The sequence below is a fragment of the Acidovorax sp. SUPP3334 genome, assembly GCF_030159055.1.
Lineage (GTDB): Bacteria > Pseudomonadota > Gammaproteobacteria > Burkholderiales > Burkholderiaceae_C > Paracidovorax.
The window spans coordinates 1-112,250 of record NZ_BQXQ01000016.1; the positions used below are offsets into that span (position 1 = coordinate 1).

At 67.1% G+C, this 112,250-nt stretch carries 102 protein-coding genes, 7 pseudogenes, 1 CRISPR repeat array and 2 riboswitches; of the genes and pseudogenes, 66 read left to right on the top strand and 43 right to left on the bottom strand.

Annotated elements, in window-relative coordinates:
* Positions 1-17 precede the first annotated feature (17 nt).
* A CRISPR array of direct repeats spans positions 18-647; the repeat unit is 36 nt; unit sequence GTTCCGGCCAGTGCGCATATCCCAGTGATCTAGACT.
* Between the two features lie 71 nt (positions 648-718).
* From cas2 to AVHM3334_RS10835, 6 genes are all read right to left on the bottom strand, one after another.
* Positions 719-1,072 (bottom strand): CRISPR-associated endonuclease Cas2, encoded by a 354-nt coding sequence (gene cas2 / locus AVHM3334_RS10810; RefSeq protein WP_284412158.1) that lies wholly within the window; start codon positions 1,070-1,072, stop codon positions 719-721.
* Positions 1,069-1,998 carry a type II CRISPR-associated endonuclease Cas1 gene (gene cas1, locus AVHM3334_RS10815; RefSeq protein WP_284412160.1) on the bottom strand — a complete coding sequence of 310 codons (930 nt, stop codon included), beginning with the start codon at positions 1,996-1,998 and terminating at the stop codon, positions 1,069-1,071. Before cas1 ends, cas2 begins: the two co-directional genes overlap by 4 nt.
* A 6-nt stretch (positions 1,999-2,004) precedes the next feature.
* The gene (cas9, locus tag AVHM3334_RS10820) at positions 2,005-5,136 is read right to left on the bottom strand and encodes a type II CRISPR RNA-guided endonuclease Cas9 (protein WP_284412162.1); all 3,132 of its coding nucleotides are present in this window, start codon (positions 5,134-5,136) and stop codon (positions 2,005-2,007) included.
* Positions 5,137-5,336: 200 nt separating this feature from the next.
* The gene (locus AVHM3334_RS10825) at positions 5,337-6,098 is read right to left on the bottom strand and encodes an NYN domain-containing protein (RefSeq protein ID WP_284412165.1); all 762 of its coding nucleotides are present in this window, start codon (positions 6,096-6,098) and stop codon (positions 5,337-5,339) included.
* Positions 6,099-6,320: 222 nt separating this feature from the next.
* Positions 6,321-9,062, bottom strand: coding sequence for a methionine synthase (metH, locus tag AVHM3334_RS10830; RefSeq protein ID WP_284412167.1), 2,742 nt, complete (start codon positions 9,060-9,062; stop codon positions 6,321-6,323).
* A 29-nt stretch (positions 9,063-9,091) separates the two neighbouring features.
* Positions 9,092-9,187: riboswitch (S-adenosyl-L-homocysteine riboswitch) on the bottom strand.
* Between the two features lie 59 nt (positions 9,188-9,246).
* On the bottom strand, positions 9,247-9,981 hold the full coding sequence (locus AVHM3334_RS10835; RefSeq protein ID WP_284412169.1) for a hypothetical protein: 735 nt from the start codon (positions 9,979-9,981) through the stop codon (positions 9,247-9,249).
* A 337-nt stretch (positions 9,982-10,318) separates the two neighbouring features.
* Here AVHM3334_RS10835 and AVHM3334_RS10840 point away from each other — a divergent pair, with 337 nt between their 5' ends.
* The 4 genes and pseudogenes from AVHM3334_RS10840 to AVHM3334_RS10855 all read left to right on the top strand — a co-directional run.
* A complete protein-coding gene (locus tag AVHM3334_RS10840) occupies positions 10,319-11,263 on the top strand; it encodes a DMT family transporter (RefSeq protein ID WP_284412171.1) in 945 nt (314 codons plus the stop codon).
* A 163-nt stretch (positions 11,264-11,426) separates the two neighbouring features.
* Positions 11,427-13,664, top strand: coding sequence for an NADP-dependent isocitrate dehydrogenase (locus tag AVHM3334_RS10845; protein WP_284412173.1), 2,238 nt, complete (start codon positions 11,427-11,429; stop codon positions 13,662-13,664).
* Positions 13,665-13,765: 101 nt separating this feature from the next.
* Positions 13,766-14,205, top strand: a pseudogene (locus AVHM3334_RS10850) (transposase); the annotation flags it as partial.
* Between the two features lie 60 nt (positions 14,206-14,265).
* A pseudogene (locus AVHM3334_RS10855) lies at positions 14,266-14,496 on the top strand (helix-turn-helix domain-containing protein); the annotation flags it as partial.
* An 81-nt stretch (positions 14,497-14,577) separates the two neighbouring features.
* On the opposite strand, the gene AVHM3334_RS10860 reads toward AVHM3334_RS10855, so the two are convergent.
* Positions 14,578-15,504, bottom strand: a complete 927-nt coding sequence (locus AVHM3334_RS10860; protein ID WP_284412175.1) for a LysR family transcriptional regulator — start codon at positions 15,502-15,504, stop codon at positions 14,578-14,580.
* Positions 15,505-15,637: 133 nt separating this feature from the next.
* Here AVHM3334_RS10860 and AVHM3334_RS10865 point away from each other — a divergent pair, with 133 nt between their 5' ends.
* Positions 15,638-16,498 (top strand): DODA-type extradiol aromatic ring-opening family dioxygenase, encoded by an 861-nt coding sequence (locus tag AVHM3334_RS10865; RefSeq protein WP_284412177.1) that lies wholly within the window; start codon positions 15,638-15,640, stop codon positions 16,496-16,498.
* Positions 16,499-16,596: 98 nt separating this feature from the next.
* The gene (locus tag AVHM3334_RS10870) at positions 16,597-17,301 is read left to right on the top strand and encodes a hypothetical protein (RefSeq protein WP_284412179.1); all 705 of its coding nucleotides are present in this window, start codon (positions 16,597-16,599) and stop codon (positions 17,299-17,301) included.
* Between the two features lie 64 nt (positions 17,302-17,365).
* On the opposite strand, the gene AVHM3334_RS10875 is transcribed toward AVHM3334_RS10870, so the two are convergent.
* Positions 17,366-17,881 (bottom strand): PACE efflux transporter, encoded by a 516-nt coding sequence (locus AVHM3334_RS10875; RefSeq protein ID WP_502869892.1) that lies wholly within the window; start codon positions 17,879-17,881, stop codon positions 17,366-17,368.
* Between the two features lie 81 nt (positions 17,882-17,962).
* Between AVHM3334_RS10875 and AVHM3334_RS10880 the strand changes: the two genes are divergently transcribed.
* The gene (locus tag AVHM3334_RS10880) at positions 17,963-18,910 is read left to right on the top strand and encodes a LysR family transcriptional regulator (RefSeq protein ID WP_284412183.1); all 948 of its coding nucleotides are present in this window, start codon (positions 17,963-17,965) and stop codon (positions 18,908-18,910) included.
* Between the two features lie 198 nt (positions 18,911-19,108).
* Here AVHM3334_RS10880 and AVHM3334_RS10885 read toward each other — a convergent pair.
* A pseudogene (locus AVHM3334_RS10885) lies at positions 19,109-19,267 on the bottom strand (ISL3 family transposase); the annotation flags it as partial.
* Here AVHM3334_RS10885 and AVHM3334_RS10890 point away from each other — a divergent pair.
* The 10 genes and pseudogenes from AVHM3334_RS10890 to AVHM3334_RS10935 all read left to right on the top strand — a co-directional run.
* Positions 19,258-19,746: pseudogene (locus AVHM3334_RS10890) on the top strand (mechanosensitive ion channel family protein); the annotation flags it as partial. The pseudogenes AVHM3334_RS10885 and AVHM3334_RS10890 overlap by 10 nt on opposite strands.
* Before the next feature lie 149 nt (positions 19,747-19,895).
* Complete coding sequence (locus AVHM3334_RS10895) at positions 19,896-20,147, top strand: hypothetical protein (protein ID WP_284412185.1); 252 nt, start codon at positions 19,896-19,898, stop codon at positions 20,145-20,147.
* Positions 20,148-20,454: 307 nt separating this feature from the next.
* Positions 20,455-21,507 (top strand): SDR family oxidoreductase, encoded by a 1,053-nt coding sequence (locus tag AVHM3334_RS10900; protein WP_284412186.1) that lies wholly within the window; start codon positions 20,455-20,457, stop codon positions 21,505-21,507.
* 109 nt (positions 21,508-21,616) lie between these two features.
* Positions 21,617-21,988: a hypothetical protein gene (locus AVHM3334_RS10905; protein ID WP_284412188.1), complete on the top strand. Its 372-nt coding sequence runs from the start codon at positions 21,617-21,619 to the stop codon at positions 21,986-21,988.
* 190 nt (positions 21,989-22,178) lie between these two features.
* Positions 22,179-22,619 (top strand): VOC family protein, encoded by a 441-nt coding sequence (locus AVHM3334_RS10910; RefSeq protein ID WP_284412190.1) that lies wholly within the window; start codon positions 22,179-22,181, stop codon positions 22,617-22,619.
* Between the two features lie 113 nt (positions 22,620-22,732).
* Entirely contained in the window at positions 22,733-23,197 is a 465-nt protein-coding gene (locus tag AVHM3334_RS10915) for a GyrI-like domain-containing protein (protein ID WP_284412192.1), read from the top strand.
* A 246-nt stretch (positions 23,198-23,443) separates the two neighbouring features.
* The gene (locus AVHM3334_RS10920) at positions 23,444-24,493 is read left to right on the top strand and encodes a pirin family protein (protein ID WP_284412193.1); all 1,050 of its coding nucleotides are present in this window, start codon (positions 23,444-23,446) and stop codon (positions 24,491-24,493) included.
* A 110-nt stretch (positions 24,494-24,603) separates the two neighbouring features.
* Complete coding sequence (locus AVHM3334_RS10925) at positions 24,604-24,765, top strand: hypothetical protein (protein WP_284412194.1); 162 nt, start codon at positions 24,604-24,606, stop codon at positions 24,763-24,765.
* A gap of 50 nt (positions 24,766-24,815) precedes the next feature.
* Positions 24,816-25,064 (top strand): annotated as a pseudogene (locus AVHM3334_RS10930) (GNAT family N-acetyltransferase); the annotation flags it as partial.
* Between the two features lie 123 nt (positions 25,065-25,187).
* On the top strand, positions 25,188-25,658 hold the full coding sequence (locus AVHM3334_RS10935; protein WP_284412195.1) for an FKBP-type peptidyl-prolyl cis-trans isomerase: 471 nt from the start codon (positions 25,188-25,190) through the stop codon (positions 25,656-25,658).
* Positions 25,659-25,774: 116 nt separating this feature from the next.
* On the opposite strand, the gene AVHM3334_RS10940 is transcribed toward AVHM3334_RS10935, so the two are convergent.
* From AVHM3334_RS10940 to AVHM3334_RS10965, 6 genes are all read right to left on the bottom strand, one after another.
* Positions 25,775-26,743 (bottom strand): Csu type fimbrial protein, encoded by a 969-nt coding sequence (locus AVHM3334_RS10940; protein ID WP_284412196.1) that lies wholly within the window; start codon positions 26,741-26,743, stop codon positions 25,775-25,777.
* A gap of 14 nt (positions 26,744-26,757) precedes the next feature.
* Complete coding sequence (locus AVHM3334_RS10945; RefSeq protein WP_284412197.1) at positions 26,758-29,127, bottom strand: fimbria/pilus outer membrane usher protein; 2,370 nt, start codon at positions 29,125-29,127, stop codon at positions 26,758-26,760.
* On the bottom strand, positions 29,114-29,947 hold the full coding sequence (locus AVHM3334_RS10950; RefSeq protein WP_284412199.1) for a fimbrial biogenesis chaperone: 834 nt from the start codon (positions 29,945-29,947) through the stop codon (positions 29,114-29,116). Before AVHM3334_RS10950 ends, AVHM3334_RS10945 begins: the two co-directional genes overlap by 14 nt.
* Entirely contained in the window at positions 29,941-30,552 is a 612-nt protein-coding gene (locus tag AVHM3334_RS10955) for a spore coat protein U domain-containing protein (protein WP_284412200.1), read from the bottom strand. Before AVHM3334_RS10955 ends, AVHM3334_RS10950 begins: the two co-directional genes overlap by 7 nt.
* 44 nt (positions 30,553-30,596) lie before the next feature.
* The gene (locus AVHM3334_RS10960) at positions 30,597-31,235 is read right to left on the bottom strand and encodes a Csu type fimbrial protein (protein ID WP_284412202.1); all 639 of its coding nucleotides are present in this window, start codon (positions 31,233-31,235) and stop codon (positions 30,597-30,599) included.
* Positions 31,236-31,493: 258 nt separating this feature from the next.
* Positions 31,494-32,366, bottom strand: a complete 873-nt coding sequence (locus AVHM3334_RS10965; protein WP_284412204.1) for a gamma-glutamyl-gamma-aminobutyrate hydrolase family protein — start codon at positions 32,364-32,366, stop codon at positions 31,494-31,496.
* A 292-nt stretch (positions 32,367-32,658) separates the two neighbouring features.
* Between AVHM3334_RS10965 and AVHM3334_RS10970 the strand changes: the two genes are divergently transcribed.
* A complete protein-coding gene (locus tag AVHM3334_RS10970) occupies positions 32,659-33,012 on the top strand; it encodes an HPF/RaiA family ribosome-associated protein (RefSeq protein ID WP_284412206.1) in 354 nt (117 codons plus the stop codon).
* 88 nt (positions 33,013-33,100) lie between these two features.
* Here AVHM3334_RS10970 and AVHM3334_RS10975 read toward each other — a convergent pair whose 3' ends face one another.
* From AVHM3334_RS10975 to AVHM3334_RS10985, 3 genes are all read right to left on the bottom strand, one after another.
* Entirely contained in the window at positions 33,101-34,147 is a 1,047-nt protein-coding gene (locus tag AVHM3334_RS10975; RefSeq protein ID WP_284412208.1) for a TIGR03915 family putative DNA repair protein, read from the bottom strand.
* A gap of 10 nt (positions 34,148-34,157) precedes the next feature.
* Positions 34,158-35,513, bottom strand: coding sequence for a putative DNA modification/repair radical SAM protein (locus AVHM3334_RS10980; protein WP_284412210.1), 1,356 nt, complete (start codon positions 35,511-35,513; stop codon positions 34,158-34,160).
* Between the two features lie 139 nt (positions 35,514-35,652).
* The gene (locus AVHM3334_RS10985; protein WP_284412212.1) at positions 35,653-36,357 is read right to left on the bottom strand and encodes a TetR/AcrR family transcriptional regulator; all 705 of its coding nucleotides are present in this window, start codon (positions 36,355-36,357) and stop codon (positions 35,653-35,655) included.
* Between the two features lie 269 nt (positions 36,358-36,626).
* On the opposite strand from AVHM3334_RS10985, the pseudogene AVHM3334_RS10990 reads away from it, so the two are divergent.
* The 3 genes and pseudogenes from AVHM3334_RS10990 to AVHM3334_RS11000 all read left to right on the top strand — a co-directional run.
* Positions 36,627-37,068: pseudogene (locus AVHM3334_RS10990) on the top strand (IS5/IS1182 family transposase); the annotation flags it as partial.
* 138 nt (positions 37,069-37,206) lie between these two features.
* Complete coding sequence (locus AVHM3334_RS10995; protein ID WP_284412214.1) at positions 37,207-39,480, top strand: ATP-binding protein; 2,274 nt, start codon at positions 37,207-37,209, stop codon at positions 39,478-39,480.
* Between the two features lie 18 nt (positions 39,481-39,498).
* Positions 39,499-41,361, top strand: coding sequence for a LeoA/HP0731 family dynamin-like GTPase (locus AVHM3334_RS11000; protein ID WP_284412215.1), 1,863 nt, complete (start codon positions 39,499-39,501; stop codon positions 41,359-41,361).
* 225 nt (positions 41,362-41,586) lie between these two features.
* On the opposite strand, the gene AVHM3334_RS23900 is transcribed toward AVHM3334_RS11000, so the two are convergent.
* The 9 genes and pseudogenes from AVHM3334_RS23900 to tkt form a co-directional block, all read right to left on the bottom strand.
* Positions 41,587-41,841 (bottom strand): ankyrin repeat domain-containing protein, encoded by a 255-nt coding sequence (locus AVHM3334_RS23900; protein ID WP_349816616.1) that lies wholly within the window; start codon positions 41,839-41,841, stop codon positions 41,587-41,589.
* Between the two features lie 74 nt (positions 41,842-41,915).
* Positions 41,916-42,542, bottom strand: a pseudogene (locus tag AVHM3334_RS11005) (IS5 family transposase); the annotation flags it as partial.
* 94 nt (positions 42,543-42,636) lie between these two features.
* Positions 42,637-42,786, bottom strand: a complete 150-nt coding sequence (locus AVHM3334_RS11010) for a DUF924 family protein (RefSeq protein ID WP_284412217.1) — start codon at positions 42,784-42,786, stop codon at positions 42,637-42,639.
* Between the two features lie 164 nt (positions 42,787-42,950).
* Positions 42,951-43,853 (bottom strand): OmpA family protein, encoded by a 903-nt coding sequence (locus tag AVHM3334_RS11015; protein ID WP_284412218.1) that lies wholly within the window; start codon positions 43,851-43,853, stop codon positions 42,951-42,953.
* A gap of 92 nt (positions 43,854-43,945) precedes the next feature.
* Positions 43,946-44,440, bottom strand: coding sequence for a DUF4398 domain-containing protein (locus tag AVHM3334_RS11020; protein ID WP_284412220.1), 495 nt, complete (start codon positions 44,438-44,440; stop codon positions 43,946-43,948).
* A gap of 278 nt (positions 44,441-44,718) precedes the next feature.
* Entirely contained in the window at positions 44,719-45,720 is a 1,002-nt protein-coding gene (gap, locus tag AVHM3334_RS11025) for a type I glyceraldehyde-3-phosphate dehydrogenase (RefSeq protein WP_284412221.1), read from the bottom strand.
* Between the two features lie 51 nt (positions 45,721-45,771).
* Positions 45,772-46,566 (bottom strand): hypothetical protein, encoded by a 795-nt coding sequence (locus tag AVHM3334_RS11030; RefSeq protein ID WP_284412223.1) that lies wholly within the window; start codon positions 46,564-46,566, stop codon positions 45,772-45,774.
* Positions 46,567-46,580: 14 nt separating this feature from the next.
* The gene (locus AVHM3334_RS11035) at positions 46,581-47,045 is read right to left on the bottom strand and encodes a hypothetical protein (RefSeq protein WP_284412225.1); all 465 of its coding nucleotides are present in this window, start codon (positions 47,043-47,045) and stop codon (positions 46,581-46,583) included.
* A gap of 97 nt (positions 47,046-47,142) precedes the next feature.
* Positions 47,143-49,197: a transketolase gene (gene tkt / locus AVHM3334_RS11040; protein ID WP_284412227.1), complete on the bottom strand. Its 2,055-nt coding sequence runs from the start codon at positions 49,195-49,197 to the stop codon at positions 47,143-47,145.
* A gap of 103 nt (positions 49,198-49,300) precedes the next feature.
* Between tkt and speD the strand changes: the two genes are divergently transcribed.
* On the top strand, positions 49,301-49,696 hold the full coding sequence (speD, locus tag AVHM3334_RS11045; RefSeq protein ID WP_284412229.1) for an adenosylmethionine decarboxylase: 396 nt from the start codon (positions 49,301-49,303) through the stop codon (positions 49,694-49,696).
* Positions 49,693-50,469 carry a nucleotidyltransferase family protein gene (locus AVHM3334_RS11050; RefSeq protein WP_284412230.1) on the top strand — a complete coding sequence of 259 codons (777 nt, stop codon included), beginning with the start codon at positions 49,693-49,695 and terminating at the stop codon, positions 50,467-50,469. The genes speD and AVHM3334_RS11050 overlap by 4 nt, the downstream gene beginning before the upstream one ends.
* Positions 50,470-50,536: 67 nt before the next feature.
* Here AVHM3334_RS11050 and AVHM3334_RS11055 read toward each other — a convergent pair whose 3' ends face one another.
* Complete coding sequence (locus AVHM3334_RS11055; RefSeq protein ID WP_284412232.1) at positions 50,537-51,286, bottom strand: hypothetical protein; 750 nt, start codon at positions 51,284-51,286, stop codon at positions 50,537-50,539.
* A gap of 144 nt (positions 51,287-51,430) precedes the next feature.
* On the opposite strand from AVHM3334_RS11055, the gene AVHM3334_RS11060 reads away from it, so the two are divergent.
* The 6 genes from AVHM3334_RS11060 (at position 51,431) to pyk (ending at position 57,885) form a co-directional block, all read left to right on the top strand.
* Positions 51,431-52,822 (top strand): aminopeptidase P N-terminal domain-containing protein, encoded by a 1,392-nt coding sequence (locus tag AVHM3334_RS11060; RefSeq protein WP_284412233.1) that lies wholly within the window; start codon positions 51,431-51,433, stop codon positions 52,820-52,822.
* 131 nt (positions 52,823-52,953) lie between these two features.
* Complete coding sequence (locus AVHM3334_RS11065; protein WP_284412235.1) at positions 52,954-53,205, top strand: hypothetical protein; 252 nt, start codon at positions 52,954-52,956, stop codon at positions 53,203-53,205.
* A 316-nt stretch (positions 53,206-53,521) separates the two neighbouring features.
* A complete protein-coding gene (locus AVHM3334_RS11070; protein WP_284412237.1) occupies positions 53,522-53,998 on the top strand; it encodes a hypothetical protein in 477 nt (158 codons plus the stop codon).
* 38 nt (positions 53,999-54,036) lie between these two features.
* Positions 54,037-54,486 carry a hypothetical protein gene (locus AVHM3334_RS11075; protein WP_284412239.1) on the top strand — a complete coding sequence of 150 codons (450 nt, stop codon included), beginning with the start codon at positions 54,037-54,039 and terminating at the stop codon, positions 54,484-54,486.
* 382 nt (positions 54,487-54,868) lie between these two features.
* Positions 54,869-56,248: a hypothetical protein gene (locus AVHM3334_RS11080; protein WP_284412241.1), complete on the top strand. Its 1,380-nt coding sequence runs from the start codon at positions 54,869-54,871 to the stop codon at positions 56,246-56,248.
* 200 nt (positions 56,249-56,448) lie between these two features.
* Positions 56,449-57,885, top strand: coding sequence for a pyruvate kinase (pyk, locus tag AVHM3334_RS11085; RefSeq protein ID WP_284412243.1), 1,437 nt, complete (start codon positions 56,449-56,451; stop codon positions 57,883-57,885).
* Here the strand turns inward: pyk and AVHM3334_RS11090 are convergent.
* Together AVHM3334_RS11090 and AVHM3334_RS11095 are read right to left on the bottom strand one after the other, a co-directional pair.
* Complete coding sequence (locus tag AVHM3334_RS11090; protein ID WP_284412244.1) at positions 57,818-58,405, bottom strand: phosphatase PAP2 family protein; 588 nt, start codon at positions 58,403-58,405, stop codon at positions 57,818-57,820. The genes pyk and AVHM3334_RS11090 overlap by 68 nt on opposite strands.
* Positions 58,392-59,162, bottom strand: coding sequence for a phosphatase PAP2 family protein (locus AVHM3334_RS11095; protein ID WP_284412246.1), 771 nt, complete (start codon positions 59,160-59,162; stop codon positions 58,392-58,394). Before AVHM3334_RS11095 ends, AVHM3334_RS11090 begins: the two co-directional genes overlap by 14 nt.
* Before the next feature lie 123 nt (positions 59,163-59,285).
* On the opposite strand from AVHM3334_RS11095, the gene AVHM3334_RS11100 reads away from it, so the two are divergent.
* From AVHM3334_RS11100 to AVHM3334_RS11140, 9 genes are all read left to right on the top strand, one after another.
* Complete coding sequence (locus AVHM3334_RS11100) at positions 59,286-59,987, top strand: response regulator transcription factor (protein WP_284412248.1); 702 nt, start codon at positions 59,286-59,288, stop codon at positions 59,985-59,987.
* A 77-nt stretch (positions 59,988-60,064) separates the two neighbouring features.
* A complete protein-coding gene (locus AVHM3334_RS11105) occupies positions 60,065-61,393 on the top strand; it encodes a histidine kinase dimerization/phospho-acceptor domain-containing protein (RefSeq protein ID WP_284412336.1) in 1,329 nt (442 codons plus the stop codon).
* 89 nt (positions 61,394-61,482) lie between these two features.
* Complete coding sequence (fba, locus tag AVHM3334_RS11110) at positions 61,483-62,547, top strand: class II fructose-bisphosphate aldolase (protein WP_092742855.1); 1,065 nt, start codon at positions 61,483-61,485, stop codon at positions 62,545-62,547.
* Between the two features lie 167 nt (positions 62,548-62,714).
* Positions 62,715-63,830: a Re/Si-specific NAD(P)(+) transhydrogenase subunit alpha gene (locus tag AVHM3334_RS11115; RefSeq protein WP_284412250.1), complete on the top strand. Its 1,116-nt coding sequence runs from the start codon at positions 62,715-62,717 to the stop codon at positions 63,828-63,830.
* Positions 63,831-63,846: 16 nt separating this feature from the next.
* On the top strand, positions 63,847-64,602 hold the full coding sequence (locus AVHM3334_RS11120; protein WP_284412251.1) for a hypothetical protein: 756 nt from the start codon (positions 63,847-63,849) through the stop codon (positions 64,600-64,602).
* Between the two features lie 26 nt (positions 64,603-64,628).
* A complete protein-coding gene (locus AVHM3334_RS11125) occupies positions 64,629-64,982 on the top strand; it encodes an NAD(P) transhydrogenase subunit alpha part 2 (RefSeq protein WP_284412253.1) in 354 nt (117 codons plus the stop codon).
* The gene (locus tag AVHM3334_RS11130; RefSeq protein ID WP_284412255.1) at positions 64,979-66,469 is read left to right on the top strand and encodes an NAD(P)(+) transhydrogenase (Re/Si-specific) subunit beta; all 1,491 of its coding nucleotides are present in this window, start codon (positions 64,979-64,981) and stop codon (positions 66,467-66,469) included. Before AVHM3334_RS11125 ends, AVHM3334_RS11130 begins: the two co-directional genes overlap by 4 nt.
* Before the next feature lie 141 nt (positions 66,470-66,610).
* Entirely contained in the window at positions 66,611-68,293 is a 1,683-nt protein-coding gene (locus AVHM3334_RS11135; RefSeq protein ID WP_284412257.1) for a long-chain-fatty-acid--CoA ligase, read from the top strand.
* Between the two features lie 91 nt (positions 68,294-68,384).
* The gene (locus tag AVHM3334_RS11140; RefSeq protein ID WP_284412259.1) at positions 68,385-69,146 is read left to right on the top strand and encodes a 5'-methylthioadenosine/adenosylhomocysteine nucleosidase; all 762 of its coding nucleotides are present in this window, start codon (positions 68,385-68,387) and stop codon (positions 69,144-69,146) included.
* 305 nt (positions 69,147-69,451) lie between these two features.
* Here AVHM3334_RS11140 and corA read toward each other — a convergent pair whose 3' ends face one another.
* The 5 genes from corA to AVHM3334_RS11165 form a co-directional block, all read right to left on the bottom strand.
* The gene (gene corA / locus AVHM3334_RS11145; protein ID WP_092742874.1) at positions 69,452-70,438 is read right to left on the bottom strand and encodes a magnesium/cobalt transporter CorA; all 987 of its coding nucleotides are present in this window, start codon (positions 70,436-70,438) and stop codon (positions 69,452-69,454) included.
* A 223-nt stretch (positions 70,439-70,661) separates the two neighbouring features.
* Entirely contained in the window at positions 70,662-71,483 is an 822-nt protein-coding gene (locus AVHM3334_RS11150) for a uracil-DNA glycosylase family protein (protein ID WP_284412261.1), read from the bottom strand.
* On the bottom strand, positions 71,480-71,950 hold the full coding sequence (gene rimI, locus AVHM3334_RS11155) for a ribosomal protein S18-alanine N-acetyltransferase (protein WP_284412263.1): 471 nt from the start codon (positions 71,948-71,950) through the stop codon (positions 71,480-71,482). Before rimI ends, AVHM3334_RS11150 begins: the two co-directional genes overlap by 4 nt.
* Positions 71,947-72,675: a tRNA (adenosine(37)-N6)-threonylcarbamoyltransferase complex dimerization subunit type 1 TsaB gene (tsaB, locus tag AVHM3334_RS11160; protein ID WP_284412265.1), complete on the bottom strand. Its 729-nt coding sequence runs from the start codon at positions 72,673-72,675 to the stop codon at positions 71,947-71,949. The genes rimI and tsaB overlap by 4 nt, the downstream gene beginning before the upstream one ends.
* Positions 72,676-72,824: 149 nt before the next feature.
* Positions 72,825-73,133 carry a hypothetical protein gene (locus tag AVHM3334_RS11165; RefSeq protein ID WP_284412266.1) on the bottom strand — a complete coding sequence of 103 codons (309 nt, stop codon included), beginning with the start codon at positions 73,131-73,133 and terminating at the stop codon, positions 72,825-72,827.
* Positions 73,134-73,336: 203 nt separating this feature from the next.
* Here AVHM3334_RS11165 and dacB point away from each other — a divergent pair, with 203 nt between their 5' ends.
* The 3 genes from dacB (at position 73,337) to AVHM3334_RS11180 (ending at position 76,786) form a co-directional block, all read left to right on the top strand.
* Entirely contained in the window at positions 73,337-74,779 is a 1,443-nt protein-coding gene (dacB, locus tag AVHM3334_RS11170; RefSeq protein ID WP_502869891.1) for a D-alanyl-D-alanine carboxypeptidase/D-alanyl-D-alanine endopeptidase, read from the top strand.
* Between the two features lie 148 nt (positions 74,780-74,927).
* Positions 74,928-76,085 (top strand): SGNH/GDSL hydrolase family protein, encoded by a 1,158-nt coding sequence (locus AVHM3334_RS11175; RefSeq protein ID WP_284412268.1) that lies wholly within the window; start codon positions 74,928-74,930, stop codon positions 76,083-76,085.
* A 29-nt stretch (positions 76,086-76,114) separates the two neighbouring features.
* Positions 76,115-76,786, top strand: coding sequence for an OmpW/AlkL family protein (locus tag AVHM3334_RS11180; protein WP_284412270.1), 672 nt, complete (start codon positions 76,115-76,117; stop codon positions 76,784-76,786).
* 96 nt (positions 76,787-76,882) lie between these two features.
* On the opposite strand, the gene AVHM3334_RS11185 is transcribed toward AVHM3334_RS11180, so the two are convergent.
* The 4 genes from AVHM3334_RS11185 to purE all read right to left on the bottom strand — a co-directional run bounded on the left by AVHM3334_RS11185 (position 76,883) and on the right by purE (position 80,625).
* On the bottom strand, positions 76,883-77,836 hold the full coding sequence (locus AVHM3334_RS11185) for an SGNH/GDSL hydrolase family protein (RefSeq protein WP_284412272.1): 954 nt from the start codon (positions 77,834-77,836) through the stop codon (positions 76,883-76,885).
* 88 nt (positions 77,837-77,924) lie between these two features.
* Complete coding sequence (locus AVHM3334_RS11190; protein ID WP_284412274.1) at positions 77,925-78,935, bottom strand: L-threonylcarbamoyladenylate synthase; 1,011 nt, start codon at positions 78,933-78,935, stop codon at positions 77,925-77,927.
* A 17-nt stretch (positions 78,936-78,952) separates the two neighbouring features.
* Positions 78,953-80,131: a 5-(carboxyamino)imidazole ribonucleotide synthase gene (locus AVHM3334_RS11195; protein ID WP_284412276.1), complete on the bottom strand. Its 1,179-nt coding sequence runs from the start codon at positions 80,129-80,131 to the stop codon at positions 78,953-78,955.
* The gene (gene purE, locus AVHM3334_RS11200; protein WP_284412278.1) at positions 80,128-80,625 is read right to left on the bottom strand and encodes a 5-(carboxyamino)imidazole ribonucleotide mutase; all 498 of its coding nucleotides are present in this window, start codon (positions 80,623-80,625) and stop codon (positions 80,128-80,130) included. Before purE ends, AVHM3334_RS11195 begins: the two co-directional genes overlap by 4 nt.
* Positions 80,626-80,717: 92 nt before the next feature.
* On the opposite strand from purE, the gene trxA reads away from it, so the two are divergent.
* Both trxA and AVHM3334_RS11210 read left to right on the top strand, forming a co-directional pair.
* Positions 80,718-81,626 carry a thioredoxin gene (gene trxA, locus AVHM3334_RS11205; RefSeq protein WP_284412280.1) on the top strand — a complete coding sequence of 303 codons (909 nt, stop codon included), beginning with the start codon at positions 80,718-80,720 and terminating at the stop codon, positions 81,624-81,626.
* A 32-nt stretch (positions 81,627-81,658) separates the two neighbouring features.
* Positions 81,659-82,465: an META domain-containing protein gene (locus AVHM3334_RS11210; RefSeq protein WP_284412282.1), complete on the top strand. Its 807-nt coding sequence runs from the start codon at positions 81,659-81,661 to the stop codon at positions 82,463-82,465.
* A 63-nt stretch (positions 82,466-82,528) separates the two neighbouring features.
* Here the strand turns inward: AVHM3334_RS11210 and AVHM3334_RS11215 are convergent, their stop codons facing one another.
* Positions 82,529-83,449: a phosphoribosylaminoimidazolesuccinocarboxamide synthase gene (locus AVHM3334_RS11215; RefSeq protein WP_284412284.1), complete on the bottom strand. Its 921-nt coding sequence runs from the start codon at positions 83,447-83,449 to the stop codon at positions 82,529-82,531.
* Positions 83,450-83,871: 422 nt separating this feature from the next.
* Here AVHM3334_RS11215 and hpf point away from each other — a divergent pair, with 422 nt between their 5' ends.
* The 3 genes from hpf (at position 83,872) to hprK (ending at position 85,792) form a co-directional block, all read left to right on the top strand.
* Positions 83,872-84,207, top strand: coding sequence for a ribosome hibernation-promoting factor, HPF/YfiA family (gene hpf / locus AVHM3334_RS11220; protein ID WP_284412286.1), 336 nt, complete (start codon positions 83,872-83,874; stop codon positions 84,205-84,207).
* Between the two features lie 124 nt (positions 84,208-84,331).
* A complete protein-coding gene (locus AVHM3334_RS11225) occupies positions 84,332-84,802 on the top strand; it encodes a PTS sugar transporter subunit IIA (RefSeq protein WP_092742923.1) in 471 nt (156 codons plus the stop codon).
* A gap of 36 nt (positions 84,803-84,838) precedes the next feature.
* A complete protein-coding gene (gene hprK / locus AVHM3334_RS11230) occupies positions 84,839-85,792 on the top strand; it encodes an HPr(Ser) kinase/phosphatase (protein ID WP_284412289.1) in 954 nt (317 codons plus the stop codon).
* 55 nt (positions 85,793-85,847) lie between these two features.
* Here the strand turns inward: hprK and fur are convergent, their stop codons facing one another.
* Positions 85,848-86,285, bottom strand: a complete 438-nt coding sequence (gene fur / locus AVHM3334_RS11235; protein ID WP_284412291.1) for a ferric iron uptake transcriptional regulator — start codon at positions 86,283-86,285, stop codon at positions 85,848-85,850.
* Positions 86,286-86,377: 92 nt separating this feature from the next.
* Between fur and AVHM3334_RS11240 the strand changes: the two genes are divergently transcribed.
* The 8 genes from AVHM3334_RS11240 to AVHM3334_RS11275 all read left to right on the top strand — a co-directional run bounded on the left by AVHM3334_RS11240 (position 86,378) and on the right by AVHM3334_RS11275 (position 94,849).
* Positions 86,378-86,926: an outer membrane protein assembly factor BamE gene (locus AVHM3334_RS11240; protein ID WP_284412293.1), complete on the top strand. Its 549-nt coding sequence runs from the start codon at positions 86,378-86,380 to the stop codon at positions 86,924-86,926.
* 58 nt (positions 86,927-86,984) lie between these two features.
* The gene (gene dapB / locus AVHM3334_RS11245) at positions 86,985-87,833 is read left to right on the top strand and encodes a 4-hydroxy-tetrahydrodipicolinate reductase (protein WP_284412295.1); all 849 of its coding nucleotides are present in this window, start codon (positions 86,985-86,987) and stop codon (positions 87,831-87,833) included.
* Between the two features lie 17 nt (positions 87,834-87,850).
* Entirely contained in the window at positions 87,851-88,540 is a 690-nt protein-coding gene (locus AVHM3334_RS11250) for a MotA/TolQ/ExbB proton channel family protein (protein ID WP_284412297.1), read from the top strand.
* An 18-nt stretch (positions 88,541-88,558) separates the two neighbouring features.
* Positions 88,559-88,999 (top strand): ExbD/TolR family protein, encoded by a 441-nt coding sequence (locus AVHM3334_RS11255; protein WP_284412299.1) that lies wholly within the window; start codon positions 88,559-88,561, stop codon positions 88,997-88,999.
* Between the two features lie 133 nt (positions 89,000-89,132).
* The gene (gene leuS / locus AVHM3334_RS11260) at positions 89,133-91,844 is read left to right on the top strand and encodes a leucine--tRNA ligase (protein ID WP_284412301.1); all 2,712 of its coding nucleotides are present in this window, start codon (positions 89,133-89,135) and stop codon (positions 91,842-91,844) included.
* 2 nt (positions 91,845-91,846) lie between these two features.
* Positions 91,847-92,347, top strand: coding sequence for an LPS-assembly lipoprotein LptE (locus AVHM3334_RS11265; protein WP_284412303.1), 501 nt, complete (start codon positions 91,847-91,849; stop codon positions 92,345-92,347).
* Between the two features lie 100 nt (positions 92,348-92,447).
* On the top strand, positions 92,448-93,500 hold the full coding sequence (gene holA, locus AVHM3334_RS11270; RefSeq protein ID WP_284412305.1) for a DNA polymerase III subunit delta: 1,053 nt from the start codon (positions 92,448-92,450) through the stop codon (positions 93,498-93,500).
* Positions 93,497-94,849, top strand: a complete 1,353-nt coding sequence (locus tag AVHM3334_RS11275) for an NAD(P)/FAD-dependent oxidoreductase (protein ID WP_284412307.1) — start codon at positions 93,497-93,499, stop codon at positions 94,847-94,849. Before holA ends, AVHM3334_RS11275 begins: the two co-directional genes overlap by 4 nt.
* On the opposite strand, the gene AVHM3334_RS11280 is transcribed toward AVHM3334_RS11275, so the two are convergent.
* Together AVHM3334_RS11280 and mntP are read right to left on the bottom strand one after the other, a co-directional pair.
* The gene (locus AVHM3334_RS11280) at positions 94,850-95,176 is read right to left on the bottom strand and encodes a hypothetical protein (RefSeq protein ID WP_284412309.1); all 327 of its coding nucleotides are present in this window, start codon (positions 95,174-95,176) and stop codon (positions 94,850-94,852) included.
* Between the two features lie 27 nt (positions 95,177-95,203).
* On the bottom strand, positions 95,204-95,770 hold the full coding sequence (gene mntP, locus AVHM3334_RS11285) for a manganese efflux pump MntP (RefSeq protein ID WP_284412311.1): 567 nt from the start codon (positions 95,768-95,770) through the stop codon (positions 95,204-95,206).
* Positions 95,771-95,785: 15 nt separating this feature from the next.
* Positions 95,786-95,968, bottom strand: a riboswitch (yybP-ykoY riboswitch).
* A gap of 99 nt (positions 95,969-96,067) precedes the next feature.
* Between mntP and AVHM3334_RS11290 the strand changes: the two genes are divergently transcribed.
* The 12 genes from AVHM3334_RS11290 to gshB form a co-directional block, all read left to right on the top strand.
* Positions 96,068-97,726: a phosphoethanolamine transferase gene (locus tag AVHM3334_RS11290; RefSeq protein WP_284412313.1), complete on the top strand. Its 1,659-nt coding sequence runs from the start codon at positions 96,068-96,070 to the stop codon at positions 97,724-97,726.
* A gap of 220 nt (positions 97,727-97,946) precedes the next feature.
* Positions 97,947-99,176, top strand: coding sequence for an ABC transporter substrate-binding protein (locus AVHM3334_RS11295; RefSeq protein ID WP_284412315.1), 1,230 nt, complete (start codon positions 97,947-97,949; stop codon positions 99,174-99,176).
* Between the two features lie 46 nt (positions 99,177-99,222).
* On the top strand, positions 99,223-101,157 hold the full coding sequence (locus tag AVHM3334_RS11300; RefSeq protein WP_284412317.1) for an ABC transporter permease: 1,935 nt from the start codon (positions 99,223-99,225) through the stop codon (positions 101,155-101,157).
* A complete protein-coding gene (locus AVHM3334_RS11305) occupies positions 101,154-101,948 on the top strand; it encodes an ABC transporter ATP-binding protein (RefSeq protein ID WP_284412319.1) in 795 nt (264 codons plus the stop codon). Before AVHM3334_RS11300 ends, AVHM3334_RS11305 begins: the two co-directional genes overlap by 4 nt.
* Positions 101,945-102,694 carry an ABC transporter ATP-binding protein gene (locus tag AVHM3334_RS11310; protein ID WP_284412321.1) on the top strand — a complete coding sequence of 250 codons (750 nt, stop codon included), beginning with the start codon at positions 101,945-101,947 and terminating at the stop codon, positions 102,692-102,694. Before AVHM3334_RS11305 ends, AVHM3334_RS11310 begins: the two co-directional genes overlap by 4 nt.
* A gap of 7 nt (positions 102,695-102,701) precedes the next feature.
* The gene (locus tag AVHM3334_RS11315) at positions 102,702-103,421 is read left to right on the top strand and encodes an NTP transferase domain-containing protein (protein WP_284412322.1); all 720 of its coding nucleotides are present in this window, start codon (positions 102,702-102,704) and stop codon (positions 103,419-103,421) included.
* Positions 103,422-103,530: 109 nt separating this feature from the next.
* A complete protein-coding gene (locus AVHM3334_RS11320) occupies positions 103,531-104,811 on the top strand; it encodes a glutamate-5-semialdehyde dehydrogenase (RefSeq protein WP_284412323.1) in 1,281 nt (426 codons plus the stop codon).
* 45 nt (positions 104,812-104,856) lie between these two features.
* Positions 104,857-106,329: a Trk system potassium transporter TrkA gene (gene trkA / locus AVHM3334_RS11325; RefSeq protein ID WP_284412325.1), complete on the top strand. Its 1,473-nt coding sequence runs from the start codon at positions 104,857-104,859 to the stop codon at positions 106,327-106,329.
* Between the two features lie 88 nt (positions 106,330-106,417).
* Positions 106,418-107,884: a TrkH family potassium uptake protein gene (locus AVHM3334_RS11330; RefSeq protein WP_284412327.1), complete on the top strand. Its 1,467-nt coding sequence runs from the start codon at positions 106,418-106,420 to the stop codon at positions 107,882-107,884.
* Positions 107,885-107,985: 101 nt separating this feature from the next.
* The gene (gshA, locus tag AVHM3334_RS11335) at positions 107,986-109,281 is read left to right on the top strand and encodes a glutamate--cysteine ligase (RefSeq protein WP_284412329.1); all 1,296 of its coding nucleotides are present in this window, start codon (positions 107,986-107,988) and stop codon (positions 109,279-109,281) included.
* A 141-nt stretch (positions 109,282-109,422) separates the two neighbouring features.
* Positions 109,423-111,291: a potassium transporter Kup gene (locus AVHM3334_RS11340; protein ID WP_284412332.1), complete on the top strand. Its 1,869-nt coding sequence runs from the start codon at positions 109,423-109,425 to the stop codon at positions 111,289-111,291.
* A 274-nt stretch (positions 111,292-111,565) separates the two neighbouring features.
* Positions 111,566-112,250: glutathione synthase (gene gshB, locus AVHM3334_RS11345; RefSeq protein WP_284412333.1), on the top strand; the 685-nt coding region annotated here is incomplete at its 3' end.

Consider the following 112,250-nt stretch of genomic DNA (forward strand, 5'->3'; position numbering starts at 1 on the left):
GCCAGTTGTTGCACTGGGTTCCGGCCAGTGCGCATATCCCAGTGATCTAGACTTACAGCAGTTCGTGTATGGTTGGTGGTAGAGTTCCGGCCAGTGCGCATATCCCAGTGATCTAGACTTAGCAGCCGCAACCACCGATCTTGGTGCCGGTTCCGGCCAGTGCGCATATCCCAGTGATCTAGACTAGCAGCGATGTGTGGTACGCTGAGGCTTGGGTTCCGGCCAGTGCGCATATCCCAGTGATCTAGACTGGTGGTTGCATAGGCGGAGCATCGAACACTGTTCCGGCCAGTGCGCATATCCCAGTGATCTAGACTATGGAGTCTTCACAGTACCGCCCAACACGAGTTCCGGCCAGTGCGCATATCCCAGTGATCTAGACTGCCGGAGCGTTACGCGTCCGGCTCGGCTGCGTTCCGGCCAGTGCGCATATCCCAGTGATCTAGACTGGCTTATTGATACTGGTAGCTTGTAAGGAGGTTCCGGCCAGTGCGCATATCCCAGTGATCTAGACTAGAGTTGCGTTATTTGAACACAGCAAAGGCGTTCCGGCCAGTGCGCATATCCCAGTGATCTAGACTCGTAGAGGTGTATGCATCCTCCAAGGCCTGGTTCCGGCCAGTGCGCATATCCCAGTGATCTAGACTCTGATCGCGATAACCCCTTGATTCGTCAAGGGGTTTTTCGCTTCTACAGTCCAGTAAAACATTGCGTCCGGCTAGAAAAGATCGAACTGGTCAGGCGCTTTTTGCACAGGCTGACGGCGGTGGCCGTGGAAGGAGATGGCTCGCTCATACTGCTTATCAGTGAACTGGAAGATATGCACTTTGCCCCCGGCCGGCAAGGCCTGCTCCACCTGCCGGCAAAGGGTGTCCACCTGGGCCTGGCTGGTGCAAAAGCGCAGGTAAACGCTGAACTGGCTCATTTGGAAGCCCACGTCCAGCAAGGCATTGCGAAAGCCCGTGGCCGCCTTGCGTTCGGCTTTGGTAATCACAGGCAGATCGAACATTACCACCATCCACATGAGTCGGTACCCCGTCAGCATAGTTGCAATCCTGTCGGTTGGCGTCACTCAGGATCGAAGCTCCCCGCCAATGACAGCGGCAATCCGGGCAGGGGCAAGTCGAGCCGAAGACGTTCTCCCAGGTACACCTGGGCCAGCGAAGTGGCCATGCGCTGCATGCACACCATGACGGGGGTTACTCCCTGCTGGGTTTGCATGTCGTCGTACAGCACGCGCACCAAGGCGCGTTTGGTATCGGGCGTGACGTGGGCCTCGCCCGCCCGGTACAGTTGCCAGACCTTGAGGTCCACCACTGGGCGGAAGGGCTCCATCAGGTCGTCCACCAGCCGCATGGGGTTGGCATCATTGCTGTGATGCAGGCCCAGACTGGGATGCAGGCCGGCGGCCACCACGGCCCGGGCGGTGGCCGAGCGCAGCACGGTGTAGCCGTAGTTGAGCAAGGCATTCAAGCCATCGCCATCTTGGTCGCGCCGAAAGTCCGCACCGAACAGCAGGCCCCAGTAGCGCCGTGCGCCCTGTCCTTCGATGTTTTCTGGATCGCCGCTGCGCACCTTGCCCACCAGGGCCAACAGCGGGGCAGTGGCGGCGCCCGCAGCCTCCAGCGCGGCGGCCTGCTGCTCCAGCTTGGCCTTCACCACCGTGGCCCACAGGCGCTTGAGCAAGGGCAGGCCGGCGGCCAATTGCGCCTCGATGCGCTTGGCCTGCACGTGGTGGCCGTCGATGGGCAGCAGCATGCCGACGGCGTTGTGGTTGGCGCCGCAAAGCACGAAGGGCGCACCGCGTTCGGCCAGGGCCACCAGCAGATTGTTGGTGTAGCTCAGGCCGTGGGCGTTGGCGATGACTGCCGCCACGTCGTCCAAGGGGACCTGGCCCAGCTCCTTGCGCTCGCCTTCGGTGTCTCGAACGACGAGGAACCCCCGGTGCATGAAGAGGTGCCGCCTGTCGTCCGCGATTTCGACGATGCGGCCGACCATCGTGCGTCAGCCCTGGAACCCCGGATCGCGCAACTCGCCGATGGGGGAGATCGTGACTTGGCGGGCCTTGGCTTTCTGGAAAGATCCGACCATTTTGGAGACATAGGGCAACTCGCCGCTCCTGTTGCGCGCATCCACGTTGGCTTGATTAACCTCTGACATGAAGACCTGTCCCGCTACGGACATCTTCGCCACTCGAAAGGTTTGCAAGATTCCCTCACCTGTTTCCAGCCGCACGCTATCGCCAATCACCAGCCGCATGGCCAATGCCTTGCCGTTCTGTCCTCGGCCAATGTGTCGCAGCTGTCCCAGCCCGCCTGCCCGAACGATGCGGTACGCCTCGAACGTGGAAATAACCTGTCCTTCCCACTTACCCTTGTCGTTGACGGTGATCTCGATGCAATAGTTGCTGCCGCCCACATAGCCCTTGTACGGCAACGGCCGGCCTTCGGCATCCACGCCATGGCGCTGGGGCTGGCCGGGCTCGGCGATACGGATGAGGTTGCTGATCTCTCGCCCAGCGCTGCCATCGGCCTTGCGGCGTTGTCTGATGCTGCCGTCGCGTAGGATGCCGTAGCTGGTCTCCTCCATCATGGCGCCTTCGTAGCCGTGGTCGGGTTTGTGGCTGACCCAGATGTGGCCTACGGCGCGCTCCACGTGGGCACGGTAGGTGGGCCAGGGCATCGGCATGTCCTCGACGAGGCGCGTCAGGCCGTTGTCGCGGGCCAGGGCGTTGGCATGGGCGAAGCGCTGCATCAGGCCCTGGTCAGTGACGCCGATCACGCAGGCATCGACCGCGTGGTGGCGGTGGTCGTTACGGTTCTTTTCACCGTTCAGGCCCAGCACGTCGTTCAGGCCGAACTTGCCACGCAGCAGCGCCGTCATCTGGCCGGGAATCACGCGGGTGGCGCTGCCGGGGCACACCAGCCGCAGATATTCGGCTGCCACGCGAGAAAGGTAGCGTGTGTCGTTGAGCGCACGGGCCAGAAAATCCTTGTCCTCGCCCAGCCAGCGTTCGTAGCCGTCGGGTGCGAAGCGGTAGCGCTTACGCAACGGCATGCGCTCCGCGCGTTCCAGGATGCCGTCATAGCTCCAGCCCTGGGACTCGAAGTCGGCTCGAGCATCCCAGGGCGTGCGGTTACGCTTGATGCGGTTGGCTTCGCGCAAGGCCACCGTGCGGTTGTTCAGGCTGTCGTCCAGCGTCATGGAAAACGGCAGGATGTGTTCGATCTCCACGCGCTCACACAGCAGCATGGCCGCGCTGATCTGCACGCCGCTATAGGGACAGCGCCTGTCTGCGGCGTCGTGGCTTAACTCCTCCCACAAGATCCATTTCTGGATGTCCAACGTGCGCACCCGCTCTTCGCTGATGCTCAGCACCTCGGAGATGGAGCGGCGGATGCGCGCATTGCGCCTCTGGTTGTCCGCCTGTCGCTGCTGGGCCTCCAGCTTCTGTTCACGGCTCTGCTTGAGGTCGCGCGCCAGCTCGATCACCACCTCGGCGGGCCGGCCGTAGCGGCGAATCAGTGCATTGACCACCGTGCGCAACTGGTTCAGCCCGATGTGGACGGTGGGGTTGGCGATCTTGCCATAGCGCTTTTCTTCCGCGTCTTCGGGTTTGCCACTGCCGAAGGCCACGTGGCGCTGCAGTGCCCGGCCGTAGTAGGGCAGTTGCCTCCAGGCGTGGACCGCTTTGATCTCTCCAGTGGAGGCGATGGTGCGTTCGCCGATGCATTCCACCTCGTCATCACCGTGGTCGAAGTTGAACCCCAGGTCGCTGTGGTGCACAAACCCGGCCGCCTGCACGGCCTTGTCGTAGGTAACGACGTCGCGCCGCAGCTCTGGCACGATGCGCGCAAGCGCCGTGCGGCCCAGACTGCCGTAGCCTTCGGGCAGGCCGGCATTGGCAATGGCCTGCGCCCTCGCTTCATCCACGCCAGTGTGCGCCTGCAGCCAGGCGACCAGGCACTGTTCGCTTTCCTCGGTCATCAACTGCGTGACGATCTCGTCCTGCAGCGCGGCGTCGAAGCCCACCCACAGGGGGCCGAACAGGTCCTTCTTGCCCAGCGCCGCCGCTGTGGCATTGCCCTTGAGACCGTCGCGCTTTGCATCCTCCAAGTTGAAAAGCGCCGAGAAGCCCAGCGCTTTGCGCATGGCAGTGAAGGTCACCTTGGCCTGCTTTTCCAGCAGCGCCACGATCTGGTCGCGCTGCGGCAGAGTCAGCGTTTCCTCGCGCAGATCGCCATGCAGTACGCGGAGGTGGTTAACTTCCTGATAAATGCGGAAGCGCTGCGTGCTGGGCAGCGCCAGCAGGGCGCGCGGCTCGTCGGGCACAAGGGTGCAGCGGCCGGGCTTCACGGGCCGCAGCTTGCGCTGGTGCAGCAAGGTGTCGCGCAATTCGGCACGGGCGGCCTCGTTGAACAGCGCGGGGTTGAAGGCCGCCTGCGCGGCCCACAATGCATCGAACTCCTGCGCCACCATGGCGCGATCGACATACAGGTCGTAGCGCTTATCGATGCGCTTCTTGCCTTCGTCGGTGGTCAAGGGCGTTTCGCGGTAGCGGGCGCGCACACCCTGATCTCTCACGCCTTCCGGCTTCTGCTCCATTCGCGCTTTCCAAAACCATTCACCTACGGTGCGGCAGCCAGATTCATGCATCTGCGCACGCAGCGTGCCGATGGCCTGCTTGAGCGCACCGCTATCACTGTCTTTGCGGTCGGTCTTGCGATTGCTCTGAAAACCCCGGCGCTGGTTCAGGTGAAAAAGAGCCCGGCCGAATTCCTCCGGTGTCAGCGCAGCTTCCAACCCGCGTGCGCGCAGCGCATAGGGATTGAGCTTTTCTAACGCTTTGCGGGTCGCCTCGTCCTGTGGGAAGAAGCCACGCCGTTCCAGGGCCGCCAGCATGCGGGCCTTGCGTTTGAGCAGCCGGTCACGCCGCCGTCGCATGGCACGCGCAGCACGGCGGGTTACCGCGAGAGAAGAGCCATCTTTTGGATTGCGGCCGTCACTGAAGATGCGCACGCCTGCTTTGATGATCGCGGAAGGATCCCCCTGCGTGTTAAGCCGGAACAACGCCCAGCCCAGCGAAGTCGATCCCAGATCGAGTGCCAACCGATACACCATTTTTCCCGGCTGCATGAATTACCTCCCTGTTGTTTGCCGTTTGTAACGGATTCGGGTAAATTCGCAAACACTTAGTTCACTGGGATATGCGCTCTGGACGCTAACAAGCTGAAAGATGCACCAAATGGAAGGCCCCGCATGCGGGGCCTTCGTCATTTTAGAAGCACCGCGTATATGCGAATGCGGTCCATTGGCTGGGCCACCCGCCATCATCGTCACCAATGCAAAGGCTTGCTGGCAGGTTTCTTCTTGGTTGCAACATGCTGCGGCAACTGTGACTGAGCCAGTTCATCTTCCCGAATGTGATGGCGCACCCAGTGAGCCAGGGCAGTGAGCCGCTTGTTGGGTACTTTGCCTTTTTCTGTGTCCTTGTCACGCAGGGGCATGACCAACCCCAGTCTGGCCGCTGGCACGTCCTCTCGGATCATTCGAAGGGCAGGCTCCAGATCGCTGTCATTGGAGCAGATCACCAGTTGATCGCATGCGCCACGCACTGCATCACGGTAAGCATGCAGCGCAATATTTACATCGGTCTGCTTTTCTTCGATCATCCAAACACGCGAAACGCTGTCTTTGGAGGGGGCGGAGCCTTCCTGATAACTTGGCAGGGACGCCAGCCCGAAGATGTGGAATCCATTGATGACTTGGACGAGCCCAGGGCCGTGAGCTTGTAGCGCGCGGAGATATTGGGTTTGAGCCCGAGATGACGCATCTCCATGCCGGGCGTAAGCCGCTTTGACTGGCGCCGTGAAATATTTGATGGATATAACGGTTGCGCTGGGGTCTTGCGGTGACAGGATGCAATCACGAAACAGCGTAGCGATGTCCAACCATTTGTACGGCGTACCCTTGAGACGGGAGTAGTAGAGGTTGTAGCCGTCGATGTAGATATAGGTTCTCGTCAATGCTGTTCCCACCAATAAAAAGGCCACCTTGCGGTGGCCTTTTCGCCCTAAACCAAGCCAACTGAATGACACGGCGAAGGGATTGTGGACCAGATTTTAGCAAAGTGATACGGCTGATTTTATATCATCATAGGGCACTTTGCGAAGGTAGAAATTTTTCTATAATTTCATATGTGTTTGCCATGTGCGAAGGTGTTCCGGCGCGGGTTGTTATGCAATTCCGTTGGCGCTAACAAGCTGAAAGATGCACCAAATGGAAGGCCCCGCATGCGGGGCCTTCGTCTCTTTCAAGGTTCAGAGATTCGGCGCCAGCAACCGCGCAAGAGCTGCTTCGTCCATACCGCGCCGCGTGGCCATGTCGTGCAGCTGGTCTTCGCCGATCTTGCCGACGTTGAAGTACTGACTCTCGGGGTGCCCGATGTAGAAACCGCTCACGCTGGCGGCCGGGGTCATGGCCAGGCTTTCGGTCAGCCCCATGCCGACCTCGCCGCATTGCAGCAATTCGAACAGGGCCTGCTTGGCACTGTGGTCCGGGCATGCGGGATAGCCGGGCGCGGGGCGGATGCCCCGGTACTTCTCGGCAATCATGTCGTCGTTGCTCAACGCCTCGCCCGCCGCGTAGCCCCACAGGTCGGTGCGCACGCGGTGGTGCAGGGCCTCGGCAAAGGCCTCTGCCAGGCGGTCGGCCAGGCTCTTGAATAGGATGGCCGAGTAGTCGTCCAGCGCGTCGATGAAGGCCTTTTCCTTTTTCTCTATCCCTAAGCCCGCCGTCACGGCGAACAGGCCGGCGTAGTCGGCAATGCCGCTCGATTTGGGTGCGACGAAGTCGGCCAGGCAGCGGCTGGGGCGGGTCACGCCGTCGATGGTGTGCTTCTCGGTCTGCTGTCGCAGGCCGTACCAGGTCATGGCGACTTCGGTCCGCGATTCGTCGGTGTAGAACTCGATGTCGTCGTCGTTCACGCTGTTGGCCGGGTACAGGCCCATCACGCCGCTGGCGGTGAGCCAACGGCCTTCGATGATCTTCTTCAGCATGGCCTGCGCATCGGCGAACACGCGCGTGGCCTCCACGCCCACGACCTCGTCGGTCAGGATGGCGGGGTACGGGCCGGCCAGGTCCCAGGTCTGGAAGAAAGGGCCCCAGTCGATGTAGCGCGCCAACTCGGCCAGATCGAAGTTCTTGAACACGCGGCGGCCCAGCGCGCGCGGCACGGTGGGCCGGAAAGCGGCCCAGTCCACCGGCGTCTTGTTGGCGCGGATCTTGGCCAGCGACCACAGCGGCGTCTGCTTCTTGTTGGCGTGCTGGGTGCGCACCTTGTCGTAGTCGGCGTTCAGTTCATCGACATAGTTCTGCACGCCGTCGCCCAGCAGGCTCTGGGCCACGCTCACGCTGCGCGAGGCGTCGGGCACATAGACCACGGGGCCTTCGTAGTGCGGCGCGATCTTGACGGCCGTGTGCACGCGGCTGGTGGTGGCGCCGCCGATCAGCAAGGGGATCTTCTTGATGCGGAAGTGGTCGTCCTTTTGCATCTCGCCGGCCACGTACTGCATCTCTTCCAGGCTGGGCGTGATCAGGCCCGACAGGCCCACGATGTCGGCCCCCTCGACCTTGGCGCGCGCCAAAATTTCATGGCAGGGCACCATCACGCCCATGTTCACCACCTCGAAGTTGTTGCACTGCAAGACCACGGTGACGATGTTCTTGCCGATGTCGTGCACGTCGCCCTTGACGGTGGCGATGATGATCTTGCCCTTGCTGCGCACGTCGCGGCCGGCCAGCTCGTCCTGGCGCTTTTCTTCCTCGATGTACGGAATCAGGTGGGCCACGGCGGACTTCATCACGCGCGCGCTCTTCACCACCTGCGGCAGGAACATCTTGCCCGCGCCGAACAGGTCGCCCACCACGTTCATGCCGTCCATGAGCGGGCCTTCGATGACGTGCAGCGGGCGCCCGCCCTTTGCCAGAATGGCCTGGTAGGCCTCTTCGGTGTCTTCGACGATGAAGTCGGTGATGCCGTGCACCAGCGCGTGCGACAGGCGCTCGCCCACGGTCTTGGGGTGCTCCGGCGTGCCGCGCCATTCAAGCCGCTTGCTCTCGTCTTTGGCGCCGCTCCTGGCCGTCTCGGCCACCTCGACCAAACGCTCGCCCGCATCGGGGCGGCGGTTGAGCACCACGTCCTCCACGCGCTCGCGCAGCGTGGGTTCCAGGTCGTCGTACACCCCGACCATGCCGGCGTTGACGATGCCCATGTCCATGCCCGCTGAAATAGCGTGGTACAGGAACACGGTGTGGATGGCTTCGCGCACCGGGTCGTTGCCGCGGAAGCTGAACGACACGTTGCTGACGCCGCCAGACACCTTGGCGCCCGGAAGGTTCTGCTTGATCCAGCGCACGGCCTCGATGAAATCGACCGCGTAGTTGTTGTGCTCTTCGATGCCGGTGGCCACCGCGAAGATGTTGGGGTCGAAGATGATGTCTTCGGGCGGAAAGCCCACCTCATCGACCAGCACGCGGTAGGCGCGCTCGCAGATCTCGATCTTGCGCTCGTAGGTGTCGGCCTGGCCCACCTCGTCGAAAGCCATCACCACGGCGGCGGCGCCGTAGCGCTTGACCAGCCGCGCCTCGTGCTTGAACTTCTCCACGCCCTCTTTCATGCTGATGGAGTTGACGATGCCCTTGCCCTGGATGCAGCGCAACCCGGCCTCGATCACGTCCCACTTGGAGCTGTCCACCATGATCGGCACGCGCGCGATGTCGGGCTCGGAGGCGATCAACTGCAGAAAGCGCATCATGGCGGCCTTGCTGTCGAGCATGGCCTCGTCCATGTTGATGTCGATGACCTGCGCGCCGTTTTCCACCTGCTGGCGGGCCACGGCCAGGGCCTCTTCGTACTGACCGTTCAGGATCATGCGGGCGAAGGCCTTGGAGCCGGTGACGTTGGTGCGCTCGCCGATGTTGACGAACAGCGTGCCCTCGCCGATGGAAACCGGTTCGAGGCCCGAGAGCTTCATGGGAGGCGGGATAAGGGGGGCGGACATCAGGCTCACCTGCGCAATCGGTGGTTGGGAACAGGTGAGCGTCGTTGGACAGTGGGGCCAGCGCCGCCCGAGCCTGACGCCTTGAGCCGGGTTGATCGGCAGGCGCTGCAACGCTCCTCGGGGGCGACCGGATTTTACGCGGCCCGCGCTTTCGGGCGTCGCGCGGCGGCCAGAGAGACCGTTCTCAGCGCACCGGCAGGAACTGCAGGAACGAGCCGCCCACCAACCCCTGCACATAGGTGATGGCGGCGCGCCGGTATTTTTCGAGAGCGACCGCCGCCAGCAGATCGAGCCGGCCGATGATCTTGCCGAACTCGCGCTCGAAGCTCAGGTTGCGTCCCTGCGGGCCGATCTCGTCGGCCAGCAGCAGCGGCTGCCCGGCGGCGGTGCGGCGCTGCGACAGCATCCACGCCGCGATCTCCACATTGCGGGCGGCGTTGTACAGGTGCTGCGCATCCAGGCTGTCGAGCAGGAAGAATTCGATCTTCCCGTCGTGCGCGGTGATCAGCATGTCGGCGGTGGCGAAGATGAAGGCGGCCACGCGGTCGCCGGCGAATTCAGGCGCCAGGGCCAGGGCCATCGCCGCAATGTCGCGGCGGCCCTGCAGGGGCGCCCATGTTCCGCCCTGCTCGATGGTGGTGCGCACCTGTTCCATGGCCTGCTCGCGGCCCGCCGCGGTGGTCTTGCGCCACTCGGCCGGATTGCGGCGATACAGCTTGTCCATCAGCCGGTACAGGCTGTCCAGGTTCTCCCGCATGCCGAGCGTTGCCATGCGGTTCACATCGGACTGCCCCAGTTCACTGCCGCTGGCAGAGGTGCCCCTCGCCTCGCCGTGCGGCGCAGGCGGGCCGGAGGTGCACCCGGACAGCGCCGCCAGGGCACAGCAGGACAAGAGAAGGGGAACGAGGGACGGTCGCATGTGCGCCGCATTATGGGCAAGGCCGGCACGGTGGAAAAGCCGGTGAAGAACCGGCCCGGGCACGCCACCCGATGCGGGCCCGGGGCAATGGCAGTGCACCAATCAACTAATTGTTACGGTAGATTCCAGCCTCAGCACATCTAACAGTTACGCCCATCGTCTTTCATCGCATTTGTCCGTTACAGCCATGCACAGTACAGTCATCCGACAAATAGAAGAAGAAGCCGTCCAAACCAGTGGAATGTGCCTGTTTTCATGAATTTTCGCGCAAGGTTGTCCTACGACCTGATGCAAAATTCCCCATTTTGGGGCAATAGCCCCTACTGGAAAGAAGTCCATGTCTCCGCCCCACTCCCCGCTCGCGCAACGCAGAAACGTGTTTCTGCTGGCGCTGTTGTGCTGCCTGCTCTGGGGCAGTTCGTACCCGGCCATCAAAAATGGCTACGAACTGTTCGGTATCGAGGGCGGAGACATTCCTTCCAAGCTGGTGTTCGCGGGGTGGCGCTTTGCACTCGCCGGCCTCGCACTGCTGGCGTGGGTGGCCGCCAGCGGCAGGGAGCTTCGTGGCTGGCCTGCCAGGGCCTGGGGCCAGTTGGCGATGCTGGGCCTGCTGCAGACCACGCTGCAATACATTTTTTTCTACATCGGCGTGGCCAATACCACGGGGGTGAAGGCTTCGATCATGAATGCCACCGGCACCTTCTTCAGCGTGCTGCTGGCCCACTGGCTGTACCACAACGACCGCATCAGCCATGCCAAGGCCTGGGGCTGCATTGTGGGATTCGCCGGGGTGATGGCAGTCAACTTCGGTGCAGGCCTGGCCGGGGCGCTGACCGCCTTCGAGTTCGCCCTGCTGGGCGAGGGTTTCGTGGTCATCGCGGCGCTGGTGCTGGCCCTGGGCGGCGTCTATGGCAAAAGCATTTCGCAGGGCATGGACCCGGTCGTCATGACGGCCTACCAGTTGACCATCGGCGGCGTGGTGCTGCTGGTGCTGGGCTATGCGATGGGCGGCAGCCTGGGCGAGGTGACGTGGGCCTCTTCGTCGCTGCTGGCCTACCTGGTGCTGCTGTCCGCCCTGGCCATATCGATCTGGAGCCTGCTGCTCAAGCACAACCGGGTGAGCCTGGTCACGGCGTTCAACTTCATGGTGCCCGTGTTCGGCACGCTGCTGTCGGCCTGGTTCCTGAAAGAGGACCTGCTGGAATGGCGCAACGCAGCGGCACTGGTGCTGGTGTGCGGCGGCATCTGGCTGGTGACGAGGGCACCGGCGCCCCGCGCGTGAACCGGCGGTGGCCGCCCCGCTCAGGCGCCCTCCTCTTTCGTGCCCTCTGCCGGCCGCTGGGGGCACCGGCCCGAACGGCGCTGAGGGGCATCTCCACCCGCTGCTTTCAGAAAGCGCGAAAATCGCAGGCTGATCCGTCCCCCTTCCCAAGGAGCCCAAGCGCATGAGCACGACGCAACCGACCATCATCTACACGCTGACCGACGAAGCACCCGCCCTGGCGACCGCCGCCTTCCTGCCGATCGTGCGGACCTTCGCGGCCCCCGCCGGCATCAACGTGGAGACCAGCGACATCTCGGTCGCAGGCCGCATCCTGGGCCAGTTTCCCGAACGCCTGACCGAGGCGCAGCGCGTGCCCGACAACCTGGCCGCCCTGGGCAAGCTGACCCTCTCCGCCGATGCCAACATCATCAAGCTGCCCAACATCAGCGCATCGGTGTCGCAACTGGTCGCCGCCATCAAGGAACTGCAGGGCAAGGGCTATGCGATTCCCGACTACCCCGAGAACCCGACGACCGACGAAGAGAAAGACATCCGCGCCCGCTACAACAAGTGCATCGGCAGCGCGGTGAACCCGGTCCTGCGCGAGGGCAACTCCGACCGCCGCGCGCCCAAGGCCGTCAAGGAATACGCCCGCAAGAACCCGCACAGCATGGCCGAATGGAGCCAGGCATCGCGCTCGCACGTCTCGCACATGCACCACGGCGACTTCTATCACGGCGAAAAGTCGATGACGCTGGACAAGGCGCGCGACGTGAAGATGGAACTGGTCGGCAAGAGCGGCAAGACGACGGTGCTCAAGCCCAAGGTGTCGCTGAAGGACGGCGAGATCATCGACAGCATGTTCATGAGCAAGAAGGCCTTGCTCGAGTTCTATGAAAAGGAAATCGAGGACGCGCACAAGACCGGCGTGATGTTCTCGCTGCACGTCAAGGCGACCATGATGAAGGTGTCGCACCCCATCGTCTTCGGCCACGCCGTGCGCATCTTCTACAAGGAGGCCTTCGCCAAGCATGCGCAGCTCTTCGAAGAGCTGGGCGTGAACGTGAACAACGGCATGGTCGATCTGTACAACAAGATCGCCACGCTGCCCCAGAGCAAGCAGGACGAGATCAAGCGCGACCTGCACGCCTGCCACGAAAACCGCCCCGAGCTGGCGATGGTCGATTCGGCCAAGGGCATCACCAACTTCCACTCGCCCAACGACGTGATCGTCGATGCGTCCATGCCCGCCATGATCCGCAACGGCGGCAAGATGTGGGGCGCCGACGGCCGCCTGAAGGACACCAAGGCGGTGATCCCCGAGAGCACCTTCGCCCGCATCTACCAGGAGATCATCAACTTCTGCAAATGGCACGGCAACTTCGACCCCAAGACCATGGGCACCGTGCCCAACGTGGGCCTGATGGCCCAGCAGGCCGAAGAGTACGGCTCGCACGACAAGACGTTCGAAGTGCCGGAAGCCGGCGTGGCCAACATCGTCGATCTGGCAACGGGCGAAGTGCTGCTGAGCCAGAACGTGGAAGAAGGCGACATCTGGCGCATGTGCCAGGTGAAGGACGCCCCCATCCGCGACTGGGTGAAGCTGGCCGTGACGCGCGCCCGCAATTCCGGCATGCCCGCCGTGTTCTGGCTGGACCCGTATCGCCCGCACGAAAACGAAGTCATCAAGAAGGTGAAGACCTACCTGAAGGAACACGACACCAGCGGCCTCGATATCCAGATCATGAGCCAGGTGCGCGCGATGCGCTACACGCTGGAGCGCGTGATCCGCGGGCTGGACACGATCAGCGTCACCGGCAACATCCTGCGCGACTACCTCACCGACCTGTTCCCGATCATGGAGCTGGGCACCAGCGCCAAGATGCTGTCGGTCGTGCCCCTGATGGCCGGCGGCGGCATGTACGAAACGGGTGCCGGCGGCTCTGCGCCCAAGCACGTGCAGCAACTGGTGGAAGAAAACCACCTGCGCTGGGATTCGCTGGGCGAGTTCCTGGCCCTGGCCGTGAGCCTGGAAGACCTGGGCCTCAAGACCGGCAACCAGCAGGCCACCCTGCTGGCGAAGACGCTGGATACCGCCACCGGCAAGCTGCTGGACAACAACAAGAACCCCAGCCCCAAGACCGGCCAGCTGGACAACCGCGGCAGCCAGTTCTACCTGGCCATGTACTGGGCCCAGGAACTGGCCGCACAGACCGAGGACAGGGCCCTGGCCGCCAAGTTCGCCGGCCTCGCCAAGACCCTGGCCGACAACGAGCAGAAGATCGTGGGCGAGCTGGCCGACGTGCAGGGCAAGCCGGCCGACATCGGTGGGTACTACCTGCCCGACCCGAAGAAGACGGAAGCGGTGATGCGGCCTAGTGCGACGTTGAATGCGGCGTTGGAGGCCGTGACGGCCTGATGGTGTTTACCCGCTGACATCGGCACTGCCTGATAGATGAAAGCCGTATCCGCCGTCTCGGCGGGTACGGCTTTCATTGGGATTGACGTTCACCTATGCCGATGAGTGAACCCAAGGGGCGCCAAGCAGCGCTAAAAGACAACGAACTGGGCGGCGTACGACGCCGCGCTCAAAGCGAGAGGATCGCTGACGATCTGGCTGGACAAGGACATGCAGTGGTACGCGCCGGCCAGTGGCAAACGCGGTCGCCAGCCCATCTTCGGCGATGCGGCGATTGAGTTTTGCCTGAGCATCGAGTGCCTGTTCGGTCTGGCCCTGCGCCAGAGCCTGGGGTTGGTGCAGGGCTTGCTGCGCCTGGCAGGCATGGACTGGCGAGCCGGTGGCCAGCGTCGGCGGGGATGGAGCCTACGACACCAAGGGCTGCCATGCGGCAATAGCGCAAAGGGGCGCACAGGCGGTGATACCGCCGCGCAAGAACGGCAAGCCGTGGAAAGAGACTCCGATGGGAGCGGCGGTGCGCAACGAAGCTTTGCGGGCCTGCCATAACTCCCCTGCTCGGTATTGCGCGACGACTGCGGCGCGTGCTGCGCCCGCTCTGGGCGCCGCCGACGCGCCCCCTGCCGCCCGCCTGCCGCCCGTGGCACTCACGCGGCGCGAAACCGAGGTGCTGTCCTGGATCGCCAAGGGCAAGACCAACCGCGATATCGCCGACATCCTGGGCATGAGCCCGCGCACGGTGAACAAGCACCTGGAACACATCTTCGAGAAGCTCGGCGTGGAAACCCGCACCGCGGCGGCGGCGCTGGCCGGGCAACTGCTGCAAGAGCCGTGAGGCGCCATCCGCGTTGAATGCCGCCCCTTTCTTGGCCATCGGCGACCCCATCGGCTGTCCGTTGCCCCAGACGGCATGCAGTCATGCGCCACTCGCCGGCCGGTCACCCAGCCGCTGCGCCAGAAAGTCGATGAAGCTGCGCAGCTTGAGCGGCATCTGCCGGCGGCTGGCATAGACGGCATGCAGCGTGCCTTCGAAGTCCGCATGGCCCGGCAGCTTCACCAGCCGGCCACTGGCCAGGTCCTGCTCCACCAGCCACTCGGGCAGAAACGCCGCCCCCATGCCGGCCACCACGGCGTGGTAGCTCAGCGTGGTGTCGCTCGACTTCATCACCGCATCCATGCGCCAGGGCGTGCCCTCGTGCAAGCCGTGCAAGACGCGCTCCAGTTGCAGATAGTTGGGCACCACCATCGGCACCGGCAGCGAGGGGGCGTCCGCCCCGGGACCGGGCGGCGCGCAGGTGGGTGGCGCGGGGGCGGGCATCGCGCCGGGCGCCACGACGAGGTGAAAGGCGATGCGGCACAGGGGGCGGGCGATCAGCTGCGGCGCAGGCTCGGCCGTCATGCGCAGGGCCACGTCGAAGCCTTCCGAGACGATGTCGACCATGCGGTTGTCCAGGTGCAGGTCCAGCCGCACTTCGGGAAAGGCCCGCCGGTATTCGGCCAGCAGCCCGGCGAAACGCGCGGTGGCGCACCACACGGGGGCGCTGATCTTCAATTCGCCGCGGGGCCTGCTTTGGCCCTGGCCCACCGAGGCCGCCGCGGCGTCGAGCAGTTCGAGCGCCTGCCGGCCCTGCTCATGGAATGCGGTGCCCGCTTCGGTCAGGCTCATGCTGCGGCTGGTGCGGTTCAGCAGGCGCGCGCCCAGCGCACGCTCCAGCCGGGCGATGTGCTTGCTGACCATGGGCGGCGCCATGCCCAGGCGGTCTCCGGCGGCGCTGAAGCTGCCCGCTTCGACGATCATCTGGAAAACGCGGATGCCGGCAAGGTCGAGGTCCTTGGCGCTCATGGTTTCCCATCGGAGAAAGACTGCGGTAACTTTATCGCCATCGATTTCCCTGAAAAGAAACATTAACCTTGCTGGCACCGTGCATGAACACGCCGCGCCGCCCCTGTGCGCTGCGGCCACTCTGGAGCCTCACATGACCGCCTCTACCGCTGCCCCTTCGTCGGCCTCGCTGCCGGACGCACCCGCCGTTGCTTGCCTGCCCACCTATTTCCTGTCCCACGGCGGTGGCCCGTGGCCGTATGTGCCCGAGATGCGCCGCGCCATGCAGGCCCTGGAGCAATCGCTCAAGGACATTCCCCACCAGATCAACACCCGCCCGAAGGCGGTGCTGGTGGTGTCCGGCCATTGGGAGGACGAGGTCTTCGCGGTGATGTCCAGCCCCCGCCCGCCGATGGTGTACGACTACTCCGGCTTTCCGCCCCACACCTACGAGGTGCAATACCGCGCCCCGGGTGCGCCGGCCCTGGCCGAGCGCATCGCCGGGCTGATCGAGGCCGCAGGGCTGCCGAGCCGGCTCGATGCCGAGCGGGGGTTCGACCACGGCACCTTCTCGCCGCTGGAAGTGATGTACCCGGCCGCCGACGTGCCGGTGCTGCAGGTGTCGCTGCAGCGCGACCTGGACCCGGCCCGGCACCTGGCGCTCGGCCGTGCGCTGGCGCCGCTGCGCCATGAGGGCGTGCTGATCGTGGGCAGCGGGCTGAGCTATCACAACCTGCGCCGCTTCGGCCAGGCCGGTCTCGCTCCGTCGATGGGCTTCGACCGATGGCTGCAGGACACGCTGGCGTATTCCGACCCGGCCACGCGGGTCGAGCGGCTCATCGCCTGGGAAGACGCGCCCTACGCCCGCACCGCCCACCCGCGCGAGGACCACCTGATTCCGCTGATGGTGGCCGTGGGCGCCGCCGAGAACGAGCCCGCCCTGTGCGTGTACAACGAAGAGGGCGTGTACGGCGGGGTGACGGTATCGAGCTACCGGTTCGGCGCGGCGATGTGAGCCAGCGCAGGCGGGCTGGGGCCACGGCCACGGGCCACGGGCCACGGCCTTCAGCCATTTGGGGCATCATGGTTTTCCCCTGACTGCCGGCCTGCCCCATGACGCTGCTTCACCGTCCCGTGTTTCTGCCCCTGCTTTCCCGCTTCTCGCAAGCCTCCCCGCTCTTCGTGGCGGCCAGCCTGCTGGTGGGCGCCAGCGCCGCCACGGCGCAGGTCCAGGCCTCTCCTTCCCCCTCGTCTTCGTCTTCCGCTTCGCAGACGGTGCGCCTGCGCGGCACGGTCGAGGCGGCCACGGCCACGACGCTCACCGTGAAGGAACGCGGCGGGCAGACGGTGGCCCTGGCCCTGCCGCCCACGCTGGTGGTGCAGGAGGTCTATCCGATCGCGCTGAAAGACATCCGGCCCGGCAGCTTCATCGGCACGGCCGCGCTGCCCCAGGCGGACGGCACGCAGCGCGCCATCGCGGTCACGGTGTTTCCCGAGTCCGCGCGCGGCACCGGGGAGGGCCACCGCCCGTTCGACCTGCAGCCGCAAAGCACCATGACCAATGCGACGGTGGCGGACGTGGCGGACGTGACCGATGCGGCCGACGCCGGCAAGGGCCGCACGCTGCGGCTCAAGTACCAGGGGGGCGAAAAGACCGTGATCGTGCCGCCCGGCGCCCCGGTGGTGACCTTCCGCGCGGGCGACCGCAGCCTGCTGGTGCCCGGCGCCAGCGTCTCGCTCACCGCGCAGGAAGTGAACGGCACGCCCACGGCGCTGCGCATCAACGCCGGCCGCAACGGCTTCGCGCTGCCCTACTGACGGCTCCCGGCCGCCGCTGGCCACTGACCGATGCCGACCGCCCCCGGTCGGCGTCGTCGTTGCGTCAGCGAGCGGCCTGCGCCGTCCCGCCCGACTGGGCCGAGGCCGGCAGGCCGAAGATGCGGTCGAACCCCCAGTTGAAGACGAAGGTGTAGCAAAGGAAGAAGGCGATCAGCCCCAGGTCCATCACGAAGGCCTGCCACAGGCTGACCTCGAACCACCAGGCGAAGAGCGGCACCAGCGTGAAGACCAGGCCGCCCTCGAACCCGATGGCGTGGGCGATGCGGCGCGCCGTGCTGCGCCCGCGCACGGGCTGGCGGGCCTCCCAGCGCTCGAAGGCCCAGTTGAACACCAGGTTCCATACCACCGCGATGGCCGACGCCGCCACCGCCACCACGCTGGAATGTCCCGACCCCTGCCCGGTGAGCCAGGCCAGCGCCACGGTGGCCGCTGCAATCGCGATGAGTTCGTACAGCGTGACGTACAGCACGCGGCGCGCGACGCCCTGAAGCCCCGTGGGGCGGTGGGCGGCAGGCGTTGCAGGGGCGGCGGAAGAGGCGGCGGCGGAAGCGTTGGGCAGTGACATGGTCGCGACTTTATGTGCGCCAGGCTGATACATAAAGTCAGCTTGTTTCAGTTTTATTGATAGATACTGCGACCCATGGCGTTTTCTTCCGACAGCGTGCAGGTGTTTCTGGCCGTGCTGGACCAGGGCTCGTTCTCGGCCGCGGCGCGGGCCCTGTCGCGCGTGCCCTCGGCCGTGAGCATGACCATCGCGCACCTCGAAGCCGAACTGGCGGTGTCGCTCTTCGACCGCACCGGGCGCGAGCCCCGCCCCACCGCCGCCGCCCGGGCGCTGGAGCCGCAGGCGCGGCTGCTGGCGGGGCAGCTCAGGCAGTTGAACGCGCAGGCGCTGGCCCTCACGCAGGGGCTGGAAGAGCGCCTGACCCTGGCCATCGCGCCCGAGTTGCTGGCGGGCCACTGGCGCAGCCCGCTGGCGGCCCTGGCCGAGGAGCACCCGCTGCTGCAGGTCGAGGTGCTGGCCGCGCCGCAGGCCGATGCGCTGGCGCTGCTGCATGCCGGGCGCGCGCAGCTGGCGCTGGTGTTCGAGCGGCCCAGCATCGACGGGCGCGAGGGCTTTCAGGAGGTGGGCAACGAAACCCTGGTGGCGGTCATGGCGCCCGGCCACCCCGTGCTGGCGGCCGCACAGGCCGCGGCCACGGCCCGCGGCGAGCCCGCCGCCAGCGCCCTGCTGCGCGAGGAGCACCTGACCACCACGCGCCAGATCGTCGTGGCCAGCCGCGACCTGGCGCAGACCGACCCGCGCTTCGTGTTCGCGCGCCACCACTGGCGCACCGACAACCACCTGGCTGCGCTCGGGCTCATCGAAGCCGGCCTGGGCTGGGGCTGGCAGCCGCGCGCATTGGTGCAGCCGCGCATCGCGGCGGGCTCTCTGGTGGAGATGCCGTTCGAAAACCTGAGCAACGGCGTCGCGCTGTGGGTGGACGTGGTGTGGTCCAAGGAGCGGCCGCTGGGCCTGGGGGCGCGGCGCTTCGTGGAACTGATCGCCCGGCAGGCGGTACGGCCTTCGGGTCAAAAAAGGCTCTAGCGCATATTTCACTAAGGCACATAGCTATACTTTTAATAGCAAAAATTGAGCATTCGAGGACTTCTGTCGCGGGTGTGCGGTAACAAGTTCTTAGGCAACGAGTTGGGTCGACCCGCCTTGTTAATGAATGGCAGCAGATGTAGTGAATATTCACCGTCAAAGAAAACGGCTCTATGCCGTTTCGAGTGGAACTCGACCTCAGGGAACATGCGGCGTAACGCCGAGCCCAATCGGGGCAGCAGGAGCAAAGGGGTTGGTCGGCAGATCCTTGAGCTTGGCCATGCGCAGGTAGGCGATGGCGATGAAGTTGCGCACAGTCCTGAAGCCGCGTGCTGCCGTCTTGGTCTGCTGCAGCAAGCACGGTGCAGCGCATCGGCCTCAAGACCACGCGCATCCGCAGCCTGAGCGGCGAGTAGGTGGTGATGAGCAACACCGACCTGCTCAAGCAGACCATCAACAACTACCGCTACATGCAGGAGCGGCGCATCGTGTTCCAGTTCAGCGTGCCCTACGGCACCACGGCGGAGCAGGCCGAGGCGATTCCGCAGGCCGCGCGCCGCATCATCGAGGCCGAGGACAAGGCCCGCTTCGACCGCGCGCACCTGCAGGGCTTCGGCGAGAACGGCCTCAAGTACGAGGTGGTCTACATCGTGCTCGACCCCGGCTACAACGTGTACATGGATTTGCAGCAGCGCATCAACCTGTCGCTGATGCGCGAGCTGGCCGTGCTGGGCGTGGAGTTCGCCGTGCCCGCGCGCGCGCTGCAGTGGGCCGCGCCCGGCGGTGGCGAGCCGCCCGGTGGATTCCTGCAGGTGCGGCAGCCCGTGACGGCTTGAGGCGCATCGGCCGGGACGCGCGCCGCGCGGTGGTGGCCGTCCGCTGCGCCGTTGGTTGGTTAAAGTAGCGGCCCTCGTCCCGGCTGCACTTCGGCCCTCCGCCCAGCGCGCCCGCGGCATCCCCGATCCCCAACGCGGCAGAAAATCCCATGACCCAGGACCCGGCTCGACAGAGCGAATTGAAGAAGATGGAGCTGTGCGAAAGCTGCGCCGGCATCCAGCGCAACTGGCGCCGCGCGCCGGGCCATGCCGAGCTGGTGCAGCGCGGCAACCGCAAGGAAGAGCGCGACCACGGCACCGTCACCATCACCCGCTACCAGTGCGACCGCTGCGGCACGGCGTGGGAGTACGAAAACGACAAGACCGACCAGCGCGCCGGCTGGTCCGTGGTGGGGCGCTGAGGCGCCCGCACCGGGCCCTTGGCCATGATGTCGGTGGATGTTCGATTGCTATTATTTCGATAGCTGTATACCCTAGTGTTGATTGCGCTGGAGGCCGATAAGGCTTGAATCGCAGCGCAAGCCCGAGGCGCCCGGCATCGACCGGGTGAACCCGGCAACCGGTCCCCTGCCTTTCCGACACCGTCCTACGCCAGCGCCCCGGGGTCGGGGCTTAAAACAGTCTTCGTAAGGCGGCGCCTTCGCTCCCTGCCGTTCCAGGGGTCCGCGCCGTCCGCAGCCACGACTGATTTCAAGGACCCCCGGACCCATGTTCTTTGCCCGCTCCCCTGCCTCCGATTCCGAACCGCCCGCCGACGGCGGCAACCCCGCCGCTCCCCTGCCCGAGCGCACCGTCGTCGTCATCACGGGCGCATCGAGCGGCATCGGCCACGCCACGGCGCTGGCCTTCGCGCGCCGCGGCGCGTGTCTGGTGCTCGCCTCGCGCGATGCCGACACGCTGTCGCCGGTGGCGATGGAATGCCGGGCCGAGGGCGGCACCGCCATCGGCGTGCCCACCGACGTGACCGACCCCAAGGCCGTGCAGGCGCTGCTGGTCAAGGCGATACGGCACTTCGGCCACATCGACGTGTGGGTGAACGGCGTGGGCGTGGGCGCGGTGGGCCGCTTCGAAGACGTGCCCGTCGCCGCGCACCGCCGCGTGCTGGAAACCAATCTGCTGGGCCACCTGCACGGCGCGCACGTGGTGATGCCGCATTTTCGCGAGCGCGGCCGGGGCACGCTGGTCAACCTCATCTCCATGGGCGGCTGGGTGCCGGCGCCCTATGCGGCGGCTTACACCGCCAGCAAGTTCGGCCTGCGCGGCCTGTCGGAAAGCCTGCGCGCCGAAGTCTCCGACCTGCCCGGCGTGCACGTGTGCGACGTGGCGCCCACCTTCGTCGATTCGCCGGGCCTGGCGCACGGCGCCAACTACACGGGCCGCAGCATCCGACCGCCGCTGCCCATGGTGGACCCGCGCCGCGTGGCCGACGCCATCGTTGGCCTGGCCACCCGCCCGCGCGACGTGACCTGGCTGGGCGCGCCCGCGCTGCCCGGCCGCATCGCCCATGCCGTGGCCCCGGCCGCCGTGGGCCGCGCCATGCGCTGGCTGACCGATGCCGCACTGCGCCGCGCGCGCACCGTGCCCAACTCGGACGGCAATCTCTTCGAGCCCTCGCGCGGCACCGCCATCGATGGCGGCCACCGCGAGCACCGCGACAGCCGCATGGCGGCCATCGCCGCGCTGGGCATGGCGGGGCTGGCCTATGGCTGGTGGCTCGCCACGCGCGACCGCAGCGGCGCTGCCGACCGGCAGCAGCCCTAGCAGCAGCCCTGGCCAAAGCCGGGATTGCGTGGCGCAGACGGGTGTGGCCGGCCCGTCGCGCAAGGCCCTTTCACCGGCCGCAGCCTTCTCTTTGAAAAGGACCATTCCCATGCCCGCTTCCTCCATCTCCCCTGCGGCGCGTGCCGCGCAGAGCTTCACGCTCTACGCCGCCAATGGCCGCGTTTACGCCAGCAACGTGCGCGACAAGCTCATCGACCTGGGCGAACTGAAAGCATCGCAGGGCCAGTACGGCTATGCGCTGGACGGTGGCGACCATGTGGAGCGCTCGGGCTTTCCCAGCGCCGAAGACGCGCTGGCCGATCTGGCCAGCACCGTCACCTTCCTGTACCTGGACGGCCAGTTCACCGCGCTGGAAGACCTGTCGGATGGCCGCAGCCCCGATCTGGCCGATGTTCCGCAGATCCAGATCAACCTGGACGCGCTGGGCCACGGCGAGCCGGCCATTGCAGCAGACGTTTGACGGTTTGCTATTGAAATAGGAGTGATGTCGATTGCTGGACATGCGCTGACGGCCGTTTTGGCTTGAGGGCGCAGCGTTCGGGAATTCCCTGCTGGACGGGCCGAGGCCGCACGGCTATCGTTTGTGAACGGTGTTCACAATGGTGTCGGGCGCCGCGATGGGCCCGCCGAGGGCCACAAGGAGAACCCCGATGAAAGTGGAGCCCTACCTGTTTTTCGACGGCCGCTGCGAAGAGGCGCTCGAGTTCTACCGCACGGCGCTGGGCGCCGAGGTCACCGGCCTGATGCGGTTCAAGGACAACCCCGAGCCCGTGTCCGATGGGGCCGGCATGGGCTGCGGCGACGCATCGGCACCGCCGCCGGGCGACAAGATTCTGCATGCCGCGTTCCGCATCGGCGAGACGACGCTCATGGCCTCCGACGGCATGAACGGCGGCAAGCCCGTGTTCCAGGGCGTGTCGCTGTCCCTGTCACCCAACGACGCCGCCGAAGCCGGGCGCCTGTTCGCCGCGCTGGCCGACGGCGGGCAGGTGCAGATGCCGCTGGCGCCGACGTTCTTTTCGCACGCGTTCGGCATGGTGGCCGACCGCTTCGGCGTGCCGTGGATGGTGGTGTGCAACCCCGCCGCCTGAGCGGCCGGCACGGCTTGCCGCACACTTGCCGTCGTCCTTCCGATTGATTGATTGATTGATTGATTGATTGATTGATCTCCAGCGCCCGCGCGGCTTGAACGACCCATCACCCCATGAACGAAACGCCCCACATCGCCGACCTGCCCGCCCGCCACACGGCATTCATCCACGTCACCTGCACGCGCGAGGAGATCCAGCAGGTCATGGGCCAGGGCGTGCGCGACTTGATGGACGCGATCGCCGCGCAGTGCGTCTCGCCCGCCGGCCCCTGGTTCACCCACCACCGGCGCCGGCCCACCGACACGTTCGACTTCGAGATCAGCGTGCCTGTGGCCGCGCCGGTCGGCCCGATGGGCCGCATGCAGCCGGGCGAGTGGCCGGCGATGCGCGTGGCCCGCACCGTGCACCGGGGCCGGTACGAAGACCTGGGCACTGCCTGGGGCGAGCTCCTGCAGTGGATCGAAGGCCAGGGCCTGCGGCCCACGTCCGAGCTGTGGGAGTGCTACCTGACCGGCCCCGAAACCGGCTCGGACCCCACGGCCTGGCGCACCGAGCTGAACCAGCCGCTGCAGGGCTGAAAGCCGTGGAGAGATGCTGCGAAATGCTATTGATTCAATAGCTGCCTGCGCAGTATCGACGGCGGCGCTGGCCTGTTTTGGCTGGATGTCGGTGTTTGGAGCCGCCAGCCGAGGCAGACCGGTGCGCCGGCGATCGTTCCATGCCTGCACCAGTGCGTTGCGCGCCCGTCGCGTTGCAGCGCCGCCCGCCGCCCCCATGTGGGAAGGAATGCGCGGCCGGCGCACTGCCAACCAGGAGCTTTCCCCATGCCTGTCGATTCCCCGATTCTGAACACCCAGCCCCTCGGCGCCCTGTGGCCCACGGTGGACCCGTTTCTGTTTTGCGCCCACCACGACGACGCCTACCCGCCCGGCAACGCCGCGCTGGGGCCCGATGCACCGCTGCACGGCCGGCAGATCGGCCAGGATTTTTCGGGCCGGGACGGCTGGAGCATGTACCACGGCGACGTGGTGCCCGGCTTTCCGCCGCACCCGCACCGCGGTTTCGAGACCGTGACCATCGTGCGCAAGGGCCTCATCGACCATGCCGATTCGCTGGGCGCCGCGGCCCGCTTCGGCCAGGGCGACGTGCAGTGGCTCACCGCGGGCGATGGCGTGGTGCATTCCGAAATGTTTCCGCTCCTGGACCGCGCGGCGCCCAATCCGCTGGAGCTGTTCCAGATCTGGCTGAACCTGCCCGCCGCCAACAAGCGCGTGGCCCCGCACTTCACCATGTTCTGGGCCGGCGACATTCCGCGCGTGGTGGACCGTGACGGGGGCGGGGACGGCGCCGCCACCCACGTGGCGGTGGTGGCGGGCCGGCTGGGCGATGCTTCGCCCCTGGCGCCGCCGCCCGGCTCCTGGGCCGCGCAGACCGAGGCGGACGTGGCCATCTGGACGCTGCGCCTGGAGCCCGGCGCGCGCTTCACGCTGCCTGCCGCCACGGGCCAGGACACCCGGCGCATGCTGTATTTCTTCGCCGGCACCGGCGTCACGCTGGCGGGCCAGCCGGTGGCGCACGCCGCCATCGAACTGCGCGCGGGCGATGCGGTGGAACTGCACAACAGCGGCGCGGCCGACGCCGAATTTTTGCTGCTGCAGGGCCGCCCGCTGGCCGAGCCGGTGGCGCAGTACGGCCCCTTCGTGATGAACACGCAGCAGGAAATCGCCGAGGCGGTGGCCGACTACCGCCGCACCGGTTTCGGCGGCTGGCCGTGGGGCGACGAAGCCCCGGTGCACGGCCCGGATGCGGGCCGGTTCGCCCGGCGGCCAGGCGAGGCCGCGCCGGAGGTGCCGGAGGTGCCGGCGCCGGTGTGAGCCAGTCAGGCATGAGGCGCGCACTGCGCTGCCTCGGGTAAATGACTGTTTGTTACGTGACTTTTGGAGATGGGGGACAAAATAGCGCCTGCCGATTCCAGTGACGCGCCATGAATAGCCTTCTTTTTCTATTGCTGTGCACCGTGCTCGCGCTCCTCGCCTGGGGGGCCTTCCAGATATTGGGCAACTGCGCTTTTCTGTTCATGGTGGTCATCGTGGTGGCGCTGCTCGTCAGCAAGGCCGGCAAACCGAAGTTCGGCCCAAAGAAGTAGCGGCGTCACGCGAGTGAGCCGATGCGCTGCTGCATACTGCGGCGCCCTTTCATTACCTGTTCCACCGCAGCACGACCCGCATCGAGCCCACCTGCTATCTGCAGGACCTGTTCACCGCCCCGGCGGCGCGCGGCCAGGGCGTGGGGCGGCAGCTGATCGAGGGCGTTTACTCGGCGGCGCGGGCGGCGGGCGTGCGCCGCGTGTACTGGCAGACGCACGAGACCAACGCGGCGGCCCGGCGGCTGTACGACCAGGTGGCGCGGCACGCGGGTTTTCTCATCTACGGAAACGACGCCTGAAGTCGGCCGGGTTCAGGGGCGGCCGCTTGGGGCGGCGCCTGCCTTGTTCGACAATGCACGCCTGACCGCCGGGCGCGCAGTGCCTGCCGCCTTTGCCGATTCATCGATTCGCCGGAACACGCCATGAACATCTCCAAAGACACCGCCGTCACCCTCAGCTACAAGGTGACCACGCCGCAGGGCAAGCCGCTCGATTCCGGGCACCTGGCCTATCTGCACGGCGGCTACGAAGGCATCTTCCCGAAGGTGGAGGCCGTGCTGGACGGCCAGGCCACGGGCTTCGCCACCACGCTGGACCTGACCGCCGCCGACGCCTTCGGCGAGCGCGACGAAAGCCTGGTGCGCACCATTCCCAAGAGCGAATTTCCACCGGGCGTGAAGGTGGGCGGCCAGCTGCGCGGCGCGGGCGACGACGGGCAGGAGCGCGTCTTCAACGTGGTCAAGATCAAGGGCCCCGAGGTGCACCTGGACGGCAACCACCCGCTGGCCGGCCAGGCGCTGCGCTTTTCCTGCAAGGTGACCGAAGTGCGCGCCGCCACGCCTGAGGAAGTGACGCACCGCCACGTGCACGGCGGCCACGGCCACCACCATTGATCTGAGCTGCGCCGAGTGGCTTGATTTGCTATTAAAAGTATAGCGCTATGCCGTGAATTTTATTGCGCTGGAGGCCGATTCGGCTCTGATGCGGGCCAGCCGGCAGGCGTTCGGCGCTAGAACTGCACGTCCACCACCACGTTGTCCAGGTAGGTGCCGGGCACGGGCGCCGGCTGGTCGGGGTACACGCGGGCGCGGTACGGAAAGAGGTGCGAGCCCGTGCCGTTGGCGATGCCGCCGGCCGGCCCGGCGGTGGCCTGGGTGCTGGCCACGCGCGAGCCCGCCGCCGTGCCCCATGGCGTGGTGCCCGCCCCGAAGAAGATGTCGTAGGCCAGCCGGTTGGTGCCGTTGGCCATCTGCCGCCGCCCGCCGCTGGGGTTGCTGCCCGGCCCCAGGCCCACGGTGTAGCTCATGCCGGTGGTGCACACCAGCGCCACCTGCGAGGCCGCTTCGCCGAATCCCGCGGGCAGCGCGGCGGTGCCGAAGTTGATGGCGCCGGGGGTGATGAGGCAGTCGTTGGTCACCTGCAGCTCCACGGTCACGGTGCGCGTGGCCGAGCCGGCGTACACGGTGCCCAGGCAGGTGCTGATCAGTCCCAGGCCGTCGCACAGGTTGTAGACCCATGCCACCCGCAGCGTGTCGCGGTAGGTGCCGGCGGGCACGTTGGCGCTCAGCGTGGCGATCTGCAGCGGCACGGTGGCCTTGCGGTTGGGCAGCAGCGTGAGGATGTTCGCCCCCGAGGCATTGATCACCAGCAGCCCCGACGAATACGTGAGCCCGCTGCCGTTGCCGGCCTGGTAGCCGATGGTCTTGGTGGTGTCGGCGATGTTGCGCAGCAAGAAGCCGTTGTCGCTGGTGACCGTGGCCCGCAGCAGGCTGTCGGTGGACAGCAGCGACAAAAGCCCCGTGCCGCAGGTGATGGCGAAGCTGCCCGAGGTGCTGACGCTGCCGTCGCGCACCGCGAACGACGATGCGGTGCCGAGGGAGCCACCCGTTTCCGAATAGGCGCAGACCGCGGCCACGGCAGGCGCGCCGGCCCCGAGCGCCGCCAGGCACACGGCGAGCCGCGCAACACGGGCCGCCATGGATCGCCACGCCGTCATAGCTGCACCCCTTCGGCGGGTGCCACGGGTTCCTTGCCCGTGCTGCAGACCACGCGCAGATCGCGCGTGGCGGCATAGGCCTGTTCGCTGAATGCCGCGCGGCACACGCCACCGTCCGGTAGGCGCGCGACCAGCGTGTTGCGGGCCTGCAGCGCGGTCAAATACACCACGCCGTCCCATCCCACCACCGTGGGCACATTGCCCTGTTCGTGCACCACGGCGGCACCCGCGGGCAGCGGCGCGCCGCTGGCATCGACCAGGGTGATGGTGGCGGTGCGCATGCGCATCACGGGCAGCCGCACCAGCGTGCCGGTGCCGCGCGCGACCGCCACGCGCTTTTCCAGGGTGGGCGTGTGCACATCGGCCGGCAGCGACAGCGGATCGATCTCGTAGCGGCCCTCGTAGTAGGCCGGCACCTCCGGCACGAGCAGGTAGCCGCGGGCGTTGGTGCGTCCTACGCGCTGGTGGTTGAACAGCACCGGCACGTCCGCCATGCCGTCGGTGGACACCAGCGCGAAGCCGTCGCTGATGCGGTTGGAGGCGAAGGCGTAGCCGTCCATGATCCCGATGGAGCCCGATGCGCCCGCGAACCGGGTGGCGTGGCCGGCCATGCCGTAGGCGCCGCCCTGCACGGTCAGCGTGTCGCCCCGGTACTGGGCCGATGCCTGGCGGTACCGGTTCGCATCGCCGCCCAGCGTATGGCCCAGGCTCCAGCCGAGGCCGCCGTCCGATGGCACGGTGCGCTGCACGCTCGTCTGCAGTTGCGTGGCACCGTCGCCGTAGCGGGCCACGGCCGCCTGCGCGCTGGTGTGCGGCCCCAGCAGGTAGGTGAGCTGCAGCCGCACCTGCGTCTGGCCCGTTTCCACCGTGCGCCCGGCGGTGACCGACACGTAGGCGTTCTGCCCCACGGGCGTGCTGTAGCCGGCGTAGGCGAGCCGGCTGCGCTGGCCTTCGCGGGTCTGCAGGTCCACCCAGCCCACGCTGACCGAGCCGCGCGCGAGGTTCAGACTGGCATCGAGCTGCCGCGTGCGCTTCGGCAGCTGGAACCCGTCGCCGGCATAGGTGCTGGCGTCGCCATAGCCGGGGGTGCGCTGCAGTTGCTGCATCGAGATGCCGCCGCGCGTGCTCTGGAACTGGTAGCCGGCCGCAAGCTGCCAGCCGCCCCGGTCGCGCTCGGACTGGCCGCGCGTGACGGCTGCATTCGCCACGCCCCACAGCCCCAGCCGCACCAGCCCGCCCACGCCCGCCACGCTGAGCCCGCGGCCCGCCTGGGCCTGGGCTTCGGCCGTGAAGGCCTCGGTGACGCCCTGGCGGTACACGCCCGAGGCGAGCGGCCGGCCGTAGGACAGGCTGCGAAAGCCGTAGGCCCGCCGCAGCGCGCCCAGCGACAGCGAATAGTCGGTCCAGCCCGGGCGCAGCAACTGCGTGTTGACGTAGAACGGCACCGAGGTCAGCACCTGCCGGCCCAGCGCATCGGTGGTCACCACCGACGCCGTGCCCGAGCCGTTCACCGTGGGCAGTTCGCCCAGCGTGAAGGGGCCGGGCGCGACCGTGCGGTTCGCCGCGCGAAAGCCGTTGATGAACACGTCCACCGCCGAAGGCACGGCCGCCTGGCCCGAGAACGCGGGCAGCGGGTAGGTCACCAGGTCGGGCCGGATGCCGAAGTTGCGCGACCACTGCACGCCGCCCATCCGCACGGGCGTGGTCCACGGCAGCGCGCCGGTGATGAGGTCGCCGTACAGGGTCTGGGTGGCGGCGTCGGTGTCGGGCCGGGTCCATTGCGTGTCGTAGCGCACGAAGCCGGTGGAAAAGCCGGTGGAGCCGTGCCGCAAGATGCCCGTGCTCGACACCACGCCCACGGGGCCGAAGTACCGGGCCTCGGACCACAGCGACGACGTGGTGCGGCCCTGCGTGGTCATGGCGTAGGCGTCGTAGTTGAGCAACAGGCCCGTGCCGCCCGCCAGTTGCAGCGGCTCGCGGACGTCGGCCAGGTCCTGGCGCGGCAACCAGCTGGGCGGCACCTGGATGAGCAGGCGCTGGCCCAGGCTGTCGTATTCGGTGACCACGCCGGGCAGCGCGTTGACGGCCACGCGCGTGCCGTCGGGCATGGCGGTCTGGATGTGCAGCTCGCGCAGCAACTGGGCGTCGATCTCGTAGAGCGAGCCGTTCTGCAGCACGTTGGCCACTTCCCCGGTGGTCTTGCCGTTGACCACCAGCTCCAGGTACAGCGTGGCGGGTGCGCCGGGTTTGGCGTCCGGCATCGGATAGTCCGCGGCGGTGAGCAGGCGCGGCAGGCATGCCACCAGCACCCCCCAGCGGGCGACGCGGGCACGCAACGGGGGCGGGTGCGGTTCATTGCGACGCACGGGGCAGTTGGGCTTCGCGCCCGTTGACCGTCACCGCCAGGGTGTGGCCGGGTGACGGCGGGGCCGCCACGTCCAGCGGCATCTGGCTTTGCGGCAGCACGTAGTTCAGCACGTCCTTGGGCGGCGCTGCGGACGCGCCCGAGCGCGTCCAGACCACCGAGGTGATGCGGGCGTGGCCCGTGCCGCGGTTGTGCAGCACGACCTGGCTGGCGCGGCCCTGGGGCTTGAGGTCCCACGACAGGTCGGGCTCCAGCACGGCCGTGCCATCGACCAGCGAACGGGCGTCGGCCAGGCGCCGCGGCAGCGTGTCCGGGCCATAGACGAACAGCGGAATGGCATAGCGGATCTGCAGCCGCACCGCGACCGCCGCCGCATCGGCATTGGCGCGCTCGGGCGGGCCCGGAATGCTGGCGGGGCCGTCGGGAGCCAGCGGGTCCGCGGCTGGCAGCTCGTCCACCAGCACGCGGTAGGTCTGCTCGGACCGGGGCGGCACCGGCTGCGTCGCCAGCAACCGCACCATCTGCCGTTGGCCCGGCGGAATGTGGCTGATGGGCGGGCTGGCCACCACATCGCGCTGCACATCGAACTGGTCCTTGCCGTCGGCCTGGCGCCACTGGAAGACCCGCACCTGCATCGACACCGGCGTGCTGCCGCGGTTCTCCAGCCACAGGGCCACCGCGCGCTGCGGGCCGGTGATGACCGGGTCCACGGGCCAGATCATGATCGGCGTGGCGGCCCAGGCCGGGATCGCCGTGGCGGTAACCATGGCCCACGCCAGCGCGGCCGCCAGCCTGCGCAGGAAGGGCGGCATCGTCACCATGAAAGGGTCACCTGCAAGGTGTCGGTGTAGGTGCCCGCGCCGATGCCGGAGCCCGGGAACGTCGCCGTCGCCTGGATGGGCAGCGCCGTGGGCGTGGCGCCCAGCGCCATGTTCGCCACGACGTTGGGCAGCAGCGCCGGCGTGCCCGCCGCCATGAGCGTGAGCGCGTACGGAATGAACTGCGAGCCGTTGGAGAGCCTGCGCTGCGCCCCGCTGGCGTGCAGCCCGGCGTTGATGGTCACCTGCAGCGTGGTGCCCGGCGTGCACAGCACCTGGGCCTGCATGCCCTGCCCGCCTGCCGCCATGACGCTGTGCGTGCCGGTGCGCACGGGCGAATGCACGCCGAAATCCAGCATGCCGAACGACAGGCCGGTGGTCTGCGAACTGCCCGAAATCTGGCAGCCGCGCGCCACCGTGGCGCTGACGGGAATCGTCCCCGTGGTGGCGATGGGCGTGGCCGAGCGGGCAGGCGCAGCGGGCCAGGCCGCCAGGGCGGCAGCCAGCGTCCACAGCGCGCCGGCGGTGGCGGTGCGGTGGGTCGAAAACGGGCGGGCGGAATCGTTCCGGCAAGGCTGCGCCGGGTGCCGTCCGATGGCTTGCATCATGCTTTTCTCCGGGCGGGCCGGGCGCTCGGCCGGCCGCCGAGCGGTCAGAACGTCAGCGTCACCCCGAGGGTGTCGGTGTAGGCCCCGAAAGGCAGCGACTGGCTGCCGGTCTTGTTGACCTGCCCGTAGATGGGCAAATTGAACGCGGCGCCCGCCGTGGGAATGGCGACATTCGCCACGGGCGTATTGAGCGGGTAGGGCGTGGTGTGGCTCGCGTCCTGGTACACCTCGTACGGGATGTACGCGGCCGCGGAGTTCATCGCCCGCGTGCCCACGCCCACCCCGGCGCCCTGGCCGGCGTGCAGCCCGCCGCTCACCGTCACGCTGATGACGGTGATCTCGGGCGAACACAGGATCTGCGTGGTGCCGGCCCCGCCGGCGCCGCCCGTGGGCGCGGCGCTCACCGTGCCCGAGAACGTCGCCGGCTGGGTGCCGAAGTCCAGCGTGCCGAAGCTCACGCCCGACTGCCCGCCCGAACTGCCCGAAATGACGCAGCCCGTGCTGATGCGCATGGTGGCCTGCAAATTACCGGTGAGCGTGTCCGCCGCGGCGGTTCCTGCTCCGCAGACCAGCGCAAGGCCGATCGCCGCAGCGGCGGGAAGGCCGCGCAGCGTTTGTCCTGGGTGGGTCTGGCTCCATTTTCCGCTCGGCGTCGCGCCTGCGGGCTCGTCTCTCTTTTGCATCGCTTTCTCCTAAACGCACAGGCAGAAAAATTCGATGGGACAAAGGTGCTTGGCCCTGCAGCATTCAAGGCTGCAAATGTCTCCGGATACAGTTATTGCACATTTACACGCTACGGCTTCGCATTGTTAACAATTTGAAACAACTGGCCGAAAAATGGAGACTTGGGTTTGGGCGGCCCAGAAAGCGCTGCGCCGCCGTGGTGGCTGGCGCGGCTGCTATCGTTTTACGGCATGGGGCCGTACTGTGTTTTTTCGGCGTTACCGGCGCAGCAGCAGCGCCTGGCGCAGCAATCGCGCGGCACGGTCGCGGATCTGGAAAGGGCTGTGGCCGGGCAGGGGCCGCACCTTGGAGCGGGAGCACGCGGCCAGAAAATCTTCCAGGATGGGCGCGTCGTCCATGGTCTGCGACGAGCCGGGCTTGAAGAATTCGGGGTGCCACTGCGTGGCGGCGATGTAGCCGCGCCCGCGCTCGGGACGGCGGCGGATGGCCTCGGGCACGCCGTCGGGGTGGCTCCAGGCCTCGATCTCGAAGCCCGGTGCGAGGTTCTTGATGCCCTGGTGGTGGATGCTGTTGACCACCACCCGCTGTTGGCTCGGGTACATCTGAGACAGCCGGGTGCCGGGCACCAGCTCCACCTCGTGAAAATGCTGGTCGTAGGTGACCGCGTTGCGGTGCTGCTGGGCGCCTGGGTGCTGGGTCTCGATGTCCTGGTAGAGCGTGCCGCCGAAGGCCACGTTGATCAGCTGCAGCCCGCGGCACACGCCGAAGATGGGCTTACCGGCCTGCTCGAAGGCTTCGACCACCGCCAGGTCGTACAGGTCGCGGATGCGGTCGCCCAGCCAGGCGTCCTTCAGCGGCACTTCGCCATACGTGCCGGGCCACACGTCGGCGCCGCCGTGCATCACCACGCCGTCGAGCCAGTCCGCATAGTGGGCGAGCGTGACGTCGCCACGGGCGGTTTCGCCGGTGGGGCAGGGCACCATCACCACCATCGCGCCGGCGGACATGATCCAGTGCGCGATGGTCTGCTCGACGTACTGCAGGGTCTTGTTGGTGAACAGCGAGCGTGCGGGGTCCGCATGCGAGAAGCAGGCGGAAAGACCGATCTTGAGGCGCTTGGAAGTGGACATGCTCAGCGTTCCGCGAAGGAAGGGCGACTGCGTTGCGGCCCGCAGTAAATCAAGGGAGAAGGCATCCGAAGGTTGTATCACCCGTCGTGAGGCGGCGCTGTAGGAACCGGCCGCTCCCGCCATGGGCGTCTGCCCCACAGCCATCGGCGCCGCCCTGTTGCTGTGCGGCCCTTTCGCCGTGTGCGACCATGGCTGCGGGTGACGGCTGAATGCGGGCCTTCCCGCCGCAGCGCCGCCCCATCACCGTGCCCGGCCACGAGGCCGGGTGTCATTGGAAAAAAGGAGCAACGCTATGCAAGTACAGGTGCACACCGACGAATACATCCAGGGCGGCGAATCGCTGGCCCAGTGGGTCCAGGAAGAAACCAACAGCCGGCTTGCACGCTTTCGCGAACACCTGACGCGGGTGGAGGTTTTCCTGTCCGACGTGGACGCCGGCAAGTCCGGCGCCGGCGACAAGCGCTGCGTGATCGAAGCGCGCGCCGCAGGCCGCCCGCCCGTCGCCGCCACTGCCGATGCCGACAAGCTGGCCGACGCCTTCACCAGCGCCGTTGACAAGGTGACCCGCGCCCTCGATACCGACCTGGGCCGCCTGAAGGACCGCCACGGCCGCGAAACGATCCGTACCGCGACCGAGTCCGAGTAAGCGATTGGCGGCGGCAGGGCGCATTCACCCTTCGCCGCCCGCGTTCACCAGCCCCGCCCTGCGGGGCTTTTTCATGCCCGTGCGGGCGTTACGGCGCGTCCTTTTGCCGCCCAGCGATGCGCCGCTGGGGCACCGTGCCGGGGGCCTCCACCATGCGGCCGCTGCGCGCGTGCGCGGTCTGGGCGAGCTCGCCGATCAGTGCGGCCTCGGGCAGGTTCTTCCAGTAGCGGGTGGGCATTTCCCTGCGCATCATGTCCAGCTTGAGGCGCGCGGGGTTGAAGATGTTCCGGTAGTACGTGAGCCACAGCGCCTCGCCCGCATCCGGTGGCGGTGCATCGCTGCGCTTCGCCGCGGGGCCGGTGTGCAGGCGGGCGCCGTCCCAGTGCACGCTGCCGTCCGGCGTGAGAATGGCCCAGCGCATCTGCGTGAAGCGGCGCGCGAAGAACGGCGCGTTGGCCTCGGTGATCCGGTGGTCCGGCTCGAACCATGCGATGTGCAGCGTGCCGCCGTCGGATTCGGGCACCGGCCGGAACCGCACGAAGGCGCGCATCTTGTGCATGTCGCGCTTCACGGCGCGGGCCAGGTGCTGCAGGCGCAGGCGGTCCGCGTCCAGCGGGTCATGGCGCAGCCCGGGTTCGTGCGCGAGCCGCCACAGCAGCCGGTACATGAGCGCGAAGCGCCCCGGGTCCCGGTGCAGCACCACGCGCTCGCACAGCTGTAGAAACTCGCGGGGCACGCGCAGAGCCGGCGGGCCGGGGTCGGGCGCAGCAGAGCGCGCCTGTGCACCGCCCGCCAGCGGATCGCCTCGCTGGTGCGGCGCAAGGGGCGCGTTCGCAGCCGCCATCGCATCAGTCAAAGGCGCTTCGGTCAACGGCGCCTCGGTCACCGGCGCCTCGAACAGATCGCCTGCCCCGGATGCATCGGCGAACAGATCGGCCACCGCGTCCGCCTGGGTGAACCACTGCACCTGGTGCGGTGGGCACCCGTTGTGGACCAGGGCGCGAGCCGCATCGCGAAAGCCGGCCCAGTCGGTGGCGTGGCGCAGGGTGATGGTGGTCGTGGTCGTGGTGGCGGCCGGCGCCTGCGCGTCTGGCGATGGCGCATGGCAGGTGGCTTGCGAACCGGCGATCGGCATGGCCTGCCCTTCAGCCGAACAGCGACGCCTGCACCGGCTGCGAAAGAGCGGCGGGCGTGCCGATCGCATCGGCTGCATCAGCCGCCCGTGCCGCGCCCAGGGCGCCGGCAGGCCGCGCAGGCGTGGCGAAGAAGGCCTTCAACTGCATCGAATCCAGCATGCGCCCCGGCCGGTGGTCCACCGTTTCGACGAACGGCAGCACCTTCTTGAGCGGCACGCGCAGCCGCGACAGGTCGGCATGCCGCACGCGGCGCACCCGCCGCGAGGCCAGCAGGCGATCCACCGAGCCCACGCCCAGGCCCGGCACGCGCAGCAGCATCTCGCGCGGGGCGGTGTTCAGGTTGACCGGAAAGCGCTCGGGGTGGGCGATCGCCCAGGCGAGCTTGGGGTCCATGTCCAGCGACAGCATGCCGCCCTGGCGCGCAGGCACGATCTCTTCGTGCGCGAAGCCGTAAAAGCGCATCAGCCAGTCGGCCTGGTACAGCCGGTGCTCGCGCACCATGGGCGGCGCGGACAGCGGCAGCGCGCGCGAGGCGTCCGGAATGGGGCTGAAGGCCGAGTAATACACGCGCCGCAGCCGAAAGCCGCCGTACAGCTGCGCGCTGGTGGCCAGGATGGTGCGATCGTCCGCCGCGTCGGCGCCCACGATCATCTGCGTGCTCTGGCCGCCGGGGGCGAAATGCGGCGCTGCGGCTCGCCGCGTGCGCCCGGGCAGCGAAACGACCTGCGCTGCGCTTCGCTGCTCGCGCCGCGCCTCCTTGGCATCGGCGATGTGGCCTGCCATGCGCGCCATCGAGCGCCGAATGGCGGCGGCGTCCTTCTCTGGCGCCAGCGCCGCCAGCCCCTGCGCGGTGGGCAGCTCCACGTTGATGCTCAGGCGGTCGGCGTAGCGGCCGGCGCGCTGCATGAGCTCGGGCGACGCGTCGGGAATGGTCTTGAGGTGGATGTAGCCCCGAAAGTCGTGCGCCTCGCGCAGCACGCGGGCGACCTCCACCACCAGCTCCATGGTGTAGTCGGGGCTCTGGATGATGCCGCTGGAGAGGAACAGGCCCTCGATGCAGTTGCGGCGGTAAAAGTCGAGGGTGAGGTCCACCACCTCCTGCACCGTGAACCGAGCGCGCTGCACGTTGCTGCTCACCCGGTTCACGCAGTACAGGCAGTCGTACAGGCAGAAGTTGGTGAGCAGGATCTTGAGCAGCGAGATGCAGCGCCCGTCCGGTGCGTAGCTGTGGCAGATGCCCGAGCCTTCGGTGGACCCGATGCCGCGCCCGCCGACCGAGTTGCGCGGTGCCGCGCCGCTCGATGCGCACGAGGCGTCGTACTTGGCGGCGTCGGCCAGAATCGCGAGCTTGGAAGAAATGATCACTGTATGAATTTACAGTGAAGAACGCCCGCAGGCAACGTTTATTCCAACTTGCTATTAAAAATATAGCAATATCCCCTAGTGGAATATGTGCTGGAAGCCGATTCGACCCAAAGCGCCGGAGCGCCAGAGGCCAGCGGGGTCAAAGGCCCTTTTCCACCATGTCGAGCAGCCGCTGGGCCACGCGGTCCATCTGTGGGCCCACCACGCGCGCCAGGGGCCCGTCGATCACCAGCAGTGCCAGGCCATGCACCGCCGACCACGCGAGAAACTCCGCCCCGGGCCGGCGCTCGGGCGGCAGCACGCCGGCCGCCACCATGCGGTCCAGCGCCGCACCCAGCAGTTGGAAGGGGTCCAGCCCGGTGGCGCCGGCTTTTTGCCCGTGGTGGGGCGTGCCCGGGCCGATGTCACCCGCCGCAGCGAAGGCCGTGCGGAACAGCCCCGTCTCCTCGCGTGCGAAGCGCAGATAGCCCACGCCCACGGCGCGCAAGCCAGCGCGGGCGTGTTCCTCGGGCGCCAGGGTGGCGGGCACTGCCGCCAGTTCGGCCTCCATGGCCTGCGCCACTTCGGACAGGGCGACGGCGCGCACCGCTTCCAGCAAATCCTGCCGGTTGTCAAAGTGGCGATAGGCCGCGTTCGGCGCCACGCCCGCGCGGCGCGTGGCCTCGCGCAGCACCACCGCCTGCGGCCCCCCTTCGCGGGCCAGCGCCACGCCCGCATCGAGCAGCGCGCGCCGCAGGTCGCCGTGGCGATAGGTCTGGCGGGTCGCGGGGGCGGGGGCGGAGGGCGAAGCGACGGGGAGTTCGGGCGGAGCGGGCGAACCGGGCGGATGGAGCAAATCGGGCATGCGGGTTTGTCGGGATGTGACGCTGTCGATCGTCTCTGCTGAGGTTTTGTGTACGGCGTCCACAATAACCCATCGGGTGGATGGCTGCCGCATCGCACGGCGGTGCGCTGCTAAAAAGTCCGTCCTGAACAACTCGCAAGTCGTTGATCTTGCTTGCAGTTCTTGGGGTTGATGGCCGCAGCCTTTGCAAGGTATGGTTTTGCCTATCTCTGTTTTCTTGCAAATTCCTCCGGAGATTCCATGGGTCCGAAGCCTTCGCAGCCGCAAACATGCCCAAGGCCATCGCCCACCCGACCGACAGCCGGCTGCTGGACAAGAGCCGCCAGCACCTGGTGAAGGTGGCCCAGGAGCACGGCCTGCAATTGCGCCAGAACTACAACCGCGTGGCTCCACGGCTGGCCGCGCAGATCGGGCGCTACGCTCACGCCAAGCAGTTTAAGCATCACCCGAACGCTCAAGGCCATGATCAAAAGGCGCAGTGCCATCGAGCCCGCCATTGGGCACATGAAGATGGATGGGCGACTTGCCCGCAACCCGCTCAAGGGCGCGCTGGGTGATGCGCTGCATGCGGTGATGTGCGGTGCCGGGCACGACCTGCGCCTGATCCTGGCCGCGCTGCGGCTTTTATGCGCCCGATTCGGGCTGCCGATGCAGGCGGTCATCGCGGCACTGTTCGTCGCACACGGTGACCGCCGACCTGTCCGCGGTTGAGAGCGGAATTGTTCAGGGCGGACTCTTTAGTCGCAAAGCCAGAAACATTATGATGCACAAAGCTCCGCCATCGACTCGCTGTCGGATCGGTACGGATAACAACTCGGACCACTAACCAGCAAATTTCAACGGGCACGCATGTCGAACACCAACAAGACCGATCAGTTCTATGACCAATTGACAACGCTGGTCGATCAATCGCTTGCAGCGGTGCTCAAGAAAGGCTCGACGACCAATGAAAATCAAGATATAGAAAGTGCCATCGCCAACTCCAGAACCTTGCTGGAACAGATGCGCGACCGGACCAATAAGGACATTAGAGAGCTGCGCGAGCTGTCCGAATGGGACACGTTCACCATTGCTTTCTACGGTGAGACGAACGCTGGCAAATCCACCCTTATCGAGACACTACGCATTTTGCTGGGGGACAGTGAAAAACTCGCCACACAGCAGAAATTCGAGGATTTGGCCATCGATCTGCGCGTGGATCCCGAGAGCCTTGCGTCGATCGAGTTAAGCATTCAGAAGTTGCAGGCTCAACTCGCGGACAGCCAGCGACTTGCCAACCAGCTCACGCAGCAGTTGAAGAGTGAGGAGGGGGAGCAAGAGGTTGGCCTCGACGTGCTGAGGGCCACCATCGAGCACAAGCGAAAGAGCCAGAACTTTTGGCAGAAGCTGATGCGGATCTTCAAGAAGCTGGATGAGGAGAAGGCTCTGTCAGAGCGGGAGCTGGCGCTCGTGCAGCTCAAGGCAGGAAACCAGGCCAGACTGGAAACCATCGCCGCCGAGCCCCGCAAGATCCAGGCCGAGCTGGCGGCCAGGACAGGCGAAAAAGCCAACGTTGAAAGCGCGTTCACACGGCTGGCTCCTCTGCAAGATGGATGCATCATCGGCAACGGGCGCTCAGACTTCACACTCCAGTCGCATTCCTACCGCTTCGTGGCGGGAGGCCAGCAGTTCCAATTGATCGACGTGCCTGGCATCGAAGGTGATGAGAAGCAGGTGATGAGCGCCATCGACTCGTCCGTCAAGAAAGCCCACGCGGTGTTCTACGTGACGCGCAACCCCACCCCGCCCGGCTCCGGCAGCGAGGGACAGGAGGGCACCATTGACAAGATCAAACGCCAGTTGGGCAAGCAGACCGAAGTCTGGGCTATTTTCAACAAGAGCGCGACCAACCCTCAGGTTCTGCAAGGCCAGACCTTGGTCACCCAAAACGATGCTGTCGGCCTAGCCGACATGGGCAAATCCTTGACCGCTTCGCTGGGCACTGAGACCTATAGGGGACATGTGTGCGTCAGCGGCATGCCCGCCTTTCTGGCGGCTGCCACCTGTCTGCTCCCCAACAACCACCATGTCAAAAGCCGTGAAAAGTTCCTCGCATCAATGGGACGCGATGAAATTCTCCAGCGCAGCGGCATGCATGCCTTCCTCGAGTTCCTGCGTTCGGAGCTGTGCCAGAACTTTCAGACCAAGATCCGCGATGCCAATGTAAAGAAGATTCGCAGTTGCCTGCAAGACGGCATCAGTCACCTACATCAGGTGCGAGACAACTTCGCCAATGCTGCACAGAAGCTAGATGTGCAGCAGAAATCTGCCTCATCTCAGATCGATGGACTGCTGTCCGGGACGTCGCAGAAGCTCAAGAACGAATGCCATGACGAGCTGAGCGGCAAGAAGTCCGCCATGCGCAGGGCCATCTACGACTACATCGAAGGCGACCATAGCAGTGACGATTTCAAAGAGCACCTGACTGGCGAGATCGACGCACTCAAGATCAGCGTCGGCCGGGATCTGGAGGCACGCTTCGCCAAGGTGTTCAAGTCGTTCACCGATGAGGCTGAAGCCATCATCCAGAAGAATCAGAAGAACGTCAGCGAGATCCTGCACTACACGATCGATGGCCCGTTCTCATCGCTCAAACTGAACTTCAATACCGACTTCAAGATGAGCAATGGCATCAACGTCGTGGGCCTGATATCAACGCTAGGCGGAGCTGCGGCGCTGGTCTGGGCATCATTCCTTGCGTCCAACCCAGTGGGTTGGACCACTGCGGCAGTGATCGGTGCGGTCGGTCTCGTGTTCAGTCTCTATAAAGCCGTGCGCAGCTTCTTCAGCAGCGACTACAAGAAGGAGCAGCAGCGCAAGTCCGCTGACGAGAATATTGAGAAGGTGTTCGAGAAGCTCACGGAAATGCTGGACGGCAATCTCGAATCGGCCAGCGCCAAGATCAATGAGGCCCTGCTCTCGACGAAGACCCAGATGCGCATTCCCTACGAACAGAGTCTCAACACCAAAGTGGCACTGGAGGAAATTGCCGCCAAGATGGCTACGCTGCGGGACAAGCTCGTCCCCAAGCCGGCCTCCGCAGCCCCTGCTGCCACGCCGGCCACAGAAACCGCAACCGCCTGAATACTGGAGCAACGTCACATGACCAGCGCAATTCATTCATTCGAACAGCAAAAGCAGCAAGCCCTTGGAATCCTGTCCAAACTCAGCACGTTCGTGCAGGAGGGACGCAGTCTGGGCATCCATGTCCATCCAGATCTCGTGATGAAGCTGGAGAAATCGGTGCGGGAAGCGACGGAGCAGAAGCTCAAGGTCGCTCTGATCGGTGGCTTCTCCGAAGGCAAGACATCGATCGCCGCCGCCTGGCTGGAGGAACTGGATCGCAAGAGCATGAACATCAGCCAGGCGGAGTCGTCTAGCGAAGTCCAGATCTATGAATACAAGGATCAGTTGCAGATCATCGACACACCCGGGCTGTTCGGCTTCAAGGAAAAGACCAACGCCACGAGCCAGGAAATCGAGAAGTACAAAGACATCACCAAGCACTACGTGAGCGAAGCTCACCTCGTGCTGTATGTGATGAATTCAGCCAACCCAATCAAGGAAAGTCACACGGAAGACCTGAAATGGCTGTTCCGCACGCTCAACTTGCTGCCTCGCACCGTGTTCGTTCTCAGCCGCTTCGACGACGTTGCAGACGTGGCGGAGGATTCAGATTTTCAGGATAAATTCTTCGTCAAGAAGAACTCGGTGACCAAGCGGCTGAATGACGTATTGGAGCTGACTCCGCAGGAGCAGAGCGATCTTTCCGTTGTCGCCGTCTCGGCCAATCCCTTCGACATGGGCGTCGACCACTGGTTGCGCAATCTGTCTGAGTTCCGCAACCTCTCTCGCATTGGCGTGCTGCAAAGCGCGACTCAGCAGAAGATTGAGCGCAATGGGGGACTGATCTCGCTGGCGAACGAGACCCAGAAATCCATCATCGCCGACGTCATCACCCAACAGCTTCCGGCCGCCAAGGAAGCATATGCCTTGCTGGCGGACGAAGCGCGGCGGATCACCGAGATCAAGCAAAGTCAGGCCCACGAACTGCAAAAAGTCCACGGCAACATCGCGCAAGCTCAGACGCGACTTCGTGGTCGCCTGTTGCGCTACTTCGAGGATCTGCAACTGCAGACCCGGAAAGTAGGGCTACCCACCTTCGATGACTTCATGCACCGCGAGATTGGAAATGAAGGTTGCTTGGTCCAGCAGCGTATCCAGGAAATATTCAGTGAGGAAATCAGCAGCATCAACTCGGATCTGTACCGCATACAGATGAACGTCAACAACGAGTTGAAGCACTACGACGACGTGTTGAACGCCATGAGCAAAAAGGGCGTCAAGTTCCTCTCACAGCCGGGTTTCATGACCAAAGACAATGTCCTGCTGGCTCGCGATGGACTGAATGCCGCCACGAAAATGGTGGGACTGGACATCAGCAAGTACCTCAAGTTCAAACCTTGGGGCGCCACCAAGCTGGCGAACAGCCTCGGCAGCGCGGTGGCCATTCTGGGTGTCGCGCTTGAGGTGTGGGACAGCTACAAGGAACAGGAGCGTCAGGCACAGTTTGCCAAGGTGATCGAGAGCATGATTTCCAACTTCCAGACCCAGTCCAAAGAAGTGGTTCAGCTGATCGACGCACCAGACTTTGCCGACCAGTTCTTCCCAACCTTCGTGACTCTCAAGCAGCAACTCAACTCCATTGACCGAGAGATGGGCGCGCTGCATGAACGTCAAGTGCGGTTCAAGAAGTGGTACGACGACGGCACCACCATCGACGGTGAGTTTCGCGAGATCAACAGTCACGGCGGAAATCATCAGGCGGCCTGGGAAAGCGTGCCGGAGATTGTGATCGATACCAAGCCGATCATTGAAACCATCACGCCAAAGGCTACACCCGCAAAGCCTCAAGCAGAGACTGAACCGGCGAAGGCATCGCTCTGGTCCAGATTGTTCTCGTGATCTCAATGGGTCTTCCGCAACGCGTTGGGCGAACTGTATGCTTTCATCGCGCTTGATTCTCTCGCTCCTTCGCGTGAGCCGACTCGCGGTGCCACGAACGTGGCGGGACTTTGCCCGTTCCCCAGCCTTACCCGCCGCTAGCGGCCTACTATCAGAAAGGGATGGCAAGGCATGGACTGCACACTTGAACAAGAAGTTCGGTGTTCCTGAGCGCTGGCTGCGCGCTCAGCTCACCATCCGTTGCAGGTAGCCCATGACCTCCCACGCCCCGAAGGACCGGGCAATGTCCCAGCAGCTATGGCCTTCTGCATCAGGCTGAAGTGGATCGCCTCCGTGCCTGCAGCACATCAGGTTGAACAGTTCGGGGAGATCGTTTTCCGCGGCTAGCATGAGCGGCGTGCGGCCGCGCGTAGGGTAAGAATGCGAAGCATTGGGTTGAGCGCCGGCCTCGAGCGAGCGGGTTGCGGGCAAGTCGCCCATCCATCTTCATGTGCCCAATGGCGGGCTCGATGGCACTGCGCCTTTTGATCATGGCCTTGAGCGTTCGGGGGATGCTTGAACTGCCTGGCGTGCGCGTAGCGCCCGATCTGCGCGGCCAGTCGAGGAGCCACGCGGTTGTAGTTCTGGCGCAATTGCAGGCCGTGCTCCTGGGCCACCTTCACCAGGTGCTGGCGGCTCTTGTCCAGCAACCGGCTGTCGGTGGGATGGGCGATGGCCTTGGGCATGACGGTCGTGTCCACGATCACACTGTCCACGCTGGAGGCACGCACGACGCCACCGCGCCGGGCGGCCTCGATGCTGGCCGCCAGCAGCGTCTGCACGCCTTCCTCTCCAACGCGCTTTCTCCAGCGCGTCAGGCTGGACGGGTCGATGGGCGCCTCGGTCTGCAGGTAGGTCTCGCCACACAAGAACTGCCAGTACGGGTTCTCCACCCAGGTGTTCACCACTGCCTCGTCAGAGGCATCGAAGGCGTGCTGCAGGTACAGCAGCCCAGCCACCAGCCGCGGCGGCAACGCGGGTCGGCCTCGTGCGGACGTGAAAGAAGCTGCGAAGGTGCGCTCGATCTCGGCCCAGTCGATCAGTGCGGCCAGCTTGACCAGCGGGTGACGCATGTTGATCAACTCGTCCAGACGGGAGATGAACAACTCGCCGCTCTGCGGCTGCGAAGGCTTCGGGCCCATCGGAATCCTCGGAGGAATTTGCAAGAAAACAGAGATAGGCAAAACCATACCTTGCAAAGGCTGCGGCCATCAACCCCAAGAACTGCAAGCAAGATCAACGACTTGCGAATTGTTCAGGACGGACTTCATGGTGCAGGCTGGCGAAGCGCTGGCGGATGGCGGTGTCGAACGCGTCGTCTTTGGCAAACCATTGCTGGGGCGTGCTGTCTTCGAACCAGAAGGACAGGACGCCGCGTTGCGGCATCAGGCAGTGCAGTGTTCATGGTGGGCGGTGTCAACAGGGGCGGCGAAGTGAAAAGGCGGACGAACAGCGGATGAGCGCCGGACGAACGAAAGCCGCCGCCCGGCATGCGGAGCGGCGGCTGCGGGCCGCAAGCTGCGGTGCGCAGCCTGCGGATCGACCGGACTTTAACGGCCCTTCAGGTTGCCCTGGGCATCGGCGATCACGATCTCGACGCGGCGGTTCATGGCGCGGCCTTCAGGCGAGCCGTTCTCGGCCACCGGGTACGACTTGCCGTAGCCGCGTGCCGTGATGCGGCTGGTGTCCACGCCGCGCTGCACCAGCGCGTCGCGCACCGCTTGGGCACGGCGCTCCGACAGTTCCTGATTGTAGCTGTCCGAGCCCACGCTGTCGGTGTAGCCCTCGATCAGCAGCTTGCGTTCAGGGAACTGCTTGAGGAAGTTGGCCAGCTTGTCCAGGCGGGGAGCGGCCTGGGCGGACAGGTCCGCCTTGTTGAACGCGAAGAGGACATCGCCCAGCGTGACCAGCAGGCCGCGCTCGGTTTGCTGGCCTTCGATCTCGCGCAGTTGCGCTTCGAGCTGGCGCACGCGGTCTTGCGCGGCGCGCGCTTGTGCCTGCTGCTGCGCTGCCAGTTGCTCGGCCGTCATGGCGCGGGCCTGGGCGGCTTGAGCGTTGCGGGCCGAGGCTTCGGCTTCGCGGGTGCGGGCTTCCAGGCGCAGGCGATCGGTTTCGCTGCCGGCCTGCTTGATCTCGGCATCCAGGCGGCGGGCCTGTGCCGTGTTCGTGGCGATCGCAGCGCGCTGCGTGGCCAGATAGGCCAGGTGGTTGGCTTCGGACTCGTCCTTTTCGTCGCGCAGCACGTGGTCGGCGCGGGCCAGCGTGTCGGTGGCCGACTTCAGTTCGAGCTGTGCATATTGGCTGACCGCCGGGTCGGTGGCAGCGCGGTTCACGGCGGAGCGGGCCTGCTCGACGGCAGGCAGGGGGCCGGGCGATGCGCAGGCGGCCAGCAGGCCGGCGGCGAGCAAGGCTGCGGCCAGTGCGGAAGTGCGGCGGAGGGTGGATGACTGCATGGTGTTGTCCTTCAAATCGGGTGGGAGCTACGGCGCGGCAACGGTGCCGGCGGTGCAAAAGAGGGGCCCGCGGGCCCCAGGCGCATCAGCGATCAGCGGGCCGGAGGCATCGCGCCTGGCATGGGGGCCGGCATGGGCCTTTGCATGGGCGCTGGCATGGGTGCCGCCATGGGCGCGGGAGCAGCGGCTGGCGCAGGCATGGTGCCGGCGACCGGAGGCGCACGGCGGGTGATTTCGTCCTGCAGCGACTGGATGCTGGCCTTGACCTGCTGCAGCGTGGCAGCGTTGTCCGCGGCTTCTGCCTTGGTTTCGGCCACGCGGGCGTCGGCTTCGGCTTCGGCAGCCAGGCGGCGGGCGCGTGTGTAGTCCTTGCTGTCCAGGGCCTGCTGGGCCTGCGACCACTTGTCGCGGGCGCTCTGCAGTTCCACCGGGGCATTGGCCGCGACCTTGGGCGCCGTCGTCGCCCGATCGACGGCGGTGCGGCTCACCGCCATTTGCTCCGTGGGCTTGGGGGTGGAGGAACAGGCCGCGAGCGCGCCCAGCGCCACCACGGCAGTGGCAGTTCGGATCAGGGTGAAAGTCGACATATTTTTTTCTCCGGACAGGGATGAAATGGCGCTGTGGAGGGGAAGCGAGTGCTCCGCCGCAACAGGTATCCGATTGTTCGAGCCCAGCCGTGCCGCTGGCGTAGGCCCACCGCAGCAAGCCGCGTGGGCCATGTCCGACGAAACGTGTGCAATTGCTTCCGGACGCAACGGCAGAACCGGCATTGAAAACAGAGGCCGGGGTGCATTGGCGCCGCCCAACAAAAAACGCGCCCGAAGGCGCGTTTTTGGTTTTTGCAGGACAGCGGGTGCTGGCTGGATCAGCGGGAAGACACCACGCGCACCATGTCCAGGCACTTGTTGGAGTAGCCCCATTCGTTGTCGTACCAGGACACGATCTTCACGAAGGTGTCGTCCAGCGCGATGCCGGCGTCGGCATCGAACACGCTGGTGCAGCTCTCGCCACGGAAGTCGGTGGCCACCACCTTGTCTTCGGTGTAACCCAGGATGCCCTTGAGCGCGCCTTCCGACTGGGCCTTCATTTCAGCGCAGATTTCGGCATAGGTGGCCGGCTTTTCCAGCTCGACCGTCAGATCGACCACCGACACGTCGGAGGTCGGCACGCGGAACGACATGCCCGTCAGCTTCTTGTTCAGCGCGGGAATCACCACGCCCACTGCCTTCGCGGCGCCCGTGGAGCTGGGGATGATGTTCTCCAGAATGCCGCGGCCGCCGCGCCAGTCCTTGTTGGACGGGCCGTCCACCGTCTTTTGCGTGGCGGTGGCAGCGTGCACCGTGGTCATCAGGCCGCGCTTGATGCCCCACTTGTCGTTGAGCACCTTGGCCACGGGGGCCAGGCAGTTCGTGGTGCACGACGCGTTGGAGATGATGGGCTGGCCGGCGTAGGAGTTGCAATTCACGCCATGCACGAACATCGGCGTGTCGTCCTTGGACGGGGCCGACAGGATGACCTTCTTCGCGCCCGCGTCGATGTGCTTTTGCGCGGTTTCCTTGGTCAGGAACAGGCCCGTGGCCTCGATCACGACATCGGCGCCGACTTCGTTCCACTTCAGTTGCGCCGGATCGCGTTCCTGCGTCAGGCGGATCTTCTTGCCGTTGACGACCAGGGTGTTGCCCTCCACCGCGATGGTGCCCTTGAAGCGGCCATGGACCGAGTCGTACTGGAGCATGTACGCCAAGTAATCGGGCTCCAGCAGGTCGTTGATGCCGACGACTTCGATGTCGGAGAAGTTCTGCACGGCGGCGCGGAACACCATGCGGCCGATGCGGCCGAAGCCATTGATGCCAATCTTGATCGTCATGGAACTATCCTCAGTAAAAAGAAAAGATTGATAAAAAGCCTTGAATGCACATCAAGAGCCACCCAGTACGTTGTTCATGAAAAGCTCGCCCTTTCTCGCCGGGAGAATGCTTTTCAGAAAATCCGGTGCCCGGGGCGTCAGGCCCCCGCACTCGTTGATGCACGCCGTGTCGGTCATCGCCGAGGTATCCGGGCTTAGCATGGGCTTGAAGCCCCTGTTCTTATTGGCGCCCACGGCCCCGTTGCGGTCCCAGATGGCCAAAGCCGTGGCTTTGGAAACCGGTTTGGCCATGGCAATCACCTGCGACTTGGTCACGGTGCCGACCGCGATGTGAAAGCCAATCAGGTTGGATACCAGATCCTCCTGACTGAACCCGCTGTCCGTGATGAACTTGGGAAAGTACTCCTGGTAATTTTCGAATTCCAGGCTGACTTCCATGAAGATCGCCAACGCCACGGATTTCTTTTCGTTAGTGGACAGGTTGTGGCGCACGATGTACTCCCGCGACACGCCTGTAGACAGGTTGGCGCCGAACACGCGCTTACCCATATCCTGCTTGTACGTTAACTTGAAACCGGTGGAAGACTTGTTGGGAAATTTCGCAGCAGGATAGACATTCGACAACGCCGGCAGCGTGCAGATCTGCCGATGGGCGCCCAGGCAGTGCCGCACATCCGGGCCTCCCGCATTGATTTCTTTCCAAAGCGCGGAAGCTCCTGTGTGCGCACGGGTGGATTTGGGGTCCATGTGGCCCAGGTCCAGCCAGCCCAGATGGCATGTGTATACGAGGCCATAGGCTTTCGCCGCGGCTTCGCTCCCATCCACAATATTTTCGCGCTTACTCATTCTTCTCCAGCGGTTTAATCGTTTTCCAGAAAATCGAGGGTGACCTCTTTGCAGGTGCCCGCGTCTGCAATGAATATGTCAATCGACACAAAATCCTGCTGCGCACAAACGAGCATCAGGTGTTTCTTGTTGCCGGTGCTCTGGATCCCATCCTTCATCTCGCACGATTGCTTATCGAATGTGCTTTGATAAGAACGGAACAAGTCAGCGGCGCTTTTCAAGCTACCGTAGGTGACCGACGAATAGGGATGGCTCTCGCCGTCGCGGCCCTTCCAACGGTATTTGGGCTTTTCGCATTCATCCAGAATTTCCACTGACCGAAGATGCCCAGGCGCGCCAAGGCGGTAAACAAGAGAGCCTCGATCCACTCCGCTGGATTCGAACAATGCACCTGCCATGAAAAGCGCTGCAGCGCCGCAAAGCAGAAAGCCGCCTCCAATGGCAGCCATGATTTTGATAGTTCGGGAGGCTCGCTTCATTCCGGCAGATGGTTCCTGAGTTCAAGCGCGAGAGGAGATACCTGCCAACTTGCGGAACAGGTTGGCAGGCTCGCTCCATCTCGCCGGGTTGGATCGATCAACGCTTGCGCAGCACCGCCTGCACCGTATCGGCCACGTTCTCTTGCGTGAAGCCGAAGTGCTTGAACAGCACGGGTGCCGGGGCGGATTCGCCGAAGGTGTCGATGCCGACCACGGCGGCGCAGCCGTATTTCCACCAGCCGTCGGTCACGCCCATCTCCACCGCGATGCGGGGGATGCCGGCGGGCAACACGGACTGCTTGTACTTCGTGTCTTCGCGGTCGAAGGTGGTGGTGCTGGGCATGGAGACCACGCGCACCGCGATCTTGCGGGTGGCCAGCAGTTGCTGCGCCTTGAGCGCCAGCTGCACTTCGGAGCCGGTCGCGATGATGACCGCCTGGGCCTTCTTCTTGATGCCCACGTCGGCCGGCTCGGACAGCACGTACGCGCCGCGGCTGATGTCGCCCAGGTCGCGCTTGGGGGCATAGGCGATGTTCTGGCGCGAGAGCAGCAGCGCGGTGGGCTTGGTGCGGTTGGACAGTGCCACGCTCCAGGCCACGGCGGTTTCCGTGGTGTCGCCCGGGCGCCATACGTCCAGGTTCGGGATGAGGCGCAGGCTGGCGGCGTGCTCGATCGACTGGTGGGTCGGGCCGTCTTCGCCCAGACCGATGGAGTCGTGCGTGAAGACGTGTACCACGCGCAGCTTCATCAGCGCGGCCATGCGGATGGCGTTGCGGCTGTAGTCGCTGAACGTGAGGAAGGTGCCGCCGTAGGGGATGAAGCCGCCGTGCAGCGCGATGCCGTTCATGATCGCGGCCATGCCGAATTCGCGCACGCCGTAGTTGATGTGGCGCCCGCCGACGCGCGCGGTTTCGGCGCCCACGTTCACTTCCACCTGCATGACGTCACCATGCTCGTCGAAGCGCAGGGCGGGCGTGCTCTTGGTGTTGGTGAGGTTGGAGCCGGTCAGGTCGGCGCTGCCGCCCAGCAGCTCGGGCAGTTGCGCGGTGAAGGCTTCCAGGGCCAGCTGGCTGGCCTTGCGGCTAGCCACGGTTTCGCCCTTGGTGTGCATGCCGACCACGGTGTCCACGGCGGTCTGCGCGAAGTGCTTGGGCAGGTCGCCCGCCATGCGGCGGGTGAATTCGGCGGCCAGCTCGGGGAACGCTGCGGCGTAGGCGTCGAAGCGCTGCTGCCATTCGGCCTCGGCCTGGGCGCCGGTGTCCTTGGCGCTCCAGTCGGCATAGACCTCGGCCGGAATCTCGAACGGCACGTGGTTCCAGCCGATGGCGTTGCGCGTGAGCGTGATCTCGTCGGCCCCCAGGGGCTCGCCGTGGGCCTTGGAGGTGTTCGCGCGGTTGGGCGAACCCTTGCCGATGGCGGTCTTGCAGACGATGAGCGTGGGCTTGTCGAGGGAGGTCTTGGCGCTTTGCACGGCGGCGGCAACGGCCTCGACGTCGTGGCCGTCCACAGGGCCGATCACGTTCCAGCCGCAGGCGCGCAGGCGGGCCGGGGTGTCGTCCACGAACCAGGGGGCGACCTGGCCGTCGATGCTGATGCCGTTGTCGTCGTACAGGGCGATCAGCTTGTTGAGCTTCCACGCACCGGCCAGCGACAGCGCTTCCTGGCTGATGCCTTCCATCAGGCAGCCATCGCCCAGGAAGACGTAGGTGTGGTGGTCCACGACGGCGTGGCCGTCTCGGTTGAATTCCTTGGCCAGAAGCTTTTCGGCCAGCGCGAAGCCCACGGCATTGGTGATGCCCTGGCCCAGCGGGCCGGTGGTGGTCTCGACGCCGGGCGTGATGCCGTATTCGGGGTGGCCGGCCGTCTTGCTGTGCAGCTGGCGGAAGTTCTTCAGCTCTTCCAGGGCCAAGTCGTAGCCCGTGAGGTGCAGCAGCGCGTATAGCAGCATGGAGCCGTGGCCGTTGGAGAGCACGAAGCGGTCGCGGTCGAGCCACTGGGGGTTGGCGGGGTTGTGCCGCAGATGGCGGCCCCACAGCGCGACGGCCATGTCGGCCATGCCCATCGGGGCGCCGGGATGGCCGGAATTGGCCTGTTGAACTGCGTCCATTGCGAGTGCGCGGATCGCATTCGCCATTTGTTGAGAATTGGCCATCAGGGGCGGCTCCGGAAGGGGGGCGGTGGGGGGGAAACCCGGCATTTTACCGGGGCGGCCCGGCGAGCCCCGTCCCCGGCCCGATGCACTACAGTGCAGCCCCATGCAAGGCCTGCACCTCACCGCCGATCTTCACGGATGCCGATGCGCACCGCACTGGCTGACCGACGCCGCTGCGCTGGGTGGCGCCTGCGCCCAAGCAGTGCGGGCGGCCGGGCTGCAGGCGGTCGGCCAGTTGTTCCATGCCTTTCCCGCGACGGCCGATGGTCCGGGCGGCGTCACGGCGACGCTGCTGCTGGCCGAGTCGCACTTGTGCGTGCACACCTGGCCTGAAATGGGTGTGGTCACGCTGGATGTCTACGTGTGCAATTTCGGGGCGGACCATTCGGCCAAGGCCGAATCGCTGATGGCAGCGCTGCTGGCGCTTTTTGCGCCGCAGCGGGCGGAGCGGCATGCGCTGCAGCGCGGCGCCGTGGCGGCCGGGAGCGTGCCCGCATGACGGCGCCCATGGATCGCTTTTCGTCGCCCGCACAGGTCCCGGCCATGGTGCTGGCTGCCGGCCGGGGCGAACGCATGCGCCCGCTGACCGATACGGTGCCAAAGCCTCTGCTGCCGGTGCAGGGCGTTGCGCTGCTGGAGTGGCACCTGCGCGCCCTGGCCCAGGCCGGCGTGCCGAATGCCGTCATCAACACGGCGTGGCTGGGCGCGCAGATCAGCGAGCGATTTGGGGGTGTTTTTGGCCTCCAGCGCAATGAATACGGCGGGAGTGCGCTATCAATTTCATACTCGCATGAGGGCCTTGATTTCGGGCGTGCGCTGGAGACCGCCGGCGGCATCGCCCGCGCTTTGCCCCAGCTGGGGCCGGTGTTCTGGCTGGCGGCGGGCGATGTCTTCGCGCCTGATTTCGTGTTCGCGGCCGATGCGGTGCATCGCTTTGCCGGCGGTACCGCGCTGGCCCACCTGTGGCTGGTGCCCAACCCGGCGCACAACCCGCGCGGTGACTTTGGTCTGTCGGAGCAGGGCGTGGCCTTGAACCTTCCGGCGGACAGCCCCGAGCCGCGCTACACCTACAGCACCCTCGCGCTGCTGCGGGCAGAGTTGTTCCAGTCCCCGTGGTGCGATCTGCCTGCCGGCAACCCGCAGGGCGAGAGTGCGGCCCTTGCGCCGCTGCTGCGCCGGGCGATGGATGCAGGCCGCGTCACCGCATCGCTCTACACGGGCCGCTGGACCGACGTGGGCACGCCCGAGCGGCTGGCGCAGCTCAACGCCTGAGCCTGACCCGAGCTGCCGAGCGCCTCCGCGCGCGCTTGTGCTGCGTTCGCTCTGTGCCTGCCATTCCCTACTGGGGCGGCGGCGTGCTGGCGTGCGCGGGCTGCACGGCGATGCGGGCGCCGGCCTCGCAGTTGCGGAACATCCACTGGCTGGGCATGAAGCGCGCTTGGGGGCCGTCCGGTGCGGGCTTGCCGACTTCGGCTTGTACGTCGTACGGAATGTGCGGCGCCTGGAACACGGCGATCTGCCCCTTCTTGCAGGCAAGCGCCGGCACCACCTTGTTGGGCACCCAGCTTTGGCTGGCACTGTCGTAGCGGTAGAGCGGGCCGATGCGCTGGTCCTGCGCCAGTTCCACGCGCAGCGGCGTGATCTGCAGCGCGCTCGCCCACACCCCCGCCACCAGCACCGGCTGCGAAAAGCGCACGGCTTCCAGACCGTGCAGCGCCAGGGGGCGCACCGGCTCGCCCTTGTCGAACGGGTCCTGCCGGTTGATCAGGCTGCCGGCCGGAATCAGCAGTTCGCCGTATTGAAAATCTTGAGGCAGGGCGAAACGCTCGCGGCTTGCGCGGTACGCGGCGCCGTTCTTCCAGTCCTGCCGCTCGCTGTGCGACAGGTACAGACGCAGTCCCAGCCAGGCATCGCACAGCAGTGCCACCGCGCAAAGCGCCAGCAGAGCGCGCCGCGACAGCAGCCATTTCTGGGGCAGGTCGATCCACAGCGCATAGGCGCCATAGCCCAGCAGCGCGATGGTCAGGACAAGGCCCAGCAGAGGCAGAAAACTCGTCAGGATGAACTGCAGCGGGGCGAAACCGGACATGGACCGTATCCAATCAAAACAGGCGATGCGGCATTTTCAGCGTGTTTTGCGCCGCTGCCGTGACGGTGAAAAGCAATGCTGCGAAATGTAAAGAGTGCAGCCAAATTGCAAAAACAGCCTGCCCGATGCCCTGAGAATGGCTGCATGAGCCCACAGAACTCCCCCTACGCCCAGCGCCGCGCCCGCCTTGCCTCGATGCTCGGCGAAGGTGGCATCGCCATCGTGCCCACCGCGCCAGAGCGCCCCCGCAACCGGGACAGCGACTTCCTGTACCGGCACGACAGCTACTTCCACTACCTCACCGGGTTCACCGAACCCGGCGCCTGCCTGGTGATCACCGCACAGGGCGCGAGCACGCTGTTTTGCCAGCCCAAGGACCTGGAGCGGGAAATCTGGGACGGTTACCGCCTCGGCCCCGAAGCGGCGGTCGGCACGCTCGGCGTGGACGCGGCGCACTCCTCGGCGCTTCTGGAGTCGCAGCTGCCCCGACTTCTGGAAAACCGCAGCCGGGTCTGGTACCCGTTCGCCATCCACGCCGGCCTGGCCGCTCGCGTGGAAGGCTGGCTGAACCAGGTGCGTGCGCGGGTGCGCTACGGCGCACTGTGCCCCGCGCAGCAGGACGATCTGTGCACCTTGCTCGATGAGATGCGGCTCGTGAAAGACGCGCAGGAGCAGGACATCATGCGCCGCGCCTCGGCCATCAGCGCACAGGCCCACATCCGCGCCATGCAGCGCAGCGCACGCATGCTGCGCGCCGGCGAAGACGTGCGCGAATTCCACCTCGACGCCGAGCTGCTGCACGCCTTCCGCGAGGGAGGCTCGCAATGCCCGGCCTACAACTCCATCGTCGCTGCGGGTGCCAATGCCTGCGTGCTGCATTACCGCGCCGACGCAGCCCCCGTGCGCGACGGAGAACTGGTGCTGATCGATGCCGGCTGCGAGCTCGACGGCTACGCCAGCGACATCACGCGCACCTTTCCTGCCAATGGCCGCTTCACCGGCCCGCAGCGCGCGCTGTACGACCTGGTGCTGGCCAGCCAGGACGCCGCCATCGCCGCGACGAAGGCCGGTGCCCGCTTCAACGACCCGCACGACGCCACGGTGGCGGTGCTCGCGCAGGGCATGCTGGACCTGGGCCTGCTCGACCGCAACGCGGTGGGCACCGCGCAGGACGTGATCGACAGCCGCGCGTACTTTCAGTTCTACATGCACCGCACGGGGCATTGGCTGGGCATGGACGTGCACGACTGCGGCAGCTACGTGGAGCCCTCCGAGGTCGGCCAGGTCAGCGAGCGCAAGGACCCGCTTTCGGGCGAGACCATTACCAACCGTCCCAGCCGCATCCTGCGCCCCGGCATGGTGCTGACGATCGAGCCGGGCCTGTACGTTCGCCCGGCGCCGGGCGTGCCCGAGGCCTTCCACCACCTGGGTATCCGCATCGAAGACGACGCGATCGTCACCGACGGTGGCTGCGAACTCATCACGCGCGGCGTGCCGGTGAAGGCGGATGAGATCGAAGCGCTCATGCGCGCTTGAGGCCAGCGCCTTCGCGGCGTGTGTGCTGTGTGGTGCGTCTGCACTGCGCAGCATGAACGGCCTGCCCAGTCCGGTGGCCGGGCCTTGCCCATGAGGCAGCGAGCTCTGGTCGCTGCGGCGGAGCGCGCACCATGCGCGTGATGGCGCTGTGCATCGCGGCGTGCGCCCTGGCGTGCATCGGCACGGCACTGTGGCTTTTGTTGTTCGTCGCGGCGCAGTACTACGGCAGTGCCGGGTACGCGCCCCACTCTGCGGCCATGCCGGGCTATGCGGCTGGCACCGTGCAGGCCGATGGCGACGGCATTTTCATTCCCGGCATGCTGCTGCTGGCCGTTGGCGTTTTCCTCGGCAAATGGGCGCTCAACCTGTGGCGCCATCTTTAGCCGCAGAGTTCCTGGCGGGCGGCCACCGCGCGTCAGCCCCGGTTTTTTGAGCGACTGCCTTGAGCGCCTGCCTCTCGGGGGCGAGTGAGTGCCCCGCAATGCACCTTGCGTTTCCATAAGTCCCTGCGGGACGCTCTGGCCGTCTTTCCGTTTCGCATTCTTCTTCATTCCTTCGTTGGTTCGGGCATGGGCCGCCGCCGCGCGCCCAACGATGCCAGCGTCGGCACACCTTCAGAGACAAGGGCCGGCGGGTGTAAAGGGCACCCAATCCGCACGTCGCGGAATACATCAACGAAAAACGGTTGGAAGAAAGACGATGAAAAACGAAAAGCCAAAGCCATCACCGCGCAGCCCCGTGCTGTCCACACGGCGCAAAGCCTGCATCCGGGAGGCCGCCTTGCAGATGGGAGCCGATGCGGCCATCGCCCGGACGTTTGGGGAGACAGGGGAGACAAAAGTAGGAACGTTCACGCTCAGCGTGAAACCCTTGAGCCATCAGGAAGACGGCCCATGGGTAGCCATTGCAACGATGGCCCGGCCCGATCGGATGCCCGAGGAAACCTGGACCGACGCACTGCTGTTGGCCAACGGGCAGTCGATGCTCAGTTCCGGCGTGGGATACGGCCTCGAAGACAACGGTGACGCCGTGCTGGTGCGCCGCCTGGAAACGCAGCAGGAAAGCCAGCAGTTGCTGGCCGTGCAGCTGTGCGGTTTGCTGGCCATGTGCCAGGCCACCCGCGAGGGCGCGCAGGCGCTGGGCGCAGCGCCGCAGCCCGAAGGGGGTGTGCGATGAGCGCCGTCCTCACTGCCCCTGCGCAACCGGTTGCTCCCGTGCAGGAGTTCGAAGCCTCGCCCCGCGTGCTGGCGTTGATCCGTGACACCGCCTTGTTCCTGGGCGCATCACCGGAGCAGGCCCGGGAGGCCTCGCGCACCGGAACCATCGCCCTCCAAAGCCGCACCCTTGCCTTGGTGCCCGACATGGATGAAGAGGTGCTGATCCTGTCCGCCCCCCTGCCCGCAGACTGCCTGGACGATCCGGCCCGGCGCGTGGCGGCGCTGCGGGCCTGCACAGCGCTGATGCTCAGCTTTGGTGCCGTCTTCGCACGCGGCATCGCCGGTCCGCAAGTGCTGGGCCGCTGTCCGTTGGTCAACACATCGGCGGAGGTCGTCGGCCGACATCTGCTGCAACTCGCGGCACTTGCCAATGCCGTGCAGGCGGGCGTTCCCCGCGCGGCGAACGAAGCCTGCGCCGACCGGAAGGAGCCTTCCCATGCTGAATAAAACGAACGCGTCAGACTCGACCACTCCGGTCCGCTCGGCACCCCCCTCCGGGGCCCAAACGCCCCAGGTGCGATCCACGGGCGCCAGCACGTCCGGCCGCCTGCAGCATGAGGCGCTGATTGGTCGGCGAGGCCTGTCCCATCCGCGGCCCGAGACGATGCCGCCGCGCCAGCACCTGGCGCTTCAAGAAGGGGATTCCTTCTCGCTGCTGTCCAGTCCCACGCGTTCCGAGTCCTTTCATACCCCCACGGCCGGGATCAGTGACCGATGGGGTGGCAGCGAGCCGGTCACTCCGAATGCGGAAGGCTCCAGGGGCGGCTCGGCGATGAACGGGTTCGCGACCGCGAATGCATCGTTCCGGATCATGGCCGGATTGCCGGAGATGAATGATCTCGTCGATATTCCGCTGGATCGTTTCATGCGCGACAGCCGTCGCATCGACATGCCGCCCTTGGAGGAAAGCGAGGCGCCGGTGATGCCCGAGGCGCAGAGCTGGAACGCGATGCTGAGGCAGCTGGGCAGTGGTGCCCTGCAAACCGGAGGGGCGGCTTTGCATCGGCTGGGCGAAGCGGCCACGGCGGCCCGCACCGCAGTCTCGGAGTCCACCACGGTTCAGGCGGTCGGCTCGATGCTGCCCAGCCAGCGCATCATGGGCGCGGCATTGGGCCATGGCATCCATCAGGCCGCCTCCGTCTTCGTGCCGACCTTCGTGCGCGAAATGATGGCGGAGTCCATGAAAGTCGCATTTCACACCGCGTCGCCCTCCATGGTCCTGGGCATGCAGCTGGGGGTGGGGCTGCTCAACATCGGCATGGCCGTGATGCGGGAGCGGCGGGAGGCCAGAGATCCGGACGCGGCCGCGCGGGGCTTTCATGCGATGACTGCGTCGCAGTGGGCCGCTTGCTCTGACGACCAGAAGACAACGCTGCGCAATACGCAAAAGCGCATGTCGCGCCTCGTGACTTTGGAGCAAATCGCCGCTTCCATGACCTCGACCGGGCTTTCGCTGCACGGCACGCTCACCGGCAATGCGGTGATGGCCGCAGATGCGCTCGCAGTGGACATCAAGACCATGGCGTATTCCTTTGCGCGCGACTTCATCCAGGCGTCTTTCAGCATGGTCGGCACCGAGGGGGAAACGTCGGGCGGCGTGAGCGGCAGCCACCTCAACTCGGCCAGCCTCTTCTATGGATTGGCCAACGTCGTGGGCAACGAAGCGTGGTCCGAGCTTCCGATTCTGGGAGGAGACACCGCCGCCGCCCGCGCCGTGCTGCTGGATGGGGCCAGCAGCAGCGGCGCCCGAAGCGCTGCGTGGGGCGAAATCGCTGGGGCATCCGCCATCAAGGCCGCCATCAACTGGGCGGTGGAGACTGCGGACTGGACCTCCGTCACCCAGCAGGAGGCGCTGCAGTCCGATACGGTGCAGCAGTGGAATCCCCGCATCACGGGAACGGACTACGGCCGGTTGCTGGACCAGACGCCGGCCCGCATCACCGCCATCACTGCCGGGAATGCCGTTTTCAACATTCTCGGAAATGTGAACCGGGCGGGCACGCCAGGGCAGCAGGACTTCGTGAGCAACACCCTCGCCGGCATGTTGGCGGGTCTGCAGTACGCAGCCATCGGCGGCAGCTGGCAGGCGGAGGGCGCGGTCCGTGCGGCGCGTCGGGAAGCCGAGGCCGAAGTTCTCAATGCGGGCGGGGTCTCTCAGGAAGGGCTGCGGCAACGCCGGACCCATCCGTCGGGCGACGCACAGGCCTGAGCCCTTGATGCCACCAGATAGGCGGGTCCTTGCGCAGTGCCGAGCGCGGCAAGGCCCGCCGCATTGGAGAACACTTGCCAATCCATCCATTGCGCCATGGACCGATACCGATGAGAGCCCGGGTCGGTCCGGAGTTTATGTAACCTGTTTTCATGCAAAATTGAAACCCGATTACATCCACGCAGAGAGAGCCGAACGCCATGCAGATCCGCCGCGCCACCAAGATCGTCGCCACCCTCGGGCCCGCTTCCAGCGACCCGCAACTGCTGGAGCAGATGATTCGTGCGGGGGTCAACGTCGTGCGGCTGAACTTCAGCCATGGGAAGGCGCAGGACCACATCGACCGTGCCATCGCCGTGCGCGAGGCGGCGCAGCGCGCCGGCCGCGAAGTGGCCATCATGGCCGACCTGCAGGGGCCGAAGATCCGGGTGGGCAAGTTCGCCGATGGCCGCGTGCAATTGCAGCCGGGTCAGGCTTTCATCCTCGACGCTTCGCGCACCGCGCCGGGCGATGACAACGGCGTGGGCCTCGACTACAAGGAGCTGCCGCGCGACGTGAAGGCCGGTGACGTGCTGCTGCTCAACGACGGGCTGATCGTGCTGGTGGTGAACGCCGTGCGCGGCGAAGAAGTGCACACCACCGTCAAGATCGGCGGCGAGCTGTCCAACAACAAGGGCATCAACAAGCAGGGCGGTGGGCTGACGGCGCCGGCCCTCACCGCCAAGGACATGGAAGACATCCGCACCGCGATGAGCTTTCAGGCCGACTACGTGGCGGTGAGCTTTCCGAAGAACGCCACCGACATGGAAATGGCGCGCCAGCTGTGCAACGTGGCAGCGGCCGAGTACCGGCACAAGCCGGGGCTGATCGCCAAGATCGAGCGCGCCGAGGCCGTGCCCCGGCTGGAGGAAATCCTGCGCGTGTCCGACGGCATCATGGTGGCGCGGGGCGATCTGGCCGTGGAGGTGGGCAACGCGGCTGTCCCAGCCCTGCAAAAGAAGATGATCCGCATGGCGCGCGACATGGACAAGGTCGTCATCACCGCCACGCAGATGATGGAAAGCATGATCACCAACCCCGTGCCCACGCGTGCCGAGGTGAGCGACGTGGCCAATGCCGTGCTGGACGGCACCGACGCCGTGATGCTGAGCGCCGAGACCGCTGCGGGCAAATACCCGCTGGAGACGGTGGAGGAAATGGCCAAGATCTGCGCCGCCGCCGAGGCCGCGGAAGACCCCGAGCGCGATTCCGACTTCACCGGCCAGACGCTGGGCCGCATCGACCAGTCCATCGCCATGGGCGCGCTTTTCACGGCGCACCACCTGGGGGCCAAGGCCATCGTGGCCATGACGGAAAGCGGCTCCACCGCGCTGTGGATGAGCCGCCACCGCATCCATATTCCCATCTACGCGCTCACCCCCAAGGTGGCCACGCAGCGCAAGATGGCCATGTACCGCAACGTGCGCCCGCTGCTCATGGACACCAGTGCCGACCGCGACACCGCGCTGGAGCAGGCCGAGGGCCATCTCAAGAGCCGCAACATCGTGCAGCAGGGTGATCTTTACGCCATCACGTGCGGCGAGCCGATGGGCGCACCGGGCGGAACCAATATGCTGAAGATCTGCCGCGCCAGCTGAGCAGGTGGCGCAGCATGGCCCTGGTGGCCAGGGCGCTCGCGCAGCCGGTCAGGGCCCCCGCCAGCACGTCAGCAGGAAAGTGCACGCCCAGGCAGACCCGGCTCCAGGCCACGGCCGCCGCCAGTCCGAACGCGACCCACTTCCAGGGCGCGTGGCGTCGATGCAGTCCCAGCGCCAAGCCCTGGGCCAGCGCGAAAGCACCGGTGGCATGCATGCTGGGAAAGCCCGCGCGAACGCCATGCTCGATCCACTGGATGCCGATGCCCAACTGTGCGGGGCGGGGCATGGGAACCCATGCGCGCATGCCGCGTGCGGCGCACCAGGCAACCACCAGTGCCGCCAGGCCCAGCATGAGTGCCTGGCGCAGCCGGTGGCTGCCAAAGCCCAGGCCGGCGGCCACCAGCAGGCCCGCCAGGACGGGCAAGCCTTGCGACAGCCAGCGAGCGGCGGTCACGATGCCCGCCGGGGTCGCTGCCGTGGCGTTCACGGCCGTGAAAAGAGCCAGTTCAATGGACAGCATGGGCATCGATCTCGTCGGGCAGCTGGCTGTCCAGTTCCGGGAAATGCCGGCGCATCATGTGTCCCCCGAGGTCGCAAAGCCAGCCCGTCATCCAGCAGAACCAGCCAGTCCACAACGTGTGGCTGGTGAAATGCGCCCCCCGTGCCTGCTGTGCCAGTCCCAGGACCACGCCAGCGGCCAAGGCACCGGCGAGCCACCAGAGCGCAAAGCGTGGCGCTTTGTGGCGCAGGGCGAAATACCCACCGAGGAATGCGAAGCCGGCCGAGGCATGCCCTGCGGGAAAGCAGTGGCCGCCGCCGCCGTCCATTACGCCCAGGGCCCAATGCGAGGCATAGCGCGCCACGCCGCCGAACTCCGCCAGGTCCCAGGGGCAGCTGGTGGTGCTGCTCTGCTTGAGCAGTGCAATCACTCCCAGCGACAGCAGAGCGCTGATCGCCATCTGCACCCGCTCGCCATGGCCCAGCCGGCGCAGCACGCCCACCGGCCACCACACGCCGACCGCAAGCACCAGCACCAGCACCCAGCCCAGCCGCCGCGCGCCTTCGTGCAGGACGCGCACGAAAAGCCACTGGTCGCGCAGGGGAAAGCCCTGCGACGAGCCGAACAGGCGGGCCAGATCGAGGTCCAGGCCCGAGGTGTCCCAGGCGATGAGTGCGGCCAGGATGGCCAGTGCCCAAGCCAGCGGTTGAAGCGAAGGGGCGGAAGGGGCGGCAGGGCGCGCGGCGGGCGCGGCGCCGGAGGGGGCGGTGATCGGCATGGGGGCGGACGATAGGCAGCCGCTCTTAACGCCGTCTTAACGAGGCAGGCGGCGATGGGTGGACGGCCCGCGCGGTGGCCGGAGTTTTGATGGGCCTGCGCATCGCGGTGACAATCGCCCCCTATGCGAATCCTCGTGGTCGAAGACGATGCGGGCATTGCCGACGGCCTGCGCACCAACCTGCACCAGCGCGGCTATGCGGTGGACGTGTGTTCCAGCGTGGCGACCGCCTGGAGTGCGCTGCGCATGGAGCGGTTCGACGCCGTGCTGCTGGACCTCGGCCTGCCCGACGGCGACGGCGCCCAACTGCTGCGGCGGCTGCGCCACAGCCCTGCCGGGACGGCAGGCGCGGCCACGCTGCCCGATCCGGCCATGCCGGTACTGATCCTCACGGCCAGGGACCAGGTGCACCAGCGCATCGCCGGGCTGGACGAGGGCGCCGACGACTACCTGGCCAAGCCCTTCGATGTGGACGAGCTGGAAGCCCGCCTGCGCGCCCTGCTGCGCCGCGCCGCGGGCCGGGCGTCACCCACCATCCGCCATGGCGACCTGGAGGTGGACCCCGCCGCGCGCACGGTGCGACAGGCCGGCCAGCAGGTGGACATGTCCCCGCGCGAGTTTTCAGTGCTGCTGGTGCTGCTCGAATCGCGCGGCCGGGTGCTGTCTCGCCAGCAGATCGAGGAAAGCCTCTACAACTGGGAAAGTGCCGTGGAAAGCAATGCCGTGGAAGTGCACATCCACCACCTGCGCCGCAAGCTCGGCAGCGCACGCATCCAGACCATGCGCGGCGTGGGCTATTTCATGCCGACGGAGGACGCGGCATGAACCCCTCCGAACTTTCCCCGGCCGCGCCCTCCGTGTCGGCGTCCGCAGCCGCGCCGCCGGCCCGGCGCGGCTCGCTCATGCGGCGCCTGCTGGTGTGGACACTGGGGGCGCTGATCCTGGTGTGGGGCACCTTCGTGGGCCTGGGCTACCAGACCGGCGTGCACGAGGCGGACGAACTGACCGACGGGCATCTGGCAAGCGTGGCCGCGCTGCTGCTCAATCTGCGCGCCTCCGACGGGGTGGAGCCGTCGCTGGCCACGCAGCGCGCGCCCACGCCATGGCTCAAGGCGCACGACTACCAGCAGTCGCTCAGCGTCGTGCTGTGGGGGGCGGACGGGCAACTGCTGTCGCGCACGGGCAGCGTGCCGCTTCCCGCTTTCAATCAGCCGGACGGCTTCGCCGACCTGCAGCTCGGCGAGCCGCCCGTGGCCTGGCGCGGCTTTTCGCAATGGGACGCGGCCCATGGCCGAAAGATCATGGTGCTGCTGAATCTGGATGAGCGCGATGACTTGGCCGACGACATCGCCGGCCAGATCATCGAGCCCGGGCTGTGGCTGCTGCCGGTGGTGGCCCTCGCGCTGGGGCTGGCGGTGCGGCGCGGCCTGCGCCCGCTGTATTCGCTGTCGGACGCGGTGGCGCGGCTGGACGTGGTGCGCGCCGAGCGGCTGGAGGCCGGCAACGCCCCGCGCGAACTCGATCCGATGGTCGTCTCGATCAACACGCTGCTGGACCGCCAGCAGGCGGCGCTGGCGCGTGAGCGCCGGCTGGCCAACGAGGTGGCGCACGAGTTGCGCACGCCGCTGTCGTCCATCGTGCTGCAGGCGCGGGCGCTGGACGGCGGCCTTTCCGGGCCGGAGCAGGCCCAGGCGCTGGCCCGCATCGGGCAGGACGCACTGCGCGCCGGGCATGTGCTCAACCAGCTGCTGGCCCTGGCCCGTGCCAGCCGCACCCAGCTGCACGAGGCCGCCTCGCCCGTCGATCTGGCCGAGCTGGCGCGCCGGGTGAGCGCCGACTACGCCCAGGCCGCCTGGGCGCGCGAGGGCAGCATCTCGGTCGCTGCGCCTGCCGCCCTGGTCTGGCACGGCAACGCGGTGCTGCTGGAGATTGCGCTGCGCAATCTGCTCGAAAACGCCCTCAAGCACACGCCGCACGGCACGCGCATCGAGGTGCAACTGGGGCAGTCCGACAGCGGTGCGCCCTGGGTTCAGGTGTGCGACGACGGCGGCCGCGACCGCGCGCAGGGCGCGGCGCCCGCCCCGGTGGACAGCCTGCACCTGGGACACGAGATCATTGCGCGCGTGGCCGAGGCCCACGGGGCCCGCTTCGGCGCGAGCGATGCGCCGCCGCCCTTCACCACCAGCTACCGTCTGGAATTCACGGAGTCCATGGCCGGGCCGCCGGGATAAAATCGCCGGTTACGAAGCGGTTACCGCCGCGATCGCCGGCCCCCCGAGGGGGCCTTTGTGCCTTCCCCACCATTGAACGGACCCATCCCATGCCTCTCGTCTCGATGCGCGAATTGCTCGACCATGCCGCAGAAAACCGCTACGGCATTCCCGCTTTCAACGTGAACAATCTGGAGCAGGTCCAGGCCGTCATGGCCGCCGCCGACGAGACGGGCGCTCCCGTCATCCTTCAGGCCAGCGCCGGTGCCCGCAAGTACGCTGGCGAGGCTTTCATCAAGCACCTGATCCAGGCCGCCGTCGAAGCCTATCCGCACATTCCCCTGGTCATGCACCAGGACCACGGCCAGAACCCCGCCGTGTGCCAGGGCGCGATCGACCTGGGCTTTTCCTCCGTGATGATGGACGGCTCGCTCGAAGCCGACGGTAAGACCATCGCCAGCTACGAGTACAACGTGGACGTGACGCGCAAGGTCGTGGACATGGCGCACAAGGTCGGCGTCACGGTCGAGGGCGAACTGGGCTGCCTGGGCTCGCTGGAAACCATGAAGGGCGACAAGGAAGACGGCCACGGCACCGACGCCACCATGACGCGCGAACAACTGCTGACCGACCCCGAGCAGGCCGCCGACTTCGTGAAGCGCACCCAGCTCGACGCGCTGGCCATCGCCATCGGCACGAGCCACGGCGCCTACAAGTTCACGCGCAAGCCCACCGGCGACATCCTGGCCATCGACCGCATCCAGGAAATCCACCGCCGCATCCCCAACACCCACCTCGTGATGCACGGCAGCTCCAGCGTGCCGCAGGAGTTGCTGGAAATCATTCGCCAGTACGGCGGCAACATGAAGGAAACCTACGGCGTGCCCGTCGAGGAAATCCAGAAGGCCATCCAGATCGGCGTGCGCAAGATCAACATCGACACCGACATCCGCCTGGCCATGACCGGCGCGGTGCGCAAGTTCCTGGCCGAGAATCCCGAAAAGTTCGACGCCCGCGAATGGCTCAAGCCCGCGCGCGAGGCCGCCAAGGCCATCTGCAAGCAGCGCTACATCGAGTTCGGCTGCGAAGGCCAGGCGCCCAAGATCAAGGGCCACAGCCTGCAAGTGGTGGCCGGCCAGTACGCTGCGGGCGCGCTGGCCCAGGTGGTGAACTGACGGACCCTGCCGTGCGGGAGCGCTCGTGCTCCCGCACGGCAGGCCCGGCGCATTCGCGTGCGCCGGGCCTTTGCCATTGGGGCGTGGCGGTGCGCTGAAGCGCATCGGGTAAGCTCGGGCGCAGTGAGCGGAGATCGCCGAGCACAGCCAGCCGGGAGACAGACAACATGCAGATAGGTGTACCAGCCGAGTCCATGGTTGGAGAAACCCGGGTCGCCGCGACGCCGGAGACTGTCAAGAAGCTCAAGGCCCAGGGCCACGCGGTGCGTGTCCAGACGGGCGCCGGCGTGGCCGCCAGCGTGCCCGATGCCGCCTATGCCGCCGTGGGTGCTGAGATCGTGGACGCCGCCTCCGCCTGGGGCGCCGACCTGGTGCTCAAGGTCCGCTGCCCCACCGAATCCGAAATGCCCCTGCTGCGCCCCGGCGCCACGCTGGTTGGCATGCTCAATCCCTTCGACGCGGCCGGCCTGCAGCGGCTGGCCCAGGCCGGCACCACCGCCTATGCCCTGGAAGCGGCGCCCCGCACCACGCGCGCCCAGAGCATGGACGTGCTGTCTTCCCAGGCCAACATCGCCGGCTACAAGGCCGTGATGATCGCGGCCGACAAATACCAGCGCTTCTTTCCCATGCTCATGACCGCCGCCGGCACGGTGAAGGCCGCGCGCGTGGTGGTGCTGGGCGTCGGCGTCGCGGGCCTGCAAGCCATCGCCACGGCCAAGCGGCTGGGCGCGGTGATCGAAGCCTCCGACGTGCGGCCCTCGGTCAAGGACCAGGTGGAATCGCTGGGCGCGAAGTTCATCGACGTGCCGTTCGAAACCGACGAAGAGAAAGACGCCGCCCAGGGCTCCGGCGGCTACGCGCGCCCCATGCCGCCCGGCTGGCTCGAGCGCCAGAGGGGCGAGGTGGCCAAGCGCGTGGCCCAGGCCGATGTCGTCATCACCACCGCGCTCATTCCCGGCCGGCCCGCGCCCGTGCTCGTCACCGAGGCGATGGTCGAGTCGATGAAGCCGGGCTCGGTGATCGTCGATCTGGCCGCTCCCCAGGGCGGCAATTGCCCGCTGACCGAAGCCGGCCAGACCGTGGTGCGCCACGGCGTGACCCTGGTCGGTGAAACCAACTTGCCCGCGCTGGTCGCGGCCGATGCCTCCGCGCTCTATGCGCGCAACGTGCTCGATTTCCTCAAGCTCATCATCAACCCCGAAGGGGCCCTGCACGTGGACCGGCAAGACGACATCGTCGCTGCCTGCCTCGTGGCCCATGAAGGCGCGGTCACCCGCGCATGACAAGACAAGTATTCCTGTGAAGACCCGGCTTATCCCCCAGCTCCCCCTGTCCCGTCTGTCCCGCCGCCTCGGCGGCCCGCTGCTCGCCATCGCGGCCCTCTGCGGCCTCGCCGCCTGCGCGCCGGTGCAGCCCGCGCTGCCCCACGTCGGCCGCGCCCAGCTCGACCTGCCGCCTGGCGACTGGGAAGTGCTGGGCCGCCGCGATGAAGTCATCGACGTGCTGCCCGACGACACCGCCGCCGACCTGCCCACGCAGATGACCGCCATGGGCCTTCGCGGCCCCGGCAAGGACCGCCCGCTGCTGGCCGTGCTGCTGGTGCAGACCAACAGCACCAACTTCCCGCGCGACACCACCCTCTGGACCGCCCCCTGCACCGAGCAGCAGGGCGTGTTCGTCGAGGACAAGGCGCAGGGCAGCCCCGCGCGGATCGACTGCCTGCGCTACAAGCGCCGCGCCGACACCGAGGACTACCTTGCCAAGAACCGCCCTTCGGTGGCGCAGTGGCTGGCGATGAACAAGGCTGCGCCGGCCAAGCCTTACTCGCACGTGTTCTTTCGCTACGCCACCAACGGCGGCGCCTTCATCTCCGTCGATGCGGTGGTCGATCAGCGACTGCTGCGCCCGCCCACGCGGGACAACGAAGCGTTTCTTCGCGCTGGCCGCCCTGCGCTCGAATGGGGCGACAAGATGGCGCAGGCCGCGCGCTTGAGCACTTCGATGATGGACGGCCGGCTGGTCGTGCCGCCGTTTCCGATCGCCCCGCCCCAGTAGTTCGTTCGCTCTCAAGGAGTGCTGCCATGGATGCCGTTTCCCCCACGCTGATCAACCTGATCATCTTCGTACTGGCCATCTATGTCGGCTACCACGTGGTGTGGACCGTGACCCCGGCCCTGCACACGCCGTTGATGGCCGTGACCAACGCGATATCGGCCATCGTCATCGTCGGCGCCATGCTGGCCGCGGCGCTCACGGAAACGACGCTGGGCAAGACCATGGGCGTGCTCGCGGTGGCGCTCGCTGCGGTGAACGTGTTCGGCGGTTTTCTCGTCACGCGGCGCATGCTGGAGATGTTCCGAAAAAAGGAACGCAAGGCGGCTCCCGCCCCCACCGGCACGGTGGCTGACGAGAAGGTCAAGAAGGCCGCACCATGAGCATGAACCTCGTCACGCTGCTGTACCTGGTGGCCAGCGTCTGCTTCATCCAGGCGCTCAAGGGGCTGTCGCATCCCACCACGTCGATCCGGGGCAACCTGTTCGGCATGGCCGGCATGGCGATCGCGGTGCTCACCACCGCCGCGCTGATCTGGAGCGTGGCGCGCGGCGCGCCGATGGGCCTGGCCTGGGTGCTGCTCGGGCTGCTCGTCGGTGGTGCGGCCGGCACGGTGATGGCCCAGCGCGTGGAGATGACCAAGATGCCCGAGCTGGTCGCCTTCATGCACAGCATGATCGGCCTGGCGGCCGTGTTCATCGCTGTGGCTGCGGTGGCCGAGCCCTGGGCCTTCGGCATCGTGCCGCCGCCCGTGCCGGCCCTCGCCAGTGCCACGACGGCTGCGGGCACGGTGCTGGTGGAAGGCTTCGCGCGCCTGCCGATTCCGTTCGGCAACCGGCTGGAGCTGTTCCTGGGCGCGGCCATCGGGGCCATCACCTTCAGCGGCTCGGTGATCGCCTTCGGCAAGCTGTCGGGCAAGTACAAGTTCCGCTGGTTCCAGGGCGCGCCGGTGCAGTTCAAGGGCCAGCACCTGCTCAACCTCGTGCTGGGCCTGGCGACGGTCGCGCTCGGGCTGGCCTACATGGCCACCGAAAGCTGGACCGCCTTCTTCGCCATGCTGGCGCTGGCCTTCGTGCTGGGCGTGCTCATCATCATTCCCATCGGCGGGGCCGACATGCCCGTGGTGGTGTCCATGCTCAACAGCTACTCGGGCTGGGCGGCGGCGGGCATCGGCTTCAGCCTGAACAACAGCATGCTCATCATCGCGGGATCGCTGGTGGGCAGCTCGGGCGCCATCCTCTCCTACATCATGTGCAAGGCGATGAACCGATCGTTCTTCAACGTGATCCTGGGCGGGTTCGGCGGCGATGCGGCGGCGGCATCGGCAGGCGGCGCGCAGGCCCAGCGCAACGTCAAGAGCGGCAGCGCCGACGACGCCGCCTTCGTGCTGGGCAACGCCGAAACCGTGGTCATCGTCCCCGGCTACGGCCTGGCCGTGGCGCGCGCCCAGCATGCGGTGAAGGAGCTGGCCGCCAAGCTGGCCGAGAAGGGCATCACCGTCAAATACGCCATCCACCCCGTCGCCGGGCGCATGCCGGGCCACATGAACGTGCTGCTCGCCGAAGCCGAGGTGCCCTACGACCAGGTGTTCGAGATGGAAGACATCAACGGCGAGTTCGGCCAGGTGGACGTGGCGATCATCCTGGGCGCCAACGACGTCGTGAACCCCGCCGCGCACACCAAGGGCAGCCCCATCTACGGCATGCCCATCCTGGAGGCCTACAAGGCCAAGACGGTGATCGTGAACAAGCGCTCCATGGCCGCGGGCTACGCCGGCCTGGACAACGAGCTGTTCTACATGGACAAGACCATGATGGTTTTCGGCGACGCGAAAAAGGTCGTCGAGGACATCGGCAAAGCCATCGAATAGCGCGCGAATCCCCGTGGCGCGTCCTTCGGGCCAGCGCTGTGGGCGGGCGTGCGCTTTAGGGAAACTACAGGCCCCCGGCCTCACTGCCCGCGACGACAATGCGGGCTCCTTTTTGTAACAGCAGGTTTGGAGACATACAGCATGAATGACCGCCCGTGGCTTGCCGCCTACCCACCCGGGGTGCCGGCCGACATCGACCCGGCGCAGTACCCCTCGCTCGTCGCCCTGATGGAAGAAGCGTTCGGCAAGTACGCCGACCGCGTGGCCTACAGCTTCATGGGCAAGGACGTGACCTTCGGCGAGACCGACGTGCAAAGCCGCCAGTTCGCGGCCTACCTGCAGGGCCTGGGGCTGGCCAAGGGCGACCGCGTCGCCGTCATGATGCCCAACGTGCCCCAGTACCCGGCGGTGGTCGCGGCCATCCTGCGCGCAGGCCTGGTGGTGGTGAACGTGAACCCGCTGTACACCCCGCGCGAGCTGGAGTACCAACTGAAGGATTCGGGCTCCAAGGCCATCATCATCATCGAGAACTTCGCCGCCACGCTGCAGGCCTGCATCGGCGCCACGCAGGTCAAGAACGTGGTGCTGTGCGCCATGGGCGACCGGCTGGGATTCCTCAAGGGAATGATCGTCAACTACGTGGTGCGCAGCGTGAAGAAGCTGGTGCCGCCCTTTTCGCTGCCGGGCGCGGTGCGCTTCAACGACGCGCTGTCGCAGGGCGCGCGCGGTGCCTTCAATGCGCCCGACCTGCGGCCCGACGACGTGGCCCTGCTGCAATACACCGGCGGCACCACGGGCGTGAGCAAGGGCGCGGTGCTCCTGCACCGCAACATCATCGCCAACGTGCTGCAGGCCGAGGCCTGGAACGCGCCCGTGATGCAGGCCGTGCCGGCCAACGAGCAGCCCACCACCGTCTGCGCGCTGCCGCTTTATCACATCTTCGCCTTCACGGTGAACATGATGATGAACATGCGCACCGGCGCCAAGAACATCCTGCTGCCCAATCCGCGCGACTTGGTGGCGGTGCTCAAGGAACTGTCCAAGCACACCTTCCACAGCTTCCCGGCCGTGAACACGCTGTTCAACGGGCTGGCCCACCACCCCGACTTCGACACGGTGAACTGGAAGAACCTCAAGGTGTCGGTGGGCGGCGGCATGGCGGTGCAGGCCGCGGTGGCCAAGCTCTGGCTGGAAAAGACCGGCTGCCCCATCTGCGAAGGCTATGGCCTGTCGGAGACCAGCCCCACGGTCGCCTGCAATCCGGCCACGGAGAAGGCCTACACCGGCACCATCGGCGTGCCGATCTCCAGCACCTACATGAAGCTGATCGATGACGACGGCCGCGACGTGTCCGAGCCCGGCCAGCGCGGCGAGATCGTGATCAAGGGCCCGCAGGTCATGGCCGGCTACTGGCAGCGGCCGGACGAAACGGCCAATGTCATGACCGAGGACGGCTACTTCAAGTCCGGCGACATCGGCGTGATGGACGAGCGCGGCTATTTCAAGATCGTCGACCGCAAGAAGGACATGGTGCTGGTGAGCGGCTTCAACGTCTATCCGAACGAGGTCGAGGACGTGGTGGCCATGCTGCCCGGCGTGCTCGAATGCGCCGTGGTCGGCGTGCCGGACGAGAAGACGGGCGAGGCCGTCAAGCTCGTCATCGTGAAGCGCAACGACGACCTGACCGAAGCGCAGGTGCGCGAGTTCTGCAAGGCCAACCTCACCGGCTACAAGCAGCCCCGCGTGATCGAGTTCCGCGAGTCGCTGCCCAAGACCCCGGTGGGCAAGATCCTGCGGCGAGAGCTGCGCGACAAGCGCCCGTGAGTTGCGTCGTGTTCACGCCCCGCCGCGCCGTGGTGCGGGCGCGGGTGCGGGTGCGGGTGCGGGTGCTGCGGGCTGTGCCGGCATTGCGTCCGTGACGACCGCCATCCTCAGCGCGCTCGCCGAAGAGCAGCAGGGCCTCATCGACGCGCTCGGCCGGGGGCGGCGCACGCTCCACGCGGGCCGCACCTTCTGGAGCGGCGGTCTGCACGGGCGCGAAGTGGTGCTGGCGCTGTCGGGCATCGGCAAGGTGGCTGCGGCCACCACCGCCACGGCGCTGATCGAACGCTTCGGCGCCGCGCGCATCGTGTTCACCGGCGTGGCCGGCGGCCTGGGCACGGACGTGCAGGTCGGCGACGTGGTCGTGGCGCAGGACTTCCTGCAGCACGACATGGACGCCTCGCCCCTCTTTCCCCGCTGGGAGCTGCCCGGTTACGGGCGCACCCGCTTGCCGTGCGATGCCGGCATGGCCGAGCGGCTGGCGGCGGCTGCGGGCGAATGCCTGGCGTCCGGCGCGGCCGGGCTGCTGGACGGCGCCGGGCTGCCGCCCACCTTGCGTGAGCCGCGCGTGCACCGGGGATTGATCGCGAGCGGCGACCGTTTCGTGTCGACCCTGCAGGAATCGCAGGCGCTGCGCGAGGCATTCACCGCAGCCGGCCACGCGGTGCTCGCAGTGGAAATGGAAGGCGCCGCCGTGGCCCAGGTCTGCAGCGACTACGGCGTGCCCTTCGCCGCCGTGCGCACCGTGTCCGACCGCGCGGACGACGCCGCGCACGTGGACTTTCCCCGTTTCGTGCAGGCCGTGGCCAGCCGGTATGCCGATGGCATCATCGGGCGGTTTCTCAGTACGCTATAAAAACAATAGCTGCGTGCCCTAGTGATGATTGCGCTGGAGGCCGATTCGGCTCTCAATGGGCAATTTTCGACGGGGCGCGTGCTTGGAGGCCGGCGGACGCCGCACCGCGCGCTCCGGGTCTGTAAGCTGCTTCAAAATCAATAGCGCAATGCCCTAGTACTGATTGCGCTGGAGGCCGATTCGACTCCAGGTCGGCGATTCTCAGCAGCGCGTGTGCCTTCACGCCAGCAGACGCCGCGGAAGCGGCTCCGCCGGGCCGCAGGCGTCGTCCCCCTGGGGGACGACGCGCAGCGGCTCAGGGGGGGTCATTTCAACCAGCCGCGCTTGCGGAAGTACCACATGGGGCCGAGCGCGCTCGCCACCATGAGCGCCAGCGCGTAGGGGTAGCCGAGCGACCAGTCCAGCTCGGGCATGAACTTGAAGTTCATGCCGTAGACGCTGGCGATCAGCGTCGGCGGCAGCAGCGCCACGCTGGCCACCGAGAAGATCTTGATGATCTTGTTCTGGTTGATGTTGATGAAACCGACCGTGGCGTCCATCAGGAAGTTGATCTTGTCGAACAGGAACGCCGTGTGGTTGTCGAGCGATTCGATGTCGCGCAGGATCTGGCGGGCCTCCTCGAACTGCTCGGCGTTGAGCATCTTGCTGCGCATCATGAAGCTCACGGCGCGGCGCGTGTCCATCACGTTGCGGCGGATGCGGCCGTTCAGGTCTTCCTGGCGCGCGATGGCGGCCAGCACCTCGCCGGCGCGGGCGTCGGTGACGTCGCCGGCCAGCACCTGAACGCTGACCTTCTTCAAGTCGTCGTAGATGCCTTCGAGCGTGTCGGCGGAGTATTCGGCGTCGGCATCGAAGAGCTTGAGCAGCACCTCCTTCGCATCCTCGATCAGCCCCGGCGCCCGGCGCGCGCGCATGCGCAGCAGGCGGAAGACGGGCACGTCTTCGTCGTGGATGGAAAAGAGCACGCCCTTGCTCTTGAGCGTGTCGTTGACGAGGTTCAGGATGAACGCCACGCGCACCGAGCGCGGGTCGTCTTCGTCGTCGATGAGAAAGTCGCTGCGGATGTGCAGCTCGCCGTTGTCTTCTTCATAGAAGCGGGCGGATTCCTCGATGTCCTCGTCCATGGCGTCTTCGGGGATGAAGAGGCCGTAGTGCTGCTTGACCCAGCGTTTTTCTTCGAGGGTGGGCGACTCCAGGTCGACCCAGATCGGCTGGAACTGAGCCAGCTCTTCCAGGGATTCGATTTCTTCCTGGACGAGCCTGCCGTTGGCGAGCGTGAAAATGTTGAGCATGTGGGCTCACTCCCGGTGTGTGATGGGCGTCTGCGAGGGGGCGGGGGCCGCTTTCAGCCCTCGGCAGGCCGGGAGCTGAAAGCTACCAACTGGGGTAGGTTTCCACGGAGGAATCTCCAAAATTGCAAGCCGCGGATTATGGCATTGCGCTGCGTCAATTCAGTGACACGCGCCAGGGTGTACAGGGCTTTGCAGCCCTTTGCGGAACAGTGCCCGAGGGGGCTCAGGGCGCGTCGGATGCGGGTCCGTCCGCGCCGGGGGCGGGAGCGCCCGCGGCACGGACAACGGCCAGCGCGCGGCACAGGTCCGCCCAGGCGGCGGCCTTGGCCTCAGGGGCGCGCAGCAGGTAGGCGGGGTCGTAGGTGACGATGGCCGGCGTGCCGTCGGCCAGCGCGTGCGCATTGGCACGCAGCCGTCCCAAAGGCTCACGGCTTTCCAGCACGGCGCGGGCCGCACCCAGGCCGAGCACCAGCACCATGGCCGGGCGCAGGGTGTCCAGCGCCTCCTGCAGGGCCTGCGCGATGCCGGCTTCGCCAGGGGCGCCTGCGCCGGTGCGCTGCACCGCCGCGAAGAACACCCGCGGATGGTGGTGCAGGCGCATGGCGCGCAGCATGTTGTCCAGCAGCTTGCCGGCATCGCCGGTCAGCGGGGCTTCGGGCGTGGCGCTCTCGGCCAGCACCAGCCAGCCGGAGCCCAGCTCGGCAGGGACCATCGATGGATCGGCCTGCGGATACAGCGGCCGGGCAGGGTGCATGGCTGCCGTGGTGGCCGCGCTGTCTTCCCTTGCCGCTGGCGCGGCCACCGACGCGGCAGGCGCGACGGGTGCCGCCCGATGGGCCGGGCGGGCCACGGCGGGCGGCGCTGAGACGGGCCGCGGGTCGGCGGACGGTGCTGCAAGTGGAGGCCGGCCGCCGTCCTGGGGCGGTGCCGCCGGGCTGGGCGCTGCCGGTTCCGGGGAAGCCGCTGGCGCGGCCGCCGGTGCCCAGACGGTGATGCCCATCTCCGCCAGCATCGCGCGCTGGCGTGCGTCGAGGTCGAGGCTCATAGCGCGAGGCTCATCACGACGGCGTCTTCGCGCTCGCCGTTGTGGGCGGGGTAGTAGCGCTTGCGTTCGCCCACGAAGCGAAAGCCCCGGGCTTCGTAGATTTCGCGCGCCCGCAGGTTGCTCACGCGCACTTCCAGCCAAAGCCATTGCGCGTTGCAGCCACGGGCCCACAGGGCCAGCGCGTCCAGCAGCAGGCGGGCCCAGCCCTGGCGCTGGTGGGCGGGCGCCACGGTGAGGTTGAGCAGGTGCACTTCGTCCACGCCTTTCATGGCCACGAAGTAGCCGATGAGTGTTTCGCCGGCCAGCAGCAGCTGGGTTTCGTAGCCCGCCGCCATGGCGTCGATGAAGTTGCCCCGCGTCCAGGGGTGCGAGTACGCGGCCTGCTCGATCACCAGCAGCGCATCCAGGCGCGCCAGGGTGAGGGGCTCGAACCGGGCCTCGTCGGGATAATGCGCAAGAGCACTCATGGGGCAGGGGATGGTTGGGTCGGCGCAGCGGCTGCGGCGTGCTTGGCCGCCATGCGCTCCGCCGTGGTCTGCGCCACCTTGTCGCGCACGTACAGCGGCAGCGCTTCGCTTGCCGGCTGGCCTTTGCCCGCAGCCAGGCGGGAGGGCGCCAGGCGCAGCAGCGCCGTGGCGGTGGGCAGGGCCGATACATGAAGGGCTTGGGGCGCCAGCCGCTCGCCATAGGCGGCGCGTGCGTTGCCGGCCACGGTATAGCCGGGCGGGACGTGCACGGCCTGCGGGGCGCAAAGGCCGAAATCGCCTTCTCCCAGCCATTGGCCATCGCCCTGCAGTTCGAACCGGGCGGTGTACACCTCGTCCATGCGCGCGTCCAGCACTGCGACCACGCGCGTACAGCCCTGGGCTTGGCGGGCCGCTTCGGCAAGGGCCAGCAACGTGTCGATGGGAAGCACCGGAACGCCGGCGCCGCCACGCGCCCCGAAGGCCAGCCCCTGGGCCACCGAGCAGGCCGTGCGCAGCCCGGTGAACGACCCTGGCCCGCGCCCGAACACCACCGCATCCAGCGTGTCGAATGACAGTCCTGCGTCGGCGAGCAAGGCACGGATCGCCGGCAGCAGCGTGGCCGAGGCTTGCGCACCGCCGGGACCGCTGTGCTCCCAGGTCGCATCCCCGCGCTGTACGGCGATGGACAGGGTGTCGGTACTGGTGTCGAAGGCGAGCAGGTTCATGGCGTGGGGAGGGCGGCTCCCTGTAGCGCCGTGGCTGCTGAAACGCAGCGGTGCGCCGCACCGGGTGCAAGGAGGCCGGTGCACATTATCGGCGCCCCGGCCGCCATGCGGCGATCAGGCCCGGTGCAACCCCGCTGCGTGCCGGCCGGTCAGGCGGTCGCGGCTTCCAGGGTGGCTTGCTGCGCCAGGGCATCGCCTTCGCCCGCGAGCAGGCCCAGCGGGGCATCGGGGGCCGGCTTGTCGCAGGGCTGGGCGCCCACGCGGGTCGCGATGTCGCGGGCCGCGGGCGAGAAATAAAGCCACAGGTTGTCGCTGGCGAGGTCGTAGCTGGAGAAGAGAGCGCGCCCCGAGCCCGGGGGCGTCATCAGGAACTTCGCCATGAAGATCTGCTGGATCCGGCGCGCGGGCTCGAACGCGTCCTGGTCGTTGCCGAGAGCCAATTTGTACCAAGTGCTCACAGTTGCCTTTCTCCCGGTGGCCGGGACGTCATGATGGAGGCCATCCTAGGGTGAACCCCAGCGCCTTCGTCCCTCCGCCCGGGCGCATCGGTTTGTAGGACGAATGCCGGTTCTCGGCCCCGCTGCGGTTTGCACCCGCGCGCTGGGAGACCCCCTCGGTAGACTCGCCGCCCATGTTGCAAGTCTTTTCATCGCGCAGGCCGATGGCACTGCGCGCCGCCACGTTCGTGGCGCTCGCCGGCATGGCGCTGCAGGCCCCGGCCCAGCCCCCCGTCCCGTCCCCCGACACCGCTGCCCAAGGCGCGCTGCCCCCGGCTGTGGAGGCCGCCCTGCAGCGCGCCAAGCTGCCGCGCGATGCCCTGTCGATCCTGGTGGTCGATGCGGAGGGCCGGCAGGCGCCCCGGCTCGCCTATCGTGCCCAGGTGCCGGTCAACCCGGCGTCGGTCATGAAGCTGGTCACCACCTACGCCGCGCTGGACCAGCTGGGCCCGGCATTCACCTGGGACACGCCGGTGTACCTGGACGCCCGGCCCCAGGCCGGCAGCCTGCAGGGCAACGTGTACATCAAGGGGCAGGGCGACCCCAAGCTGGTGGTCGAGCGGCTGTGGCTGCTGATGCGCCGGCTGCGGGCGCAGGGCATTCAGGTGATCGTGGGCGACATCGTGCTGGACCGCAGCGCGTTCGACGTGCCCGACCACGACGCCGCGCGCTTCGACGGCGAGCCGCTGCGCCCCTACAACGCATCGCCCGACGCGCTGCTGGTGAACTACAAGTCGATCTCGATGACCTTCGTGCCCGATGCGGCGGCCGGCATCGCTCGCGTGCAGTACGAGCCCCCGCTGGCGGGCGTGCAATGGCCCGCCACCGTGCCGCTCGCCGCGCCGGGCGCGGACTGCGGCGACTGGCGCACGGCGCTCAAGGCCGAGCTGGCCGACCCCGCGCGCATCGCCTTCCAGGGCGTGTACCCCGCAGCCTGCGGCGAGCGGGCATGGGCGGTGGCACCCGCCGATCCCGCCGGCTACGCGGCCCGCGCCATCGAGGGCATGTGGCGCGAACTGGGCGGCAAGCTCACCGGCAGCGTGCGCGACGGGCGGGTGCCCGCCGGCCTGGTGCCGGCCTTCAGCACGCCGTCACCCGCGCTGGCCGAGGTGGTGCGCGACATCAACAAGTACAGCAACAACGTGATGACGCAGCAGGTGTTTCTCACGCTGGCGCTGCAAAAGAACGGCCGCGGCACCTTCGACGGTGCGCGTGCCGTGGTCGGACAGTGGTGGCGCCAGCGCTTTCCCGGCACCGAGGTGCCGGTGCTGGACAACGGCGCGGGCCTGAGCCGCGAGGCGCGCATCAGTGCCCAGGCGCTCGCGCGCATGCTGCAGGCGGCCTGGGCGTCGTCCGTCATGCCCGAGCTGGTGGCGTCGCTGCCGATCACCGGTGTGGACGGCACGCTGCGGCGCAGCCAGGGCCGCTCCGTGGGCGCCGCCCACCTCAAGACCGGCAGCCTGCGCGACGTGTCGGCGATGGCCGGCTATGTGGACGGCGCCAGCGGCCGGCGCTACGTGATGGTGGCCATCGCCAACCATCCGAACGCCGCAGCGGCGCGCCCGGCCATCGAGGCGCTGGTGGACTGGGTGGCCAGCGACCGCTGAGAAAGGCCGCAGCGCGCGCGGTGCTCCGCCGGGGCGCGACGGGGCAGGTATCGGTACTTCCCCTGTGCCGCGCCGGGGAAGTGCGGGTTTACGATAGGTCTTGGTAAAACGCACGACCGTGCTATTTTTCAACCTGACGGAGTACACCTTGATCTCGAAAATCACAAAAAACAGAGCTTCCTGGGCAGTAACCGCACTGGCGGCGGCATCCCTGCTCGCCGCATGCGGAGGCGGCGGGTCGGACACGACCCCCGCCGTGAGCGTGAATTCGGTGAAGGTCATGGGCGATAGCCTGGCCGACAGCGGCACGTTCGGCTTCAAGTTCACCGTGCAGGGCACGGCGGCCACAGGCGCCGGCTCCAGCGCCGTCTGGCCCGAGCGCGTCGCCACGACCTACGGCCAGACCCTGTGCCCGCACTACCTGTCCAGCGGCACCGCGTTCACCACCCGTGCCGAGTGCACCAACTACGCCGTGGGCGGCGGGCGCATCAATCACCTGACCGCGCCCACCTCGCCAGCGTCCATCACCCGCCAGATCCAGGATGCCGGCGCGGCTGGCTTCTCCGACCGCGATCTGGTGCTGATCGACGGCGGCGCCAACGATGCGGCCGATCTGATCGGCGCATACCTGCGCATCCCGAGCGATGGCGGCGCCGCCTACCGCGCCGTGCTGGGCACGCTGCTGGACGCCAACACCATCACCGCCGCCATGAACGGCGGCGCGACCGGCATGGCGCAGGTGGGCGGGCTGTACATGCAGACGCTGGCAACGCGCTTTGCCGCCACCATCAAGACCAACACGCTGGACAAGGGCGCCAAGCGCGTGGCGGTGCTCAACGCACCGGGCATCACCGTGACCCCCCGGTTCCGTCTGGTGGTGGCATCCATCGCCGCTTCGAGCGGCGCGGCCGCCGCAGCCCAGGCCGAAGCGCTGTTCGACGGCTGGATCCAGGCCTACAACGCCCGCCTGGCCGCCAGCCTGGGCACCGACAGCCGCCTGGCGTTGGTGGACTTCTACAGCTCGTTCAAGGACCAGGCCACCAATCCGGTCCAGTACCAGCTGACCAACGTGTCGACCGCCGCCTGCCCGCCCACCGGCGTGGGCGCCGATGGCCTGCCGACCTACACCTTCCCCACCTGCACGTCGGCCGCCCTGTCGGCCCGCACACCTCCCGCAGGCGCCACGGGCGGCGCGGACTGGTGGAAGTCCTACGGCTTCGCCGACAGCTTCCATCCCACGCCCTACGGTCATCAGCTGATCGGCCAACTGGTGTCCCGTTCCCTGTCCACCGCCGGCTGGCTCTGAGCCCGCGCCCGACCCATCAAGGAGTTTTCATGAAGCCATTTTCCTGGGCCTGCGTGGCGATCGCCGCGGCAGCCCTCTGCGGCACGGCCAGCGCACAAGTGGCGGGCACGTTGAGCGTGCGCGTGGGCGCCACCCAGATTTCGCCGCAAACCAAAAGCGGCAACCTGAGCGCGCCGAGCTTTCCCGACACCCGTGTGGACGTTCGTTCCGACACCACCCTGACCGGCGGGCTGAACTACATGCTGACCGACCACTGGGCCGTGGATGTGCCTGTCGGCCTGCCTTTCAAGCACGCGTTCTATGGCGACGGAGCCATCGGCGGCGTGGGCAAGGTGGGCGAGACCAAGGTGGTGCCCGCCACGGTCATCGCGCAGTACCGATTCCTGGAGGCCAATGCGGCCTTCCGACCGTATGTGGGCGTGGGCGTGACGTATGCCAAGTTCTTCAAGGAGCGCACCACCGCCACGCTGAACGCGATGACCGGCGGCACGCCGGCCAATCCCATCACCGCGTCGATCGACGACAAGTGGGGTGCGACGGCGCAAGTCGGCTTCGTATGGCAGTTCAACGAGCGCTGGTTCGTGGACGCGGCCTATTACAAGACCGCCCTCAAGACCACCACCCACCTGTCCACGGGGCAGAGCATCGCCATCAAGCTCAACCCCAACGTGTTCACGGTCGGCATCGGCTACCGGTTCTGACGGCAGCCGCCTGGATTGCCACCCCGTGCGAGCCACGGGAGCGGGCATAAAAAAGCCGACCCGAGGGTCGGCTTTTTCCATGGGCGTGCGCCGTGCTTACCAGCGAGCGCGCAGGCGGTCGTACGCGTAGGTGCCGAACTGGCGCTGGGCCGAAGGCGTGAAGTACACGGGGTCGGCGAACACGTACTTGTCCTGGGCAGCGCCCGGCAGCAGCGTGGAGGCGTTGCACAGCAGCGAATTGACCCGGCCTGCGCCGATGCCGATGCCGTTGTTCGCGTCCACCGACGTGCAGACGGCGTTGTCCTTGTCGGTGAAGCCGTAGCCCGATGGCGAGCCCACGAACACATTGCCGTAGTAGGCCAGGTCCACGTACAGCACCGTGGTGCCCAGGTCTTCGATGTTCACCAGCAGGGCCTGGTTGAACTGCGTGCTGGCGTTGCTCAGCAGCGTGGTCTGGTTGATCGACACGGCCCAGGGGCTCTTGCCCAGGTCGTACGTGCCGGTCACCACCACGTGCTTGGCACCGGCGTTGGACAGGCGGCGCACCTGCGCGGCCAGTTCCTTGCCGGCCGTGGCCGCATTGGCCAGGAACTGCGCGCTGGTCTGCGTGCCCGCGTTCACCGCGGCCATGCCGGCGATCACGTCGCTGATGCCGCCGTTGATCATGACCAGATCGTTTTCAGCGAAGCCGCCCTTGGACAGGAAGGTGTCGATCTGCTGGGTGACGGACGGGGTGGTGGTGCGGCCGGCCGCGTCGGTCGTGGCCGTCACGCGGGCGTTGCCCTGGGCGTAGCCCGTGCCGCCTGCAGCCGCGGGCGTGAAGGTCTTGCCGTAGTTGTTGGCGATCTGCTGGGTCCAGTTGTTGATGCTGCCGTCGTTGACCGTGTAGCGGGCGCCGTTTTGGCCCATATCGCTGAAGCCGTCACCGAACGTGATGAACCGGTCGGGCGTGATGGCCGACTCGGTTGTGCTTGAACCGCAAGCCGCGAGCAACGTGGCCGTTGCACAAGCGGCGACCACGAGGGTGCGGCGCATCCAATTTGCTGCCATGGGTTTTTCTCCAGAAAATGTGGCGAGAGTTTAACGACTGGCGCGGCGTGGCCTGCAACAGGGCGTGCAATAGGTCTATGGTCCGGCCCTATGCCGCCGCGGCGCGCTGCAGGCGGTCGCGCACGCCCTCCCATTCGGGGGTGGCGGGCGGGGTTTCGATCCAGATCAGCTTCACGCCCTCGTCGTCGAAGGCGCGCAGCACGGCAAACAGCTGCTTCGCGGTGGCTGCGGCGTCGTCGGGCATGCGCCGCACCTGCACCTTGGCCGACCGTGGGCGCAGCGCGCTGCGCGCATAGACCGCCAGGTGCGCGGCATCGGCGCCCAGCAGGTCCAGCCCGGTCTGCAGGGCCTTGGCATCCATCAGGCGCACCTTCGCCGCGGGGGCGTAGTGGGCTTCCAGCGTGCCTGATGCCCGTGGCGTATGCGCGGGCAGCTCTTCTTTCGATAGCGGCGCCAGGCCGCAGGCCTCGGCGATCTGCGCGCGGGTGATCGCCCCGGGGCGCAGCAGCACCGGCACGCCGCGCGTGCAATCGACGATGGTCGATTCGATGCCCACGCCGCAGGGCCCGCCGTCCAGCACCAGCAGCGCATCGCCCAGTTCGTCCTGCACATGCAGGGCGGTGGTGGGGCTCACGCGGCCGAAACGGTTGGCGCTGGGCGCGGCCACGCCCCAAACGGGGTGGCCTTCCAGCGCGGGGGCTTCCGAGGCGCAGGCGCGCAGCACGGCCTGGGCAACGGGATGGGCGGGGCAGCGCAGGCCCACGCTGTCCTGGCCGCCCGTGGCTGCCGTGGCCACGCCGGGCCGGCGCGGCAGGATGAGGGTGAGCGGGCCGGGCCAGAACGCATCGACCAGCGCCTGTGCAAACGCGGGCACCTCGCTGGCGAAGTGGGCGATGCCTGCCGCGTCGGCCACGTGCACGATCAGCGGGTGGTCGCTCGGCCGTCCCTTGGCCGAGAAGATCTGCGCCACGGCCGCATCGCTGGCCGCGTCGGCCGCAAGGCCATACACCGTCTCGGTAGGCAGTCCCAGCAGCGCGCCCGTGCGCAGGGCGCGCGCGGCGGCGGCGATGGATTCGGGGCGTTGGCCGTCGAGGATCATGTCGCGTCAGGCCCGGATCAGAACGCCGCGATGCCCAGCAGCGCTGCGGCCTGCAGCGCGTTGGCGCGCGCGGCTTCCACGGTGGGCGCCGTGACATTCAGGTGGCCCATCTTGCGGCCTGGCTTGGCCTCGGCCTTGCCGTACAGGTGCAGATGCGTGCCGGGCAGCGCCAGCACGGCTTCCCACGCCGGCGTGCGGGCGTGCGGGCCGCCAGCGAACCACAGGTCTCCCAGCAGGTTGAGCATCACGGCCGGGCTGTGCTGGCGTGGCTGCGTGAGCGGCAGGCCGGCCATGGCGCGAACCTGCAATTCGAACTGCGACACATCGCAGGCGTTCTGGCTGTAGTGGCCGCTGTTGTGCGGGCGCGGGGCGATCTCGTTGACCACCAGTTCGCCGCCGTCGAGCACGAAGAACTCCACGCACAGCACGCCCACGTAGTCCAGTCCGTTTGCTATCGATTTGGAAGCATTCACCGCATGTTCCACTAGGGCATGAGGCATATTTCCCTCATGAACCTCGGTGACCGCCAGAATGCCGTCCCGGTGCAGATTGCGCTGCACGGGCAGGTGCACGCAGGTGCCGTCGGCCCCGCGCGCCACGATCACCGAGCATTCGAGCGCCAGGGGCAGCCTCTTTTCCAGCACGCACGGGACGCGGCCCATGGCCTGCCAGGCGGCGGCCAGCTCGGCCGGCGTCTTCACGCGGGACTGGCCCTTGCCGTCGTAGCCCATGCGGGCGGTTTTCAAGATGCCCGGCAGGAGATCGGGCGCCACGGCCGCCAGATCGGCGGGGGTCTCGATCACGGCGTAGGGCGCGCAGGGCACGCCGCAGCGCACGAAGTGGGCTTTTTCCTGGGCGCGGTCCTGCGCGATGGCCACGGCGCTCGCGGCCGGAGCCACCGGCCGCTCGGCGCCCAGCGTGCGCAGCGCCTGGGCCGGCACGTTCTCGAATTCGGTCGTGATGGCATCGCACAGGCCCGCCAGTTGCGCGAGGCCGTCCGGGTCTTCATACGCGGTGCGGATGTGGTGGTGGCTCACCCGGCCGGCGGGGCTGTCGGCATCGGCATCCAGCACGGCCGTGAAGTAGCCCATGGCCTGCGCCGCGTGCACGAACATGCGGCCGAGCTGGCCGCCGCCGACCACGCCGAGCGTGCTGCCGGGCAGCAGCGGGCGCGCCGGGCTCGTGGGCGCGCTCATGCGGACACCGGGGGCAGGGCCATGGCGCGCGCCGCGGCCGTCTGCTCGGCACGGAAGGCTTCGAGCTTCGTGCGCAATGCCGGGTCCTCGGTCGCCAGCAGGGCCACGGCAAAGAGCGCCGCATTGGCCGCGCCGGCCGTGCCGATGGCGAAGGTGGCCACGGGAATGCCCTTGGGCATCTGCACGATGCTGTGCAGCGAATCCACGCCCTGCAGATGGCGGCTGGCCACCGGAACGCCCAGCACCGGCACGGTGGTCTTGGCGGCGATCATGCCCGGCAGGTGGGCGGCCCCGCCCGCACCGGCGATGATGGCCTTGAGCCCGGCGCCGGCCGCCGCTTCCGCGTAGGCGAACATGTCGTCCGGCATGCGGTGGGCCGAGACCACGCGGGCTTCGTGGGGGATGCCGAATTGCTGGAGAATCTGCACTGCGTGCTGCATGGTCTCCCAGTCGCTGCTGGAGCCCATGACCACACCGATCTGGATGGGTTTCATGTGAGTGGGGCGCTGGAGAACCGGCCGCCCGCCGAAGTGGAACCCGCGATTTTACTTTTTGTGTGCCGAGCGCACCCACCATTCCTGAACACATGATCGATGTCACCGTAGAGAATTTTGAAACCGAAGTCATCGCCGCCTCGATGGAAGTGCCCGTGCTGGTAGACTTCTGGGCCCCCTGGTGCGGGCCTTGCAAGTCGCTCGGCCCCATCCTGGAAAAGCTCGAAACGGAATACGAAGGCCGTTTCAAGCTCGTGAAGATCGACTCCGACCAGGAGCAGCAGATCGCCGGCATGTTCGGCATCCGCAGCATTCCCACCTGCGTGCTGCTGATGAACGGCCAACCCGTCGATGGCTTCACGGGCGCCCAGCCCGAAGGCCAGGTGCGCGCCTTCCTCGACAAGCACGTGCCCACCGCCGAAGCGGCCCTGGCCGAAGAGGAAGAAGAACTGGCGCTGGACGCGCTGGCCGAAGGCGACACCGACACGGCGCTGGAAAAGCTCCAGCACGCCGTTGCCACCGATCCTGCCAACGACGAAGCCCGCTTCGACTACGTCAAGCTGCTGCTGCAACTGGGCCGCGAGGACGATGCCAAGGCCGCTTTCGCCCCGGTGATCGCCAAGGCCCCGGGGTCGCGCAAGCTGGGCGCGCTCAAGGCCTGGATGGATGCTATCGATTTCGTAGCTATGGAGGCAAGCGATCCGGCGGCAATGGCCGATTTCGATGCCAAAATCGCCGCCAACCGCCGTGACTTCGATGCGCGCTTCGCCCGTGCCCGCTGGTTCATGGCGCACCAGCGCTGGACCGAGGCGATGGACGAACTGCTGGAAATCCTCATGCGCGACAAGGCCTGGAACGACGAGGCCGCACGCAAGACCTGCGTGGCCGTGCTCGAGATCATCGAGCCGCCCCGGGTGAAGGTGGCCGAGGGCCAGATTCCTCCGCAAGACCCGGTGGTCGCGACCTATCGCCGCCGCCTGTCCAGCGTGGTGCTGAGCTGACCGGCGCCCAGGCCACCGAAACAGCCCGGCCCATGGGCACTGAACGGGCGCGTTCGGCCGCCCTGGCGGCGGCATCGGTACTGGCGCTCGCCCTCGCGGGCTGCGCCACATCGCCCCCGCCGGACGCCATGGTCATCGGCACGGTGTTCTCGCGCGAGCGCCTTTACGTGCCGCCCGACGAGCCGGCCGTGTTCGAGGCGGCCCTGCTCGACGTCTCCAGGCCCGATGCGCCGCCCACCGTGCTCGGGCGACAGCGCATCGAACTGCCGGGGCCGCCGCCCTACCAATTGCAGATTCCTTTCCGGTCCGCGCTCACGCAGCCGCTGCTGCCGGGCCGCTACCGGGTTCGCGCCTCGCTGTCCCTGCATGGCTACGTGCGCTTCGCCTCCGACGGCACCCACCCGTTGCCGCCCGACCCCGCCTATCGGCGGGTGGACGTCGAACTGCACCGCCTGCCTTTGGACAAAGCGACCGTGCAGGCCGAGGTGCCGCTGCGGCAGACCTATTGGCGGCTGGTGGAAATCGACGACACCGCCGTGCCGCCCGCCCCCGCGGGAGCGCCCGAGCCGCATCTGGTGATGGACGGCGAAGGGGGCCGCGCGCGCGGCGCAGGGGGCTGCAATCGGTTTCTGGCCAGCTACGCGGTGGACGGCGTGCGCCTGCGCATCACGCAGATCAACACAACGCTGCAGCTGTGCCTGCAGGCGGCGACCCTGGAGGGCCGCTTTCTGCAAGCGCTGGGCGACGTCCGCGCCTACCGCCAGGAAGGGCGGCAGTTGCTGCTGCTCGACGAAGAAGCGCGCGTGCTGCTGCGGCTGGAGGCCACCGAACTGGAGTGAGGCGGCCAGGCGGCCCGTGGGCCGTCAGGAGGCACCGTGCCGCAGCGTGCGCGGCGAGACCGTTCAGCCGACCAGGCGTTCGAGCGCTTCGCGGTACTTGGCCGCGGTCTTCTCGACCACTTCGCGCGGCAGGCGCGGTGCGGGTGCGGTCTTGTTCCAGGGCTTGCCGTTGATCTGCGTTTGCTCCAGCCAGTCGCGCACGAACTGCTTGTCGTAGCTGGGCGGGTTCTCGCCGGCGGCCAACGCGCTTTCATAGCCTTCCACGGGCCAGTAGCGCGAGCTGTCGGGCGTGAGCACCTCGTCCATCAGCACCAGCGTGCCGTCGGGGGCCAGGCCGAACTCGAACTTGGTGTCGGCGATGATCATGCCCTTTTCGAGTGCGATGGCGGCGGCCTCCTGGTAGATGGCGATGCTGATGTCGCGGATCTTCGTGGCCAGTTCGATGCCGATCATCTCCACCGTGCGCTCGAAGGTGATGTTCTCGTCGTGCTCGCCCATCGCGGCCTTGGCGGCCGGCGTGTAGATGGGCTGCGGCAGCTTGGCCGCGTTGGTCAGGCCCTCGGGCAGTTGCACGCCGCACACGGCGCGCGATTCCTGGTATTCCTTCCAGCCGCTGCCGGCCAGGTAGCCGCGCACCACTGCCTCGACGGGAATCGGCCGCAGGCGCTGCACCAGCATCGAACGGCCCCGCACCTGGGGCGCCTCGTCCGCCGTCACCACGCTCTCGGGGTCTTCGCCCGTCAGGTGGTTGGGGCACAGGTGGCCCAGCTTGTCGAACCAGAACAGCGCCATCTGCGTGAGCAGTTCGCCCTTGCCGGGAATCGGCTCGCCCATGATCACGTCGAAGGCCGAGAGGCGGTCGCTGGCCACCATCAGGATGCGGTCGTCGCCCACGGCGTAGTTGTCGCGCACCTTGCCGCGCGCGAGCAGCGGCAGGGACGTGAGGGCGGAGGTGTGCAGTGCGGAGGAAAGGGGCTGGGTCATGGTGGGTGAAGCGATTGCGAACGGGAAAGCCGCGGCTCTCGGTGGCAGGGCCGGCCAGTCCGCGATTTTAGGGCGTGCGCCGAAGCCGCCGATTCAGCGGGAGTCTGCGGGAAAACCGGGGGGCAGCCGGGCGTGTGGAAGACGGCCGGGCGCTCTGGGGGAGCGGTGCGCTGCCGGCGCTGGCGATGGGCGTTGAAGCCTCAAGGGGGATGCGGAGCAAAGCCCGCCTATTGTGCGCCGTTTTGCGGCGTTTGGCACCTTGGCGGCCAAGACCCGCCCGCCGACTTCGGTATGCGTTTGCAATTGCCGCAAGCCGGGCGCATAGTCGATCCAACACATGCATGAGTTGCCCTTTCGCCGGGCCGTCCGATCCAAGACCGTGAGGACGGCGTTTCTTCAACGAGAGCCCAGGAGGCTAGTTTATGAACCTGACGATCAGCGGTCACCACCTCGAAGTTACCCCCGCATTGCGCGCCCATGTGACGGACAAGCTGGACATCATCAGCAAGCATTTCGACCAAGTGGTCGATGTCAAGGTGCTCCTCACGGTCGAGAAGCAAAAGGAAAAGGAAAAGCGCCAACGCGCGGAATGCAATGTGCATGTGAAAGGCAGTGATCTGTTCGCCGAGAGTTCCCACTCCGACCTGTATGTGGCGGTCAACGAACTGGTGGAAAAGCTGGACCGCCAGGTGGTCCGGTACAAGGACCGCATCCAGAACCACCATCACGGTGCCATCAAGCGCGAGCTCATGGCCTGATTTGCCGCCAAGGGCCTGAGCAGCCAGGCCCTTCGCAACGCCGCCCCCCGAGGGGCGGTTTTTTTGTGCCCCCTCAAGGTGCTCAGGGTTTATGCTAGGGGGTGCATAATCGCAACCCTTCACCATGAACCGTCTTGCCTCCATACTGCCTGCCGCTCAAGTGCTCGTGAGCGTCGATGCCACCAGCAAAAAGCGCGCTTTCGAAGAGGCAGGGTTGTTGTTCGAGAGCCAGCACGGCCTTTCGCGCGCCCTCATCACCGACAGCCTTTTCGCCCGCGAGCGCCTCGGCTCCACCGGCCTGGGCCATGGCGTCGCCATTCCGCATGGCCGCATCAAGGGCCTCAAGGCTCCGATGGCCGCCGTGTTCCAACTGGCCCACCCCATCGGTTTCGATGCGCCGGATGAGCAGCCCGTCGGCCTGCTGATCTTCCTGCTCGTGCCCGAAGCGGCCACGCAGAAACACCTGGAAATCCTGTCCGAGATCGCCGAGCTGCTGAGCGACGGCTCGCTGCGCGAGCGCATCAAGGGCAGCACCGATGCCTCCGAGCTGCACGGCCTGATCGCCGGCTGGCAGTCTGCCCAGGCCACGGCCTGATCCGCATCCACCGCGACCGACACCGCTGAGATTCCCGTGAAACCCAATGTTGTCAGCGCCGATGTCCTTTTCGAAGAATTCCGTGGCCTGCTGAAGTGGGAATGGGTCGCCGGCCTCGGGGCTTCCGAGCGGCGCTTCGACGAGGTCGCCGTGCGCTCCGCGCGCTCCGGCGCCGACCTGGTGGGCTACCTCAATTACATCCACCCGTACCGGGTGCAGATTCTGGGCGAGCGCGAAACGGCGTACCTGACCAACGCCACGCCCGAGGATTGCAAGCGCCGCATCGCCCGCATCGTGACGCTGGAGCCGCCCGTGCTCGTGCTGGCCGACAGCCAGGTGGCGCCCGATGCGCTGCTGTCCATGTGCGAGCGCGCGCAGATTCCGATGTTCTCCACGCACGAGTCGTCGGCCTTCGTCATCGACGTGCTGCGCGCCTACCTGTCCAAGCACTTCGCCGACCGCACGACGATGCACGGCGTGTTCATGGACATCCTGGGCTTGGGCGTGCTGATCACCGGCGAGTCGGGCCTGGGCAAGAGCGAACTGGGCCTGGAGCTGATCTCGCGCGGCAACGGCCTGGTGGCCGACGATGCGGTGGACCTGTTCCGCATCAACCAGACCACCATCGAAGGCAAGTGCCCCGACCTGCTGCAGAACCTGCTGGAAGTGCGCGGCATCGGCCTGCTGGACATTCGCGCGATCTTTGGCGAGACCGCCGTGCGGCGCAAGATGCGGCTCAAGCTCATCGTGCACCTGGTGCGCAAGGAAACGCTGGAGCGCGACTACGAGCGCCTGCCGTACGAGCCCCTCACGCAGGATGTGCTGGGCGTGCAGGTGCTCAAGGTGGTGATCCAGGTGGTGGCCGGCCGCAACATCGCCGTGCTGGTCGAGGCGGCCGTGCGCAACACCATTTTGAATCTGCGCGGGATCGACACCTACCAGGAATTCGTGGAGCGGCACCGCCGCGCCATGGAGCGCGACGGCTCCTGAGCCTCAAGAAGACGACTGCGCCCACCGAATCGGCCGGGGCGCCAGCCAGCAGGCGTCAGCGGTGCGGGTGCGAGGTGGCCAGCTTGGCGCACGTGGCGCATTGGCCGTACAGGGCCATGGAATGGTCTTGCACCACCCAGCCCTTGGCTTTGGCAACCAGCTGCTGGCGCTTTTCGATCTCGGGGTCGTAGAACTCCTCGACCTTGCCGCAGACCGTGCAGATGAAGTGGTCGTGGTGCTGGCCCTCGTTGAGCTCATACACCGCCTTGCCGCTTTCGAAGTTGCTGCGGTTCAGGATGCCGGCCTGCTCGAACTGCGTGAGCACGCGGTACACCGTGGCCAGGCCGATGTCCGAGCGCTCTTGGAGCAGTACGCGGAACACGTCTTCCGCGGTCATGTGGCGCTGCGCGCCTTTCTGGAAGATCTCGAGGATCTTCAGGCGCGGCAGGGTCGCCTTCAGGCCGGTGCTCTTGAGTTCGTCGATGTTCGTCATGACAGGGGTTTCCGTGTACCAAACCAGCGTGCCAAAGCCCGGGAGAACCTGCCGCTACAATGGGTCGGATCATATCGCCTATGCCTACATCCATGTCCGTTTCCGCCCGCTGCAGCGCCCGTTGGGCCCTGACCCTGTTGTTCGGCGCCAGCTTGACGGCCTGCGGCAGCTTCGATAGCGCCAGCAACCGCGTCGCCAACCTGGTCACTCCCTACAAAGTGGATGTGGTGCAGGGCAATTTCGTCTCTCGCGAGCAGGTCGAGGCGCTCAAGCCCGGCATGGGCCGACAGCAGGTCAAGGAAATCCTCGGCACGCCGCTCGTGACCAGCCTGTTCCACGCCGACCGCTGGGAATACGTCTTCACGCTCAAGCGCCCCGGTGTCGAAGTGCAGTCGCGCAAGCTGACCGTGTTCTTCAACGGCGACCTGTTCGAGCGCGCCGAGGGTGACGAGATGCCGACCGAGGCCGAGTTCGTCGCCACGCTGGGCACCCGCACCCCGAAGAACAAGGTGCCGGTGCTGGATGCGACCGAGGCGCAATTGGCCAAGTTCCCCAAACCGGCCACGGTTCCAGAGCCCGCCGATTCTCCCGTGCCCACGCCGCCGTCCAGCTACCCGCCGCTGGAATCGTCGACCCGCTGATTCCCGCCGGCCAGGGCCTGGTGCTGACCAGCCCTGCGGCTTAGCCGCTGATCTTTTCATGACCGCCTCCACTTCCCCGACCGCTTCTTCCTCCACCCCTTGCCGCGTGGCCGTCGCCGGGGCGTCCGGCCGCATGGGGCGCATGCTGATCGAGGCCATCCGCGCGACCGACGGCGAATGCGTGCTGGCCGGCGCGCTCGACGTGGCGGCGAGCCCCGCCATCGGCTCGGACGCGACCGCCTTCCTGGGCCATGCCAGCGGCGTGGCCATCACGGCCGACGTGCGCGAGGGCCTGCGCCACGCCGACGTGCTGATCGACTTCACCCGCCCCGAAGGCACCATGGCCCACCTCGCGGTGTGTGCCGAGACGGGCGTGAAGATGGTGATCGGCACCACGGGCCTGTCGGATGCGGACAAGGCCGAGATCGCCGCCGCCAGCGCGCGCACGGCCATCATGCTGTCCCCCAACATGAGCGTGGGCGTGAACGTCACGCTCAAGCTGCTGGAGCTGGCCGCCAAGGCCATGTCCACCGGCTACGACATCGAGATCATCGAAACCCACCACCGCCACAAGGTGGATGCGCCCTCGGGCACAGCCCTCAAGATGGGCGAGGTCATCGCCCAGGCCCTGGGGCGCGATCTCAAGGACTGCGCCGTCTATGCCCGCGAGGGCATCACCGGCGAGCGCGATCCTTCGAGCATCGGCTTTTCCGCCATCCGCGGCGGCGACATCGTGGGCGACCACACGGTGCTGTTCGCGGGCACCGGCGAGCGCATCGAGATCACCCACAAATCCGCCAGCCGCACGACCTACGCGCAAGGCAGCCTGCGCGCCGTGCGGTTCCTCGCCGCACACCAGACCGGCCTGTTCGACATGTTCGACGTGCTGGGCCTGAACGCCGCCTGACGGCCGGCGCGCACGCGATGGACGGCCTGCACTGGTGGCGTCAGGGCGACGCGGTCACCCAGATCAGCGCGCTGCTGCTGCTGGCCATGTCGGTCGCCAGCTGGGTCGTGATCGTGTGGAAGGCGCTGCTGATGCGCCGCGCCGGCGGCGACGTGGTTCGCGCCATCGCGGCCTTCTGGCAAGCCCCGTCGATCGCTTCCGCCGAGGAACGCCTTCCCGCCTTTGACCGCGATGCGCTCGTGATGCCGCTGGTCCAGGCCGCAGGTGCGCTGGCCGGAGCCGCCGGCAACGGAGCCGCGACCCTGGCCGCGCGCGGCAGCCTCTCGCAGCAGCTCACGCGCGGCCTGCGCGATGCGCTGCATGCCGTGCTGGGCCGGCTGCAGTTCGGGCAGGTGCTGCTGGCCACCGTGGGCTCCACCGCGCCGTTCGTGGGCCTGCTGGGCACGGTGTGGGGCATCTACCATGCGCTCACGGCCATGGCCGGCGCGGGCCAGATCACCATCGACCGCGTGGCCGGGCCCGTGGGCGAGGCACTGGTGATGACCGCCGCCGGCCTGACGGTGGCCATTCCCGCCGTGCTGGCCTACAACGTGTTCGGCCGCTTCATCGGCCGCATCGAGGCCGACCTCGAAGGCTTCGCGCGCGATCTGCGCGAGCTGGTGCTGGACGACGCCGGCATCGCCCTGCCCGCCGCGGCGAACGACTGACAGCGGGGCGATCGCGCCATGGCATTCGGCCGCCTCGAACGCACCGCCGGGCCCCAGCCCATGAGCGACATCAACATGACCCCGCTGGTGGACGTGATGCTGGTGCTGGTGGTCATCTTCATTCTCACCGCGCCGCTGCTGGCCAGCTCGATCCGCCTCGATCTGCCCCGCGCCGAAGGCGCCACGCCGGGCGCGCCGCCGCAGTCGGTCACCCTGGTGCTCGACAAAGCGGGGCAGGCCTACCTGGACGATGTGCCGCTAGCACCGACCGCGCTGGCCGAGCGGCTCGCGCAACTGGCCGGGCAGCGGCCCGATACGGAAGTGCAGTTGCGCGCCGACGCCGCCGTGCCCTATGGGCGGGTGGTGGAGCTGATGGGCGCGGCCAACGCGGCGGGCCTGCGGCGCATTGCCTTCGTGGCCGATCCTGCCCCGACGGCATCGCCGGCCACGCCGCGTTGATCTTCGGGCTTCATGGCCTGGCATGGCCCGCTCGGCAGTTCGTACCGTCCACTGGCGGCATCGCGCCTAAAATCACCGGCTGACATCCCGCTCACTTTCTTTCGTGGCCGCAACGTGGCGGCCCCGCCAACCCATGCAAGACAAATACAACCATACCGAGGTCGAGCGCGCCGCGCAGGGCCACTGGACGGCCACCGACGCCTACCGCGTGACCGAGGATGCGAGCCGGAAGAAGTTCTACGCCTGCTCCATGCTGCCGTACCCCAGTGGCAAGCTGCACATGGGCCACGTGCGCAACTACACCATCAACGACATGCTCGCGCGCCAGTTGCGCATGAAGGGCATGAACGTGCTGATGCCGATGGGCTGGGATGCCTTCGGCCTGCCGGCCGAGAACGCGGCGCTCAAGAACGGCGTGCCGCCTGCGCAATGGACGTACGACAACATCGCGTACATGAAAAAGCAGATGCAGGCGATGGGCCTGGCCATCGACTGGTCGCGCGAGGTCGCCACCTGCGACCCGAGCTACTACCGCTGGAACCAGTGGCTGTTCCTCAAGATGCTGGAAAAGGGCATCGCCTACCGCAAGACCCAGGTCGTGAACTGGGACCCGGTGGACCAGACCGTGCTGGCCAACGAGCAGGTGATCGACGGCAAGGGCTGGCGCACGGGCGCCACGGTGGAAAAGCGCGAGATTCCCGGCTACTACCTCAAGATCACCGACTACGCCGAAGAGCTGCTCGGCTTCGTCACCGGCGACCAGCTGCCCGGCTGGCCTGAGCGCGTGAAGCTCATGCAGGAGAACTGGATCGGCAAGAGCGAGGGCGTGCGCTTCGCCTTCCCCCATGACATCCGCGCGGCGGACGGCACGCTGATCGGCGACGGGCGCATGTACGTGTTCACCACGCGCGCCGACACCATCATGGGCGTGACCTTCTGCGCCGTGGCGCCCGAGCATCCGCTCGCTGTCCGCGCAGCGCAGGGCGATTCGGCCATCGCCGCCTTCGTCGAAGAATGCAAGAGCGGCGGCACGACCGAGGCGGAACTGGCCACGCAGGAAAAGAAGGGCGTGCCCACCGGCCTCGTGGTCACGCACCCGCTCACCGGCGAGGAAGTGCCCGTCTGGATCGGCAACTACGTGCTCATGGGCTATGGCGACGGCGCCGTGATGGGCGTGCCCGCGCACGATGAGCGCGACTTCGCCTTCGCGCTCAAGTACGGCATCGACATCAAGCAGGTGGTGCTGGTCGATGGCGAGACCTTCGACTATCACCGCTGGCAGGACTGGTACGGGGACAAGCAGCGCGGCGTCACCGTCAACTCCGACAGCTTCAGCGGCCTGTCCTACCCCGAGGCCGTGCAGGCCGTGGCGCATGCGCTCGCGCAAAAGGGCCTGGGCGAAACCAAGACGACCTGGCGCCTGCGCGACTGGGGCGTCTCGCGCCAGCGCTACTGGGGCACGCCCATTCCCATCATCCATTGCGACGAGCACGGCGCCGTGCCCGTGCCCGAACAAGACCTGCCGGTGGTGCTGCCCACCGACTGCGTGCCGGACGGCTCGGGCAACCCGCTGCACCACCACGAAGGCTTCCATGCCGGCGTGACCTGCCCGGTCTGCGGCAAGGCCGCGCGCCGCGAAACCGACACCATGGACACGTTCGTGGACAGCTCGTGGTACTTCATGCGGTATTGCGACCCGAAGAACAGCGAGGCCATGGTGGCCGGGGGCACGTCCTACTGGATGCGAGACCAGCAAACTGCTACTGGCGGCGCTGGAATGGACCAGTACATCGGCGGTATTGAACACGCCATCCTGCATCTGCTGTACGCACGCTTCTGGACCAAGGTGATGCGCGACCTGGGACTGGTGACCGTAGATGAGCCGTTTGCACATCTGCTCACGCAGGGTATGGTGCTCAACCACATCTACTTCACCCGCGATGAAAAAGGCGGCAAGAGCTACTTCCCGCCAGAGGATGTGACGCCTGTGCTGGATGCGCATGGTCGTATCACCGGCGGCAAATTGAATGAGGCTGAAGGCCGGTTCGAAAAGGGCTTGCTGCTCGAATACGGTGGCGTAGGCAAGATGGGAAAGACCGAACGCAATGGCGTCGATCCCCAGGACTTGATCGCCAAATACGGCGCCGACACCGCGCGCCTGTACACCATGTTCACCGCGCCACCCGAAGCCACGCTGGAGTGGAACGATGCAGCCGTGGAAGGCAGCTACCGCTTCCTGCGCCGGGTGTGGAATTTCGGCCTGAAGCTCGCGGCCATCGACAAGGACGCGGCGCTGGCCAGCGCTGCCGGCGCCACCCGCTTGAAGGAAGTGCCCTTCGGCAAGGAGGCCAAGGCCCTGCGGCTGGAGATCCATACCGTGCTCAAGCAGGTGGACTACGACTACCAGCGCATGCAGTACAACACCGTGGTCTCGGGCGCGATGAAGATGATCAACGCGCTGGAAGACTTCAAGGCAGAAGGCAGCGCCGGCGCCCCGGTCGCGCTGATCGAAGGCTTCGGCATTCTGCTGCGCGTGCTGTACCCGGCCACGCCCCACATCGCGCACAGCCTGTGGAGCGGCCTGGGCTACGCCGGCGCGCTGGGCGACCTGCTCGATGCGCCGTGGCCCCAGGCCGATGCCGATGCGCTGGTGCAGGACGAGCTGGAGCTGATGCTGCAGGTCAACGGCAAGCTGCGCGGCTCCATCCGCGTGCCCGCCTCGGCCGACAAGGCCGAGATCGAGCGCACCGCCCTCGCGAGCGAGGCTTTCGTCAAGCAGGCGGACGGCGCCACGCCCAAGAAGATCGTGGTCGTGCCGGGCCGCCTGGTCAACGTGGTCATCTGACAATGCAAAAACGCACCCTCCTGTCGCTGCTGGCCGTGGCGCCCCTGGCCGCCTGCGGCTTTCACCTGCGCCGCGCGCCCGAGTTCCAGTTCCGCTCGCTCTACGTGGAGGCCGGCGGGGGCTCGCCCCTGGCGCGCGAGCTGCAGCGCACGCTGCAGGGCGCGGGCGGCGACCTCACGGTGCTGCGCGATCCGGCGCAAAAACCCACGGCCGAAGCGATCTTCGAGCTGCTGTCCGAGCAGCGCGAGCGCGTGGTCGTGGGCTACAACGCCTCGGGCCAGGTGCGCGAACTGCAGTTGCGCCTGCGCATCCACTTTCGCCTGCGCAACCAGCAGGGCGCGGAGCTGGTGCCCGACACCGAACTGCTGCAGCAGCGCGACGTGAGCTACAACGAAAGCATCGCGCTGGCCAAGGAGGCCGAAGAGGCTCTGCTGTACCGCAACATGCAGACCGACCTCGTGCAGCAGCTGCTTCGCCGGCTCGCGGCAGCCCGCCCGCTTTGATGGCTGATGTAGCTTGCGCTATTGTTTTAATAGCTGTCAGAGCATGTTTCACTAGGGCGCAAGGCCCTTTTCGTTCAAAAATTCTGCCCCGCTCGCTCCCATGCAAGTCGCCCTGAACCAGCTCGCCGCGCACCTGCAAAAGGGCGTGCGGCCGCTCTATACGCTGCATGGCGATGAGCCGCTGCTGCAGCAAGAGGCGGCCGACGCCATCCGGGCGGCCGCGCGCAGCCAGGGCTACACCGAGCGCAGCAGCCACACGGTGGCCGGCGCGCACTTCGACTGGAGCGCCGTGCTGGCGGCCGGCGGCTCGCTCTCGCTGTTCGCCGACAAGCAGATCGTGGAGATCCGCATCCCCTCGGGCAAGCCCGGCAAGGACGGCGGCGTGGCCCTGCAGCAGATCGCCGAGGCCGCGCAGGGCAACGACAGCACGCTCACCCTGGTACTGCTGCCGCGCCTGGACAAGGCCACCCGCACGGGCGCCTGGTTCAGCGCGCTGGACGGCCGGGGCATCTCGGTGCAGATCGACCCGGTGGAGCGCGCCGCGCTGCCGCAATGGATCGCCCAGCGCCTGTCGCTGCAGGGCCAGCGCGTGGCCGATGGCGAAGAGGGGCAGCGCACGCTGCAGTTCTTTGCCGACCGCGTCGAAGGCAACCTGCTGGCCGCGCACCAGGAGATCGCCAAGCTGGCGCTGCTGCACCCGCCCGGCGAACTGTCGTGGGCACAGGTCGAGGCGGCGGTGCTCAACGTGGCGCGCTACGACGTGTTCAAGCTCTCCGAAGCGGTGCTGTCGGGCCAGGTGGCGCGCGTGCAGCGCATGCTCGACGGCCTGCAGGCCGAGGGCGAGGCCGAAGTGCTGGTGCACTGGGCGCTGGCCGAAGACATCCGCGGCTTGAAGCGCGTGAAAGACGCGCTCAACGCCGGCAAACCCCTGCCGATCGCGCTGCGCGAAAACCGCATCTGGGGCCCGAAGGAGCGCCTGTTCGAGCGCGTCGCCCCGCGCCTGTCCGACGCGGCTGCCGCGCGGCTGCTGCAGTCGGCCCATACGGTGGACGGCATCGTCAAGGGCCTCAAGGTGCCCGACTGGCCCACGGACGGCTGGCAGGCGCTGCAGCGGCTGGCGCTGCAGCTGTGCAAGGCCTGCGGGGCGCGGTGACCGGCAACCCCGCGGCCAAGCGCAAGCCATCGCGGCCTGCGTTGCGCCTGCCGGCGGATGACGCCACCAACGGCTGGTCGGCCATCCTGCCGCCACGGGCACCGCGCCCGGCGCTGCAGGGCACCGTGCGGGCCGACTGGCTGGTGTTGGGGGCCGGCTACGCCGGCCTGGCTGCGGCACGCCGCCTGGCCGAACTGCGACCGCATGCCCGCGTGGTGCTGGTCGATGCCGGCACGGTGGGCGACAACGCCTCGGGCCGCAATTCGGGCTTTGCCATCGACGTGCCGCACAACGTGGGCAGCTCGCTCGAAGAACTGCGGCAGGCCGTGCACTACCAGCGCCTGCTGGCTGCCGGCATGGCCGATCTGCAGCAGTGCATTGCCGCGCACGCCATCGACTGCCAGTGGCGCCGCGCCGGCAAATACCACTGCGCCGTGGGGCCTGCCGCCGAGCGCACGCTGGCCCACCACGTGGCGGAGCTGCGCGCCCTGAACGAGCCCCACGAACTGCTGGGCCGCGACGCGCTCGCGGCGCGGCTGGGCACCCGCTACTTCGCGGCCGGCCTGTACACGCCGGGCACGGTGCTGCTGAACCCGGCCGCGCTCTGCCAGGGCCTGGCGGCGGCGCTGCCGCAGCAGGTCGCCCTGTACGAGAACACGCCCGTGCATTCGCTCGACATTGCGCCGCACGCCATCGTCGCGCACGCGGCGCAGGGGCGCATCGAGGCGCCGCAGCTCATCGTGGCCAGCAACGGGTTCGCCCAGCAACTCGGGTTTTTTCAAAGCGAGACCTTTCCGCTGGCCACCTTCGGCTCGCTGAGCGCGCCGCTCACGCCCGCGCAGCGCGAGCGCCTGGGTGCCCCCGAAGGCTGGGGCGTGACGCCCGTCAACGCCGTGGCCGGCGCCACGCTGCGCTACACCGACGATCACCGCCTGCTGGTGCGCCAGGGCTTTGAATATGCGCCGCGCTTTCGCGTGGCGCCCGCGGTGCGCGAAAGCGTGCGGCGCATGCACCGGGCCGTGTTCGATGCGCGGTTTCCGCAACTGGCCGACGTGCCCATGGCGCACTTCTGGGAAGGCGCCATCGCCATCACGCGCAACGGCGCGCCGCGCTGGGGGCGCTTTGCGCCCAACGTGCATGGCGTGGCGGGCTGCAACGGCGTGGGCATCGTCAAGCACACGGCGCTGGGCGCGCTCGCGGCCGATCTGGCGCTGGGGCAGGACCACCCGTTGATCGCCGATGCCCTGGCCCTGGGCGCTCCCCGCCGCATGCCGCCCGAGCCGTTCATGGGCCTGGGCGTGCGGGCCTACATCGCCAAGGAAAAATGGGCAGGGCGGGCAGAGCGGTGATCAGCCGGCCGCGCGCAGCGTGGCCCCGGCCTTGTCCGCCCATTGCTGCAGGCTGTCCAGCAGGTCCTTCTGGCTGAACGAGCAGCTTTCTTCCGAAAACAGCGCGCTCGATTCGAGCCGGTCGAGCAGCCCGTGCAGCACCTCGGCGTAGCGCGGGGGCAGGGTGGCCAGCAGCGCGGTCTGCGCGCGGGCGGTGCCGCTCAGCGTGGTGGCCGGGCCGCCCTGCGTGCGGCATTCGGCCAGGGCGGATTGCAGCACGGCCAACTGGGCCAGTGCCGGCGCCGGTTCGGCCGGTTCGATGAGGTGAAGGTCTGGTGAGGTCGTCATGCGCCAAGGGTAGCGGCAGCGCCGCGGTCAAAGCGCCGTCAGGTGTTCGTACAGGATGACCGAGCCGATTCCGATCAGCAGCAGGCCGCCCACGGCTTCGGCCCAGCGGCCCGCGATGTTTCCCAGCACCCGCCCGACCATCACGCCGATCGTGACCATGGCGAAGGTCGCCAGGCCAATGGCGGCCGCCACGGGCAGGATGCCCACATCCACGAACGCCAGGCCCACGCCGACCGCCATCGCATCGATGCTGGTGGCGAAACCGGTCACGGCCAGCAGCCAGAAGCCATGGCGGGCGGGTTTTTCGGTTTCGGCCTCGGGTGCCTGGAAGGCCGCGTACACCATGCGCAGCCCGAGGACGGTCAGCAGCGTGAATGCGATCCAGTGGTCCCATTCCTTCACATAGCCCGACGCGGCGTAGCCCAGCGCCCAGCCGGCGATGGGGGTGAGGGCTTCGATGATGCCGAAGATGGCGCCGGTGCGCAGGGCTTCGGACCAGCGGGGTTTCTGCAGGGCGCTGCCCTTGCCGACGGCGGCGGCAAAGGCGTCGGTGGACATGGCCAGCGCGAGCAGGGCGGTGGAGGCGAGATTCATGGTGGGGAAGTCGTTGTGCGGCCGGGCGAGCGCAAAGGCACGCCCCCGCTGCCCGACCTTTCGTCGCGGAGGCATGCCGATGGTCTCGCCAACCGCAACGGTTGCCGGCGCCACGGCATGCAGCATGCCGAGTGTGTTGACGCAGGCGCCTTCGTGCAACGCTCGAAATACATTGCACGAAAGCCGGCTACTCCCCAAGGGAGTGCGGATTATAGATAGAAGCCCCTGCCGGCCTGGGGCCGTGTCAGCCCTTGCGCGTGCGGGGGCTTGGCCGCTGTCAGAATCCGCGCCACCCCGATGAGCGTGCCCCCGACCGTGCCAGACCCTTCCTCCCTTCCCGCGGCACCGCCGCCCACGCCGCGGCAGGCGCTGTATGCCCTGGGCCTTGCCACGGCCACGGTGCTGGCGCTGGTGGTCCTCGGGCACGACGGCCGCCGCGTGGCGCAATTGATGGCGCTGGCCCTGCCCGCGCTGCTGTGGCTGGCCTGGCCGGTGCGCAGCGATGCCGTGCACCGGCTGCGCACCGCCGCCGTGTGGCTGTGGGCCATGGCCTTCGCGCTCGACGGCGCGGCCCGCGCCTATTTGCTCAATGCCTACCAGGCCGCGCCCGACAGTGCGCTGGTGCTGAGCGCCGCTGCCAACACCACGGGCCGCGAGAGCGCCGAATACCTCTCGATGCACTGGCGGTCGGTGGCCGTGTGGTGCGGAGCGCTGGCATGCGCGGGGCTGCTGGTGGGCCGCAGCGCACGCCGGGGGCTTCGCACATCGGCCCGGTGGCCGCGCTGGTCGATCGCGCTGCTGTGCGGCCTGCTGTTGCTGAGCGCCTTGGGCTACGCCAGCAAACCCTGGCGCCGGCTGCATCCGGTGGCGTACTGGCTGCACTGGAACGCGTCGGTGAACGGGCTGCGCAGTGGCTGGTCCGACCTGGAAAAGCAGCGCAGCGCCGCGCTGGAGCGCGCGCGCGTGGCCGCGCCGGCCTTGACGCGCACGGGCCCGTCCACCGTGGTGCTGGTGGTGACCGACAGCATCAACCGCGACAACATGGGGCTGTACGGCTATGCCCGCCCCACGACGCCCCGGCTGCAGGCGCAGCAGCAACTGCTGGGCACGGAGATGGCGGTGCTGCGCAACGCGTGGTCGGTCGATGCCAGCACGCTGCCGGCTATGGGCAACCTCTTCGGCTTCGGGCAGCCGGGCCGGGCCGACGGCCAGCATCTCATCGCGCTGGCGCGCGCGGCCGGCTACAAGACCTGGTGGATGAGCAACCACGACGACGTGGCGATCGAGCAGCAGCATGCGCGCATGGCCGATGTGGTGGACATGGTCAACCGCACGCCGGGCCGCTCGGGCGCATCGCTGGACGGCGAGTTGCTGGACTGCGTGCAGGAAGCGCTGGAAGACCCCGCCGAGCGCAAGCTGATCGTGGTGCATCTCATGGGCGCACACCCGCACTACCGGCTGCGCTTTCCAAGCGGCGACAACCCGTTCGAAGACCACGCCGACGCGGTGGACGCGCAGTTGACCGGCCAGGGCCGGTCCGCCTGGGTGCGGCGCTACCGCCAGCAGTACGACGCGGCGTTGCTGTACAACGACTTCGTCGTGGCCGAGACGCTGCAGCTGGCGCGCAATGCGGGCCGCACGGACGGATACCGGGCGTGGATGTACCTCTCCGACCATGGGCAGGAGGTCGGCCACGGCAGCGACCGTGCGGGCCACAGCCCCTCGACCGCTTCGGGCTACCGCATTCCTGCGTTGATCTGGCGCAACGAGGCGGCGCAGCCCGTGTCCGCCGCCATGCAGTTGCGGCCATTCCGTGCCGACTGGGCGGCCTGGACGCTGGCCGATCTGCTGCACATCGACTGGGCCGGCGCCCTGCCGGAGCGCAACGTGCTGGACGACCGCTACCGCTGGGTGGCGCCCACGCTGCCCGTGGCCGTGCCGTCGTTTTTCGACTGACGGCAGGCAGGCCGGGGATGCCGGTGCCCCGAGGTTCTGAAGGAAATCGGCCTCTACCGCAATAATCACTAGGGGGTTTGCTATTGATTTGGTAGCGTTTGCGCGAGCCATCGACCGGTGGCGTTTGGCGGGGCGTTGCGCAAGATGTGCCAGCATCGGGGGATTGCGCCGATGGACCGGGAAAAAAGCCGGTCCGCCTTTTATTTCGCCAGGAGATGTCATGAGCTTTTTCCCCCTTTTCGCGACCGGCCGTGGCGCGCGCTGGCTCGCTGCGGCCTGCGTCGCGGTGCTGGGCGCCGGCCCCGCCTGGGCGCAGGGCACGATCAAGATCGGCGAGATCAACAGCTACAAGGCCCAGCCGGTCTTTCTGGAGGCCTACAAGAAGGGCATGCACCTCGCGGTGGACGAGGTCAATGCCGCTGGCGGCATCGGCGGAAGGAAGCTCGAACTGGTCACGCGCGACGACAACGCCAGCCCCGGCGAGGCGGTGCGGCTGGCCGATGAGCTGGTGTCGCGCGAGCGCGTGGATCTGCTGGCCGGCACGTTCCTGTCGCACATCGGGCTGGCGCTCGCCGACTACGCGCAGCAAAAGAAAAAATTCTTCCTGGCGAGCGAGGCGCTCACCGACAAGATCACCTGGCAAAACGGCAACCCCTATGCCTACCGCCTGCGCTCGTCCACCTACATGCTGTCGGCCGCGCTCGTGCCCGATGCGATCAAGCTCAAGAAAAAGCGCTGGGCCATCGTGTACCCCAATTACGAATACGGGCAGTCCGCGGTGGACACGTTCAAAAAGCGCATGAAAGAGCAGCAGCCCGACATCGAGTTCGTCACCGAGCAGGCCGCGCCGCTGGGCAAGCTCGATGCCGGCAGCGTGGCCCAGGCCATCGCCGATGCCCGGCCCGATGCGATCTTCAACGTGCTGTTCGGCCCCGATCTCGCCAAGTTCGTGCGCGAGGGCACGACACGCGGCCTGTTCAAGAACACCCCGGTGGTCAGCGTGCTCACCGGCGAACCCGAATACCTGGAGCCGCTGCGCGACGAGGCGCCCGTGGGCTGGATCGTGACGGGCTACCCCTGGTACAGCATCGATACGCCGGCCCACAAGGCATTCGTCGCGGCCTACCAGGCCAAGTACGGCAAGGAAAGCCTGCGGCTCGGTTCGGTGATCGGCTACGACACCATCAAATCGCTGGCCGAAGGCGTCAAGCGTGCGGGCGGCAAGACCGATGCCGAGTCGATGGTCAAGGCGTTCAGCGGCCTCAAGGTGCCCACGCCCGACGGCACGATCGAATACCGCGCGCTCGACCACCAGTCCACCCTGGGCGTGTACGTGGGCAAGATCGCGCTCAAGGACGGCAAGGGCGTGATGGTGGACTACCGCTATCTGCCCGGCGAGACGCTGCTGCCGCCCGATGCCGAGGTCCGCAAGCTGCGCCCCGTGCCCTGACCCGGCCGCTGGGCCGCTGCCATTGCCTGCCTTCGACGACACCGCCATGGACCTCTCCGGCTTTCTGATCCAGCTGCTCAACGGGCTGGCCGAGGCGTCGTCGCTCTTTCTGGTGGCGGCGGGCCTGTCGCTGATCTTCGGGGTGACGCGCATCGTCAACTTCGCGCACGGCTCGTTCTACATGCTGGGCATCTACCTGGCGTATTCGCTCGTCGAGCGGGTGGGCGGCATGCTGGGCGGCCCCGTCGGCTACTGGTTCGGCCTGATGCTGGCGGCGCTGCTGGTGGGTGCCATCGGCGCGCTGGTCGAGGTGGTGCTGCTGCGGCGCATCTACAAGGCGCCTGAGCTGTTCCAGCTGCTCGCCACGTTCGCGCTGGTGCTGGTGGTCAACGACGCGGTGCTGTGGCTGTGGGGGCCCGAGGAATCGCTGGGCCGGCGCGCGCCGGGCCTGGCGGGCTCGATCGAACTGATGGGCCGGCAATACCCCACCTACAACCTGCTGCTGATCGCCATCGGCCCGGCAGTGCTGGGCCTGATGTGGCTGCTGCTCACCCGCACCCGCTGGGGCACGCTGGTGCGCGCCGCCACGCAGGACCGCGAGATGCTCGGCGCGCTGGGCGTGAACCAGGCGTGGCTCTTCACGGGCGTGTTCGCGCTGGGCGCGATGCTGGCCGGGCTGGGCGGCGCGGTGCAGCTGCCGCGCGAGCCGGCCAGCCTGGCGCTGGACCTGCGCGCCATCGGCGAGGCCTTCGTGATCGTGGTGGTGGGCGGCATGGGTTCGATCCCGGGCGCGTACGTGGCCGCGCTGCTGATCGCCGAGATCAAGGCGCTGTGCGTGGGGCTGGGCACGGTGCATTGGTTCGGCGTGGAGATTTCGTTTTCCAAGCTCACGCTGGTGGTGGAGTTTCTGGTGATGGCGCTCGTGCTGGTCTTGCGGCCCTGGGGCCTGATGGGCCGGCCGCAGGCGGTGAGCCGCAATTCGGCGCCCGTGGAGGCGCCGCTGCGCCCAGGCACGCCGCTGTTCAAGGCCGCGGTGCTGATCGTGCTGGGCGCCATGGCGGCGCTGCCGCTGCTGTCGGCTTGGCTGCCGTATGCCACCGTGCTGGCGCAGGACGTGCTGGTGGCGGTGCTCTTCGCCGTGAGCCTGCACTTCATCATGGGCCCGGGCGGCATGCATTCGTTCGGCCACGCGGCCTATTACGGGCTGGGCGCGTACGGCGCGGCGGTGCTGCTCAAGGCCTTCAGCATGCCCATGCCGCTGGCCATGGCGGCGGCCCCGCTGATCGCCGGGGCCGCCGCGTTCGTCTTCGGGTGGTTCTGCGTGCGGCTGTCGGGCGTGTACCTGGCCATGCTGACGCTGGCGTTCTCGCAGATCGTGTGGTCGGTCGTGTTCCAGTGGGATGCAGTCACCGGCGGCTCCAACGGCATGATCGGCGCATGGCCCCCGCCGTGGCTCGGCGGCACGGCCTACTACTACCTCACGCTGGCGCTGGTGGCGCTGTCGGTGTTCGCGCTGCGGCGCGTGCTGTTCGCGCCGTTCGGCCTCGCCTTGCGCGCGGGCCGCGATTCGGCGCTGCGGGCCGACGCCGTGGGCATCGACGTCAAGCGCGTGCAGTGGGCGGCCTTCGTGATCGCGGGCGTGTTCGGCGGCCTGGCGGGCGGCCTGTTCGTGTTTTCCAAGGGCAGCATTTCGCCCGAGGCCATGGCGGTGGGCAAGTCGGTGGACGGGCTGGTCATGGTGCTGCTGGGCGGCATCCAGACGCTGCTGGGCCCCATCGTCGGGGCGGCCGCTTTCAATGTGCTGCAGGACACCATCATGCGGGCCACGGACTACTGGCGCGCGCTGTTCGGCGGGGTCGTCCTGCTGCTGGTGCTGGCGTTCCCGCAGGGCATCGCGGGCTTTGCGCAACAGGTCGCGCATGGCCGCGCCGCACGGCGCCGGGCCCGGGTTCCCGCAATGCCTGGGGAGGCACGGCCATGACCTTGCTGCAAGTGCGCGACCTGCGCAAATCCTATGGCGGCGTGCAGGCCGTGGACGGCATCGGCTTCGATCTGGCGGAAGGCGAGCTGCTGGCCCTCATCGGCCCCAACGGCGCGGGCAAGTCCACCACCTTCGACATGGTGGGCGGGCAGACGCCGGCTTCGGCCGGCTCCGTGCGGCTGCAGGGGCGCGAGCTGGTGGGCATGAAGCCGCGGGCCATCTGGCGCCTGGGCGTGGGCCGCACGTTCCAGATCGCGGCCACCTTCGCATCGCTCACCGTGATCGAGAACGTGCAGATGGCGCTGCTGTCGCACCACCGCCGCACGTTCGCGCTGTGGCGGCCCGCGGCGCCGCAGTACCGGGGCGAGGCGCTCGCGCTGCTGGCGCAGGTCGGCATGGACGCGCAGGCCGGCCGCGCGTGCAGCGAACTGGCCTATGGCGACATCAAGCGCGTGGAATTGGCCATGGCGCTCGCCCACGGCCCCCGGCTGCTGCTGATGGACGAGCCCACCGCCGGCATGGCGCCGACGGAGCGCAACGACCTCATGGCGCTGACCAAGCGCCTCGTCGTGGAGCGGCGCATGGCGGTGCTGTTCACCGAGCACAGCATGGACGTCGTCTTCGCCCATGCCGACCGCGTGATCGTGCTGGCCCGGGGGCGCCTCATCGCCGAAGGCACCGGGCAGGCCATCCGCAACCATCCCGAGGTGCAGGCGGTGTACCTCGGCGCCGGCACCACCTTCGGCCAAGGCCGAGCCGGCGGCGGCGTAGCGCAGGCGGGTGCGGCATGACGGGGGCTGCACCCGATGGGGCCGCGCCGCTGCTGGAGGTGTCCGGCCTGAACGCCTGGTACGGCGCGGCGCACATCCTGTTCGACGTGTCGCTGCAGGTGCGCCGGGGCGAGGTCGTGGCGCTGATGGGCCGCAACGGCGCGGGCAAGTCCACCACTTTCAAGGCCATCATGGGCCTGCTGGCCAAGCGCCAGGGACGGGTGGATTTCATGGGCCATTCCATCGCCGGGCTGCAGCCCTTCGAGATCGCGCGGCGCGGGCTGGGCTTCGTGCCCGAGGACCGGCGCGTGTTCGCCGACCTCACCGTCACCGAGAACCTGGAGGTCGGCCGCCAGCCCCCGCGCCGCTGGTCCGACGCAAGCGAGGCACCGTCCTGGACGCCGGCCGCGCTGTACACGCTGTTTCCCAACCTCGGCGCCATGCAGGACCGGCCCGGCGGGCAGATGAGCGGCGGCGAGCAGCAGATGCTCACCGTGGCGCGCACGCTCATGGGCAACCCGTACCTGGTGCTGCTGGACGAGCCGTCCGAGGGCGTGGCGCCCGTGATCGTCGAGCAGATGGCGCAGACGATCCTGCAGCTCAAGGCCCGGGGCGCGAGCATTCTGCTGTCCGAACAGAACGTGCGCTTCGCCGAGATGGTGTGCGACCGGGCCTATGTGCTGGAAAAGGGCCAGATCCGCTGCGAAGGATCGATCGACGCGCTGTCGCGCGACGAGGCCGTGCGCCGCGCGTACCTCGCGGTGTAGTCCGCGGATGGACCCGATCCGCCACGCCGCCATGCCCGCGTCCGGGCCGGCCCACGGCGTGGTCGGCGTGCTGCTGGCCGCCGGCCACGCGCGGCGCTTCGGCAGCGACAAGCGCCGCGTGCCCTGGCCCGGCCATGGTTCGCTGATGGAGGCCGCGATCGCGCCGCTGCAGGCCGTGTGCCCCCGCGTGGTCGCCGTGCTGCCGCCGGGCGATGCCTGGGGGCTGATGCTCTGCCGGCGCCTGCAGGTGGAGGTGGAGGTGGCCTGGTCGTTCCGCCGCAGCGCGGGGCTCGCCGCCTCGCTGTCGGCCGCCCTGCCGCAGGTGCGCGGCGCGCCGGCCATCGTGGTCGCACTGGCCGACATGGGGGACGTGCGTGCCGACACGCTGCGCGCGCTCATCGCCGCCTGGCAGCGCCGGCCGGAGCACGCCGTGCTGCCGGTGTTCGGCGGCCGGCCCGGCAACCCCCGGCTGATTCCCGCACCGCTGTACCCCCGCCTGGAGCGGCTGTCGGGTGACGATGGCGTGCGCCGGGCGCTGGACTGGAAAGCCGCCCAGGCTGCCCCGTGGACGACCCGGGCGTGCTGCGCGACCTGGACACGCCCGACGGGCTGGGCTGACGGCGACGGGCCAGGGCTACCTGGCTTCCTCGGTGGCTTCGGGTCGAATCGGCCTCCAGTGCATATTCCATTAGGGGGTATTGCTATTAATTTGGTAGTGGATCGATAAAAGGGCGGTGCGCGCCGGGCCGCCTGCTTCGGGCACGGCAGCCCCCGGCCCATGCCCGCCACATCCCCCCGCTCGCGCAGGGGCAGCCAACTGGGTCAAAATCACGGCCATGAACGCGCTCCATATCGCCGAATACACCCATGGCCTCGGCATCCAGGCAAAAGCGGCTTCCGCGCTGATGGCACGGGCGCCGGCAGCTATCAAAAGCAAGGCACTTCTCGCCCTGGCCCGGCTGCTGCGCGAGCAGACCGCCCCCCTTCAGGAGAGCAACGCCCGCGATCTGGAGCGTGCGCGCACCGCCGGCCTGGCCGAACCCATGGTGGACCGGCTCAAGCTCGCCCCCAAGGTGCTGGAGACCTGCGCGCTGGGCTGCGAACAGCTGGCCGCCATGGGCGACGTGATCGGCGAGATCACCGGCATGCGCCAGCAACCCAGCGGCATTCGCGTCGGCCAGATGCGCGTGCCCATCGGCGTGTTCGGCATGATCTACGAGAGCCGCCCCAACGTGACCATCGAGGCCGCCAGCCTCAGCATCAAGAGCGGCAACGCCTGCATCCTGCGCGGCGGCTCCGAGGCGATCGACTCCAACAAGGCCCTGGCGGCCCTGGTGCAGCAGGCCCTGGCCGAGGCCGGCCTGCCCGAAGACGCGGTGCAACTGGTGCAGACCACCGATCGCGAGGCCGTGGGCCACCTGATCGCCATGCCCGAATACGTGGACGTCATCATTCCGCGCGGCGGCAAGGGGCTGATCGAGCGCATCAGCCGCGATGCCAAGGTACCCGTCATCAAGCACCTGGACGGCAACTGCCACACGTACGTGGACGACCCCTGCGACATCGCCATGGCGGTGAAGGTGGCCGACAACGCCAAGACGAACAAATACAGCCCCTGCAACGCCAGCGAAAGCCTGCTGGTGGCGCGCGGCGCCGCGGCCGACTTTCTGCCCCGGATCGGCGCGGTGTATGCCGCCAAGGGCGTGGAGATGCGCGGCTGCCCCGAATCCCTCGCCCTGCTGGCCGGCGTGCCGGGCGCGAAGCTTGTGCCTGCCACCGAGCAGGACTGGAGCGAGGAATACCTCGCCCCGATCATCAGCGTGAAGGTGGTGGACGGCCTGGACGAGGCCATCGCCCACATCAACCGCTACTCCAGCCACCACACCGATGCCATCCTCACCACCCACCACGGCCATGCCCAGCGCTTTTTGCGCGAAGTGGATTCGGCCAGCGTGATGGTGAACGCCAGCACCCGTTTCGCCGACGGTTTCGAATACGGTCTGGGCGCCGAAATCGGCATCAGCACCGACAAGTTCCATGCCCGCGGCCCGGTGGGCATCGAGGGCCTCACCTCGCTCAAGTACGTGGTGCTGGGCGAGGGCGAAGTGCGCCACTGATGGACTCTCGCAGGGGCCAGCGGCCCGGCGAAGCGGAACACTGACATGAAAATCATCATCCTCGGCGCAGGCCGCGTCGGCTGCAGCGTGGCCGACAGCCTGGTGTCCGAGCAGAACGACATCACCGTCATCGACACGGACGCCCAGCGCCTTCGCGATCTCGAATCGCGCTTCGACCTGCGCGGCGTGGTGGGCAACGGGATCGATCCGGAAGTGCTGGCCGAAGCCGGTGCGCGCGACACCGACCTGCTCATCGCCTGCGCAGCGCAGGACGAGACCAATCTCGTGTGCTGCAAGGTGGCCCAACTGCTCTTCAACGTGCCCACGCGGATCGCGCGGGTGCGGTCCTCCGGCTTCGACCGCGACCGCGAAGACGCGGCGCTGCTGCTGGGCAAGGACGGCTTCGCGGTGGACCGCATCATCTGCCCGGAGGAATCGCTCACCCGCTACATCGGCAAGCTGGTGGAGTACCCCGAAGCCCTGCAGGTGCGTGAATTCGCGGGCGGGCGCGCCTGCCTGGTGTCGGTGCGCGTGCGCACCGGGGCGCCGGTGGCGGGCATGCGCATCGGTGAAATGCGCGCCAGCGCGCCGGACGTGGCCATGCGCGTCGTGGCCATCTACCGCCGCTTTCCCGAAGAGCCCGACCGATTCATCGCCTGCGACGGCACCACGCGCATCGAGTCGGGCGACGAGGTCTTCGTGCTCTCGGCGCGCGAGCACATTCCGCAGGTGCTGGCGGCGTTGCACCAGCGCGGCGGCCTGCCGGCGCCGCCGGTTCGCCGCATCATGATCGCCGGCGGGGGCCGCGTGGGCCTGCGCCTGGCGCGCCAGCTCGCGCAGCAGGGGCGTTTTCACATCAAGGTGATCGAAGGCAACCCGGACCGCTGCATCGAACTGGCGTCCACGCTGCCCTCCGAGGTGCTGGTGCTGCAGGGCGATGCCACCGACGAAGACCTGCTGGGCGATGAAAACGTCGAAGAGGTGGACCTGTTCCTCGCGCTCACCGACGACGACGAGGACAACATCATGGCCTGCCTGCTGGCCAAGCGCATGGGCGCGAGCCGCGTGCTGGCGCTGATCAACCGGCGCTCGTACGCCGACCTGATGCACGGCACCCAGATCGACATCGCACTGTCGCCCGCGCAGGCCATGCTGGGCGAATTGCTCGCCTACGTGCGGCGCGGCGACGTGCAGGCGGTGCACAGCCTGCGCCGGGGCGTGGCCGAGGCGCTGGAGATCGTGGCGCGCGGCGACCGAAAAAGCTCGCGCGTAGTGGGCCGCAAGGTCAGCGACCTGCACCTGCCGCCCGAGGTGCACATGGGGCTGATCGTGCGCGGCCTGCCGAGCGCGGAGCCGGCGGATTCCGATGCCCCGGCCTTCGTGGCCGAGCCCGAAGTCATCATTCCGCGCAGCCACACGGTGATCGAAAGCGGCGACCATGTGGTGTTCTTCCTGCCCCACAAGCGCCTCGTGCGCGAGGTGGAAAAGGCCTTCCGCCTGGGCGCCACGTTCTTCTGAGCCGTCGGCCCCCGGGTTTGCTTCATCTTTCCTTCAGCACCGCTGCATCGCTTTAACGGCGTCCTCCTCACGTTTTCACACCGACACCATGGCGGACATCCTTCCCGTTCTGCGCGTGCTGGGCGCGCTGCTCTGCATGTTTTCGCTGGCCTTCGGCGTGCCGCTGGCCGCTTCGTGGTGGGCGGGCGATGGGCTGTGGCCGCAATATGCGTGGGCGCTGGGCGCCACGCTGGCGTGCGGTGCCGGGCTGTGGGCAGGCCTGCGCCACCATGCCCGCGAACTGCAGCCGCGCCACGGCATCATCCTGGTATCGCTGGTCTGGGTGGTGCTGCCGCTCTTCGCGGCCCTGCCGCTGATGCTGGCCATGCGCCAGATCGGGCAGCCGATGTCGTTCACCCACGCCTATTTCGAGGCGGTTTCGGGGCTGACCACCACGGGCGCCACGGTGCTCACCGGGCTGGATGCGCTGCCGCTGTCGATCAACGTATGGCGCACTTTCATGCAATGGCTGGGCGGCATGGGCATTCTCATTCTGGCGGTGGCCGTGCTGCCGCTGCTGGGCGTCGGTGCCAGCCAGCTCTTCAAGGCCGAGGCGGCCGGCCCGGTCAAGGACACCAAGCTCACCCCGCGCATGACCGAAACGGCCAAGGGCCTGTGGGGCGTTTACGTGCTCTTTTCCCTGGTGTGCGCCCTGGCGTACTGGCTGGGCGGCATGGCGCCGGCCGATGCCGTCATGCACATGTTCACCACGGTGAGCCTGGGCGGGCTGTCGTCGCACGACAGCAGTTTCGGGTACTTCCAGTCGCCCTTGCTCGAATCGATCGCGGTGGTGTTCATGGTGGTGGCGAGCTGCAACTTCGCGCTGTATTTCGTCGCGCTGCGCAAGGGCCACTGGCGCAGCCTGTGGTGCGACCCCGAGATGCGCGCCACGGTGCTCACGCTGCTGGGCGGCGGGCTTTTCGTCGCGCTGCTGCTGTGGGCCAAGGACGTGTATGCGCCGCTGGCCGCGCTGCGCCACGGGCTTTTCCACGTAGTCTCCGTGGGCACCACCACCGGGTTCGCCACCACCGATTACCTGGCCTGGCCCGTGTTCGCGCCGGTTTTCATGCTCCTGCTGTCGGGGGTGGCGACCAGTGCGGGATCGACCGGCGGTGGCATCAAGATGGTGCGCATGCTGATCTTGCTCAAGCAGGCCCGCCGCGAGATGACGCGCCTGGCCCATTCCCGCGCCGTGCAGCCCGTGCGGCTGGGCCGCGCGGTGGTGGACAACCGCATGATCTTCTCGGTGCTGGCGTTCATGCTCGTCTACGGCGCGACGGTGACCGTGCTCAGCATGGTGCTGCTGCTCACCGATCTGGACCTGGTCACCGCTTTCTCTGCCGTGCTGGCCAGCGTGAACTGCACGGGCCCGGGGCTGGGCCTGCTCGGACCGTCGGCCACATTTGCGGTGCTGACGGAGTTTCAACTCTGGGTCTGCACCCTGGCCATGCTGCTGGGGCGCCTGGAAATCCTGAGTTTCATGGTGCTGCTCACCCCGGCGTTCTGGCGCCGTTGACCACCCGCCGGGTGGCGAAAGCCAGCGTCCGGGGTTGCGAAGCCGGGCCGCATCCCCATATCCCTACAATTCACCGCGTTTTTCGTCTTCCGAGGGCTTCCATGGTTCCGCATCTCATCACAGCCCTGACGGGGCCGATCAACGAGCTTGAACAGCGCATTCTCGATTCCATGCCCGCGATCGAGCGTTGGTTCCGCCTGGAATGGATGGAGCACACGCCCCCGTTCTATACCTCGGTGGACATCCGCAATGCCGGCTTCAAGCTGGCCCCGGTCGATACCAATCTCTTTCCCGGTGGCTGGAACAACCTGACCACCGACATGCTGCCGCTGGCCGTACAGGCGGCCATGGCCGCCATCGAAAAGATCTGTCCCGAAGCCCGCAACCTGCTCATCGTGCCGGAGAACCACAGCCGCAACACGTTCTACCTGGCGAACGTGATCCAGCTGCAGCGCATCTTCAACATGGCCGGGCTCAACGTGCGCGTGGGCTCCATCAGCCCCGAGATCAAGAAGCCGACCACGGTGACCCTGCCCAACGGCGATTCCGTCACGCTGGATCCGGTGATCCGCACCAAGGGCCGCCTGGGGCTCAAGAACTTCGACCCCTGCACGATCTTGCTCAACAACGATCTGTCGGCCGGCCCGCCGGGCATTCTGGAAGACATCCACGAGCAATATCTGCTGCCGCCGCTGCACGCCGGCTGGAGCGTGCGCCGCAAGAGTCGCCACTTCCAGAGCTACGAGGAAGTGTCCAAGCGCTTCGGCAAGCTGCTGGGCATCGACCCGTGGCTCATCAACCCGCTCTTCAGCCGCTGCGAAGGCGTCGACTTCAACGAAGGCACGGGCATGGAAGGGCTGCGCGCCGCCGTCGATGCGCAGTTGGGCAAGGTGCGCCGCAAGTACAAGGAATACGGCATCAACGAAAAGCCCTTCGTCATCGTGAAGGCCGACAACGGCACGTACGGCATGGGCATCATGACCGTGCGCGATGTCAAAGACCTGGATGCGCTCAACCGCAAGACCAAGAACAAGATGGCCGTCATCAAGGACGGGCAGACGGTGAGCGACGTCATCATTCAGGAAGGCGTCCTGACCCAGGAGCGCGTTCACGAGGCCGTGGCCGAGCCAGTGGTGTACATGATGGACCGCTACGTGGTCGGGGGCTTTTACCGCATGCACGCCGAGCGCGGCGTGGACGAGAACCTCAACGCCCCCGGCGCGAGCTTCGTGCCCTTGGCGTTCGAGCACAGCACGCACCTGCCCCAGCCGGGCGCCCGCCCTGGCGCCAGCGCCCCCAACCGCTTCTATATGTATGGCGTGGTGGCTCGCCTGGCGATGCTCGCGGCCAGCTACGAGCTGGAAGCCACCAATCCCGAGGCCGAGATCTACGACTGACGGGCGGACGGCCGTCTGCCTTGCCCAGTTGCTGCATTGCAACAACTGGGCGGGGGCCTCACCATCAGCGGCGAGCCGCGCCACAATAGCGGTCCCAAAATATCGGAATCTCGATGGGCCGTGGTGCCATCGGGCCAGTCTGTGCAAAGTTCCAAGTCCTCGCTCGCGGCGCTCACCCTGGGCGCCATCGGCGTCGTGTATGGCGATATCGGCACCAGCGTGCTGTATGCGGTCAAAGAGGTGTTCGGCTCGGGCCACGTGGCCTTCATGCCCCAGAACGTCTACGGCATCCTGTCCATCTTCTTCTGGACGCTGACCACCATCGTCTCTCTCAAGTACGTGGTGCTGGTTCTCAGGGCCGACAACAACGGGGAAGGGGGGCTCATCGCCATGCTGGCGCTGGCGTCCCAGGCGGTCAAGGACAAACCCCGGCTGCGCAGCGTGCTGCTGTGCATCGGCATCTTCGGCACCTCGCTCTTCTATGGCGACGGGGTCATCACCCCCGCCATCTCGGTGCTATCGGCCGTCGAGGGGCTCGAAGTGGTGTCGCCGCACTTCGGCAAGGCCGTGATTCCGCTGACTTTGGTCGTGCTGTTTTGCCTGTTCGCCGTTCAAAAACGCGGCACGGGCGGCATCGGGCGGTATTTCGGTCCTGTCACCTTGGTGTGGTTCTTCTGCCTGGCCGCGCTGGGTATTCCGCACATCATCGGCCACCCTGAAATTCTGGGCGCCCTGAGCCCGCACCACGCGCTGCTCTTCATCTGGCATAACCCGGGCACCAGCTTCATCGTGCTGGGCGCCGTGGTGCTGTGCGTGACCGGTGCCGAAGCGCTGTATGCCGATCTGGGGCATTTCGGCAAAAAGCCCATCCGCCTGGCCTGGTTCAGCGTGGCGATGCCGGCGCTCACCATCAACTACTTTGGGCAAGGCGCCTTGCTGCTGGCCGAGCCTGAAGCGGTAAAGAACCCGTTTTACATGATGGCTCCCGACTGGGCGCTGATCCCGCTGGTCATCATGGCCACCATGGCAACCGTCATTGCTTCGCAAGCGCTCATTACCGGCGCTTTCAGCGTGACCAAGCAAGTCATTCAGCTCGGTTACCTCCCGCGCTTGAACATCCAGCACACCAGCGTGCGGGACACGGGCCAGATCTACATCCCGTTTGTGAACTGGATGCTTTTCGTCGCCATCGTGCTGGCCGTGGTCATGTTCCGCTCCAGCAGCAACCTGGCGGCGGCGTACGGCATCGCCGTCACGCTGGACATGCTCATCACCACGGTCCTGACTTTCTTCGTGATCCGTTACGGCTGGAAGTACCCGCTTGCGTTGTGCGTGGCGGCCACGGGATTTTTCTTCGTCGTGGATCTGGCTTTTTTCAGCTCCAACCTGCTCAAGCTGTTCCAGGGGGGCTGGTTCCCCCTGTTGATCGGTGGCATCGTCTTCACCCTGATGATGACGTGGAAGCGTGGGCGCGAACTGCTCAACGAAAAGCTGCGCGACGACTCTTTGGATCTGCGCGACTTTCTCACCGCGGTGTTCGTCAGCCCTCCAACCCGTGTGGACGGCACCGCTGTGTTCCTGACCGCCGAGACGGGCTCGGTGCCCAACGCGCTACTGCACAACCTCAAGCACAACAAGGTCTTGCATGAGCAGAACCTGTTCGTGACGGTGCGCAGCCATGAGGTCCCGTGGATCGGCCTCGACCGGCGGCTACAGGTCGAACCCCTCGGCGGCGATTGTTGGCAGGTAGTCGTGCATTACGGCTTCAAAAACGATCCCGATCTGCCCAGCGCTTTGGCACTCATGCGGGGGCGAGGCTGCGAACTCGAGGCGATGACCACCAGTTATTTCCTTTCGCGGGATGTTGTCATTCCCACCATTGGTAGCGGCATGGCCCCATGGCGGGAAAAACTCTTCGCACAGATGCACCACAACGCGAGCGGCGCTGCCGGCTTCCTGAATCTGCCGGGCAATGCGGTCGTGGAGCTGGGGTCGAAAATCGAGATTTGAGGGTTGGCGGCCTTTTAGCCGTTTGCCGCTGCATCCCATTGCCATACATGCTATTGAATTAATAGCGTGTGGCGTTTTGCAAGATCGGCCGCCTCTGCTCTTGATGCCTTGAGGCCGTATTTAGCACTTTTCTGGCTGCCTTGAAGGGCCTTGGCCTTTGCTGTCTCCAAATCAGCCTATGAGCATGCTGGCCGGCAGCCCTTGGCTATTTGTGCAACATTAACTGCCGCACGTATGCACCTGTCGTGCAGCCGATCCCTCTCTTCCGCAGACCATGAACATTCTCTTCATCGCTGATCCGCTCGAACATTTCAAGATATACAAGGACACCACGTTCGCCATGATGCGGGAGACTCAGCGTCGAGGCCATGCCATCTCTGTGTGCCAACCCTCGCAGATCGCCTGGCAGCGCGGCGGCCGAGTGACGGCGCGAGTGCAAGACATTCAATTGACGGGCGAATCGGATACTTGGTTCACCTCGAACGGGAACAGGGAGGTCGCGCTGGTGGAGTTCGGTTGCGTGCTCATGCGCAAAGACCCTCCTTTTGACAGCGAGTACTTCTATGCAACGCATCTGTTGGAACAAGCGGAGCGGGAGGGTGCTCGCGTATTCAACAAGCCCAGGGCGTTGCGCGATCATCCAGAGAAGCTGGCGATCATGGAGTTTCCCGAGTTCATTGGCCCTACGCTGGTCACAAGGGATGCGGAGGACATTCGTCGCTTCCACGCTGAGCATCAGGACATCATCCTGAAGCCGCTGGACGGAATGGGCGGCATGGGGATTTTCCGCGTCAGGGAAGATGCGCTCAATCTGGGAAGCATCATCGAGACCCTCAATAAGGACGGATCTCAGAGCGTGATGGTCCAGAAGTTCCTTCCTGAGATCGTGGATGGTGACAAGCGTGTACTCATCATTGGCGGGAAACCTGTTCCTTATTGCTTGGCGCGGATTCCTCAAG

Coding starts and splice junctions, on each gene's coding strand:
- cas1 (WP_284412160.1), bottom strand. CDS start 1,998: ATGGTCGGCCGCATCGTCGAAATCGCGGACGACAGGCGGCACCTCTTC.
- cas9 (WP_284412162.1), bottom strand. CDS start 5,136: ATGCAGCCGGGAAAAATGGTGTATCGGTTGGCACTCGATCTGGGATCG.
- metH (WP_284412167.1), bottom strand. CDS start 9,062: ATGTCCGCCCCCCTTATCCCGCCTCCCATGAAGCTCTCGGGCCTCGAA.
- AVHM3334_RS10835 (WP_284412169.1), bottom strand. CDS start 9,981: ATGCGACCGTCCCTCGTTCCCCTTCTCTTGTCCTGCTGTGCCCTGGCG.
- AVHM3334_RS10840 (WP_284412171.1), top strand. CDS start 10,319: ATGTCTCCGCCCCACTCCCCGCTCGCGCAACGCAGAAACGTGTTTCTG.
- AVHM3334_RS10845 (WP_284412173.1), top strand. CDS start 11,427: ATGAGCACGACGCAACCGACCATCATCTACACGCTGACCGACGAAGCA.
- AVHM3334_RS10860 (WP_284412175.1), bottom strand. CDS start 15,504: ATGAGCGCCAAGGACCTCGACCTTGCCGGCATCCGCGTTTTCCAGATG.
- AVHM3334_RS10865 (WP_284412177.1), top strand. CDS start 15,638: ATGACCGCCTCTACCGCTGCCCCTTCGTCGGCCTCGCTGCCGGACGCA.
- AVHM3334_RS10870 (WP_284412179.1), top strand. CDS start 16,597: ATGACGCTGCTTCACCGTCCCGTGTTTCTGCCCCTGCTTTCCCGCTTC.
- AVHM3334_RS10880 (WP_284412183.1), top strand. CDS start 17,963: ATGGCGTTTTCTTCCGACAGCGTGCAGGTGTTTCTGGCCGTGCTGGAC.
- AVHM3334_RS10895 (WP_284412185.1), top strand. CDS start 19,896: ATGACCCAGGACCCGGCTCGACAGAGCGAATTGAAGAAGATGGAGCTG.
- AVHM3334_RS10900 (WP_284412186.1), top strand. CDS start 20,455: ATGTTCTTTGCCCGCTCCCCTGCCTCCGATTCCGAACCGCCCGCCGAC.
- AVHM3334_RS10905 (WP_284412188.1), top strand. CDS start 21,617: ATGCCCGCTTCCTCCATCTCCCCTGCGGCGCGTGCCGCGCAGAGCTTC.
- AVHM3334_RS10910 (WP_284412190.1), top strand. CDS start 22,179: ATGAAAGTGGAGCCCTACCTGTTTTTCGACGGCCGCTGCGAAGAGGCG.
- AVHM3334_RS10915 (WP_284412192.1), top strand. CDS start 22,733: ATGAACGAAACGCCCCACATCGCCGACCTGCCCGCCCGCCACACGGCA.
- AVHM3334_RS10920 (WP_284412193.1), top strand. CDS start 23,444: ATGCCTGTCGATTCCCCGATTCTGAACACCCAGCCCCTCGGCGCCCTG.
- AVHM3334_RS10925 (WP_284412194.1), top strand. CDS start 24,604: ATGAATAGCCTTCTTTTTCTATTGCTGTGCACCGTGCTCGCGCTCCTC.
- AVHM3334_RS10935 (WP_284412195.1), top strand. CDS start 25,188: ATGAACATCTCCAAAGACACCGCCGTCACCCTCAGCTACAAGGTGACC.
- AVHM3334_RS10940 (WP_284412196.1), bottom strand. CDS start 26,743: ATGGCGGCCCGTGTTGCGCGGCTCGCCGTGTGCCTGGCGGCGCTCGGG.
- AVHM3334_RS10950 (WP_284412199.1), bottom strand. CDS start 29,947: ATGGTGACGATGCCGCCCTTCCTGCGCAGGCTGGCGGCCGCGCTGGCG.
- AVHM3334_RS10955 (WP_284412200.1), bottom strand. CDS start 30,552: ATGATGCAAGCCATCGGACGGCACCCGGCGCAGCCTTGCCGGAACGAT.
- AVHM3334_RS10960 (WP_284412202.1), bottom strand. CDS start 31,235: ATGCAAAAGAGAGACGAGCCCGCAGGCGCGACGCCGAGCGGAAAATGG.
- AVHM3334_RS10965 (WP_284412204.1), bottom strand. CDS start 32,366: ATGTCCACTTCCAAGCGCCTCAAGATCGGTCTTTCCGCCTGCTTCTCG.
- AVHM3334_RS10970 (WP_284412206.1), top strand. CDS start 32,659: ATGCAAGTACAGGTGCACACCGACGAATACATCCAGGGCGGCGAATCG.
- AVHM3334_RS10975 (WP_284412208.1), bottom strand. CDS start 34,147: ATGCCGATCGCCGGTTCGCAAGCCACCTGCCATGCGCCATCGCCAGAC.
- AVHM3334_RS10985 (WP_284412212.1), bottom strand. CDS start 36,357: ATGCCCGATTTGCTCCATCCGCCCGGTTCGCCCGCTCCGCCCGAACTC.
- AVHM3334_RS10995 (WP_284412214.1), top strand. CDS start 37,207: ATGTCGAACACCAACAAGACCGATCAGTTCTATGACCAATTGACAACG.
- AVHM3334_RS11000 (WP_284412215.1), top strand. CDS start 39,499: ATGACCAGCGCAATTCATTCATTCGAACAGCAAAAGCAGCAAGCCCTT.
- AVHM3334_RS23900 (WP_349816616.1), bottom strand. CDS start 41,841: ATGGGCGACTTGCCCGCAACCCGCTCGCTCGAGGCCGGCGCTCAACCC.
- AVHM3334_RS11010 (WP_284412217.1), bottom strand. CDS start 42,786: ATGCCGCAACGCGGCGTCCTGTCCTTCTGGTTCGAAGACAGCACGCCC.
- AVHM3334_RS11015 (WP_284412218.1), bottom strand. CDS start 43,853: ATGCAGTCATCCACCCTCCGCCGCACTTCCGCACTGGCCGCAGCCTTG.
- AVHM3334_RS11020 (WP_284412220.1), bottom strand. CDS start 44,440: ATGTCGACTTTCACCCTGATCCGAACTGCCACTGCCGTGGTGGCGCTG.
- gap (WP_284412221.1), bottom strand. CDS start 45,720: ATGACGATCAAGATTGGCATCAATGGCTTCGGCCGCATCGGCCGCATG.
- AVHM3334_RS11030 (WP_284412223.1), bottom strand. CDS start 46,566: ATGAGTAAGCGCGAAAATATTGTGGATGGGAGCGAAGCCGCGGCGAAA.
- AVHM3334_RS11035 (WP_284412225.1), bottom strand. CDS start 47,045: ATGAAGCGAGCCTCCCGAACTATCAAAATCATGGCTGCCATTGGAGGC.
- tkt (WP_284412227.1), bottom strand. CDS start 49,197: ATGGCCAATTCTCAACAAATGGCGAATGCGATCCGCGCACTCGCAATG.
- speD (WP_284412229.1), top strand. CDS start 49,301: ATGCAAGGCCTGCACCTCACCGCCGATCTTCACGGATGCCGATGCGCA.
- AVHM3334_RS11050 (WP_284412230.1), top strand. CDS start 49,693: ATGACGGCGCCCATGGATCGCTTTTCGTCGCCCGCACAGGTCCCGGCC.
- AVHM3334_RS11055 (WP_284412232.1), bottom strand. CDS start 51,286: ATGTCCGGTTTCGCCCCGCTGCAGTTCATCCTGACGAGTTTTCTGCCT.
- AVHM3334_RS11060 (WP_284412233.1), top strand. CDS start 51,431: ATGAGCCCACAGAACTCCCCCTACGCCCAGCGCCGCGCCCGCCTTGCC.
- AVHM3334_RS11065 (WP_284412235.1), top strand. CDS start 52,954: ATGCGCGTGATGGCGCTGTGCATCGCGGCGTGCGCCCTGGCGTGCATC.
- AVHM3334_RS11070 (WP_284412237.1), top strand. CDS start 53,522: ATGAAAAACGAAAAGCCAAAGCCATCACCGCGCAGCCCCGTGCTGTCC.
- AVHM3334_RS11080 (WP_284412241.1), top strand. CDS start 54,869: ATGAATGATCTCGTCGATATTCCGCTGGATCGTTTCATGCGCGACAGC.
- pyk (WP_284412243.1), top strand. CDS start 56,449: ATGCAGATCCGCCGCGCCACCAAGATCGTCGCCACCCTCGGGCCCGCT.
- AVHM3334_RS11090 (WP_284412244.1), bottom strand. CDS start 58,405: ATGCTGTCCATTGAACTGGCTCTTTTCACGGCCGTGAACGCCACGGCA.
- AVHM3334_RS11095 (WP_284412246.1), bottom strand. CDS start 59,162: ATGCCGATCACCGCCCCCTCCGGCGCCGCGCCCGCCGCGCGCCCTGCC.
- AVHM3334_RS11100 (WP_284412248.1), top strand. CDS start 59,286: ATGCGAATCCTCGTGGTCGAAGACGATGCGGGCATTGCCGACGGCCTG.
- AVHM3334_RS11105 (WP_284412336.1), top strand. CDS start 60,065: ATGCGGCGCCTGCTGGTGTGGACACTGGGGGCGCTGATCCTGGTGTGG.
- fba (WP_092742855.1), top strand. CDS start 61,483: ATGCCTCTCGTCTCGATGCGCGAATTGCTCGACCATGCCGCAGAAAAC.
- AVHM3334_RS11115 (WP_284412250.1), top strand. CDS start 62,715: ATGCAGATAGGTGTACCAGCCGAGTCCATGGTTGGAGAAACCCGGGTC.
- AVHM3334_RS11125 (WP_284412253.1), top strand. CDS start 64,629: ATGGATGCCGTTTCCCCCACGCTGATCAACCTGATCATCTTCGTACTG.
- AVHM3334_RS11130 (WP_284412255.1), top strand. CDS start 64,979: ATGAGCATGAACCTCGTCACGCTGCTGTACCTGGTGGCCAGCGTCTGC.
- AVHM3334_RS11135 (WP_284412257.1), top strand. CDS start 66,611: ATGAATGACCGCCCGTGGCTTGCCGCCTACCCACCCGGGGTGCCGGCC.
- corA (WP_092742874.1), bottom strand. CDS start 70,438: ATGCTCAACATTTTCACGCTCGCCAACGGCAGGCTCGTCCAGGAAGAA.
- AVHM3334_RS11150 (WP_284412261.1), bottom strand. CDS start 71,483: ATGAGCCTCGACCTCGACGCACGCCAGCGCGCGATGCTGGCGGAGATG.
- rimI (WP_284412263.1), bottom strand. CDS start 71,950: ATGAGTGCTCTTGCGCATTATCCCGACGAGGCCCGGTTCGAGCCCCTC.
- tsaB (WP_284412265.1), bottom strand. CDS start 72,675: ATGAACCTGCTCGCCTTCGACACCAGTACCGACACCCTGTCCATCGCC.
- dacB (WP_502869891.1), top strand. CDS start 73,337: ATGGCACTGCGCGCCGCCACGTTCGTGGCGCTCGCCGGCATGGCGCTG.
- AVHM3334_RS11180 (WP_284412270.1), top strand. CDS start 76,115: ATGAAGCCATTTTCCTGGGCCTGCGTGGCGATCGCCGCGGCAGCCCTC.
- AVHM3334_RS11185 (WP_284412272.1), bottom strand. CDS start 77,836: ATGGCAGCAAATTGGATGCGCCGCACCCTCGTGGTCGCCGCTTGTGCA.
- AVHM3334_RS11190 (WP_284412274.1), bottom strand. CDS start 78,935: ATGATCCTCGACGGCCAACGCCCCGAATCCATCGCCGCCGCCGCGCGC.
- AVHM3334_RS11195 (WP_284412276.1), bottom strand. CDS start 80,131: ATGAGCGCGCCCACGAGCCCGGCGCGCCCGCTGCTGCCCGGCAGCACG.
- purE (WP_284412278.1), bottom strand. CDS start 80,625: ATGAAACCCATCCAGATCGGTGTGGTCATGGGCTCCAGCAGCGACTGG.
- trxA (WP_284412280.1), top strand. CDS start 80,718: ATGATCGATGTCACCGTAGAGAATTTTGAAACCGAAGTCATCGCCGCC.
- AVHM3334_RS11210 (WP_284412282.1), top strand. CDS start 81,659: ATGGGCACTGAACGGGCGCGTTCGGCCGCCCTGGCGGCGGCATCGGTA.
- AVHM3334_RS11215 (WP_284412284.1), bottom strand. CDS start 83,449: ATGACCCAGCCCCTTTCCTCCGCACTGCACACCTCCGCCCTCACGTCC.
- hpf (WP_284412286.1), top strand. CDS start 83,872: ATGAACCTGACGATCAGCGGTCACCACCTCGAAGTTACCCCCGCATTG.
- AVHM3334_RS11225 (WP_092742923.1), top strand. CDS start 84,332: ATGAACCGTCTTGCCTCCATACTGCCTGCCGCTCAAGTGCTCGTGAGC.
- fur (WP_284412291.1), bottom strand. CDS start 86,285: ATGACGAACATCGACGAACTCAAGAGCACCGGCCTGAAGGCGACCCTG.
- AVHM3334_RS11240 (WP_284412293.1), top strand. CDS start 86,378: ATGTCCGTTTCCGCCCGCTGCAGCGCCCGTTGGGCCCTGACCCTGTTG.
- dapB (WP_284412295.1), top strand. CDS start 86,985: ATGACCGCCTCCACTTCCCCGACCGCTTCTTCCTCCACCCCTTGCCGC.
- AVHM3334_RS11250 (WP_284412297.1), top strand. CDS start 87,851: ATGGACGGCCTGCACTGGTGGCGTCAGGGCGACGCGGTCACCCAGATC.
- AVHM3334_RS11255 (WP_284412299.1), top strand. CDS start 88,559: ATGGCATTCGGCCGCCTCGAACGCACCGCCGGGCCCCAGCCCATGAGC.
- leuS (WP_284412301.1), top strand. CDS start 89,133: ATGCAAGACAAATACAACCATACCGAGGTCGAGCGCGCCGCGCAGGGC.
- AVHM3334_RS11265 (WP_284412303.1), top strand. CDS start 91,847: ATGCAAAAACGCACCCTCCTGTCGCTGCTGGCCGTGGCGCCCCTGGCC.
- holA (WP_284412305.1), top strand. CDS start 92,448: ATGCAAGTCGCCCTGAACCAGCTCGCCGCGCACCTGCAAAAGGGCGTG.
- AVHM3334_RS11280 (WP_284412309.1), bottom strand. CDS start 95,176: ATGACGACCTCACCAGACCTTCACCTCATCGAACCGGCCGAACCGGCG.
- mntP (WP_284412311.1), bottom strand. CDS start 95,770: ATGAATCTCGCCTCCACCGCCCTGCTCGCGCTGGCCATGTCCACCGAC.
- AVHM3334_RS11290 (WP_284412313.1), top strand. CDS start 96,068: ATGAGCGTGCCCCCGACCGTGCCAGACCCTTCCTCCCTTCCCGCGGCA.
- AVHM3334_RS11295 (WP_284412315.1), top strand. CDS start 97,947: ATGAGCTTTTTCCCCCTTTTCGCGACCGGCCGTGGCGCGCGCTGGCTC.
- AVHM3334_RS11300 (WP_284412317.1), top strand. CDS start 99,223: ATGGACCTCTCCGGCTTTCTGATCCAGCTGCTCAACGGGCTGGCCGAG.
- AVHM3334_RS11305 (WP_284412319.1), top strand. CDS start 101,154: ATGACCTTGCTGCAAGTGCGCGACCTGCGCAAATCCTATGGCGGCGTG.
- AVHM3334_RS11310 (WP_284412321.1), top strand. CDS start 101,945: ATGACGGGGGCTGCACCCGATGGGGCCGCGCCGCTGCTGGAGGTGTCC.
- AVHM3334_RS11315 (WP_284412322.1), top strand. CDS start 102,702: ATGGACCCGATCCGCCACGCCGCCATGCCCGCGTCCGGGCCGGCCCAC.
- AVHM3334_RS11320 (WP_284412323.1), top strand. CDS start 103,531: ATGAACGCGCTCCATATCGCCGAATACACCCATGGCCTCGGCATCCAG.
- trkA (WP_284412325.1), top strand. CDS start 104,857: ATGAAAATCATCATCCTCGGCGCAGGCCGCGTCGGCTGCAGCGTGGCC.
- AVHM3334_RS11330 (WP_284412327.1), top strand. CDS start 106,418: ATGGCGGACATCCTTCCCGTTCTGCGCGTGCTGGGCGCGCTGCTCTGC.
- gshA (WP_284412329.1), top strand. CDS start 107,986: ATGGTTCCGCATCTCATCACAGCCCTGACGGGGCCGATCAACGAGCTT.